Source organism: Micromonospora chalcea, from assembly GCF_028768405.1.
Lineage (GTDB): Bacteria > Actinomycetota > Actinomycetes > Mycobacteriales > Micromonosporaceae > Micromonospora > Micromonospora chalcea.
The window spans coordinates 2,068,350-2,183,692 of the sequence record NZ_CP118233.1 but is presented as its reverse complement, the minus strand read 5'-3'; the positions used below and the strand labels follow the sequence as shown (position 1 = coordinate 2,183,692).

Sequence of the window (115,343 nt, the reverse complement as noted above, 5' to 3'; positions counted from 1 at the left end):
CCCGGCGGCGATGCGCCGGACCAGCCGGTACATCTGGGCCGTGGTCACGGTCTGGTCGCCGTCCTCGAAGACCGGCCGGTCGTCACCGGTGGCGAGCAGGTCCAGCACGGGCTGCGGCCAGACCTCAGCCGGCATCGGAGAGCACGCCCTTGACGAAGAGCACGAGCGGCTGGTGGTGCACGTCCGGCAGATTCCAGTGGTTCTCCAGGTTCTCCGCGAGGTGGTGCGTCGCGACGACCCGGCCGCCGCGATGGACCCGGACGACCGGGTGCAGGTAGCTGGCGTCGTGCGCGTGCGCGGCGTCGTTCTCGGCGATCCGCGGCACCGTGACGTCGAACGGGTCGACCTGGTCGTGGTCCGGCCCGTACTCCAGGGTGACCACGAACGCGAACGGCTCCGGGCCCAGGCCGCCGTCGTGCACGTACGCGACGGGCACCTCCTCGTGGTAGCGCGCGGTGTCGCCGTCGACGACGACGACGTCGCCGAGGACCGCGAACTGCTGCCACAGCGCGGAGGTGCGGTTGATCCGGGCGATGACCGCGTCGGCGATCGCCTCCGGGGTGGGTTCCAGCGGCGTGGCCGGCCACGGGGTGTCGTGGTGGCGGGCGCCGAGGATGCGGTGCAGGGCCCGCACGCCGTACCGGAAGCCGTGGATGAACCCGTTCGTCGAGCGCTTGAAGTCGCGCTGCTGGGTGAGGGTGCCGGCGAAGTAGAGGCCGGGCACGTTCACCGACTCGTACGCCGGGGTCTGCTCCGGGAAGCGGTCGTTGATGACCAGCCGCGGCCGGGCGGACGGGTCGAAGATGCTCGCGTCGAACCGGAATCCGGTGCAGAGGATGACCCGGTCGTAGTCGATCTGCCGGATCGCCTCGACCGTGCGGGCGTACCGGAAGTCGATCCGGTAGCCGCCGTCGTCGCGCCGGGCGATCCGCTCGACGACGCCGTCGAGGACCGCGTTCTGCGACTTGAGCTGGTACGTGTCGAGGAAGTTGTTGTTCACCGCGCGCAGGTGCCCGACGTAGTGCGACTGCCACGCCAGCTTGATCGAGTGCGGGCCGGCGACGTGGATGACAGCGGCCGTCTCGACCAGGGCGTCAGCGGTCTCGAAGGCCGAGTTGCCCTTGCCGATGATGAGGACGCGCTGGTTCGTGAAGTCGTCCGGGTCGACGCTGACCGTGTCGTACCGCTCGGCGAGCGCGGCGCCCTCGATCGGCGGGACGTACAGCTGGGACACGCCGGTGGCGACGACCACCCGGCGGGCGGTGAGGGTGTCGTCGCCGGTGTCGACGGTGAACAGGTCGCCGTCGCGCGCGATCCGGGTGACCCGGGTGTCGTACCTGACCCGGAGGCCGCGTGCGAAGTCGGCGAGGTAGCGCACCAGGTCGGCCGCGTCCGGGAAGTACCGGCGGCTGTAGTTCTTGAACAGCAGCGCCGGATCGTCGGTGAGCAGCGAGTTCCAGTCCGCGCGCAGGTTGAACTCCGGATCGTCGGACCCGGTCCAGACCTTGTTGATCGAGATGAGTTGCCGGTGCCGGGGGTAGGTGGTGAAGAACGTGCCCGGCGCCGGGCCGGCCTCCAGGACCAGGTAGTCGCGGCCGTCGCGCTCCAGCAGGTGAGCGAGCTGCAACCCGGCCGGTCCGGCTCCGATGATCAGATAGTCGACCGTCATGCGCCGCAACGTAGCGACTCGATCTCAGAGCGTTCTGAGAATTCGTCTCTAGGGTGCGATCGCATGACGACAGAGGTGGACCTCGATGTCCCACTGCGGATCGCCGACCTCCGTGCCGCCCGTGACCCGGTCAAGGTCGTGGTCGGAGCACAGGCCAGGGAGCGCGTCACGGCCGCCCGTACCTTCCTGTCCGCGGTGCTCGGCGACGACCGTGCGGTGTACGGCGCGACCACCGGCTTCGGCGCTCTCGTCGGGTACGCGGGCCGCGCCGACCTGCGCGACCAGGCCGACAACACGCTCGCCCACCTCGGCGCGGGGCAGGGCCCGGAACTCGACCCGGAGGTGGTCCGCGCGACTCTGCTGCTGCGGGCCGCGTCGCTGGCCCGGGGCGCGTCGGGGGTCTCGCCGCACGTCATCGACGCGCTCGCGGCGATGCTCGCGACCACGTTCGTCCCCGCGGTGCCTCGGCTGGGTTCGGTCGGCGCCAGCGGTGACCTGATCCCGCTGGGCGCCGCCGCCCAGGCGTTACGGGGCCGTGGGCACGCCTACCTGGACGGGGTACGGCTACCGGCGGCCGAGGCGCTGCAGCGGGCCGGCCTGGAACCGCTGCCGCTGGACGGGCGGGACGCGCTCGCCCTGGTCAACGGCACGTCGCTGACCACCGCGGCGACGGCGCTGGCGCTGGACGCGGCCCGCTGCGCGCACCGGGCGGTCCAGGTGCTCACCTGCCTGCTCGCCGATCTGCTGGGCAGCGACACGCAGTTCCTCGACGCCCGGCTGCTGGCCGCGTACGGCCATCCGGGCGCGGTCGACGTGGGCGCGCGGATGCGGCGGGTCGGCGCCGGGATCGTCGCGTCCGGGGCGCGCCCGTTGCAGGAGCCGTACAGCATCAGGTGCGCGCCGCAACTGCTCGGCGCGGCCGAGGACGCGCTGCGCTACGTCGACGCCGTCGTCGGGGCCGACCTCGCGAGCGTGACCGACAACCCGCTGTTCTTTCCCGACGAGGACCTCGTCGTGCACGGCGGCAACTTCTTCGGGCAGCCGGCCGCGTTCGCCGCCGACGTGCTGTCGATGGTCGTGGCGCAGGTCGGCAACCTCGCCGAACGGCAACTGGATCTGCTCGTCGACCCGAACCGCAACGGCGGCCTGCCGCCGATGCTGGCCGCCGGCCCGGGACAGCAGCACGGTCTCCAGGGCGTGCAACTGGCGGCGACCGCCCTGATCACCGAGATCCGCCGGGACACCATGCCCGCGAGCATGCAGAGCGTGCCGACCAACCTGCACAACCAGGACGTCGTCCCGCTCGGCACCCAGGCCGCGCTGCGGGCGCTGGACCAGACCCGGCTGCTGCACCTGATCGTCGGATCGCTCGCGGTGGGACTGCGCCAGGCGGCGTACGTCGGCGCGCGTGCGCCGACCGCGCCCGGCTGTGCCGAGGCGCTGGCCGCGGTGGCCGCTGTCGTACCGCCGATCGACCCGGACCGGCCGCTGGACGCCGACGTTCGGCGCGCCGCCGATGTGATCGCCGATTTCTCCGTTTCCTTCTCCTGAGGTGGACGCACATGACGCTTGACTACCTGATCGTCGGAGCCGGACCGGCCGGCCTGCAGCTCGCGGCCCTGCTGGAGGCCGACGGCAAGCGCGACTATCTGGTCCTGGAACAGGCGGGGATACCGGGGGCGTTCTTCGCCACCTTCCCCCGCCACCGGCAACTGATCTCCATCAACAAGCCGCACACCGGCTCCGACGATCCGGAGCTGAACCTGCGGCTGGACTGGAACTCGCTGCTCAGCGACGACCCGGCGCTGCGGTTCACCGGCTACACCGAGCGGTACTTCCCCGACGCCGACGTGATGGTCCGCTACCTGGCCGACTTCGCCGCGAAGACGGGGGCGCGTGTCCGGTACGGCTGCCGCGTGACGTCGGTCGGCAAGGTCGACGGGGTGTTCGAGGTCCGGGCGGGGGAGGAGGTGTTCCGGGCGCGACGGCTCGTCGTCGCCACCGGCGTCTCGCAGCCGTACCGGCCGGAGATCCCGGGCCTGGAACTCGCCGAGCAGTACGCGGAGATGTCCGTCGACCCGCGCGACTACCTGGACCAGAAGGTGCTGATCATCGGCAAGGGGAACTCCGCGTTCGAGACCGCGGACAACCTGATGGAGACCACCACGCTGATCCACGTGGCCGGGCCGAGTTCGATCCGGATGGCCTGGCGCACGCACTACGTGGGACACCTGCGCGCGGTGAACAACAACTTCCTGGACACCTACCAGCTGAAGTCGGCGAACGCGATCCTCGACGGCGACGTCAAGCGCATCGAGCGCGACGGCGACGGCTTCACTGTGACCTTCTCGTTCTCCCGCGCCGACGAGGTGGTCAAGGAGCTGCGGTACGACCGGGTGCTCGCCTGCACCGGGTTCGCCTTCGACGCGTCCATCTTCGACGACACCTGCCGTCCGCAACTCGCCATCCGGGACCGCTTTCCGGCGCAGACCCCGGAGTGGGAGTCGGTGAACGTGCCCGGCCTCTACTTCGCCGGCACGATCAGCCAGGAGCGGGACTTCAAACGCTCGACGAGCGGCTTCATCCACGGTTTCCGGTACGCCGTCCGGGCGCTGCACCGGATCCTGGAGCGGCGGTACGGGGACACGCCGTGGCCGGCGGAGAAGCTGGACGCCACCGGGGAGCTGATCGCCGACGCCGTCGTCGCGCGGGTCAACCGCACCTCCGCGCTGTGGCAGCAGTTCGGTTTCCTCGCCGACGTGGTCACCGTCGCCGGGTCCGACGCGCGCTACCACGAGGAGGTGCCCGTCGAGTACTTCACCGGCACCGGCCTGCGTACTTCCGACCACGACTACGAGCACGCCTTCGTGGTCACCCTGGAGTACGGTCCCGAGCACGACCAGGTGGACCCGTTCGACGTCACCGTCAACCGGGTCGCCCAGGACGTCGCCGGCCAGGCCCACGACGCCGCCTACCTGCATCCGGTCGTCCGCCATCACCGGGCGGGCCGGGTCGTCGCCACCCACCACCTGGCGGAGAACCTGGAGAACCGGTGGGACCGGCCGGAGACCCACGTCGCGCCGCTCGTCGCGTTCGTCGACAGCTGCCTGAGCAGTGCCGAGAGCTGAGATGCGCCCGCTCGACGCGGCGCTGGACGGTCCGGCGCTGAACCTGGCCGAGCTGGCCGCCGACGCGCGGGGCCGCCTGGACCCGGTGCACTGGGACTTCTTCTCCGGCGGAGCCGGCGAGGAACGTACGGTGCGCGCCAACGAGGCGGCCTTCGCCCGGCGCTACCTGGTGCCCCGCGTCCTGCGCGGCGCCGCCCGGCGCGACCTGCGGGTCTCCCTGTTCGGCAGCCGGATCTCGATGCCGGTGCTGATCGCGCCGACCGCGTTCCACCGGCTGGCCCACCCCGAGGGCGAGGTGGCCACCGCCCGCGCCGCCACCGAGGCGGGCACGATCATGGTGGTCAGCATGGCGGCCACCCGCCCGGTCGAGGAGATCGCCGCCGCCGGCGGGCCGCTCTGGTTCCAGCTGTACCCGCAGCCGGACCTCGACTTCACCGCATCGGTGGTACGGCGGGCGGAGGCGGCCGGGTGCAGCGCTCTGGTCGTCACCGTCGACTCGCCCGTGTTCGGCCGGCGCGAACGCGACCTGCGGCACGGCTTCGTCGACCTGCCGGCCGGGCTGAGCTGCGAGAACATGCGCGACGCGACCGGCCGGGTGCGGGACATCGAGATGGACGCCGGGCTGGACTGGGCCCGGATCGCCCGGCTGCGCGAGATCACCGCGCTGCCGATCCTGCTGAAGGGGGTGCTGCATCCGGCGGACGCGGCGCTGGCCGTCTCGTACGGTCTCGACGGTCTGCTGGTCTCCAACCACGGGGGCCGGCAGCTCGACGGCGCGCTGGCCACCCTGGACGCGCTGCCCGCGGTGGTCGAGGCCGTCGGCGGGCGGCTGCCGGTGCTGCTCGACGGCGGTGTCCGCCGGGGCGCCGACGTCCTGGTGGCGCTGGCGCTCGGCGCGAGCGCGGTGCTGGTCGGCCGTCCGGTGCTGTGGGGGCTCGCGGTGGGCGGCGCCGCCGGGGTACGCCACGTGCTCGACCTGCTCCACGCCGACCTCGACCGGACGCTGACGCTGGCCGGCGTCACCGGGCCGGCCGACCTGCGCGACGACCTGGTCGCCACGGTGGCGTGCGGATGAGCGCCCTGATCGTCCTGCTGGTCCTGGCCGGGATCGGGTGGACCGTGCCGTACTGGCTGCCCCGCACCGTGGTCCGGCTGCGGGAGTGGGTGTTCGTCAGAGTCAACGGTGTCGAAGGCGTTCCGGTGCCGGGCCCCGTCGTCGGCATGGAGCACTTCGAGCGGGTGTACGCCGATCCTGCGGCGGACGGACGCAGCCGCGGGGCCGGGCTGTCGGACCTGTTCTGGTACTGGTTGGCGCCCGGACCGCACATGCACCAGGAACATCTGGAGCCGGGGGAGCGCTACCGCACCGTCGCCGCCACGACCCGGCGGGTGCTCGCGGTACGCCGCGAGCGCTGCGACGCTCTCGCCACCGCCGCCACCCGGCGGGTGCTCGATCGGTTGCCGGCCGACCGGACCAGCCACGTCCGGCTGCGCGACCTGATGATGCCGGTCTGGGCCGAGGTCTACTACGAGCTCGTCTTCGGCGAGGCGTGCCCGCCGCACGCGCGGGCGCTGATCGTCGCCAACGCCGACGACGTGGTCAGCGGGCTGAAGTGCACCGGACTGCGGCACATGCGGCGGCGCGAGCGGCTGACCGGGTATCTGCGCGACCGGATCGAGGCGGGCACCTGCCCGGTGACGCTGCCGCCGCCGTTCACCGCCCAGGAGACGGCCTGGTATCTCCAGGGCGCGTTCTTCAACACCGCCGTGGTGCAGATGTCCGAGGCGATGGCGCACGTGCTGCTCGCCCTCGCCACGCACCCCGACGTGCAGCGCGGGCTGGACGGTGACGACGCGCTGGACCGGGTGATCGACGAGACGCTGCGGGTGCACCCGCTCTTCGGCGTCGCGCACCGGATCACCTCGGCGCCGATCGCGCTGCCCACCGGCGTGTCGCTGCCGGCCGGAACGGTGCTGCTCTTCAACTACCTGGCGTTCCACCGCGGTGGGGCCGCCGGTGACGACCGGTTCGACCCGGACCGGTGGTTGACGCTCAAGCGCGGCGACGCGCACTTCATCCCGTACGGGGTCACCGCGAACCGCGCCTGCCCGGCCCGCGGCGTCGCGCCGGTGATGATGCGCGCCGCGACCCGCGAGGTGCTGCGCCGCTACGTGCTGACCTCCTCCGTCTCACACACCCGGTCGCTGCCCAGCCGGGGCCCGGCGTATCTGACACCGGTCGGGAGCCCCCCGCCGGGGCGGCTGCGGCTGGCCGCGATGCGGTCGCGGGACCGGTGGGCCGACGTGGGCCGCAGTATCCGGCAACTGGTGTTCGGCACCTGGATGGTGGTCGACGCCCGCCGGCAGCGGTTGTGCACCGACTACTTCGAGAGGGCTGTCCGATGACACCAACGGAGCTGGCGCCACGGTTCTTCATCGCGGTCACGGTGATCCTGATCTTCTGCAAAGGGGTCGCGTGGCTGCTCGGCAAGGCGGGCCAGCCCGCCGTGGTCAGCGAGATGCTCGCCGGCGTACTGCTCGGCCCGTCGCTGCTCGGGCTCCTCCTGCCGGACGTGCAGAACGCCCTGTTCCCGGCACCCCTGCTCCCGGTCCTCTACATCGTGGGTCAGGTCGGCCTGGTGCTGTTCATGTTCCAGGCCGGGTACGCGTTCAGCAGCCATCGGGTCACCGGGCTCGCCGGCACCGCCGGCGTGATCTCGCTGGCCGGAGTCACCGCGCCGCTGCTGCTGGGGGCGCTGCTGGTGCTGGTGACGGCGGGCGTTGTGCCGATCCAGGCCGACGGGACGTCACTCGGGGTCTCGGCCGCGTTCGTCGGCGTCGCCCTGGCCATCACCGCGTTCCCGATGCTGGCCCGGATCATCACCGAGAAAGGGCACGCCGGCACCCGGCACGGCACGCTCGCCCTGGCCAGCGGCGCGATCGACGACGTGGTCGCCTGGATCATGCTGGCCGCCGTGCTGGCGGTCGCGTCCGGCCGGGCCGGTCCGGCGATCGTCACCGCGGGCGGAGCGGTCCTGTTCGGGCTGGTGCTCTGGTTCGGCGGGCGTACGGCCGCCGCCACGCTGATGACCCACCGGGCCCTCAACGACCGCGCCCGGCTGCTCGGCACCGTCGCCCTGCTGTTCCTGGTCGCCTGGTACACCGACGAGATCGGGCTGTACGCGGTCTTCGGCGCGTTCGCGGTCGGCGTGGTGATGCCCCGCACCGACAACACCGACAAGGTGGTGGACACGCTCACACCGGTCGCCGCGACGCTCTTCCTGCCGTTGTTCTTCACCTACTCGGGCCTGCGTACGGAGTTCGGCCTGCTCGCCTCGCCGCCGGTGCTGTTGTTCGCGCTGGCCTGCGTGACGGCGGCGATCGCCGGCAAGTTCGGCGCCTGCTGGGCGGCGGCCCGGCTGCGGGGTGAGCCGTCGAGCGTCGCGATGCGGGTCGGCGCGCTGATGAACGCCCGTGGCCTGATGCAGCTCATCGCGCTGAACGTCGGGCTGGAGGCGGGCATCGTGAGCCCCGCCCTGTTCACCGTGCTGGTGCTGGTCGCGCTTGTCACCACGCTGATGACGACGCCGGCGCTGAGCTGGATCGAGCGCCGGGAGGCGCGGCAGCCCGACGGCGTACGGACGCCCGCGCTGGCGGTTTCAGATAGTTGAAGAGGCAAGTACTGACGCTTCCATCGTCAACCATCTATGAGATCGTTAACATATGCGGGGCGGAACATCGAACCGGCTGTTGCTGGTCGAGGACGACGCGGATCTGACCGAGATGCTCACCGAGACGCTCGGCCACGAAGGTTACCTGGTCGACCAGGCCTTCGACGGCCAGCGCGGGCTGCATCTCGGGCTGACCCGCCCGTACGACGTGATGGTCATCGACCGGATGCTGCCGGCGCTCGACGGCCTCGACCTGGTCACCCGCCTGCGCGCCCGGGCGGTCCCGGCCCGGACCCTGATGCTCACCGCCCTCGGCACCGTCGACGACCGGATCGCCGGGCTGGACGCGGGCGCCGACGACTACCTGGTCAAACCGTTCGACCTCGACGAACTGAGCGCCCGGGTCCGGGCGCTGTGCCGGCGCCGGCCCGAGCCGACCGACGTGCTGCGCATCGGCGCGGGGCGACTCGACCTGGGACCGCGCGAGGCGGTGCTGCCCGACGGCACCCGGGTGGCGCTGTCCACCCGCGAGTTCGAGCTGCTGCGGGTGCTGGCGGCCCGGCCGAACGCCGTCCATCCGCGAGCCGTGCTGCGCCGCAAGGTCTTCGAGGAGGCTGCCGGCGCATCGATAGTGGACACGTACGTCTACTACCTGCGGCGCAAGCTCGGCCGCGCGGTGGTACGCACCGTGCACGGTCTCGGCTACCGCCTCGGGACCCTCTGATGGAGGCGGTCGAGAAGGCGATCGTCAGACGGGCCCGGCTACGGATCGGCCTGCTCGTCGGCCTCACCATCGGCGGCCTGCTCCTGCTGGCCGGTGGCATCTCCTACGCGGTCCTGGTCCGCGGCCAGGAGGCGCAGATCCAGCGTGAGCTGGCGTGGGGCACGGAACACGGGACGATCGCCGGGCCGCCCGCATGCAGTTGGATCTTCCGGTACGACGGCGCCACCGTGCGCACCGGCGCGAACCCGCCGCCACCGGGCTTCCCGTTGCACGACACGCTGGCCACCGTGGCGGCGAACCGGACCACCGAGATCACCACCGTCGCGCGTAACGGCACCACGTACCACGTACGCACCGAGGCGCGCGGCGACACCGTCGTCCAGGCGGTGTTCGACGCCCGCTTCCAGCTCTCCGACCGCCGGCACCTCCTGCTCGCGTTCAGTCTCGCGGCTGCGGCCGGGCTGCTCGCCGCCGTGCTCACCGGTGTGCTCGTCGGCCGCCGTGCCGTCGCGCCGCTCGCGGAGGCGCTGACCCGGCAGCGCCGCTTCGTCGCGGACGCCAGCCACGAGCTGAGGACGCCGATCGCCCAGGTGCACACCCGGGCCCAGCTGATCGCGCGCCGGGCACGCAACGACGGCGCCGCCACGAACCTGGACGACCTGGAACGGCTGATCGGCACCACGCGCCGGCTCGGCGAGATCGTCGACGACCTGCTGCTCTCCGCCCGGCTCGCCGCCGCGCCCGCCGACCGGGAGCCGGACCCGCCGGTCGACCTCACCGCGCTGATCGGTACGACAGTCGCCGCCGAGGGTGACCGGGCAGCCGAGCGCCAGGTCACGCTCGTCCTGGACGTCCCGGGTGACCCGCTGCCGGTGCCGGGTGTCGAGTCGGCCCTGCGCCGGGTCGTCGGCGAACTGCTGGCGAACGCGCTCGCCCACACCCCCGCGGGAGGCCGGATCACCGTGACGCTGCGGGCGGTGGACAACGCCGCGGAGTTCGTGATCGCCGACACCGGCAAGGGCTTCGACCAGGCGGACGCCCGGCGGATCTTCGACCGGTTCCACCGTGGCGCGGGCGCCGGGGACCGCCGCTTCGGCCTGGGACTGGCGCTGCTTCAGGAGGTCGTCACGAGCCACCACGGCACAATCGAGGCGGAGGGTCATCCGGGCCGGGGAGCCCGCTTCACGGTGCGCCTTCCCACGGCGGGATCGTCGGCTACCACGGGTCGGGCCGCGCGGATCAGGAACCTTCGGATGTGGCAGCTCGGCGCCGGTACGTGATCGCCGGACGGGACGGATTGCCACACCGGGACGCCGCGTGGTCGCTCCGAGCGCACTGGCCGCCAGTGCGCTCGGAGCGACGGATGAGATCGCCGGTGCGAACCCGGGCATCCCCCGGCCCGCGGTGCCGGGTCAGATGCCGAGCGACCTCCGAGTGGCCCGCACCGTGTCGGACAGTTCCTCGTAGCAGTCGAATCCCCGCTCGATGCAGTCCATGTCGACCCCGCATTCGCGCTGCCGCGCCCGCAGCAGTGACTCGTCCGCCACATACACCGGAAAGGTCAGGAAATCGACGTCGGGAACCCGTTCCCGGAGCACGGCTACCTCGTCCTGCCCGTCTTCCCTGACCTGGAGCCAGCCGTTGAGGTCATCGTGGACGACCGCGCCGGCGGCGATCCCCTTCGTCCAGCCGGTGAAGAGCGCGGCGAGGCTGGTGGCGGCACGAGCCGAACCCCAGACGTCGGGGGTGAACTCGTAACGCCAGATCTCGCCCTCGTACTCGCCGGCGAGCACGAACGTGTAGACCAGATGCTCGAAGTTGAACAAGCGCACCTGGTGCCGCCACGGGAACGGCGTGCCGATCGAGATGGCCAGGGTGTCGAGTTCCTCGCCCCCGTCGGCCGGCCACGGCATGATCCAGCCGCCGTTGGGAAGCAGCCGCCGGGGCGGCCAGTTCTGTGACTGGAACCAGGTCAGCTGCTCCGCGACGTGGTCCACGCCGAAGATGCGGTAGACCGAGCCGGGCGGCTGCCCGGCGGGCGCCTCGGCGTGCTCGGGCCAGTCGAGGCCGGCCGCGGTCGCCGCCGCACGGTACTCCGCGACGGCGTCACGCAGTACGCGCATGTCGTCGAGCATCAGGGAGCCGCCGCCGGCTTGGGGCTCATGCACATGCTGGCCCCGCCCTCACTGACCCGGAACCCGAAGCTCGGCCCGTTCGCCGCGACCCACGGCTTCACCGGCAGCACGATGAACCGCTCTCCGTCGGCGACCTCGCACTTGCGGAAGAACGCCGACATCTCGGTGCCCTGCGGGCTCGACTCCGACGGTGGAACCGGCTTCAGGGAAGCGCGCTCGCCCGACAGGTTCACCGCCTGGTTGGTCACCCAGAACGGGAACTCGTCGCACACGGTTCCCGGCGCGCGCCCGGTGCACTCGTTCGGCGTGAAATGGGTGTTGAACCACCGGCGTGGATAGCCGGCGTCGATGGCGGCCCGACCGCCCTGGCTGCGAGCCGGGTAGAACCACTGGGCCCGCGTCGGTGGCTGCGGATATCCACCGTCACCCATCGCCGTCACGATGTGGGTCCCGGTCTCCTTCATGGGCCGGAGGTCGTAGGACACGCCACCGGGGACGTAGACGGCGAAGCCGTTGTCGCAGCCGGCCGTACCCTGGGTGCCACGCTGGGCGGTGCACGCCGCATCGATGATCCGCTTGAGCCGGCCGTCCTCGGCGTTGGTCCAGGCGAAGGGAATGCCGTCCCGGTCGGCCACCAGCTTCGTCGTCTTGATCACCTCCGCGTAGATCTTCAAGCTGTTGTACCACTCGCCCTCGTCCGCGCCCCAGTTCTCGAACGTGTCGAAGTCGGTGTCGTGGCGGATCGGGTACTCGAGGATGCCGTGGATGCCGATCTGACCGGGGAAGAGGATCTCGAGCAGCGCCCAGAGCGCGAGTCCGATGCCGATTCCCGAGAGAGCGACGACGACCCAGGAGGTGCCGACGGCGGCAGCGGGCGCGACTGCGACGAGCCGGACGGCCTGCGCGGCAGGCGCCAGCACGAGCGTGCACGTGGTGGTGTTCTGGGCGCACCAGGTGATCGGCATCGTCGCATTGCCCGGATCGAACAGCGTCGAGACGCGACCGGGGACCGGGTCCACCGAGGAGATCACCGGGCCACGGCCGGGCGGTGCCGCCGAGAAGAGAAGCTGGGTGAGGCTGTCCGCGCAGTTGACGAGCTTCTCCCCGGACGGCGGTAGGAAGGCGTCCAGGCAGCTGTCGTTCGAGACGGTGTAGCAGCCCGGGAACAGCTCCGTGCTGCCGGCCGGCACCGTGACACTGGTACGCGAGTCCGCAGCGAGGTAGAAGTCTCCGCCGCTCCCGGCGCACTGAGAGCCTTCGCTTGCCGCCTGCTGGGTGGCGGCGGGAGACACCTCGTCCGTATTGATCATGGTGGTGAAGTCGGCGGAGATCTCACGGGCCACCGTGCGGTCGGCGCGTAGCGCCTCGACCCGGAACGTGTACGGCGTGTACTCCTCCAGGGGGCCGATCGGAAGGACGATGCTGTTCCCCGCCGTGCACGGGTTCGCCGGATTGCCGTCGGCGTCCTGGCAGAAGTGGGTCAGCGAGAACTCGTCGTACAACTGGCCGTCGAGGTAGGCGCGGTAGCTGGTCTCGGTTGCGGGGTCGGGATGCCATGTTGCCGTGGCGGCACCCTGCTCCGGGTCGAGGACCAGGTCGGCGTCGGGATCCGGTGGCGGCGGGGCGGCGGCCGTCGTGAAGGACGCCGTGGCGCGGGTCGCGGACTTGTTGCCGGCCAGGTCGACGGCGACCACGGAAACCGTGTGGTTGGTGGACGGCGACAGCCCGGTGATGGAGTACGACCGGGTGCCGATGGTGGTCCGGTGCGGGGTTCCGCCGTCGACGGTGATCTCGTACCCGGCAAGGCCGTAGTTGTCCGTGGCCTCGCCCCAGGTCGCCTTGGCCGTGGTCGCCGTGATCGCGCCGACGGTCAGGTCCGGGACGGCGCTCGGCGGGAGCAGGTCCACCACGGTGACGGACCGCAGGATCCGGGCGTAGCGTCCGGGTTCGCGTTCGGCGCGGGCGCACACCTCGTTCTCGCCCAGTTCCGCCGGGCGAAGACTGGCGGTCCACGACGCCGACCAGTCCGACACACCGGCCGGCGGCGGCCCGAGGGTGATGTCGGTGGTGGTCAGCCGGCCGACCGAGACGTCGACCATGGTGGCGTTCTTGTGCAGGAAGCCGCTGAGAGCGATCTTCCCGTGCTCGTCGACCGCGACCTCGGTCCCGGTCGTCGGCCCTTCGAGCCGGATGGAGGCGTGGTTGACGTCCTCCGGCACCGACGGGTCCGCGCACGCGGGAAGTTGCTCGGCCGGAGTCGCCTCGGCAGCCGGCTGGCTCACCAGGCCGACGGGGAGGATGAGCGAGACGGCGAGCGCCGTAGCTCGTAAGAATCTGCTGAAATGCCTGTCGTGCCCATGGTTGGCCATGCCTACCCCCGTATGAATGACGCCAATCAATGGTTGGGCGGACATTAGCAAGGCGCGGTCCATCGTGGTGGCCCCCTCGTCGCCCGGTCGCACCAGGCGACGTGGCCGGAGCGGAGGTCACTAATCGGTTGCCCGTCGCGGTGAGGGCTGCCTAGATTGCCGATCATGCACGACATCGACGGGCGTTCCGGATGAGCAGCCGTCTCCGCGAGATCGCCCGGCAGACGGTCGCGATCGCCGAGTCGGGGCGCTACCGCAACAATGCCGGCGAGGACATCACGATCGAAGCGGCGGTACGCGCCGCGGTCGACGGCACCCGTGAGCACCTGCCGGACGAGGCCCTCCACCTGGACGGCGCGAAGCCCGGCGCCGACACCGTCGAGGTGACGTACGAGTCGACGTTGCAGGCGGCCCGCCGGCTCGGACCCGGCGCGGCGTGTCTGGTGTTCGCGTCGGCGAAGAACCCGGGTGGCGGGTTCCTGGGCGGGGCGAAGGCGCAGGAGGAGAGCATCGCCCGCTCGTCGGCGCTGTATCCCTGTCTGCTCGCCGCCCCGGACTTCTATGCCTTCCACCGGGGGCAACGGGATCTGCGCTACAGCGACCGCGTCGTCTACTCCCCGGGCGTGCCGGTGTTCCGTGACGACAAGGGGAACCTGCTCGACCGGCCGTACACGACGTCCTTCCTGACCGCGGCGGCGCCGAACCTGGGCGCGATCGTGCGCAACCAGCCGGAGCGCGCGCCGGACGTGCCGGCGGTGCTGGGCCGGCGGGCCCGGCGGGTGCTGGAGGTGGCGGCCGCGCACGGGCATCGGACAGTGGTGCTGGGCGCGTGGGGGTGCGGGGTGTTCCGCAACGACCCGGCCGTGGTGGCCGGCGCGTTCGCCGACGCGCTCCGGGTGGTCGACCGGTTCGACCTGGTGGTGTTCGCCGTGCGCGACGGGCTGCCGGGCACGCCGGTGTACCGCACGTTCGCGGAGCGCTTTCGGTAGGTTCATCGCATGAGTGAGGACACGCTCCGGTCGGTGGAGATCGAGCGCACCAGCGTGGGCAGGTACGTCGTGCGCAACGCCCGTGGCGGCGAGCTGTCGATGGGTACGGGGGAGGACGCGACCTTCACGCCCGTGGAACTGCTGCTGGCGGCGCTCGGCGGCTGCACCGCCGTCGACGTCGACCTGGTGACCAGCCGGCGCGCCGAACCGACCCGGTTCGCCGTCACGGTGAGCGGTGACAAGATCCGCGACCCGGAGACCGGCAACCGGATGGAGAACCTCACCGTCACCTTCGCGGTGGCGTTTCCGGCCGGCGCGGACGGTGACCGGGCCCGCGAGGCGCTGCCCCGATCTCTGCGGCAGTCACACGACCGGCTCTGCACCGTGTCCCGCACGGTGGAGCTGGGCACCCCCGTCACCATGGTGGACGCGAGCGACAGGGGCCCGGCCGAGCCTCGGTGACCGCCGGAGGCCCGGTGCCACCCGGGCCGATCCGCCAGGTCTGTTAACGCTAACCAATGCCGAGGCAGTGTCCCGGCATGTGTCGCCATCCGGCCACAGAAAAGCCTTCGGGAAGCTTCGACCCCTCGATTACCTTGACAGCCGTCTATGTTATCGAAAACATGACTGGTAACCCGGACGTAACGCCGCTGCCATGATCGCTCGCCCCGTCTCGTGATCTCGGGAGCGGAAGCGACCAAGCGCGGGAGGTTTCGGTGGCACGGACCGCTCAGACGACGCGGACGGTTGCGGTGGTGGTCTCGGCGACCCTGGCACTCGGCGCGGGGGCGCTGGCCGGGGTGCCGCCCGCGTCGGCGGCGACGGTGGACACGACCGCGTCGTACGTGTTCGTGAACCGGCACAGCGGCAAGGCGATGGACCTGTACGACTGGTCGACGGCGGAGAACGCGCCGGTGAACCAGTGGACGCGCAACGACCTCGCGGTGCAGCAGTGGCAGTTCGTGGACGCCGGTGGCGGCTTCTACATGGTGCGGTCGCGGCACAGCGGGAAGGTGCTGGAGCTGCCGAGCGGCAGCGACGGCACCCAGCTGGTGCAGTCCACCGACAGGTCGTCGGCCACGCAGCAGTTCCGGTTGCAGGACTCCGCGGGCGGGTTCGTGCGGTTCGTGAACCGCCAGTGGAACAAGGTGATCGACGTGTGGGGCTGGTCGACCGCCGACGGCGGCCGGCTGGCCGGCTACTCCGACCTGGACGGCGGCAACCAGCAGTGGCAGCTGATCCGCCTGGGCGGCGGGACGCCGACCACCCCGGCACCCACCACCCCGGCACCCACCACTCCGGTACCCACCACTCCGGCGCCGGCGTATCCGCAGCCCGGCCGGGTCACCGGCGACATCGGCGTGCACGACCCGACGGTGGTCAGACGACCCGACGGCACCTACCTCGTCGCGCACACCGGTGACGACATCGCGTTGAAGACCTCCACCGACCGGGTGGCCTTCCGCAACGCGGGCACCGTCTTCCCCGGTGGCGCGCCGTGGACCACCACGTACACGGGTGGCGCGCGCAACCTCTGGGCGCCCGACCTGTCGTACCGCAACGGGCGCTATCACCTGTACTACTCGGCGTCGACCTTCGGCTCCAACCGTTCGGCGATCTTCCTGGCCACCAGCGCCACCGGAGCCTCCGGGAGCTGGACCAACGAGGGGCTGGTCGTCGAGTCGCGGACCACCGACGACTTCAACGCCATCGACCCGAACCTCACCGTCGACGACCAGGGCCGCTGGTGGCTCACCTTCGGCTCGTTCTGGTCCGGCATCAAGATGATCCCGATCGACCCGGCCACCGGGCGCCGGCTCGGCACCGCCATGTACGGTCTCGCGAACTACGGCCCCGGCATCGAGGCGCCGGTCCTGGTCAAGCGCGGCGCCTGGTACTACCTGTACGTCTCGTTCGACAGATGCTGCCAGGGCGCCGCCAGCACGTACCGGATCATGGTCGGCCGTTCGGCGAGCCCGACCGGGCCGTTCCTGGACCGCGCCGGCCGGGACATGCTCGCCGGAGGCGGCACCCAGATCCTCGCCTCGCACGGCAGCGTGCACGGGCCCGGCCACCAGGCGGTCCTCGCCGACACCGACGGCGACGTCCTCTTCTACCACTACTACGCCGACAACGGCGCGTCGCTGCTCGGCGTCAACCGCATCGGCTACGACGCCGACGCCTGGCCCTACGTCTACTGACCCGGGACCACCGATACCTGGCCCACCTGGGAGGGCACATGCCGCTTCGACACCTGCTCCGCACGGCCCACCGGGCCGGCGCGGCGCCCGCACGCCGTCGCCTGCGGCCGATGCTGGCCGCGGCGCTCGCGGCGATCGCCGTGACCGCCGGCCTGCCGGTGGCCGGACCCGCGCAGGCCGCACCGGCGGTGAGCTACACCAACCCGCTGGTCAACCAGCGTGCCGATCCGCACATCGTCAAGCACAGCGACGGCTACTACTACATGACCGCGACGGTGCCGGAGTACGACCGGATCGTGCTCCGGCGGGCCACCACCCTCCAGGGACTGGCCGGCGCCGCGGAGACGACGATCTGGCGCCGGCACACCAGCGGAGAGATGGGCGCCCATATCTGGGCGCCGGAGATCCACTTCATAAACGGCAGGTGGTACGTCTACTTCGCCGCCGGACGCACCGACGACGTGTGGCGGATCCGGATGTACGTGCTGGAGAACGCGAGCGCGAACCCGCTGTCCGGCTCGTGGACCGAACGCGGCCGGATCACCACGCCGTGGGACACGTTCAGCCTGGACGCCTCCACGTTCGTCGTGAACGGGGTGCGGTACCTGACCTGGGCCCAGCAGGAACCCGGCATCTCCACCAACTCCAACGTCTACCTCGCCCGGATGGGCGCCAACCCGTGGCAGATCACCGGCACGGTGACCCGGCTGGTGGTGCCGACGTACGACTGGGAGACCCGGGGTTACCGGGTGGCCGAGGGCCCGACGGTGATCCAGCGCAACGGCCGGGTGTTCCTCACCTACTCGGCGAGCGCCACCGACGCCAACTACTGCCTCGGCATGCTGACCGCGTCCGCCGGCGCGAACCTGCTCGACGCCGCCGCCTGGAGCAAGAGCCCGACCCCGGTGTTCGCCAGCAGCGTCGCCACCGGCCAGTACGGCCCCGGACACAACTCCTTCACCGTCTCCGAGGACGGGCAGAGCGACATCCTGGTCTACCACGACCGCAACTACCGGGACATCAGCGGCGACCCGCTCAACGACCCGAACCGGCGGACCCGGATCCAGAAGCTGTACTGGAACGCCGACGGCACCCCGAACTTCGGCATCCCCGTGCCCGACGGGGCCACCCCGGTCCGGCTGCGGTCACACGACCTGACGACGAGCTACGTCCGGCACTACGACTACCGCGCCCGCGTCGAGCCGAACGTGACGAAGCTGGCCGACTCGCAGTTCCGCATCCTCCCCGGCCTCGCCGGCGGCGGATCGGTGTCGCTGGAGTCCACGAACTTCCCCGGCTACTACCTGAGGCACCGCGCGTTCGCCCTCTACGTCGAACGCGACGACGGCTCCACCCTGTTCGACAACGACGCGAGCTTCCAGCGCCGTCCCGGCCTGGCCGCGCCCGAGGCGCTCTCGCTGGAGTCGCAGAACTACAGCGGCCGGTACGTCCGCCACCGCGACGGACTGCTCCAGCTCGAAGCGGTGGACACCAGCGCCGACCGGGCCACTGCCACCTTCCACCTGGAGTAGCCGCCCGCAAACCGGCGTACCCCCTTTGGAGGTCCACGATGCTCAACCCCGCAGTGACGTCGCCGCCCGGTGCCCGACGGCCCCGGCGGGCCGGCCTGGTGCTGGCTCTGGTGGCGGCGGTGGCCGGCGCGATCGGCGTGGCGGTGGTGGCCGCGCCGCCGGCGCAGGCCGCGACCATCGACACCAGCGCCTGGTACGTGCTGGTCAACCGCAACAGCGGCAAGGTCCTCGACGTCCGGGACACCTCGACCGCCGACGGCGCGGTGATCCAGCAATGGTCCCGCAACGACGGCGCGTGGCAGCAGTTCCAGTTCGTCTCCTCCGGCAGCGGCTACTACCGCCTGCGAGCCCGCCACAGCGGCAAGGTGATCGACCTGTGGGAGTGGAACACCGCCGACGGCGCCGAGTACCGGCAGTGGCCCGACCTCAACGGCACGAACCAGCAGTTCCGGGTCCTCGACTCGGACAGCGGCTACATCCGTCTGATCAACAGGCACTCCAGCAAGGCCCTGGAGGTCTGGGAGCGGTCGACCGCCGACGGCGCCCGGATCAGCCAGTACACCGACCTCAACGGCGCCAACCAGCAGTGGCAACTGGTCCCGATCGGTACCGGCACACCCACCACGCCGCCACCGGCCACCGGGTGCGGCAGCGGCTCGTACCAGGCCGAGGCCGTGTTGAACGGTGGAACCTGGACGGCCCGCAACGGATCGTCGACCGTGTACACCGGCTCGGACATGCTCGCCGCGATGCAGGCGGCGGTGAACTCGCTGACGCCGGGACGGACCGCGAAGCAGCGGGTGGTGGTGCGCGGCTCCGGCTCGATGAGCGCGGGCTCGCGGTTGTCGCTGCCGTCGTACACGACGCTGGCGGTCTGCGGCACGATCAACGTGACCGGCTCGGGGTCGGGCGACTACGCGCCGGTCTACTCCCGCGGCACCACCGACGTCGAGGTGCAGAACCTGACGCTCACCGGTGCTCCGCTGTACGGGATCTTCATGCGCAACGTGAACAACCTGACGCTCGGGCAGATCGACATGCGGCTGTCCGGCGGCCTGGGCGTGCGGATCGACAACCACGGTGGCGACCGGGCGGTCAAGGTGCGCAACGTGCGCATCGACACCGTGTACGTGTCGGGGACCGGCGCGCACGGCGTCGAGACGTACGGCGTCGACGGCCTGACGATCGGCACCGTCACCGCGCGCAACACCGGATACTCCGGTCTGCTGCTCAACGACACGATCAACGCCACAGTGGGCACCGTCGACGCGCAGGGCGCCGGCACCGGAACCGGCTACGCGGCGTTCCGGATGGCCAACCGCAACGGCCGGATCGGCAGCTCGTACCCGACGAACATCCGGGTCGGCACCGTGATCGCGTCCGGTGGCGGCCGGGGGATCTTCTGCGTGTCGGAGTCCGGCGGCGCGGTCGTCGACCGGGTGACGATCTCCAACACCGGCAACAACTCGATCCTCGTGGAGAACTGCTACAACGTCACGATCGCCGGGGTGTCCGGCACGGTGACCGGCGGCGGCGAGGTGCGCATCGCCTCCCGGACCGAGTTCCCGATCTCCTCGGGCATCCGCTTCCAGAACCTCACCGTCACCAACACCAACATCACCCAGAGTCCCTGCGGCGGAGCGAACAACACGATCAGCAACGTCACGCGGGTCAACTCGACGCTGACCTGGTGTTGAGCGCCGCAGGCGCACCCCCCCGCACCACCCACCCACCACCACCGTCCACCGGAGGAGTCCCCGTGACAACGGCTCTCACCACCACCGAAAGGCGCCGGCGGCACCGCTGGCGGTCAGTGGTCGCCGCCGCCGGCGCCCTCGTCGTCGGCACCGTCGGCGCGGTCGTCGCATCGCCCTCGGCCCAGGCCGCGACCATCGACACAGGCGCGTACTACGTGCTGGTCAACCGCAACAGCGGCAAGGTCCTCGACGTCCGGGACACCTCGACCGCCGACGGCGCGGTGATCCAGCAGTGGTCCCGCAACGACGGCGCGTGGCAGCAGTTCCAGTTCGTCTCCTCCGGCAGCGGCTACTACCGCCTGCGAGCCCGCCACAGCGGCAAGGTGATCGACCTGTGGGAGTGGAACACCGCCGACGGCGCCGAGTACCGGCAGTGGCCCGACCTCAACGGCACGAACCAGCAGTTCCGGGTCCTCGACTCGGACAGCGGTTACGTCCGCCTGATCAACAGGCACTCCAGCAAGGCCCTGGAGGTCTGGGAGCGGTCGACCGCCGACGGCGCCCGGATCAGCCAGTACACCGACCTCAACGGGTGGAACCAGCAGTGGCAACTGGTGCCGATCGGCGCTGGCAGCCCCGGCACGCCCCAGACCGGGCTGGTCGGCTGGGCCACCCAGAACGGCGGCACCACCGGCGGCGGCAACGCCGCCGTCACCACGGTGACCAGCGCGTCCGCCCTGTCCAGCGCGCTCGGGTCGTCCAGCGCCGCGGTGATCCGGGTCTCCGGCACGATCTCCTGCTCCGGCATGCTGCGGGTCCGCTCCAACAAGACGATCCTCGGCAACGCCGGCGCGACGATCTCCGGCTGCGGATTCACCGTCAGCGGCGACCGCAACGTCATCGTCCGCAACCTGAACTTCCGCAACTGGAACGACGACGCGATAAACGTCGAGCAGTCGGCCACCAACATCTGGATCGACCACAACAGCTTCACCAACGGGTACGACGGCGCTGTCGACATCAAGCGCGGCTCCGACTTCGTCACCGTGTCCTGGAACCGCGTCTACGGTCACGACAAGTCGATGCTGCTGGGCCACAGCGACGACAACGGCAGCCAGGACGTCGGGCACCTGCGGGTCACCTACCACCACAACTGGTTCGACGGCTCCAACCAGCGCCACCCGCGGGTGCGCTTCGGCAACCCGGTCCACGTCTACAACAACCTCTACAGCAACGTCGGCGGCTACGGGGTGGCGTCGACGATGAACGCCGGGGTGCTCGTGGAGGGCAACTACTTCGAGAACACCGCCGACCCCTACCACCGGGGCGAGGGCTCCTCCGGCCCCGGATCCCTGGTCGCACGCAACAACTGCTTCGTCAACTCGGGGGCCGGGCAGGCCGGAGGCAGCGTCGCCGGCATCCCGTACCCGTACACGATGGACGCCGCCTGCGACGTGAAGTCCGTCGTGACGGCGGGCGCCGGCGCCGGCCGGATCAGCGTCTGACCGCGCGCCGCCTGGCGCCACCACCTCACCGGCTGGGCCGGCCCGGGCTTTCTCGGGCCGGCCCAGCCGTCGGAAGCAGGGCCGGGCCGGGCTCTCATTGCGGGGCCGCCGAGGGGGTGACGGGATGAACTATCGGAAGAAGTTCCGGAAACAGAAAGCGCTAACAGAACACAGATGTACTGGTCGTCGACATTGTCACTAGAACGCTTCAACGGATAGTCTGTGCCGGTCGGGCGATCGAAGTTCGCCGAAACTTTCGACAAGCTACCGCTACGGAGAAGCGACATGACGACCGCAACAAAGAGCCCCGAAACAGCCGGGCCCCACGGCGGCGAGGTGCGCGGCCGTCTGATCCGAAATCCGGTTCTTCCCGGCTTCAACCCCGACCCGTCGATCTTGCGCGTCGGCACCGATTACTACATCGCGACGTCGACCTTCGAGTGGTACCCGGGTGTCCGCCTGCACCACTCGACCGACCTGGTGCACTGGCGCCCGCTCGGCGGCGTCCTCACCGAGCGGCGTCTTCTCGACCTCACCGGGGCGGGTGACTCCTGTGGCGTCTGGGCGCCCGATCTGTCCTATGTGGATGGCGAGTTCCATCTCCTCTACGCCGACGTCGCCAGCTTCGCCAGCGGGTACTGGGATCCCCAGAACTACCTGGTGACCGCGTCCGACCTGGCCGGGCCCTGGTCGGATCCGGTGGTGCTGCACGGGCGCGGGTTCGACGCGGCGTTGTTCCACGACGAGGACGGCACGACCTGGATGCTGTCGATGACCGCGGACTGGCGGCCCGGCCGCGACCGGTTCGCCGGCATTCAGATCCAGCAGTACGACCGTGAGGCCCGTCGCCTCGTCGGCGCCGAACGGGTCATCTTCCACGGCACCACGGTCGGCGTCACCGAAGGGCCGCACCTGTACCAGAAGGACGGCTGGTACTACCTGGTGACCGCGGAGGGTGGCACGTCCTGGACGCACCAGGTGACAGTGGCCCGCTCGCGTAGCCTGTTCGGGCCGTACGAGGTCGATCCGGCCGGCCCGATGCTCACCTCGCACGGTCGTCCCGAGCTGGAGCTGCAGAAGGCCGGCCACGGCAGTCTCGTGTCCACGCCGGACGGGCGTTGGTACCTGGCGCACCTGACCGCCCGGCCGTACACCCCACTCGGCCGGTGCGTGCTCGGCCGGGAGACCGCGATCCAGGCCGTGCAGTGGCCGGAGGGGGAGTGGCCGCGCATCGAGGGCGGGGTACCGGCGGTGACGGTGCCGGTGCCGGGCGAAGCCGAGCCGGCAGAGGATCCGACGGAGGACCGGGACGACTTCACCGGGCCGGTGCTCGGCCCGGAGTGGTCGACGCTGCGCCGCCCCGCCACTGCGGACTGGGTGGACCTCACGTCGCGTCCGTCGTACCTGCGGATCCAGGGCGGGCAGTCGCCGGTCGGCCGCCAGCGTCCGAGCCTGGTCGCGCGCCGTGTGACCGCGCAGCAGTGCGAGCTGACCGCGCACATGCGCTTCGAGCCGGCCAACTACCGCCAGCTCGCCGGCGTCACCGCCTACTACAACACCCGCAACTGGCACTTCGCCTACGTGACCGCCGACGACGACGGGCGGCCGGTACTCGAGGTGATGTCGTCCGACAACGGCCGGCGGGCCATGCACGACGCGTGCCGCGTCGAACTGCCGGAAGCGGGGGAGATCACGCTGCGGGTCACCTTCGACGGTCCCCGTGTCACGTTCGCCTATCAACCAGCCGGCGCGGCGCACTGGATCGGGCTGCCGGCGGAACTGGACGCCACCATCCTGTCCGACGAGTACGCGGCGACGCTCGTGGACGGTGAGCCGGAGGGCTGGGGCTTCACCGGCGCGTTCGTCGGCCTCTGGGTACAGGACCTGGGCGCCGAAGGCGGATACGCGGACTTCGACTGGGCCTCGTACCGCTCCTGGTGAGTAGTGGCCGGCCTGATCGCGGCCGGGTGTGTGCGCCGTCCCCGGCGTCCGCGCCCGGCCGCGTCGCGTTGCGCACCCGGTCGGTCGACGTCTCGGCGCGGCACGTGGAAACATGGTCGACGTACGTCGATCGATCGAACGGGGGATCATCGTGACGACGCAATTGTCAAAGGCCGCCGTCGTGCCGGGTCCGGCCGGGCATCCGCTCCTCGGCATGCTGCCGGCGCTGCGCCGCGACCTGCTGGGCACGATTCTGGACGGCTTCCACACGTATGGCGACGTGGTGGCGTACCACGTCGGACTGCCCCAGGGACCGCGCGCCGTCAGCATGGACGTGGTGAACGTGCACCACCCCGACGGCATCCACCAGGTCCTCACCACGCCGCAGGTGTTCAGCCGCCGCGCGAGCGCGTACGAGATCCTCCGCGAGTTCATCGGCGAGGGCCTGCTGACCAGCGACGGAGACCGGTGGCTGCGACAGCGGCGGACGCTGCAACCGCTGTTCACGCCGCGCCGGGTGGCCCGCTACACCGAGCTGATGACCGAGGAGGCAGCCCGCGTCGCCGACGACATGGCGCTCACCACGGGATCCGTCGTGGACCTCTACCAGGTGATGCAGCGCTACACCATGCGTGTCGTCGGCCGGGCGCTGTTCGGCGACGACATCGACGAGGTCGTACCCCGTCTGCAGGAGCTCATGCCGATTCTGGGCGACCTCGCGCTGGCGCGCGCCCTGCAGGTGGTCAAGCTGCCGCTGAGCTGGCCGACGCCGCGGGCACGCCGGATCGGGCAGGTACGCGCGAGTCAGTACGAAATCGTCGACCGCATCATCGCCGATCGACAGGGCCGGGCGGTCGGGGAGGGTAAGGAGGACCTGCTCAGCCGGTTGTTCGCGGCCGAGGATCCGGAGACCGGGCAGGCGCTGTCCATCGAGGAGATCCGGGACCAGGTCCTGGTGTTCCTGCTCGCCGGCCACGAGACGACCTCGGCCGGGCTGGCCTTCACCATGCACCTGCTGGGCCGCCATCCCGACGTGCAGGAGCGGGTCGCGGCCGAGGCCGCCACGGGCGACGGGGAACTGGTGCGGGCCGCGGTCCTGGAAGGCATGCGGCTGTACCCGCCCGTGTACAGCATGGAGCGGATGTCCGAGACGGACGTCGTCGTCTCCGGTCACCGGATTCCCGCCAACACCAAGGTGGTACTCGCTCCCTGGGTCACGCACCGGCACCCGGAGTTCTGGCCCGACCCCGAGCGTTTCGAGCCCGACCGGTTCCTCGGCCGGCAGGAGCGGCCGCGCTATGCGTATTTCCCCTTCGGTGGCGGGCCGCGTAGCTGCATCGGGGAACACTTCGCGCTGCTGGAGATGACCGTACTGCTGAGCGCGTTGCTCGCCCGCTATCGCGTCGACACGCGCGACGAGAGGCTGGAGCTCGTACCGATGGTCACTCTTCGTCCGGCCGGCGCGGTCCGGGCCACGCTGACCGTCCGGTGAACCGCGCCCTGGCTGATCCGACGGGGTCAGCCAGGGCGCGTCCGGCTCCGGTGAGGGTCGGTCGCTACGTGACCCGCGACCCTTCGCCCTTCGCGGCGGGCACCGCCTCGACGGCTGGTGGAGCGCCAGTCACCGCGGCGGGCCGGGGATCGGCGGCACGCCTGCGGGGCCTGGCGAACCGGCGCATCATCGGCCGTTCCACGCTGACGTGCAACAGCGACGCGAGGCCGAGCGTCACCAGGTACGCGCCGACCATGACGGCCAGCGCAGCGGCGACACCGAAGCCCTCCGGGGACATGTTGCCGGCGCCGTACAGCACCAGGATGTGGATGAGATAGAAGGCGAAGGACGTGTCGCCCAGCCAGCCGGCGACCGGCCCGCGCAGTGGTGAGCGGTGCCCCTCGACGTCGGCCCGGGCTGCGGCGGCCACCAGCAGCGCGAGCGGGACGACCATCGCCGCGACGACCGAGTAGAGCAGCGGCACGACCTCGGAGACGCCGTAGAAGGCCAGCGTGACAAGTGCGGCGGCGGGCAGGCTCAGCCGGAACCACAGGCCCTGCATGACGAGCCGGGCGATGACGATCCCGAGGAGGAAGTCCAGCATCCGGATCAGCGGAAACTGTTGCACGAACCAGAACTGCGGAAATGCCGCATCCGCATAGGTGTACGTCGGCTCGGCGGGAAGGAACGCCGTGGAGACGACGGGGGCGACGAGCATCGCGGCGACGATGCCACCGGCGATCCACCAGAGCCAGACGGCGGAGAGCCGCCGGAAACCGGCGAGCAGCCACGGGAACGACGCATAGAAGAAGATCTCACAGCTCAGCGACCAGCTCGGCGGATTGATTCCGTTGAAGATGAACTCGTCCGGGATCCAGCTCTGCACCAGCGTGATGTTCGCCAGCGTCGGCCACAGCGGCGCGCCGCCCCGGATCAGGACCATGAGAACGACGACCACGGCGCACACGACCAGATGGTTCGGCAGGATCCGGGCGGCCCGGCGGCGCCAGAACTGGCGCTTCGGCTCGTGCTCCGGAGCCGACCAGGTCAGGACGAAGCCGCTGAGGATGAAGAAGAAGCCGAGGGCGGCAGAGCCGGTCCGGCTGAGGACGGCGAACCACCAGTCGTCGATCCGGCCGTCGGCGAAGAAGCCGAACAACGTCGTGTGGGAGAAGAAGACCGTCACGGCCGCGATCCCCCGCAACCCGTTGAGCGTCGGCAACTGCCGGGCCATGCGGCCCGCCTGCTGTGTCATCGGCGGCCACCCTCCGTGGTGTCGGACAACTCCTGTCGGCGTACCGGCCGGCGCGTCCGGAACGCCTGCTCCGCGATGTCGGCCGCGCGCCGTACGCCGTCCAACTCCGCGATCCTGCGCTTGTAGTGCTGGGCCTTCGCCCGGTAGGCGGGGTCGCCGCTCACCCTGTCGACGGCCGCACGAAGCCGCCCCGGAGTCACCTTGTGTACCGGGATGAACTCGCCCGCGCCGAGGTACTTGAGCCGGGCCGCCACGCCCGGCTGGTCGTTGCCCACGGGTAGCGCGACCATCGGCACGCCGTGGGCGAGGGACTCCAGCGTGGTGTTGATTCCGGCGTGCGTGATGACGAGGGACGCCCGCGCCAGCAGGTCGAGCTGTGGTGCGTACCGCACCACGATCGGGTTGCCGGCCAGGTCGGCCGGCGGCTCGACATCCGTGCTGCCGAGGGAGACGACCAGTTGCGCGTCGAGTCCGGAGCACGCCTGGGCGATCGCCCGGAATATGTGCGGGAGGCGGTTCTGGAGGGTGCCCATCGACGCGTAGATCAACGGGCGACCGTCGAGCTTCTCCCACGGGAAGGACACCGGCTCGGTGCTGTCCTCGTCATGGAACGGCCCGGTGTAGTGGAACGTGTCCGGCAACCGGGTGCGCGGGAAGTCGAAGAACGGCGGCTGCTGGGTGATCTGGGCGAGGTCCGAGCCGTCGTTGACTCCCTTGACCGGCGGCAGGCCCCATGCGGCGCGACGTTCGTTGATCCGTTGCACCACCGGCCGGATGACCCAGGCGATCACCTGGTCGCCCAGCATGTTGCGCACGCGCGCGAGCAGTGAGGGATGGTACGGCCACGCCGTCATGAACGGCGGTACACCCGGCTCGGTGTTCAGCGCCAGCGCGTTGCAGACGTTCACGACCGGAAGGTCGAGGTGTTCCGCGACGGAGTTGCCCGCGCCGTAGACCTGGTCCACCAGCAGCGCGTCAATGCCGTGCCGCTGCACCAGCCCCGGTAGGTCCCGCAGGAGGACCTCGACCTCCCGTACGTAACCGCGGACGATGAAACGGATCGCGGCCAGACCGGTCAGCCGGCCCTGTTCCTCGGAGAAGCGGGCCAGTGTGCCGACCGGAAACTCGCGCTCGCCGATCGGTGCGAAGGCGAACCCGGCCGTGAACGACCTCGTCCCGGCGTCCGGCAGGGAGACCAGGGTGACCCGGTGGCCGCGTCGGAGCAGTTCCCTGCCGAGCGTCGCCATCGGGCTGAGCTGACCGGTGTAGTCGGGGACCACCAGTCCGATGTGGAACGTGTTCGGGGCAGGCATGTCTCGCTCCCTCGCTGGGCTCATACCACAGTCGTCAGACGCGACTGATGTATCGAAAACTCGGCCGGGGTACGTCCGACGATCTCGCCGTCCACCTCCACCGGCAGCGGACTGTCCGCGTCGACACGCACGGTGCGCACCTCCTGCCGGTGGATCGCCGGGTGTCCCGCGGCGGCGCCGCGGAACACCCGCCACATCAGCCCGGCCACGCCGGCCCGGCCCACGCCGGCCACCCGCACCGCGTCCAGGTAACCCGCCCGCGGCGGCTCGGCGCGGCCGAAGGTCAGCCCGCCGGCGAAGTACGGCACCTTGAGCACGGCCAGATTGGTGATGATCTGGTGCGACGGTTCGCCGTCGAGTTCCAGCCGCACCGCGACGGGCCGCCAGCGGGCCAGCGTCCGGATGCTGGACGCCGTCTCGGCGAGTTGGAGGTTGAGCCGCTTGAGGACCCGGTTGGCCGGTGTCTTCTCGGTGAACCGCTGGCCGATCACGCTGATCAGCCCGACCGTGCAGCTGACGAGGAAGTACCTGTGGCCCCGGGTGCCGTCGGGCCGGGTGAAGGTCACCTCGCCGACATCGGTCTCCCGGTCGCGGGCGCGGTCGAGCAGACCGCCGAGGTCGGCGACCGGCCGCAGGCCGCGGGCGAAGTCGTTGCAGGTGCCGGCCGGCACGTACGCCAGCCGCACCTTCTCCCCGCCCGCCACCAGCACCCCGTTGGCGACCTCGGACAGTGTGCCGTCACCACCGACCGCCACCACCGTGCCGTACCCGTCCTCCACCGCCTGTCGCCCGAGCGCGATGCCGTGCCCGGGGTGGCGGGTGAACCAGCAGTCCGCCTCGGGTAGCTCGGTGGCGATCCGCTGCTCGATCGTGCGCCCGCGCTGGACCCCGGAAGCGGGGTTGACGATGCAGACGGCCGGGCCGCGCTCACCGGCCGCCATGTGCCTGCTCCTTCGTCAGGTCCGCCAGGGAGTGGCTCAGCGCCTCCGCGAAGCCGACCCGTGGTGAATAGCCGATCGACCGGATCCGGCCGACGTCGTACCGCATTCCTCCGGCGACGGACCGGACCGCGTAACGGGTGAGCAACGGCCGGCCCGACCCGGTGCCGATGCCGGCGAGCCCGGCCAGTTCGGACAGCGCGCCCACGGCCAGCGCCGCGCCGAACGGGACCGACGAGGTCGGTGGCCTTGCCCCGATCCGCTCGGCCACCGCGGCGAACAGCCGCGCCAGGGTCAGGCCGTACGAGTCGCCGACGATGAACCGCCCACCCGCGCACCCGGGTGCGGTGCCGGCCAGCACGATCGCGTCGGCCAGGTTCGCGCTGTACGTCAACTCGATCGGGGGCGCGCCGCGGTCGAACTGGACGAGCTTGCCGTCTCGCAGTCCGCGCACGAGCTCGGGCAGGAAATTGCGGTCACCGGGTCCGAAGACCCAGGCGGGGTACACCACAGTGACGTCCAGGCCGTTTCCGTGGTACGACCACGCCACGTCTTCCCCGGCAGCTTTCGACAGCGGGTACGGGTATCGCGGCACCCGCCGCGGTGACGCCTCGTCGATGACCTTCGCGGCGTCGAAACCGAAGACGTCGACGGTGCTCAGGTAGACGAACCGGGAGACGCCGCAGCGTCGCGCCTCGTCCAGCACCGCCCGGGTGCCGTCCCGGTTCACCTGCCAGATGCGAGGGCCGGGCCGCCAGTCGGTCAGATCGGCGGCCGCGTGCACCACGAGGTCGACGCCCGCGCAGGAGCCACGCAGCGAGTCCGGATCGGTCAGGTCACCGAGGTGCGCCGCGTACGTCGCGTGGTCCGGTGCGGGCGTCCGCACCAGCCCTCGTACCGACCAGCCGTTCTCCGCGAGCGCGGCCGCGACCGCGCGGCCGACGCAGCCGGTGACACCCGTCACCAGCGCGACACGGGACCCCATCACGAGCCGCCCGTCAGCAGTGCACGCAGGTCGGCGAGCAACGACCCGGCCGGGTCGAGCGCCCGCATGCGCGGCAGCAGGGTGCGCAGGTCCCGGCGCTGGCCTGACTCGTCGATCAGCAGCAGTTCCGGGCCGGCGACGAACTGTCCCACGTGCGCGGGCTGGAGGCCGCGCTCCGACATCGCCCGGGAGCATCGCTCCGCGTCGGCCGGATCGATCGCGTACAGCAGCTCGAATTCGCCCCACTCCGCGGCAGCCGAGCACCACCGGGGCAGGCGGGCCGCCTCCGCGACGGCGGAGGCGATCGGCGCGTACACCTCGTCGTGCAGCACCACCTCGACCCCCAGGCCATTGAGCTCGGCCAGGCTGACCGCCGCGCTCAACAGGCCGTCGCTGGTGTCGATGCACGCCCGGGCGTACCGGCGCAGTGGATCGCCCGCGGCCACCCGCGCCTCGGGCAGCCACGGATCGCCCGCCGCCGTGCCGCCCAGCGCCAGGGTGCGGAATCCGACCGCGTTGCCGGCTCCGACCGGACCGGTCACGTAGAGCGCGTCACCGGGCCGGGCGCCGAGCCGGCTCAGGACGGAACCGCGGCGCAGCGTACCCAGGGCACACGAGGTGAAGCTCTCCTCGTTGGCCCAGTTCGTGTCACCGCCAACGACGTGGCAGCCGTAGCGTTCGGCGGCCTCGGACGCGCCGCGCCCGAACTCGCGGGCGTCCTCGAGAGTCCATCTGTCCCGGCGCAGCGAGCAGGAGACGAGCACGGCGACCGGGTCGGCGGCCACCGCGGCGAGGTCACTCACGCTGACGGTGGTGGTCAACCACCCCTTCGCGTACGGCGTGGTGGCGGTGGCCAGCTCGGCGCCGTCGTTCAACGTGTCGACGGTCAGTGCCAGGAGCCCGCCGGCGCCCAGATCGAGGAGTTCGGCGTCGGCCTCGAAGGCGTTGTTGAGCTGCCGGGGCGACCGGACCATGCACTCGCGTATCGCGGTGATCAGGCTGCCCTCGGCCGCGTTCAGGGACAGCCGGTTCCAGGCGGTGGAGGTCATGTCATGCCTGCCGGGAAGACTGGGTCGCGCGCAACGTCAGCTCCAGATATGCCATCATCGGAACGGCGACGACGAGGAAGAGCGTCGGCCGGTGCAGCGCGCCGAGCGACAGGAAGAACAGCGTGGTCGCCCTGATGAACCAGACCAGCGCCTCGTACGCGCGGGTCTCCGGCGCCCTGATGAGCGTCACGAGACTCTGCGTGAACCCGAGCCCGGACGCGACGAGCAGCGCCCAGAAGACGACCTCGGCATAGGCGCCCGCGCGATCGGCGCCCGCCACGGCCGCCGCGCCCGCGGCCACCACCGCCACGACCGGGAACACCACGGCGATCCGGCTGGAGGCCCTGGTCCCGATGGCCACCGGCAGCGTCCGGTAGCCCGCGACCCGGTCGCCTTCGATGTCCTTGAAGTACCCCACGAGGCAGAAGCCACTGAACGCGACCGCGACGAGCGCCGTCTGGAACCAGGTCATCGCCGGGATGTCGAGCCATCCCGCGTCGGGTCGGACGGCCACGGCGCCGAGCACCGTGAACAGCGCCATGTCGACGCCGTTGACGAGGTTGCCCAGCATGGGGATGCGCTTGGTCCAGGAGTAGACCAGGTGACCGCCGATCGCGATGACGCTCCACAGGGCCAGCGTCGGTGCGACCACGACAGCCACCAGCATCAGCGCGGTGGACAGCGCGAGCGTCAGCCCCAGCCCGACGTGGGGGTTTATCAGCCCGGTGACGAAGGGGCGGTCCGGCGCGTTGACGGCGTCGGCCTTGCGGTCGAACCAGTCGTTCATCACCACGCCGACGCCGTATCCGAGGGTGCAGAACAGCAGCCCGATCACGATGCTCGCGGCGCTGGCCCCGACCGGCGGCGCCGTCATGCCGACCAGACCGGCCGACAGCGAGAAGGGCACGAAGTGGAGCCGCCACATCCGCGCCCAGGCCACCAGCAGGTCCCGGGTGCTGACTGCGGGTTCGAGCCGGCTGACGGTCATCGGTCCTCCAGGTGCATCAGGTCGCGGACTTCGGCGAACGCGGCGACGACGCGCTTGAGCTGCTCCGACGTGTGCGTGGTGGCGAAGCTCGCCCGCAGCCGGGGCGAGGCGGCCGGGGGGACAACGGCGTTGACGTACACGCCGCGGTCCAGCAGGCTGCGCCACGCGAGCAGGGTCTGCTGGACGCCGTCGAGCCGCACCGACACGATCGGCGTCTCACTCGGTATCGGGTCGTAACCCAGGGCGGTGAGTTCGCGACGCACGTACGAGGCGTTCTCGACCGCCTGCCGGCACAGCCACGGTTCCGCCCGCAGGATGCGCAACGCGGCGTAGGCGGCGGCCAGGTTCGCCGGCGGCGCGGATGCGCTGAAGATGAGGCTGCGCGCGTGGTGGCGGAGGTACTCGATGACATCCTCCGGACCGAGCACCGCGCCGCCGATCGACGCAAGCGACTTGCTGAAGGTGACCGTGACGAGGTCGACCTGATCGGTGACGCCGAAATGGGCGCTGGTGCCCCGGCCGTCGGCCAGCACGCCGATGCCGTGCGCGTCGTCGACGAGCAGGCGGGCGCCGTACTGCCGGCACAGCCGGACCACCTCGTTCAGCGGGCACAGATCGCCGGCCATCGAGTAGACGCCGTCGACCACGACCAGCCGGCCGGCGTCCGAGGGGCCGGCCGCCAGCTGCCGCTCCAGGTCGGCCATGTCGTTGTGGGCGAACCGGCGGGTCTTCGCCCGGCTCATGCCGCAGCCGTCGTAGGCCGAGGCGTGCGCCTCGCGGTCGAGGATGACCTCGTCGTGACGAGACAGCAGCGACGCGATGACTCCGACATTCGCCTGGTAGCCGGTCGGGAACACCAGAGCGGCCGGCATGCCGAGGAACTCGGCCAGCTCGTGCTCCAGTTCCTCGTGCAGAGGTGTGTTGCCGTTGAGCAGCCGAGAGCCCGTACGCGACGACCCGTACGCCTCGATCGCCGCCTGCGCCGCTGCTTTCACCTGGGGGTGGGAGGTGAGTCCGAGGTAGTTGTTCGAGCCGCACATCAGGATGTCGCCGTCCCCGGTCTGCGCGACGGTCGCGTCCTGCCCCTCGAAAGGAGTGAAGTACGGGTAGAGCCTGGCCGCGCGAGCCTCCCTGCTCTCGGTGTACGACCGGCAGCGGCCGAAGATGTCCACTGTCACCACGTTCGCGTAACCCCTCTCGTCTGGTACCCCGTGTGCATCAGGTCATCGGGCGGACCTGCTGCCCCAGCTGTCGGCGAACTCGCTCCGGACGGCGGCGCACCGCCGACCGGTTCCGGCCGGCACGGAACCGCTGTGCGGAGGGAGGTGGGCGATCGGACGCGGACGGCGTACGGAGGCTCTGCGGGTGGGTGCCCGCCGAGGCGGGCCCGGGCTCTCGCCGCAGGGTGGCCGGACCTGCCCGGCGGCCTGGCGCAACGGCGCGCCGACACGCCGGTGGCGGGTTCGCCCGGGTGAACGACGGCCGCCGGCCGCGGTTCGGCCATTCCGAATGCGAGCGGGTGATCCGGGCAGCGCGGCCTGCACTTCGATCCGGGGCCGGCGATATCAGCCGGCATCAGGCCATCAGGCTTGCGAAGGCTCTCGGAAGCCAGGACCAGAACCAGAAGACGCGCTTCTACAGCAGCCCGATGAAAACGGTATTTCGACGGCAACGCATAGACCGGTACCTCCCCCGTTCCGCTGTCGACATTCATCAGCGGCGAATCGCTAAGCGATCTCTCTGGGGCAGGATGCTACGCCGGATCCGCAGCGCGAGTCCACCCCGCTTCGGGCGTCGGTTCCTCCCGGGCGCGGGGTCCACGCCGGCTTCCGGTGCGGTGCGCAGGGCGGTGATCGAGGGCTTGAACAGGGGTCATCCGGCCGGTTCGACAAGATCAACGAATAGTCGTCGATGAATAACCCGCATCTTCGTTCCGGCTGCCCGGCTTTGACCGGTCGCGCATCGGGCAGGCGAATCGGCGGGAGAATGTGGATAATGATCGTCGTGGCGCATCGCAGCAGACTCTCGACGATCCTGATCGACGTGCCGGGCGGTGAGGCGCCCGCAGCCGCCGCCTTCTGGTCGACGGCACTCGGCGTTCCGGCACGGACAGTCCCCGACGAGCCGCAGTTCACCTCTCTGCACGGCGCGTTGCCCGGCCTGGTGCTCGCGATACAGTCCGTGGACGAGCCGGCTCGATATCACGTCGACATCGAGACCGACGACGTCGAGGCCGAAGCACGCCGGCTGATCGCCCTCGGCGCTGTCGAGGTCGGCCGCTGGCTGGAGTGCATCACCTTACGGGCTCCGGGCGGTCATCTCGTGTGTGTCATCCCGTGCCACAGCGATCCGAAGACCTTCGAGTCCCTCTCCCAGGCGTGGGAATAGGCGCGCGGCCACGCAGGCGTCCGCATGGCCCGTGTCATGCTCGAAGCGATGAGCACCCAGCGTCCGCGCGATCCACGTCCCCTCCGTCGGCCGCGCCGCCCCCTGGCCCGCGTCGCGTTGGTCGCCGGCGTCCTCGCCGCGTTGGGCTCCGTCGCTGTGGTCGTGGTGCCGCTGCTGCGGCCGCCGGGCCCTCGACCGGCCTTCCAGCTCCCGGTGGCCTGCGGTGAGACGTGGCGCCTGTCGACCTATCCCGGGCACGACGACTACGACATCGACCTGTTCCCGACCCGGGGCGAGGCGTGGGGACGGCCGGTGCTGGCCTCCGCCGCCGGCACCGTCACCGTGGCCGGGGTCAACGGTTCCCTGGGCGGTCGCACCCCGCAGGACCCGAACGGGCCGAAGGGGCGCGGCGGCGGCTACTGGGTGAAGATCGACCATGGCGGGAAGTGGGAGACGCAGTACCTGCACCTGCTCGAACCGCCGCTGGTCGAGGCCGGTCAGCGGGTGGCCCGCGGCGATCAGCTCGGGCGGGTCGGCAGCACCGGGAACTCCGGCGCCCCGCACCTGCACTACGAGCAGCGCCGGGGCTGGGAGAAGGTGGAGGCCCACTTCGACGGCGTGCCGTCCGGCATCACGTCCGACGACCGCGAGTACACCGTCCGGCTGACCAGCGCGAACTGCGACCAGGGTCGCCGGTAGCCACGGTTCGGCGTACCACCGGGGTCGCGCCGGACGGCGGCGAGAGCGGTCCCGGCGATAGGATCACCGGCACCCGCCGCCCGTACCCGCTGGAGCCCCGCTGTCCCGGCAGCCCGCCACCCGTCCCGCCCGGCGTGCCCGCCGGGCGTTGGCGCTGGTGTGCCTGCTCGTCGTGGCCGGGCTGCCCGCCGGGTCGGCGCCGCTCGGCGAGCCCGGGTCCGGGACGCTGCGGGTGCTCCAGATGAACCTCTGCAACAGCGGCCGGGCCGGCTGCTACACCGGCCGGGCCGTCCGCCAGGCCGCCGACGTGATCGCCGCCGAGCGACCCGACCTGGTCACGCTCAACGAGATCTGCCGCGACGACGTGGAGACGCTGGAGCGCGCGCTGCGGGCCGCCCGTCCCGGCGGCACGGTGGTGTCCGCGTTCCACGCCGCCGGTGACCGCCCCAACGCCGAGCCCACCTACTGCAACAACGGCCAGCCGTACGGGATCGGGTTGCTGACCCGCCTCGACGCGCGCGGCGCGCGGCCCACAGTGCACCGCGGCACCTACCCGGCGCAGGATTTCGCCGACCCGGAGGAGCGGGTCTGGCTCTGCCTGCGGGCCGCCGGGCTGCTGCACGCCTGCACCACGCACCTGGCGAACACCAGCGGTCAGGTCGCGCTGGCCCAGTGCGCCCAACTGGTCGGCGCGGTGGTGCCGGCGATCCGCCGCGACGGCGGGTACGCGCCCACAGTGCTCGCCGGTGACCTCAACCTGCGCGTCGGCGGCACGCCGGACGTGCGGTCGTGCGTGCCGGCGGGTTACCGGCGGATCGACGACGGCGCCCGGCAGCAGATGGTGACGACGGGCGACGTCACCATCTGCTGCCACCGGCCGGTGGACATGCGCGGGACGACCGACCATCCGGCGCTGCTGGCGACGGTGTCGATCGACGGCGAGCCCGCGACGGACCTACGGTTTGCGGGCGAGTAGCCCGACGAACGTGTGGTAGGTGTCGGTCTGCTGCGGCGCGGGCGCGCCCGGATCCGGACGCCACTCGGCCAGCGGCACCAGCCCCGGCTCCAGCACCGTCAGCCCGTCGGCGAAGGCGAGGATCTCCTCGTCGGTACGCCAGCGGCCGGTGCCCAGCGACTCGTTGAAGACCCGCTCGACCTCGCGCGCCTTGCGGGAGCCCTCCGGGTCGCGCTCGCCGGGGTCGCGGAAGTGCGAGATCGCCACGTAGCTGCCGGACGGCATCGCGTCGATCAGCTCCGCCGCCACCGCGCCCGGGTCCTCGTCGTCGCCGAGGTGGTGCAGGATCGCGAAGAGCAGCAACCCGATCGGCCGGTCGAAGTCGAGGAACCGGCGGACGTCCGGGTCGTTGAGGATCTCCTGCGGTGCCCGGACGTCGGCCTGGATCACCGTTGCGGTGCCCTCCGCGGCGAGCAGCGCCCGCCCGTGGGTCAGCACGATCGGGTCGTTGTCCACGTAGACCACCCGGGCGGCCGGGTTGTGCTCGGTGGCGACCTCGTGCACGTTGCCCTGCGTGGGCAGCCCCGAGCCGAGGTCGAGGAACTGGTCGATGCCCGCCTCGGTGACCAGGAACCGGATGACCCGGCGCAGGAACGCCCGGTTGGCCTGGCCGGCGGCGGGCCCGTCCGGCGTGATCCGCAGCGCGTGCTCGGCGACCTTCCGGTCGACCTCGAAGTTGTCCTTGCCGCCCAGGAAGTAGTCGTAGACCCGGGCGACGCTGGGAACGTTGAGGTCGATGCCGGGGGGTGCCGCCTTGTCGCGGGTCACAGGCGTCTCCATTCGATTCTGATCAGCGCCGCCCGCCGGTGGGGTTACGGGCGTTTTCGGGGAGTGTAGCGACCGGACGGCCCGAATTGTGGCCCCGGCTGGTACCGCTCCCACGGCGTCGGCCCGTCACCAGCACGTTCACCGTGCGACACGCGGAACGCGCCGGACCGGAACCGGTTCGCCGATGTCCGATGTGGCGTTCCCACTGCCATACTCGGCATCGGACATGTGAACATCGTCGTAAGGGTGATGGCGTGCGGTTCCGGGTGCTGGGTCCGCCCGGCATCGACCGGGACGGGCGAGGCGTGCCGCTCGGCGGGCCGAAGCAGCGGGCCCTGCTGGCCCTGTTCCTGCTGCGGCCGAACCGGTTCGTCGCCGCCGACTGGCTGGTCGAGGCGCTGTGGGACGGGCGACCGCCGGCCAGCGCCCACACGACGCTGCGCACCTACGTCGCCGGACTGCGCCGGGCGGTGGAGCCCGAGCGGTCCCACCGCGAGCCGGCGCGCGTCCTGCGCAGCCGCCCCCGGGGGTACGAGCTGCGGGTCGAGGACGATGCCGTCGACGCGATCCGATTCGGACGCCTGGTGGACCGGGCGGCGGACACGCTCGCGGCCGGGCAGCCGGCGGTCGCCGAGCGGACGTACGCCGAGGCGCTGGCACTGTGGCGGGGCGAACCGCTCGCCGGCGTCGGCGAGCTGAACGCGGTGCGTCCGGAGGTGGCGCGGCTGACCGAGCTGCGGCTCACCGCCGAGGAGGGCCGCCTGACGGCTGCCGTCGCGGCCGGCCGGCACGCGCCGCTGCTGGCGGAACTGCGCCGCTTCGTGTCGGCGAATCCGCTGCGCGAGGGGGCCCGCGCGCAGTTGATGCTGGCGCTGTCCCGGTCCGGCCGGCAGACCGAGGCGCTCGCGGCCTTCGACGAGGGCCGCCGGGTCCTCGCCGCCGAGTACGGCCTCGACCCCGGTGAGCAGATGCGGGCGGCGCACCGGCTGATCCTGGAGCAGGCCGTACCGGCGCAGCCCGGACCCCCGGCGGTGGCCGGCCGGCAGGTCGTGCGGGCGGCCGGGCCCGCGCCGGCGCCGGCCGAACCCGAACCGGGCCCGGCCGCGGAGTCGCCGCGGCGGCACGCGGACCCGCTCGTGGGGCGGGGCGCCGAGCTTGCGCTGCTGCGGGAGACGCTCGACGCGGCCACCCGGCGCGGCGGGCGGGTGCTGGCAGTGGTGGGGGAGGCGGGCATCGGCAAGACCAGCCTCGCCGCGGCGCTCGGCGACCGGGCCGCCACCGGCGGCGTGCCGGTCGTCTGGGGTCGCTGTCCCGACGTCGGGCAGGCGCCACCGTTCTGGCTGTGGAACCAGGTGGTACGCGCGCTCGCGGCGATGCCGGACGCCGGCCCCACCGGCTCGGCGAGCCGCCTGGGCGGGTTCGCCGCCGGATCGCTGCCCGGCCCCGCGGAAGGCGGCGGCCTCGACCCCACGGCGCGGTTCCAGGTGTACGAGGCGGCGTCCGGCCTGGTGCACGCGGCGGCCCGGCGGCACGGCCTGCTGGTCGTGCTGGACGACCTGCACGCCGCCGACCCGGACTCGCTGCTGTTGCTGCGCTACCTCTCCGCCGGGCTGTCCACGTCCCGGGCGCTGGTGGTCGCCACGCTCCGTCCGTACGACAACGACCCGGCCCTGGTGGCGACGGTCGCCGAGCTGGCGCGCGGCCGCGACTTCGGTCAGCTCCGGCTCGCCGGGCTGGACGCCTCCTCGGTCGCCACCCTCGTCCGGCGCCGGACCGGGGTGGCGCCGCCGGAGCCGGTGGTGGCCCGCCTCGTCACCCGCACCGGCGGGAACCCGTTCTTCCTCACCGAGCTGCTGCGGTCCCGCACCGACGCGGCGGCCGACGCGGAACTGCCGCCGAGCATCCGGGACACGGTACGGCTGCGGCTCGTCGGGCTGCCCGAGCCCGCCCGACGCTGCCTCGACCTGCTCAGCGTGGCCGGACACGACCTGGACCTGCAGGTGATGGTGGCGGCGCTGGACACCACCGCACCGGCGGTCGCCGAAGCGCTCGCCCCGGCGTACACGGCCGCGCTGGTCACCGAGGCGGGGCCGGGCACCGTCACGTTCCGCCATCCGCTGATCGCCGAGGTCACCTACGCCGAGCTGGTCCCGCCGCGCCGGGCCGCGTTGCACGCCCGGCTGGCGCGCGCGTACGAGCGGGCCGCCGGTGTCGCGCCGGCCGAGCTGGCCCGCCACTACGGTCAGGCGATCGGCCTCGGACACGGCGAGGACCACCTGCGGTGGTCGCTGCGCGCCGCCGACGACGCGACGCGGCGGGTCGCCTACGAGGACGCGCTCGGTCACCTCGAACGCGCCGCGCACCGGCTGGCCCCGGCCGCGCAGACCTCGCCCGACGCGGCGTCCACCGAACTGACCGTCCAGCTGCGCCGCGCGGCGCTGTTGCAGATGACCGTCGGCGTCGGCAGCGACGCCGTCGACCAGGTCTGCGCCCGCGCCCGGGAGCTGCTGACGCTCGTCGGGCCGGACACCGACCTCCGGCACGCGCTCTGGGCGCTGGGTGAGCTGGCCGCCAACCGGGCCGAGTTCGCGATCTGCGCCGACCTCGCCGGGCGCCTGGTGCGGTCCGCGGACGACGGCAGCGGGCTGATCGCCGTGGCCGGTGAGTACCTGCTCGGCGCGGTCGGCTACTTCACCGGCCGTCAGGCCGAGGCCGAGCGGCGGCTCAGCGCCGGCATCGAACGGCTGCGTACCGTCGACCGGGCGCTGCTGCGCCGGGAGGTCGGCCGGCGGCCGGTGCTGGCCTGCCACAACTTCCGGGCACTCGTGCGGTCGATGCGCGGCGACCCGGCCGGCGCCCGGGCGGACATCGCCGACGCCGAGGCCCTCGCCGAGGAACTGGACGACCCGTACGGCCGGGCCAACGCGGCGCTCTACGCGGCCTGGCTGGCGATGCAGGAACACGACGTCGACGCGGCCGACGCCGCGGGACGGCGGTGCCGGGACATCGGGAGGTCCACCGGCCTGCCGCACATGACGGCGACCGGCGCGTACTTCCTGGAGTGGGCCGCCGCCCGCGCCGGCGACCACGGCCGGCTCGACGCGATGCGCGCTGCCGCCGACGGGTTCTACCGTCCCGGGTTGCGGTCCACCCGCACCATCACGTGTGCCGCGATGGCCGAGGCGTACCTGACCGCCGGCCGCGCGGAGACCGCCGCGACGCTGGCCGAGGAAGGGCTGGCCGTGGCGGACCGGTTCGGTGAGCGCGTCGTCGTCGCGGAGCTGCACCGGATCCGTGGGGTCGCGCGCCGCGACCGCGCGGAGTGGGACCTCGGCGCCCGGATCGCCGCCGACCAGGGCGCCGCACTGCTGCGGCAGCGGTTCGCGACGTTCTGACCGGTGTGGCGGCCCGCCTCCACGCCTTCTCCACACCCTTTCCACGCCGGGCTGGTGCCCTGGTCGGCGTCGGACGGCCGGAGCCGTCCGGGACCACGTTCCGAAAGGGCATCACGATGGGATCAGTTCAGCCGCCGGATCGCCAGGCCGTCCAGGAGGTCGACGTCGCCGTCATCGGCTGCGGGCCGGTGGGCGCGCTCACCGCGAACCTGCTCGGCGCCCGCGGCGTCCGCACGCTCGTCGTGGAGCGCAGCGCGACGGCGCACGGCCAGCCGCGGGCCTTCTCCTGCGACGACGAGGCGATGCGCATCTACCAGCAGGCCGGCCTGCTCGACGAGATCCGCGACGCCACTGTCGCGCCGCCGCTCGTGGAATACGTCAACGGCGCCGGCCGGGTCTTCGCCCGGATGGCGCTGTCCGAGACGGACTTCGGGTACGGGCACGCGCCGCTGCGCTTCTTCGACCAGCCTCGGCTGGAACACACGCTGCGTACCGGGCTGGACCGGTTCCCGCACGTGCAGCTCTCGCTCGGCACCGAGATGGCCGGCCTCACCCAGGACGAGGACGGGGTCACCGTGCTGTTGTCCGACGTGGCCACCGGGCAGCGGCGGACGGTCCGCGCCCGGTACGTGCTCGGCTGCGACGGCGCGCGCAGCGCCACCCGCGCCGCCGTCCGGATCCCGCTGTCCGGGGCGAGCTACGCCGAGCCGTGGCTGGCCGTCTCCGGCGACGTGCCGCCCGACGCGGTACGGGTCGGGGACACCCGGTTCGTCTGCGACTGGCGGCGTCCGGCGTTCGTGTCCCCGGGCGCGGCAGGCAGCTACCGGATGGAGTTCATGCTGCGCCCGGGGGAGACCGAGGACGAGATGCGGCGGCCCGAGACCGTCGCCGCGCTCGTCTCGCCGTACGTCGACCCGGACCGGTTCACAGTCACCCGCGCGGTGGTCTACACCTTCCACCACCTCATCGCGCGACGGTGGCGGGAGGGACGGGTGTTCCTGCTCGGCGACGCCGCCCACCAGATGCCGCCGTTCATGGGCCAGGGACTGTGCAGCGGCCTGCGCGACGCGGCGAACCTGTCGTGGAAGCTGTCGCTGGTGCTGTCCGGCGTCGCCGACGCCGCAGTGCTCGACACGTACGAGATCGAGCGGCGCCCGCACACGGTGGAGATGGCGCGCACGAGCGTCCGGCTGGGGCACGTCTTCCTGGCCCGCAACCGGGTCACCGCCGGAATGCGCGACGCCGCGCTGCGGGCGGTGCAGACGATCCCCCGGGTACGGCGGTTCGTGGAGCGCTTCGAGTTCAAGCCGGTGCCGGCGTACCGGCGGGGCCTGATGGCCGGCGGGCGGCGCGCCGGCGTGGTCGGGACGATGTTCCCCCAGCCGCGGGTCCTCGTCCCGGGCGCGCCCGGGACGCGCCTGCTCGACGAGGTGCTCGGCGACGGTTTCGCCGTGCTCGGCCGCGCCGGCGTGGACAACCCGCTCGGAGCGTGGCGGCCGGGGCTGCCGGCGCGGTTCGTCGCGGTCCACCCGAGCGGTACGTCGCTCGCCGACCTGCCGGATCCGCTTGCCGGCTCTCCGGCACCCGGCGGGCCGGACCGGGTCGACGTGGTGGACGCCGAGGGGGTGCTCGGCGGGTGGCTGCGACGGCACGGCGCCGACCTGGTGGTGCTGCGGCCGGACCGGTTCGTGTTCGCCATGGTGGCTGCCGGTGGGATCGAGCAGGCCGGGCGGGACCTGTCCGCCGCGCTCGGCGCGCCGGACGGAGGCCGGAGCCGGGCGGACACCCCGGGACTCGCGGCGGCAGCCGATTCGTGACCGGACGCCCGGCAGTCGTGCCTCCCGGGGCCTCTCGTCGTCCACAGCGGACGGCACGGAGGTCACCCACCACCACCCGCCCTGGTCGTACCAGACCTCGTGGACGGGGCACGCCCTTGCCGGGATGCGTGCACGCGCGTAGGAAGAGCACCACCATCCACCACCGTCGTACCACACTCCGATGCCGAAGGAGACGCGCGTGCCCACCCCCAGACGGCTCCGTCTCGCCGTGTCCGCGCTGGTGACCGTATCGGCCGTGTTGCTCGGCTCCGGCGCCGCCGCGGCGCCGCCCGCGCCGGCCGCGAACCGGTCCTGCGACCCGATCGACCCGGCGGCCTGCCTGCTGCCGTTCCCCAACGACTACTTCACCGTGCCGGACCGCAGCACGCCGACCGGCAAGCGGGTGCGGTTCGCCGCCTCCGCGATGCCGGCGAACGTGCTCGGCGTGCCGATCGACCCGGCGGAGTGGAACCGGCAGGACGGGTTCAGCCCCGGCTCGCCGATCCTGGCGCGCGTACCCGGTCTCGACGCCACGCGGACCCGGATCGCGCCGGTCACCGACGTCGCGCGCTCGCTGGCGCCGGACGCGCCGATCGTGCTGCTCGACGCCCGCACCGGGCGGCGTACGCCGTACTGGGCCGAACTGGACGCGCACGCCGCCGGCAACCCGGACCGGCAGGTGCTGATCATCCGGCCGGCGGTCGCGCTGACCGAGGGCGCCCGGTACGTCGTCGGCCTGCGCGGCATGCGCGACGGCGACGGCGCGCTGATCCCGGCCCCGAAGGCGTTCCGCAGTTACGTGACCGGCGCGGGCCTGGACCGGCGTGACCCGCGCGCGCCTCAGATGAAACGGATCCTCGCCGACCTGAGCCGGGCCGGCGTCAAGCGGCACAGCCTCTACCTGGCCTGGGACTTCACCGTCGCGAGCCGGCACGGTCTGACCGGGCGGATGCTGGCGGTCCGGGACGGCGCGTTCGCCGCGCTCGGCCGCCGCGCTCCCTCGTTCACCGTCAGCCAGGTCACCGACTACACGCCCGAGCAGGACCCGCTGATCGCCCGGCAGGTGACCGGCACCGTCGCCGTGCCGTCCTACCTGACCGGTGACGGGGGACCGGGCTCCCGGCTGCACTACGGTCCGCCCGGCGGCGACGGCACGCCGCCGACGCCGAACGCGCTGCCCACACCGTCCGGCACGACGGTGGCGGCCGACTTCGTCTGCAACATCCCGCGCAGCGCGTCCGCCACGAAGCCAGCCCACCTGTCGCTCTACGGCCACGGTCTGCTCGGCCGGCCCACCGAGATCAACGCCGGCAACGTCAAGACGATGTCGCAGACGTACGACTTCACCTTCTGCGCGACCAGCTGGATCGGCATGGCGGCGGCCGACGTCCCGTACGTGGCGGGCGCCTTCACCGACCTCAGCGCCTTCCCGGCGGTGGCCGACCGGCTCCAGCAGAGCTTCCTGAACTTCCTCTTCCTCGGCCGGACGATGATCCATCGCAACGGGTTCGCCGCCCACCCGGCGTTCCGCGACGCCGCCGGACGGCCGCTGATCGACGTGGCCGGCGGGCTGCACTACGACGGCAACAGCCAGGGCGGCATCAACGGCGGCGCGCTGACCGCCATCGCTCAGGACTGGACCCGCTCGGTGCTCGGCGTGCCCGCGATGAACTACTCCACGCTGCTGCAGCGCAGCGTCGACTTCGCCCCGTTCCAGACCGTCCTGGACGGCTACTACCCGGACAAGATCGATCAGCAGCTCGTCTTCGGGTTGTTGCAGATGCTGTGGGACCGGTCCGAGGCCAACGGGTACGCCCAGCACATGACCGACCGGCCGCTGCCGCGTACCCCGGCGCACCGGGTCCTGATGCACGTGGCCTTCGCCGACCAGCAGGTCTCCACCGCGGCGGCGGAGGTGCAGGCCCGCACCATCGGCGCCCGCCTGCACACTCCGGCGCTCGCCGACGGCTGGTCACCGGACGTGCGCCCGTTCTGGGGCATCGCGCCGATCCGCAGGTACCCGTACGCGGGCTCGGCCATGGTGGTCTGGAACAGCGGCGCGGCGTACGCGCCACCGCCGACGAACCTCGCCCCGGCCGGACCGGAGTACGGCGAGGACTCGCACGAGTTCCCCCGCGCGCAGCCCGGCGCGCAGCGGCAGAAGGCCGTCTTCCTGCTCACCGGCAAGGTGATCGACGTCTGCCCGGGCCGGCCCTGCCCGTGACGTCCGGACCGGGCGTGCGATGGCGCACGCCCGGTCCGCCGCCGGGGGAGTGGCGCCACCGGCAGCGGCGCGCGGCGTCTGATCGCTGACAGGTGAATCAGCGATTGGATATCCCGCGTCTTTACGGCCAGATCCCGAACAAGACCTCATTATCCGGCTCTTCTCCGCAGTAGGAACTGTCTCCGATAAGGCGCCGATTCCACATGAGACGGACATGTCCCTCCAGCCCGTGATTGCGGCACGGGTGGATGAGGCCGGCCGGCACGGGCTCCTGGGCGAGAAGTCAACCCCGTGGATCAGGGCAATTTTGAGGACTTCTTCCTCTTGTTTTTCCCCACTCCTTTCCTTTGGTCGACGCGCTTATCGCGCGCCCCGATCCGGATGCGGAAGCCATTTCCGCAGGTCGCGTGGAGTGTCGTGAGCATACTGATCTTGGCTGCCCCGATTGGCGGCCCTGATTGGCGTGATCGGCGGGCAACGCAGAGCGACGCCTGGTGTTATGCTGCGCTCCGGGGGAGGTAGTCTGGATGATGTCATCGGCTATCAGACGGGCCTTGGCCAGGAGTTTGAGGCCCGTACACGACGGCGTTTATTCCACTCGTCAATATGTGCGGCGAGGACGGCATAGGCGGGGCGGATGACGCCCGCCGACGCGCTTCTTGGCTGAAGCGCACCATCTGTCACGGGCATGGCGCAGCGGGGCACGTAGGCCGCCGTACGCGCGTTCGCCCGCGTTTTCCCTGCGGTAAGGCGCGCCGCTGTGTATGCCGTGATGGCCTACGGCCTGCGCTTTTGCGCGCTCCCTGCCGGGCGGGGCGCTGCTCCGGGTCGACTGTCGGGTAAGTGGCGCGCAATTATCCGACAGTGGCAGAGCTGCGTTCACCTGCAGTTATGAAAATCGTTCCCGCCTGTCGGAGAGTTGGCGCGCGGTGCGTTGCTTGCGCCTCCTGGGAAAACCGAGTTACACAAACTTTATCAACGATCAGGGTTGACACTCGCCGATGAACGCCGGGATGCTGGTGCCGCCGCCGTCCTGGTAGTCGGCGGGACGAACGCGGATCCTTTCGCGAAGTCCAGAACGTGCTTTCCGGACTATTAACGTGGTGCGAACGCAGCATTAATCATGCATTCGTGCCGGACCTGCTGTGCCTTTACCGGACGTCAGAAGGAATCGGATCGTGGGCATTTCCCTGCCAGGACGAGGCGATGCGGCCGACCCAGTGCGACAGTCGGCCGGGTCCGCCGGTCGCGCTGGTCAACCGCCGAAACCCGGCACCCTGGTCGACCGGTTCCGTGCGGTCCTTCTCGACCGTCCGGACGGCGTGACCTATCGGTTCCTGGCCGACGGCGAGAACGACGAGGTCGCCATTTCCAACGCCGACATGGATCGGCGGGCCCGGGCCATCGCCGCCACGTTGCGAGAGCGCGTGAACGAGGGCGAGCGGGCGCTCATCGTCTGCCCGCCGGGCCTGGACTACCTCGCCGCGTTCCTGGGCTGCCTCTACGCCCGGGTGATCGCCGTACCGGTGTATCCGCCGAACCCGGTGCTGCTCAAGCGGACCCTGCCCCGGCTGATCGGCGTGATCCAGGACGCCCGTCCCGCTGTCGTGCTCGCGCCGGCGGAGATCACCGCGATGGCCGGCCAGATCACCGCGCTGGCGCCCGCGCTGGGCTCGCTCGTCTGGCAGGCCGTCGACCGGATCGACCCGGCCGTGGCCGACGGGTGGCGCGAGCCCGGCCTCGGCGGTGACGACGTGGCGTTCCTCCAGTACACGTCCGGCTCCACCGGGCGGCCGAAGGGCGTGGTGCTCAGCCACGCCAACCTGCTGGCCAACCTCGAGGTGACGAACCAGCGTTTCATCACCGACGTCGAGACCACCCGGCTGGTGAGCTGGCTGCCGCCGTACCACGACATGGGGCTGATCGGCGCCATGCTGCAGCCGCTCTACGCCGGGTTCCCGGCGACCTTCATGTCACCGACGTCGTTCCTCAAGCGCCCGCTCCGCTGGCTGCAGGCCATCTCCACCTACCGGGCCACGCTCAGCGGCAGCCCCAACTTCGGTTACGAGCTGTGCCTGGCGAAGACCACCGCGGACGAACGCGCGGCGCTGGACCTGAGCAGCTGGCGGCTGGCGTTCAGCGGGGCCGAGCCGGTCCGGGCCGAGACCATCGACCGGTTCGTGGCGGCCTTCGGGCCCAGCGGGTTCCGCCGCGAGGCCTTCTACCCCTGCTACGGCCTGGCCGAGGCGGCGCTGTTCGTCGCCGGCGGGCTGGCCGGCACCGAACCGGCAGTACGCCGGGTGCGTGCCGCCGACCTCGCCGACAACCGGGCGGTCGAGGCCGGCCCGGACGAGGAGAGCCGGACGCTCGTCAGCTGCGGAACGGCGGCCGCCGGGCACGAGCTGGTCATCGTCGACCCCGCTACCTGCGAGCGGCTCCCGGCCGGCCGGGTCGGCGAGATCTGGTTCGGTGGCGGCAGCGTCGCCCAGGGCTACTGGGGACGCCCGCAGGAGAGCGAGGAGACCTTCCGGGCCCGGCTCGCCGGCAGCGGCGACGGCCCGTTCCTGCGCACCGGCGACCTGGGCTTCCTGACCGACGACGGGGAGCTGTTCGTCACCGGCCGGCACAAGGACCTGATCATCATCGCCGGGCGGAACCACTACCCGAGCGACATCGAGGTGACGGTCGAGCAGAGCGATCCGACGCTGCGGCCGGGCTGCGGCGTGGCCTGTTCGGTGGAGGTCGACGGCGAGGAGCGGCTCGTCGTCATCCAGGAGGTCGGCGGCAGCCGCGCCCGGCTCGACGCCGAGCGCGTCGTCACGGCGATCCGCGGCGCGGTCGCCCAGGAGCACGGCCTCCAGGTGCACGACGTGGTCCTGATCAAGCAGGGCAGCATCCCGAAGACCTCCAGCGGAAAGCTGCAACGGCGGGCCGCCCGGCAGTCCTTCCTCACCGGCGACCTCACGGTGCTGGCGAGCTGGAGCGCGGCCGACCCGGAACACGTCACCGGCGGTGCGGGCAGCACGCCGGCACCGGCCGTGGCCGCGCCCGGTCGCGCCGAGGTCGAGCAGCGCCTCGTGGCGGAGCTGGCCGCCCGGCTGGGGATCAGCCCGCAGGCGGTGGACCCCACCCGGCCCGTCGCCACGTACGGGCTGCAGTCGGTGGAGATGGTCGGGCTCGTGGGCGAACTGGAGACGTGGCTGGGCCGTGCCCTGTCCGCGACCCTGATCTGGGAGTACCCGACCATCGAGGCGCTGGCCGCCCACCTCGGCGACCCGGCCACCGGCTCCGAACCCGCCGCGCCGGTCGAGCCCGCGGCGCAGGCCGATCCGGCCGCGACCACGGCGACCGGCGCCGAGGCGACCGCGGGCCACGCGGACGCGACCGACGAGGCCGTCGCCGTCATCGGCATCGGCTGCCGCCTCCCCGGCGGCGTCGACGGACCGGAGAGTTTCTGGCGCCTGCTGACCGAAGGACGCGACGCGGTCCGCGAGGTGCCCGCCGACCGGTGGGACGCCGACGAGCTGCACACCGACGACGCGACGACGCCCGGAAGGACGACCACCCGCTGGGGCGGCTTCCTGGACCGGATCGACCAGTTCGACCCGCACTTCTTCGGCATCGCCGCCCACGAGGCCGCCCGGATGGACCCGCAGCAGCGGCTTCTCGCCGAGGTGACCTGGGAGGCGCTGGAGGACGCCGGACTGGCCGCCGACGATCTGGCCGGCTCCCCGACCGGCGTCTTCATCGGCATCGCCACCAGCGACTACGCCCAGCTCACCCTCGCCGACCTCGACCGGGTCGACGCGTACACCGGCACCGGCAATGCGTTCAGCATCGCGGCGAACCGCCTGTCGTACCTGTTCGACCTGCGCGGCCCGAGCATCGCCGTCGACACCGCCTGCTCCTCCTCGCTGGTCGCGGTGCACCAGGCCGTCACCAGCCTGAGCCGGGGAGACTGCACGCTGGCCGTCGCCGGCGGGGTCAACGTGGTCCTGTCACCCGCGCTGGCGATCAACTTCAGCAAGGCCGGCGCGATGGCGGGCGACGGTCGCTGCAAGACCTTCGACGCCCGGGCCGACGGCTACGTCCGCGCCGAGGGCGCCGGCGTGGTGATCCTCAAGCCGCTGTCCCGGGCGCTCGCCGACCAGGACCCGATCTACGGGGTGATCCTCGGCGGGGCGGTCAACCAGGACGGCCGGACCAACGGGCTGATGGCGCCGAACCCGCACGCCCAGGAGGCGGTGCTGCGCAGCGCGTACGAGCGGGCCGGCGTGGCGCCGGAACAGGTCGGCTACGTCGAGGCGCACGGCACCGGCACGCTGCTCGGCGACCCGATCGAGGCCAAGGCGCTCGCCGCCGTGGTCTGCGCCGACCGCGATCCGGCGCGGCCCCTGCTCATCGGATCGGTCAAGTCCAACCTCGGCCACCTGGAGGCCGCCGCCGGGATCGCCGGCCTGATCAAGGCCGCGCTGGTCCTGCGGCACCGGCAGATCCCGCCGACCCTGCACTACCGGCAGCCCAACCCGCACATCCCGTTCGCGCAGCTCGCGCTCCAGGTGGCCGACACCGGCCAGCCGTGGCCGGACGGGTACGCGCGGGCCGTCGCCGGAGTCAGCTCGTTCGGCTTCGGCGGCACCAACGCGCACCTGGTCCTCGCCGAGGCGCCCCGGTCCGACCGGCACGCCCTCGCCGAAACGGCCGCCGCGCCCGGCGACCTCCGCCTCAACGGCAGCGCGCCCGCCGGAGGCGTCCCGGCGGACCCGGCCCGGCTGCTGACCATCTCGGCCCGTACCCCCGAGGGGCTCGGTGAACTCGCCCGGCGGTACGCGGCGAAGCTGGCCCCGCCCGGCGAAGGCGCGGACCTCGCCGCCGTCTGCGCCGCCGCCGCCGTGCGCCGCACCCACCACGAGCACCGGCTGGCCTGCGTCGGTGACTCGCCCGAGCAGGTACGGGACGCGCTCGTCGCGTACGCGGCCGGCACGGAACGGCCCGGGCTGTCGTGGGGCGCCCGGCGCGTCTCCCGGCGCCCGAAGCCCGTCTTCGTGTTCTCCGGCCAGGGGCCCCGGTGGTGGCCGATCACCGAGGACCTGCTCGCCGAGCCGGCGTTCCGCGACACGTTCGCGCAGTGCGACCGGGCGCTGCGGCAGTACGTCGACTTCTCCCTGCTCGACCTGGTCACCGGCCGGGACGACGCGAGTCTGCTGGACGACCCGGCGGTCGCCCAGCCCGCGCTGACCGCCGTGCAGATCGCCCTGGCCGCGCTCTGGCGCTCCTGGGGCGTCGAGCCGGCCGCCGTGGTCGGGCACAGCGTCGGCGAGGTGGCCGCCGCCCAGGTCGCGGGCGCGCTCGGCATCGCCGACGCGATGCGGGTCGCCCGCCAGCGGGGCCGGGTCATCCGCGCCGCCATCGGCAACGGGCGGATGGCGGTGCTCGGCCTCCCGCTCGACCGGACCGAGCAGTTGCTCGCCGAGCGGCGGCCGGGCGCCGTCTCGGTCGCCGCCACCAACGGACCGGAGTCCACTGTGCTCTCCGGCGACGGCGCGGCTCTGGCCGCCCTCGCCGAGACGCTGACGGCCGAGGGGACGTTCTGCCGGATGCTCGAATCGGTCGACTACGCCTCGCACAGCCCACAGATGGAACCGCTGCGCGCCGAGCTCGGCGCGCTGCTCGACGGGCTCACCCCGGGGCCCGCCGCCGTGCCGATGCTCTCCACGGTCACCGCCGGGCCGATCGACGGCGCCGCGCTCGACGCCGCGTACTGGGCCGACAACCTGCGCCGGCCGGTGCTGTTCGACACCGCCGTCACCCGGCTGGTCGACGCCGGGCACGACGTGTTCGTGGAGATCTCCCCGCATCCCATGCTCGGCGGCCCGGTCACCGAACGCATCGCCCGCCAGCAGCGCGACGGCGTCGTCGTCGCCTCGCTGCGCCGCGACGAGCCGAGCCGGGCCACGGTCCTCGGTGAGCTGGGCCGCCTCTGGACCGCCGGCTGCCCGGTCGACTGGCGCCGGATGTACGGGCCGGTCGTGCCGATGGCCGCGCTGCCGGCGTACCCGTGGCAGCGGGAACGGCACTGGATCACCGACGAGTACCCCCGGACGCGGCGCACCGCCCACCGCGGGCACCCGGTGCTGGAGACGTACGTCCGGTCCGCCGCCGAACCGGGCGGACACCACTTCGGCGTCCGGCTCGACCTGGCCGGGTTCGGCTACCTGCGGGACCACGTCGTCGAGGACAGCCCGGTGCTGCCGGCCAGCCTGCTTCTCGACGCGGCGCTGGCGGCGACCCGGCGGCTCCTCGACGATCCGGCCGCGGTGGTCGAGCGGATCGAACTGACCCGGGTCACCCTCGTCGAGGAGCTGGCCGAGGCGGACACCGTCCAACTCGTCCTGCTCCCGGAGACCGCCACCGGCGGCACGCTGCGGATCTACAGCCGCGGACCGGACGACGCCTGGAACGAGGTGGCGCACGGCCGGTACGGCGCCGCGCAGCCGTTCCCGGCCGGCGCCGTCGAGCCGCTGACCACGGTCCGCTCGCGCTGCGGCGAGCAGCGGGACAGCGCCGAGCACTACGCCCGGCTGGCCCGGTCCGGCCTGCGCTACGGCCCCGCCTTCCAGGGCGTCGCCGCGCTCTGGCAGGGCGAGCGCGAGGCGGTCGCCGAACTGCGCGACCCGGCCGAGCTGACCGGCGACCGGGAGCCGTACCTGGTGCACCCCGCCCTGCTGGACAGCTGCCTGCAGGTGCTGGCGGCGGCCATGACCGGCGCCGACGACGGGACGTACCTGCCGGTGGGGGTGGAGCGTTTCGCCCTCGCCGCCGGCCCGGGCGTACCCCGGTGGGCGCACGCCACCGTGGGCGGGGCCGCCACCGACGGCCCGGAGATCGACGGCGCCCGGGTGGTGCTCTACGACGCGGCCGGCGACCCGGTGGGCGAGATCGCCGGCGTGCGGCTGCGCCGGCTGGCCGGCTCCGGCCCGGCCGACCCGGTCGGCGAGGCGCTGCTCGACCTGGCCTGGCAGGAGGCCACCGACGGGGCACAGACGCCGGAGACCGGCGGCTGGTGGCTGCTGCTCACCGGCGCCGACCCGGTCGGCGGCGACCTGCGGGCCGCGCTGTCCGGCCGGGGCGTGGACACGGTGACCGTCGCACCCGGTGACGCCTACCGGCAGGTTGCCCCGGACCGGTACGAGGTCGACCCGGCCCGGCCGGCGGACTTCGTGACGCTCCTGACCGACCTGCGTGCCGCCCGGCCGGAGCCGTGCGCCGGAGTGGTACACGCGTGGAGCCTCGACGCGCGCCTCACCGAGCAGAGCCCGGCCGACCTGCCGGACACCCCACTCGACCGGCTCGAACTGCTCGGTCCGGTCGCCGTCACGCATCTGGTGCGGGCGCTCACCGAGGTCGGCGGCCGGTCACCCCGGCTGGTGCTGGCCACCCGGGGCGCGCAGGTGGTCGCCGCCGACGCGGGCGCGCCGGACCCGGCCCAGGGCGGCCTCTGGGGACTGGCCCGGGTGGTCGCGCTGGAACACGCCGAGCTGCGCCCCACGATCGTCGACCTCGACCCGGCCGACGGGCGGCACGGCGTTCCCGGCCTGGTCGACGAACTGCTGCACCGGCCCGGTGGCGAGCAGGTCGCGCTGCGCGGCGGCCGGCGCTACGTGCCCCGGCTGGTCCCGTGGCGCGCGCCCACGGCCACGCCGGCGCGTCCGCACCCGTTCGACCGGTCCGCCGCCGACGGCAACTACCGGCTGCTGTCGGTGCAGGGACACCTGGGCAGCCTGACGCCGGTGCTCTCCGCACGCGTGCCGCCCGGCCCCGGCCAGGTGCAGATCGAGGTGGCCGCCGCCGGACTCAACTTCAACGACGTGCTCAAGGCGATGGAGATCTGCCCCGGCGTACCCCCGGGCATCGTGCCGCTGGGCGGCGAGTGCGCCGGCCGGGTCACCGCGCTCGGCGCCGGCGTCACCGGCCTGAGCGTCGGCGACGCGGTGATGGCGGTGGCCCCGTCCAGCATGGCCGCGTACACCACCACCCGGGCCGAGCTGGTCGCCCCCGTCCCCGGCGGGCTCACCGACGAGCAGGCCGCCGCGCTGCCGATCGCGTTCCTCACCGTGGTGTACGGCCTGGAGTACCTGGCCCACCTCGGCGAGGGCGACACCCTCCTGATCCACTCGGCCACCGGCGGCGTCGGCCTGGCCGCGCTGCAGGTGGCCCGCCGCAACGGCGCCGAGGTGCTGGCCACCGCCGGCAGTGAGGAGAAGCGGGAACTGCTGCGCCGCCTCGGCGTCAAGCACGTGATGGACTCCCGGTCGCTGCGTTTCGCCGACGAGGTGCTGGCCCTCACCGACGGCCGGGGCGTGGACGTCGTGCTCAACTCGCTCACCGGCGAGGCGCTCACCCGCAGCCTCGGCCTGCTCGCGCCGAACGGGCGGTTCGTCGAGATCGGCAAGCAGGACATCTACGCCAACAGCCACCTCGGCCTGCGGGCGTTGCGGCACAACCGCTCGTTCCTCGCCGTCGACCTGGAACGCGCCTTCGCCGAGCGGCCGAAGCTGATCGCCCGCCTCTTCGCCGAGGTGCTGCGCGGCTTCGACAGCGGCGAGTTCACCGCCCTCCCGGTGACCACCTACGACTACGCCGACGCGGCGGCGGCGTTCGGTCTCATGGCGCAGGCCCGGCACACCGGCAAGATCGTGCTGCGGCCCGGTGGGCACGAGGTGGCCGCCGTACCGCCGGGGGAGGTCCCGGTCCGGCCGGCCGCCACGTACCTGATCACCGGTGGTCTCGGCGCTCTCGGCCTGGAGACCGCCCGCTGGCTGGCCGGTCGCGGCGCGCGGCACCTGGCGCTGCTCGGCCGCAGCCGGCCCTCGGCGTACGCCGGGCAGGTCCTCGACGAGCTGCGCGGGCAGGGCGTCGACGTCCAGGTCCGGCAGGCCGACATCGCCCGCCACGAGGACGTCACGGCGGTGCTGGCGGACCTCGACCGGACGATGCCGCCGCTGGCCGGCGTCGTGCACGCCGCCGGTGTGCTGGACGACGGGCTGATGCTGCAGCTCGACCGGGCCCGGTTCCGGGCCGTGGCCGCGCCCAAGGTGGACGGCGCCTGGCATCTGCACCGGGCCACCCTGGACCGGCACCTCGACTTCTTCGTCCTCTACTCCTCGGCCGCCGCGCTGCTCGGCTCACCGGGCCAGGCCAACTACGCCGCCGCGAACGCGTTCCTGGACACGCTCGCGCAGCGGCGCCGGGCGCAGGGACGGGCCGCGCTGAGCGTCAACTGGGGCCCCTGGTCCGGGTCCGGCCTGGCGGCCCGCCCGGACCGTGGCGGCCAGCTCGCCGGGCAGGGCATCGTCGGCATCGACCCACGCGACGGCATCGAGGCGCTGGACCGGCTGATGCGGACCCCGGCGGCGCAGGCGGCCGTCCTGCCGCTGGACCTCGACCGGCTCCGCGCGGCCGAGGCCGGCGGGCTCGTGCCCGCGCTGCTGGCCGACCTGGTCGCGGTGGACACCCCGCGCACGGCCGAGGGCCGGGCGCGCTCCGGCGAGGTACGCCGGCGGTTGCTCACCGTCGAGCCGGGCCGCCGCCGGCGCGCCCTGCTCACCGGGCACGTCGCCGGTGAGGTGGCCCGGGTGCTCAAGGTGGACGCCGACCGGGTCGACGTCACCTCGCCGCTGGCGAACATGGGCTTCGACTCGCTGATGTCGCTGGAGCTGCGCAAGCGGCTGGAGACGTCGCTCGACGTCGAACTGTCCGCCACGCTCGCGTGGCGCTTCCCGACCATCGACGCGCTCGTACCGCACCTCGCCGAGCGGATGGACGTGGCGCTGGAGGCCGGGCCGGACACCGACGTCTCCCCGGCGGGGACCGGCCCGGCGACCGCGCCCGGCGCCACACCGGCCGCCGGGACCGACGACCCGGCCACCGACCTGGAGCAGCTCTCCGACGACGACGTCGAGGCGCTCCTGCTGGCCAAGCTCAACCAGATCGAGGAAGGGCGTCAGGGATGACCACGACCGGGCAGCAGGCGCAGGCGCCGAACTCCACGCTCAAGCGCGCCTACCTGCAGATGGAGCGGATGCAGCGGCAGCTCGCCGAGTACGAGCGCGGCCGGACCGAGCCCGTCGCGGTCGTCGGCATGGGGCTGCGCTTCCCCGGCGGCGCGGTCGACGCGGAGAGCTTCTGGCGGATCCTGCGCGACGGCGTCGACGCGGTCGCGGAGATCCCGGCCGACCGCTGGCCGGTCGACGAGTTCTACGACGAGCAACCGCAGCAGCCCGGCAAGATGCGGACCCGCTGGGGCGGCTTCCTGGACCGCGTCGACCACTTCGACTACGAGTTCTTCGGCATCTCCCGGCGCGAGGCGCTGGCCATGGACCCGCAGCAGCGGCTCGCCCTGGAGGTGTCCTGGGAGGCGCTGGAGAACGCCGGGAAGGCGCCGACCGCGCTGGCCGGCAGCCGTACCGGGGTGTTCCTCGGCGTGTGCAGCAACGACTTCGCCACCGAGAACTTCCCCGGGCTGGAGGACATCACCGCCTACGCCAGCACCGGCACCGCGCACAGCGTGGTGACCGGGCGGATCTCGTACGTCTTCGACTTCCGCGGCCCGAGCGTGGCGGTGGACACTGCCTGCTCCTCCTCGCTGGTGTCGGTGCACATGGCGGTGCAGAGCCTGCGGTCCGGCGAGTGCGACCTGGCCCTCGGCGGCGGGGTGAACGTCGTCCTGTCGCCGCTGCCCAGCGTGGCCTTCTCCCAGTTCCCCGGCATGGTCGCCCCGGACGGCCGGTGCAAGACCTTCGACGCCCGCGCCAACGGCTACGTCCGCAGCGAGGGCTGCGGCATCGTCGTGCTCAAGCGTCTGACCGACGCGGTACGCGACGGCGACCAGGTGCTCGCGGTGATCCGCGGCGGCGCGGTCAACCAGGACGGTCGCAGCTCCGGGGTGACCGCCCCGAACGGGGTGGCGCAGCGCGACGTGCTGCGCCGGGCGCTCGCGGCTAGCGGCGTCGCCGCCGAGCAGGTCTCCTACATCGAGGCGCACGGCACCGGCACCACGCTCGGCGACCCGATCGAGGTCGAGGCGCTGGCCGAGGTGTACGGCCGGGAGGAGGGCGCACCGGTCTACCTGGGGTCGTCGAAGACGAACGTCGGCCATGCCGAGGCCGCCTCCGGCATCGTCGGGCTGATCAAGGTGGTGCTCGCCCTGCACAAGGGCGCGATCCCGCCGAACGTGCACTTCACCGAGCTGAATCCGCACATCTCCTTCGCCGGCACCACGTTCGCGGTGCCGACCGAGTTGAGCGATTGGCCGGCGGTCGCCGAGCGGCCGGTGGCCGGGGTGAGCAGCTTCGGGTTCAGCGGCACCAACGCCCACCTGATCGTGCAGGCCGCGCCCGAGCCGCCGGCCGTACCGTCGGAACCGGCGGTGGAGCGGCCCCGTTCGGTGCTGCCGCTGTCGGCCCGGACGCCGGACGGGCTGCTGGAGCTGGCCCGGCGCTACCAGCAGCGGCTGTCCGCCGGCCCGGGCGCGGCGCTGGCCGACGTCTGCTTCTCGGCCGGCACCGGACGGGCCCACTTCCCGCACCGGCTGGCCGCCGTCGGCGCGTCCGCCCGGGAGGTCGCCGACCAGCTCGCCGACTTCGTCGACGGGCTGCCCGGCGACCTGCCGGTGGTGGGCGAGGCCGGCAGCGACGACGTGGTCTTCCTCTTCACCGGGCAGGGCCCGCAGCGCGTCGGCATGGCCCGCGCCCTCTATCAGACGCAGCCCACCTTCCGGCAGGCCGTCGACCGCTGCGACGAGATCCTGCGGCCGCTGCTGGACGTCCCGCTGCTGGACGTGATCTACCCGGCCGACCCGGACTCCGACCTGGTCTACCGCACGACCTACTCGCAGCCGGCGCTGTTCGCGGTGCAGTACGCCATGGCGCAGATGTGGCGCTCCTGGGGCGTCGAGCCGGTGGCGGTGCTCGGGCACAGCTTCGGCGAGTACGTGGCCGCCTGCGTGGCCGGCATGATGAGCCTGGAGGACGGGCTGCGGCTGGTCGTCGAACGCGGCCGGCTGATGTGGGAGCTGAACGACAACGGCGCGATGGTGGCCGTCTTCGCCCCCGAGGCCGAGGTCGCCGAGGTGCTCGCCGGGTACGCCGACCGGGTGTCCGTCGCCGCGGTCAACGGCCCCGGCACCACCTCCATCTCCGGTGAGCGGGAGGCGCTGGCGCGGATCTGCGCCGAGTTCGACAGGCGCGGGGTGAAGACCAAGCAGTTGCACATCACCACCTCGTCGCACTCGCCGCTGATCGAGCCGATCCTGCCGGGCCTGCGCGCGGCGGCCGACGCGGTGACGTTCACCCCGCCGCGCGTCCCGCTCGTGGCGAACCTGACCGGTGAGCTGTGGCCGTGGGACAGCGCCCCGGACGCCGACTACTGGTGCCGGCACGCCCGCCAGCCGGTGCGCTTCGCGGCCAGCATCGACACGCTGCGCGAGCTGGGCTACCGCACCTTCGTCGAGATGGGACCCGCGCCGACGCTGCTCGGCATGATCAGCGACAACCTGCCGGCGGGGGAGGCCCTGCTGGCGCCGAGCCTGCGGCCCAAGCACGACGACTGGGCGGTGCTGCTGCACACCGTCGCCCGGCTCTACACCGCCGGCGTGGACCTGGACTGGGCCGGTTTCGACCGGGACTACCGGCGGGCCCGGGTGCCGCTGCCCACCTACCCGTTCGAGAAGACGCACTGCTGGCAGGAGCCGCGCCGCACGCAGCGGCAGCAGCAGCGGCACACCGGATCGTCCACCGTGGACGACACCGGCGAGGACGGCGCCGCCGCGTACGCCGACGACGACCTGCTCTACCGGCTCGACTGGCAACCGGTCGACGCGCCCGCGCCGGCTCCCGACCCGGAAGCAACCCCGGCCCGGACCTGGCTGGTGCTCACCGACGGGACCGGGGTCGGCGCCGGGTTCGCCGACGCCGTCGCCGTCCGGGGCGAGCGGGTGGTACGGGTGTCGCCGGGTCCGGCGTACCGCGTCGACGGCGCGCGGGCCGAGGTGCGCCTGGACGGCCCGGCGGACCTGAGCCGGCTGGTGGACGAGCTGGCACTCGACGGCGGCGAGCTTCAGGTGCTGCACCTGTGGAGCCTCGACGACACCGACCCGGACGGCGCGGCGGACGCCGCCGCGCTGCTGCGGGCCACCGAGCGGGGCAGCCTCAGCGCGGTCCACACCGCGCAGGCCCTGGCCCGGGCGCGGGGCCCGGAGACGGTACGGCTCTGGCTGGTCACCCGCGGCGCGGTACGGTCGGCCGACGCCCCGGGCGGCCCGGTGTCGCTCGCGGTGGCCCAGTCGGCCCTGTGGGGTCTGGGCCGGTCGTTGCAGCAGGAGCACTCGGCGCTCTGGGGCGGCCTGATCGACCTCGACCCGGCCGCCGATCCGGCCACGCTGGCCGCGCGTCTGGTGGGGGAGCTGACCGCCCGCGACGCCGAGGACCAGGTCGCGTTGCACGGCGACCGGCGCTACGTGGCCCGGCTCGTCCGCCAGGCGGTGCCCGAGGCCGACGCCGCCGACGGGCCGTGGCGGCCCGACGCGAGCTACCTGATCACCGGCGGCCTCGGCGGCATCGGCCTGGAGGTGGCCCGGTCGATGGTGCGGGCCGGCGCGCGGCGGCTGGTGCTGCTCGGCCGCACCGTGCTGCCGCCCCGCGCCGAGTGGGCCGGCCTGCCCGCCGACCATCCGGCGGCGGCACGTGTCGCCGGGGTGCGCGAGCTGGAGGCGCTCGGGGCCGCCGTGCACGTCGCCTCCGTCGACGTCGCCGACGAGGAGGCGGTACGGGCGTTCCTGACCGGCTACGACCGGGAGGGCCGGCCGCCGATCCGGGGCGTCGTGCACGCCGCCGGCACCGGTGAGGTGGCCCCGCTGATGGAGCTGACCCGGGCCGACCTGGAACGCCCGCTGCTGCCCAAGGCCGTCGGCGCCTGGGTGCTGCACCGCCTGTTCGCCGGCCGGGAGCTGGACTTCTTCATCCTGTTCTCCTCGACCAGCTCGCTGCTCAGCTCGCCGTTCGTGGCCGGGTACGCGGCGGCCAACGCCTTCCTCGACGCGCTGGCGGCGCAGCGCCGCGCCGCCGGACTGCCCGGTCTGAGCGTCAACTGGGGTATCTGGGAAGGGGTCGGCCTGGCCAACCGGGGTGCCGACGCCACCCCCGGGCTCAGCAAGGGCATGGGCACGCTGCGGCCCGGCCAGGCGCTGCGGGTCTTCCACCGGCTGCTGCGCCACGACGAGCCGCAGATCGCCGTGGTCCCGGTCGACTGGACCGAGTGGGGGCGCCGCTACCAGGAGGTCTCCGGTTCGGCCCTGCTCGCCCCGCTGCTGCGCGGCGACGGCCCCGCCCGGCCCGCCCGGCGTACGGCCCGGACCAGCCTGCTGCCCAGCCGCGCGCAACTGCTGGCCCTGCCGGCCGACCGGCGCGCCGAGACGCTCACCGGGCAACTGGTGCTCGCCGTCGCGGCCACCCTCGGCTCCGCGACGGCGTCGGTCGGGCTGGACCAGCCGCTGTTCGACCTGGGCCTGGACTCGCTCATGGCGGTGGAGCTGAAGAACGAGATCGAACGCCAGCTCGGCGTCTCGCTGTCCATCGCGGTGTTCCTGGAGGGCGCCACCCTGCGCACCCTCACCGAGCAGATCGTCAGCCGGCTGCCGGCCGGTGCGGACGACGGCGGCGCCGACACGGCGGCCATCGGGCGGGTCGAGCGGTTCGAGGACGTCGCCTCGGAGCTGCTCGCCGAGCTGGAGGGCCTCTCCGACGAGCAGGCGCGGGCCGTACTGGGCCAGGAGGCGTGAGATGACCGACCTCGACGCACGGCTCGCCGCGCTCTCCCCGGAGAAACGGGCGCTGTTCGAGAAGCTGCTGCGCGAGCGGGGCCAGGCGCGGCCCGCCCGGCGGGAGAACGTCTTCCCGATCTCCGTGATGCAGCAGGGCATCTGGTTTTTGGAGCAGCTCCGGCCCGGCAACCCGGCGTACCTGATCCCGGCGGCGGTGCGCATCCGCGGCCCGCTGGACACCGCCCTGCTGCGGCAGGCGGTCGACGGGATCGTCGCCCGGCACGAGTCGCTGCGGACCACGTTCGAGCTGCGTGACGGGCGGCCGGTGCAGGTGGTCCACCCGGCGCTCGCGATCCCGCTGGCCGAGACCGACCTGCGCGGCACGCCGGCCGGCGGCGACGAGCTGGAGGCGCGGATCGTGGCCGCGCTGCGCGAGCCGTTCGACATCACCACCGGCCCGCTGCTGCGGCTTGCCCTGCTCCGGCTCGGTGACGACGACTGCGTGCTCGGCGTGGCGATGCACCACCTCGTCTCCGACGGCTGGTCCGTCGGGGTGCTGCTGGGTGAACTCTCCACCCGGTACGCCGCGCTGGCCACCGGCGACCGGCCGGCGCTGTCCGAGCTGAGTGTCCAGTACGGCGACTACGCCGCCTGGCAGCAGGACTGGCTGCGCGGGGAGGACCTGTCGGCGGACCTGGCCCACTGGCGGGAGCACCTCGCCGGGGCGCCGGCCGTGCTCGACCTGCCGACCGACCGGCCCCGCCCGCCGGTGCAGGGCTTCCAGGGCGCCTCCCACCCGTTCACGTTGCCCGAGCCGGTGCTCACCGCGCTCGGCGCGCTCGGCAAGCAGCACGGCGCGACCACGTACATGGCGCTGCTGGCCGCCTTCGGCGTGCTGCTGCGCCGCTACAGCGGGCAGGACGACGTGGTGGTCGGCGTGCCGATGGCCAACCGGAACCGGGCCGAGGTCGAACCGCTCATCGGGTTCTTCGTCAACACCCTGCCGGTCCGCGTGGACCTGACCGGCAACCCGACCTTCACCGAACTGCTGGGCCGGGTCCGGGACGCCTGCCTCGGCGCGTACGCCCACCAGCGGGTGCCGTTCGAGAAGGTGGTGGAGGCGCTGAAGCCGGCCCGTGACCTCAGCCGGCCGCCGATCTTCCAGGTGGGGCTCTCCTACCAGAGCGACCCGCTGCCCACGCTGGCCCTGGCCGGGGTGGAGTTCGAACGGCTGCCGCTGCGCGCCCAGGGCGCCCGCTTCGACCTGGAGCTGCAGCTGTTCAACGACGCCGGTGGGGTCAGCGGCTGGTTCGAGTACGACCGCGACCTGTTCGAACCCGCCACCATGGCCCGGATGGCCGGGCACTACCGGCGGATCGTCGAGCTGGCCGTCGCCGGCCCGCACACGGCTGTCGACGAACTGCCGTTGCTGGACGCCGACGAGCGGGACGCGGTGCTGGCGCTGTCCCGGGGCGAGGCGCGGCGGTGGCCCGGCGCGGGCTGGGCGCACGAGCAGATCGCCGAGCGGGCCCGGCGTACGCCGGAACTGCCGGCGGTGCGGTTCGCCGGCCGCACCGTCGGCTACGGGGAGCTGCTGCACCGGGCCAACGTGCTGGCCCGGCGGCTGCGTGCCGCCGGGGTCGGCCCCGGCGTGCGGGTCGGCCTGGTGCTGGAACGCTCGGTGGAGCTGGTGGTCGGCCTGCTGGCGATCTGGCAGGCCGGCGGCGCGTACGTGCCCGTCGACCCGGGCCTGCCGGCCGGGCGGGTGGCGCTGATGCTCGACGACGCGGACCCGGCGGTGGTGCTCACCCAGCGGCGGCTCGGCGAGAAGCTGTCCTGGGACGGGCCGCTGTGGTTCGCCGACGAGCTGCTCACCGACGACGTGCCCGCGGACGCCGCCGACGACCGGCCCACCCCGGTACGCGGCACCGACGTCGCCTACGTCATCTACACCTCCGGGTCGACCGGCCGGCCCAAGGGCGTGCCGAACACGTTCGCCGGCCTCCGCAACCGGCTGCTGTGGATGCAGGACGCCTACGGCCTCGGCCCCGGCGACCGGGTGCTGCAGAAGACGCCGTACTCGTTCGACGTCTCGGTCTGGGAGTTCTTCTGGCCGTTGATGACCGGCGCGACGCTCGTCGTGGCCCGCCCGGACGGGCACCGCGACGGCGCCTACCTGGTCGACACGATCCGCTCCGAACAGGTCACCACCGTGCACTTCGTGCCCTCCATGCTCCAGGCGTTCCTGCGCGAGCCCGACGTCGAGCGGTGCGTGAGCCTGCGCCGGGTGATCTGCAGTGGCGAGGCGCTTCCCCGCGACCTGCAGGACCGCTTCTTCACCCGGTCCGCCGCCGAGCTGCACAACCTGTACGGCCCGACCGAGGCGGCGATCGACGTCACCGCCTGGGCCTGCCGCCGCGACGACCCCCGGCCGGTGCCGATCGGGCGGCCGATCGCGAACACCCAGGTGTACGTGCTGGACCACCATCTGCAGCCGGTGCCGGTGGGTGTGCCGGGCGAGCTGCACATCGGCGGGGTCAACGTGGCGCTCGGCTACCTGAACCGGCCCGAGCTGACCGCCGAACGGTTCGTCGCCGACCCGTTCGCCACGCCGGCGGCGGCCGGCGGCACGGCCGTCACCGGCGACCGCGACGACGACCGGCCGCCCGCCCGGCTCTACAAGACCGGTGACCTGGGCCGGATCCGTGCCGACGGAGCGATCGAGTACCTGGGCCGCCTCGACCACCAGGTGAAGCTGCGCGGCTTCCGGATCGAGCTGGGCGAGATCGAGGCGGCGCTGACCGCCTGCCCCGGCGTCACCGAGGCGGTGGTGGTGGCGCGTGCGCACGGCGGCGACACCCGGCTGGTGGCGTACCTGGCCGGGCCGGCCGTGCCGGCCACCGGTGAGCTGATCAGCCGGTTGAAGGAACGGCTTCCCGACTACATGGTGCCGGCGGTCTTCACCACGCTGGACGCCCTGCCGCTGACCCCGAACGGCAAGGTGGACCGGTCGGCCCTGCCCGAACCCGACCTGGCCCGCCCGGAGCTGCGCAGCCCGTACGTGGCGCCGCGCGACGAGCTGGAGCGGACCGTCGCCGGCATCTGGCGGGAGCTGCTCGGCGTGGAGCAGGTCGGGGTGGACGACAACTTCTTCGAGCTGGGCGGCCACTCCCTGCTGATGGCCGAGGCCCGCCTGCGGCTCGTCGCGGCGGCCGGCCGGGACGTGACGCTCGTCGAGCTGTTCCAGTTCCCGACCGTCGCCGCGCTCGCCGGTTACCTCAACCGGCCCGGCGCGGACGGCGACGGCCTGGGCGACGCCCAGGAACGGGCGGCCACCCGCCGGCAGTCACTGAGTCGACGTCGCCGCCGCTCGTCGGCCGCGCAGGCATGAACGGTAGGTGAGACAGATGTCAGACGACGTCGAGAACCTCGACCAGATAGCCGTCATCGGCATGGCGGGGCGCTTCCCCGGCGCGGCCGACGTGGACGAGTTCTGGGCGAACCTCACGGCCGGCCGGGAGGGGATCGCCCGCCTGTCCGACGAGGAGCTGCGCGCCGACGGCGTCGACCCGCAGGTGGCCGCGCGGGACGACTACGTGCCGGCCAAGGGCGTCCTGGCCGACGCGGACCGCTTCGACGCGGGCTTCTTCGGCTACCACCCCCGCGAGGCCGAGGTCCTCGACCCGCAGCACCGGGTCTTCCTGGAGTGCGTGTGGACGGCGCTGGAGTCGGCCGGCCACGACCCGAAGACCTTCGACGGGCGCATCGGCGTCTTCGCCGGGTCGAGCCTGAACTCGTACCTGCTGTTCAACCTGCTCGCCAACGAGCAGGCGGTGGACGCGGCCGGCAGCTACCAGACGCTGATCTCCAGCGACAAGGACTTCCTGGCCACCCGGGTGTCGTACAAGCTGAACCTGACCGGGCCGAGCATGACCGTGCAGACGGCCTGCTCCACCTCGCTGACCGCGGTGCACCTGGCGGCCCAGAGCCTGCTCAACGGCGAGTGCGACCTGGCCCTGGCCGGCGGCGTGTCGGTGAGCGTGCCGCTGCGCGGCGGCTACCGCTACGAACAGGGCGGCATCCTCTCCCCGGACGGGCACTGCCGGCCCTTCGACGCGCAGGCGCAGGGCACCGTCGCCGGCAACGGCGTGGGCGTGGTGGTGCTGCGGCGGTTGACCGACGCCCACGCGGCCGGGGACACAGTGGACGCGGTCATCCTCGGCACCGCGGTGAACAACGACGGCTCGCTGAAGGTCGGCTACACCGCGCCGAGCGTGGACGGGCAGGCCCGCGTCGTCGCCGAGGCGCTCGCCGTGGCCGACGTGGACCCGGACAGCATCGGCTACGTCGAGACCCACGGCACCGGCACCGCCCTCGGCGACCCGATCGAGATCACCGCGCTGACCCGCGCGTACCGCAAGCACACCGACCGGGTGGGCTACTGCGCGATCGGCTCGGTGAAGAGCAACGTCGGGCACCTCGACGCCGCGGCCGGGGTGACCAGCCTGATCAAGGCGGTGCTGGCGCTGCGCCACGAGGCGATCCCGGCGACCCTGCACCACACCCGGGCCAACCCCGAGCTGGCGTTGCCGACCAGCCCGTTCTTCGTCAACACCGAGCTGCGGCAGTGGCCCCGGCGGGAGACGCCGCGCCGGGCCGGGGTCAGCTCGTTCGGCATCGGCGGCAGCAACGTGCACGTGATCCTGCAGGAGGCGCCGGCCCCGGCCGCGTCGGCCGCCGCGCCGCCCGCCGCACCGGCCGTAGCCCGGGTGCTGCCGCTGTCGGCCCGGTCCGCGCCGGCGCTGGCCGCCGTGGCCGGCCGGCTCGCCGACCACCTGGCCGCCCACCCCGACCTGGACCTGGACGACGTGGCGTACACGCTGGCCGCCCGCCGCCGGGCCTTCGAGCACCGTACGGCGGTGACCGGCCGGGACAGCGCCGAACTGGTCGCCGCGCTGCGGCGGGCCGCCGACGCCGGCACGGGCACGCCTGCCGGACGGGACGCGCCGGTGGCGTTCCTCTTCCCCGGCCAGGGCGCGCAGTACGTGGGCATGACGCGGGGCCTGTATCGCAGCGAGCCAGTGTTCGCCGCCGAGCTGGACCGCTGCGCCGACCTGTTCGCCGGTCATCTGGGCGAAGACCTGCGGGTGCCGCTGTTCGCCGCCGACGACGAGACCGGCGACGCGGCGCTGGCGCTGGCGCGTACCGCTGTCACGCAGCCGGTGCTGTTCGCGGTGGAGTACGCGCTGGCCCGCCTGTGGATGTCGTGGGGCGTCCGCCCGGCGGCGATGGTCGGGCACAGCGTCGGCGAGTACGTGGCCGCCTGCCTGGCCGGGGTGTTCTCCCTCGAGGACGCGGTGGCGCTGGTCGCCACGCGGGGGCGCCTGGTGCAGTCGATGCCGGCCGGGTCGATGCTCGCGGTGTTCCTGCCCGAGGCGGAGGTGACCGGCCGGCTGACCGGCGGGCTGTGCGTCGCGGCGGTGAACTCCACCGGCCTGTGCGTGGTGGCCGGCCCGACCGCCGAGGTCGACGCGCTGGCGCAGCGGCTCGCGGCGGACGGGGTGGCGTGCCGCCGGCTGCGCACCTCGCACGCCTTCCACTCACCCAGCATGGACGCGGCTGTCGCGCCGTTCGTCGACGCGGTCCGCCGGGTCGCCCTGCGCCCGCCCGCCACCCCGTTCGTCTCCAACGTCACAGGCGCCTGGATCACCGACGAGCAGGCCACCGACCCGGAGTACTGGGGACGACACCTGCGCGCGCCGGTGCGTTTCGCCGACGCCCTGGACGTGCTGCTCGCCGACGAGGAGCTGGTGCTGCTGGAGGTCGGTCCGGGGCAGACGCTGCGCAACTTCGTCCGCCAGCACCGCGCCTGGCACGAGCGGCGGACGGTGGCCGGATCGGTGCGGCACCCGGACGAGCCGCGCGACGACCAGGAGTACCTGCTGGCGGGGCTGGGTGAACTCTGGGCCGCCGGGGCGCCGGTGGACTGGGCCGCCCGCGCCGGGGACACGCCGCGGCGGCTGCTGCGCCTGCCCACGTACCCGTTCCAGCGCCAGCGCTACTGGATCGAGCCGCGGCCCGGCCCGGCCCGGCCCGCGCCGGTCGCGGCGACCGGGCCGGACGCGCAGTGGTTCCACGTGCCCGGCTGGCGGCGGCTCACCGCGCCGGCCGCCGGGACCGCCGACGGGGCGACCTGGGTGGTGCTCGGCGCCGAGCTGCCGCTGGGCGTGGCGCTGGCCGGGCGGCTGGCCGACGACGGCGCGACAGTGCTGCGGGTCAGCGCCGGCGACGAGCTGCGGGAGACCGGCGAGCGGGCCTGGTCGCTGGACCCGGCCAGCCGGGACCAGCACGCCGCCCTGCTCAAGTCGCTGGAGGTGGACGCCGGCCGGACGATCCGGGTGGTGCACCTGTGGAGCCTGACCGTGGAGCCGGGCGACGGCCCGGATCCGGACCGGATCGACAGCGCCCGGCGGGTCGGGTTCGACAGCCTGCTGGCCCTGGCCCAGGCGATCGGGGACGTGCAGCCCGCCGGCCCGGTGGAGATCGACGTGCTCAGCCGGGGCCTGTTCGCGGTGACCGGCGAGGAGAACCTGCAGCCGGAGAACGCCCCGCTGCTCGGCGCCACCACGGTCATCCCGCAGGAGGTCCCGGACGTCACCTGCCGCGTGCTGGACCTGACCGCCGCCGACCCGGCGCCCGGCCCCACGACCGTGCTGGCCCGGCTGACCGCGCCCACCGCCGACCGGGAACTGGCGCTGCGCGGCCGGCACTGGTGGGTACGCGACTTCGAGGCCCGTCCCGCCGACGCCGCCGGCGGGACGGGCGGCCGGCTGCGGCCCGGCGGCGTCTACCTGATCACCGGCGGTCTCGGCGGGGTCGGGCTGGCGCTGGCCGAGCAGATCGCCCGCTCGGTCGACGCCCCCGTGCTCGGGCTGCTGCACCGCTCGGCGTTCCCCGACTCGACGCGGTGGCCGGACTGGCTGGCCGAGCACGGCGAGCAGGACGACACCAGCCGGCGGATCCGCGGCGTGCAGCGGCTGCGGGAACTGGGCGCGCGGGTGCTGGTGCTGCACGCCGACGTCACCGACCGGGCCGCCCTGTCCGACGCGGTCGGACGGCTGCGCGCCGAAGGCGGTGGCCTGCACGGTGTCGTCCACGCCGCCGGCCTGCCGTCGCGGGGACTGATCGCGGTCAAGTCCGGCCGGGACGTGACCGACGTGCTGGCCGCCAAGACCGTCGGCACGCTGCACCTGGACGCCGTCTGCGACGCCGACGGACTGGACTTCCTGCTGCTCTGCTCGTCGCTGACCGCGTTGCTCGGCGGGCCGGGGCAGAGCGACTACTGCGCGGCGAACGCCTTCCTGGACGTCTACGCCCAGTGGCGGCGAGCCACCACCGGGGCGCCGGTCGCGGCTGTCGCCTGGGACACCTGGCGCAACACCGGCATGGCCGCCGGCCTGGTCGAGCGGCTGCACGGCGGCGCCGCGCTGACCGGGCACCCGCTGCTGCAACGCCTGGTCTCCTCGACCGGCACGTCCCGGACGTACGCCACCACGCTCAGCACGGCCGACAGCTGGATCGTCGACGAGCACCGGATCATGGGCCACGGCCTCGTTCCCGGCACCACGTACCTGGAGCTGGTCCACGCGGCGGTGGCCGACCGGGCGGCCGGCCGGGTGGTGGAGCTGAACGACGTGCTGTTCCTGATGCCGGTGATCGTGCCGGACGGTCGGAGCCGCGAGCTGTTCACCACGGTGCAGGAGCGCGACGGGCAGCTCCGGTTCAGCGTGCAGAGCCGCGTCGACGGGGAGGCCGGCCGCTGGCAGGAGCACGCGAGCGGCACCGTGGCCTTCCACGAGCGGCCGGCGGACACGGCCCGGGACCTGGACCGGCTGCGCCGCGACTGCGCCGTCACCGAGGTGATCGACACCGAGGACGAACTGAAGCGGCGGCTGAAGCTCGACCGGGTGGAGCAGGGCGGCCGGTTGCAGTTCTCGTTCGGCCCGCGCTGGCGGTGCCTGCGCCGCATCGAGGCCGGCGAGCGGCGGCTGATGGTCACGCTCGAACTGGCCGAGGAGTTCGCCGCCGACCTGGAGCGCTACCCGCTGCACCCGGCGCTGCTGGACGTGGCCGGCGCGTCCGCACGGATCCGCGCGCGGGACGTGTTCTACCTGCCGTTCACCTACCGCAGCCTGCGGGTCTTCGCTCCGCTGACCCGGGTGGTCCACTGCCACGTCGAGGTGGACGAGGCCGGTGACTCCGGCGAGACGCTCACCGTCAGCATCGAGCTGATCTCCCCGCAGGGACAGCTGCTGGCCCGGATCACCGACTTCACCATCAAGCGGATCAACGACATCGACGGCCTGCTGGAACAGGTGCGCGACGGCGCGGTGACCGCCGCCGGCCCGGGCGCGGGCGAGGCGACGCCGGGCACCCTGCACGTGCTCAGCGAGGGAATGACCGCCGCCGACGGGATGGCCGCCTTCGACCGGCTGCTCGCCGCGCCCGAGCTGCCGGAGCACGTGGTGGTCACCGGCCGGGACCTTTCCGGGCTGCGCCGGCTCGCCGCCTCGATCACCCCCGCGCTGCTCGCCGGGGAGGTGGAGCAGATCGCCCCGCCCCGGGGCAGCCACCCCCGGCCCGATCTGGACACCCCGTACGTGGCGCCGGGCACCGAGGCCGAGCGGACGGTGGCGGAGATCTGGCAGGAGGTGCTCGGCCTGGACCGCGTCGGCGTGCACGACGACTTCTTCGCCCTCGGCGGACACTCGCTGGCCGCCGTGCAGATCGGCGCGAAGATCCGCGGCCGGTTCGGGGTGGAGCTGAACCTGCGGGGCTTCTTCGACAGCCCGACGGTGGCGCACACGGTGACCGTGCTGGCCGACCCCGGCGGGCCGGGGGATCGGGGCGCCGACCGGATCGAAGCGGTGAGCCGGGACGTGCCCGACGACGAACTGGCCGGCCTCGACGAGCTGTCCGACGAGGAGATCGAGGCACAGCTCGCCGCCCTGCTCGCCGAGGACGACGGCGGGGGACGGGCATGAGCCGGCCGCTTCCGCCCGCCCCGGCGCGTGCCCGCCGTACGCGAGCGCCGCACGTCCTGTCCGCAGCCGTGTCAGCTCACCCACACACCGAGGATGATCGCCAGTGACGACCACCGACCTGGGCAGCCTGTCCGCCGCCGAGAAGCGCGCACTGCTGGCCGAGCGGCTGCGGCAGAAGAAGCAGCGGCGGGAGTTCCCGGCCTCCTTCTCCCAGCAACGACTCTGGTTCCTGGAGCAGCTCTCGCCGGGCAGCGCCGCGTACAACATCCCCGGCGCCGTCCGCATCCTGGGCCCGCTGGACCTGGAGGTGTGGCGGCGCTGCTGCAACGAGATCACCCGCCGGCACGAGGCGCTGCGGACCACGTTCACCGAGGTCGACGGCGAGCCCCGGCAGCTGGTCAACGCCGTCTGCGAGCCGGAGTTCACCGTGGTCGACTGCGCCCACCTGCGCGGACCGCAGGGCGAGGCGGGCATCCAGGAGCTGGCCCGGGAGGAGTTCACCCGCCCGTTCGACCTGGCCGGCGGGCCGCTGCTGCGGGTGCGGTTCCTCCGGCTCGGCCCGCAGGAGCACATCCTGCTGCTGACCATGCACCACATCGCGGCCGACCTGTGGTCCATGTCCGTGGCCATCGCCGAGCTGGTCGAGCTGTACGGGGCGTTCGCCGCCGGTCGCGAGTCGACCCTGCCGGACCTGCCGATCCAGTACGTCGACTACACCGTCTGGCAGCGGCAGCGGCTGGAGGGCGACGCGCTCGACGCCGACCTGGAGTACTGGAAGAAGACGCTCGCCGGGGCGCCGGCCGCGCTGGAGCTGCCCATCGACAAGCCCCGCCCGGCGGTGCAGAGCACCCGGGGCGGCTCCCGGCCCTTCGCCCTGCCCGAGCCGGTGATGACCCGGCTGCGCGCGCTGAGCCAGCGGGAGGGCGCCACCCCGTTCATGACCCTGCTCGCGGCCTTCCAGGCGCTGCTGCACCGCTACAGCCGCGAGGACGACATCGTGGTCGGCGTACCGGTGGCCAACCGGAACCGGCCGGAGATCGAACGGCTCGTCGGCTACTTCGTCAACACCCTGGCGCTGCGCACCGACCTGTCCGGCGACCCGAGCTTCCGCGAGCTGGTCGGGCGGGTCCGGCAGACCTGCCTCGGCGCGTTCGCCCACCAGGAGGTGCCCTTCGAGCGGCTGGTGGAGGAGCTGGCCCCGCGCCGGGACCTGTCCCGCTCGCCGATCTTCCAGGTGCACTTCATCTTCCAGAACATCCCGATGCCTGAGTTCGACGTGGCCGGGCTGCGGCTGGAGCCGGTCGACGTGGAGAGCTCCACCGCCCGGTTCGACATGGAGCTGCAGGTCTTCGACCGGCCGGACGGGCTGACCGGCTGGTTCGAGTACAACACCGACCTGTTCGAGCCGGCCACCGTGGAGCGGATGTCCCGGCACCTCGCGCAGCTGGTGGAGAACCTGCTCGCCGACCCGGACCGGCCGATCGACCAGGTTCCGATGCTCGGCGCCGACGAGGAGCGTGACCTGCGGCTGCGGTGGAACGACACCCGCCGGGACTGGCCGCAGCCGGTGTGCGTGCCGCAGCGCTTCGCCGCCCGGGCCGCCGCCACCCCGCACGCCCCGGCGCTGCGCACCGACCGGGAGAGCCTGACCTACGCCGAGCTGGACGGGCGCTCGACCCGGCTGGCCCGCCGGCTGCGGCGGCTCGGGGTGGCCCGGGAGACGATGGTCGGCATCTGCCTGGAGCGTTCGGCCGACATGGTCGTGGCGATGCTCGCCGTGCTCAAGAGCGGCGGTGCGTACGTGCCGCTGGACCCGGGTTTCCCGCCGGACCGGATCGCCTTCATGCTCGCCGACTCCGACCTGTCCGTGCTGCTCACCAGCAGCGACGTGCTGGCGGGCCTGGGCGGGGTGAAGGCGCAGCCGCTCTGCCTGGACTTGCTCGGTGACGAGCTGGCCGCCGAGTCGGCCGAACCGCTGGACGTCGACGTGCGCCCCGACGACCTGGCGTACGTCATCTACACCTCCGGCTCCACCGGCCGGCCCAAGGGCGTGCAGGTGCCGCACGGGGCGCTGGGCAACTTCCTGCTCGCCATGGGCGAACGCCCCGGCGTCAGCGCCGACGACGTGCTGCTGGCGGTCACCACGCTCTCCTTCGACATCGCCGGGCTGGAGCTGCTCCTGCCGCTGGTCGAGGGGGCCTGCGTGGCAGTGGTGAGCCGCCAGGTCGCCGCCGACGGGGAACGGCTGGCCGCCGCGCTGGACGCCTTCGGCGCGACGGTCATGCAGGCCACCCCGTCCACCTGGCGGATGCTGCTCGACGCCGGCTGGACCGGCGAGGCCGGGCTGCGGGTGCTGGCCGGCGGTGAGGCGCTCCCCGCCGAGCTGGCCCAGCGCCTGCTCGGCCGGTGCGCCGAGCTGTGGAACATGTACGGCCCGACCGAGACGACCATCTGGTCGGCGGTGGCGCGGGTCGACCACGGCCCGATCTCCATCGGCGAGCCGATCGCCAACACCGAACTGCACGTGCTCGACGGCAGCGGCCACCTGGTGCCGCCGGGTGTCCCCGGCGAGCTGCACATCGGCGGCGCCGGCCTGGCGCGGGGCTACCTGGACCGGCCCGAGCTGACCGCCGAGCGGTTCGTCCGGCACCCCTTCCCGATCGGGCTGGGCGACCGGCTCTACCGCACCGGCGACCTGGTCCGCCGTCGCGCCGACGGGAGCATCGAGTTCCTCGGCCGGCTCGACCACCAGGTGAAGCTGCGGGGCTTCCGGATCGAGCTGGGCGAGATCGAGTCGGTGCTGGAGCGGCAGCCGCAGGTCAACCAGGCGGTGGTGACCGTACGCGAGGACACCCCCGGCGACCAGCGGCTGGTGGCGTACGTGGTGGCCGGCGCCGACGCCCGGGCCGAGGCGGCGGCGCAGTGGCCGCACGAGGTGGAGCAGTGGCGCGACGTCTGGGACGCCGCGTACGACGTGACGGACACCGGCGAGGTCGACCCGACGTTCGACACCCGGGGCTGGAACAGCAGCTACACCGGAGCGCCGATCCCGGTTGCGGAGATGCGCGGCTGGGCCGAGGCGACCGCCGAGCGGATCCTCCAGGACGGCCCGCGCTCGGTGCTGGAGATCGGCTGCGGCACCGGCCTGATCCTCTACCGGGTCGCCCCGCACGTGCGCAGCTACTGGGGCACCGACATCTCCGCTGTCGCCCTGGACCGGCTGCGCGCCGACGTGCCGGCGCGGGGACTGTCCGGGGTGGAGCTGTTCGGCTGCGCCGCCGACGAGCTGGACGCGCTGCCCGACCAGCTCTTCGACGTGATCGTGCTCAACTCGGTGGCGCAGTACTTCGCCGACGAGGACTACCTGCTGCGGGTGATCGAGGGCGCGTTGCCCCGGCTCGCCCCGGGCGGCTCGCTCTTCCTCGGCGACATCCGCAGCCTGCCGCTGCTGGAGACCTTCCACACCTCGGTGCAGGTGGAGCGGGCCGAGGCGCAGGACAGCGCCGAGCAACTGCGCGAGCGGGTGCGCCGGGCCGTCGCCGACGACCGGGAGCTGGTCTTCGACCCGGGCTTCTTCACCGCGTTGCCGGCCCGCTTCCCCCGGCTGACGGGGGTACGGGTGATGCCGAAGCTCGGCTCGGTGAGCAACGAGCTGACCCGGTTCCGCTACGACGTACGGCTCACCGTCGACGGCGACGTCGTCGACGCCGGGGACGTGACGTGGCTGGACTGGCGCGACAGCGGGCTCACCGCGGCCGGGCTGCGCGAGCGGCTCACCGCCGACCGTCCGGCGCTGCTCGCGCTGCGCGGCGTACCCAACGCCCGCGTCGACCGCTGGGCGCGGGCGGCGACGGCGCTCGCCGGGGCGGACGGCACGGTCGCCGACCTGCGGGCCGAACTGGCGTCCCCTGTCGACCCGGCCGCCGTCGAGCCGGAACAGCTGCGCCGGCTCGCCGACGAGACCGGCTACCGGCTGGACCTGGACTGGTCCGGTCACGGACCGGCCGGTGACCTGACCGTCGTGCTGCGCCGGCTGGCCGGCGACGGCCGGCCGGAGACGCCGCTGCCCCGGCTCGCCGGGCCGCCCGCCGCCGAGCCGCGCTGGGACTCGTTCGTCAACGACGCCCTCGGCCGCCGGGCGAGGCGGCTGCTGCCGCGGTTGCAGGCCGCGGTCGGCGAGCAGTTGCCCGACTACATGGCGCCCTCGGCGTACGTCTTCCTCGACGCGCTGCCGCTCACCCCGAACAACAAGGTCGACCGCAAGGCGCTGCCCGCGCCCGATTCGGGCCGGCGGCAGGTGACATCGGCGTACGTGGCGCCGCGCACACCGGTCGAGGAGGTGATCGCCGGCATCTGGGCCGAGACCCTCGGCGTCGACCGGGTCGGCGTGGGCGACGACTTCTTCGCCCTCGGCGGGCACTCGCTGCTCAGCACCCGGATGGTGGCCCGGGTCCGGGAGGCGTTCGGCGTGGACGTGCCGTTGCACAAGGTCTTCACCGACCCGACGGTCGCCGGGCTCACCCGCGCGCTGACCGCCGACCCCGCGCAGCGGACCGTCGTGGAGAAGACCGCCGAGTTGCTGATCCGGCTCAGCGACCTGTCCGACGACGAGGTGCAGCAGGCGCTCGACCGCGCCGACGGAAGGACGCAGGCATGAGCACCAGGCGGTTCGCCCTGTCCGCGCAGCGGCTCGCGCTGCTGGGCAACCTGCTCCAGGAGGAGGGCATCGACCGCGCCCCGGCGCGGACCGTGCCACCGCGCGCCGACCGGGACGCCCCGGTGCCGCTGACCTTCTCGCAGAGCCGGATCTGGTTCCTGGAGCAGTTCGCGGCGCACACCTCCGCGTACGTCATCTCCACGGCGATGCGGGTGCACGGCGACTTCCGCGCGGACCTGTTCGCCCGCGCCTGCGCCGAGGTGGTCCGCCGGCACGAGTCGCTGCGGACGGTCTTCTTCGAGCGGGACGGACGGCCGTACCAGCAGGTGCGGGCCGAGCTGCCGCCGGACGTGCGGGTCGAGGACGTGCCCGGGGTGACGCCCGGGGAGGTCGACGCCGAGCTGCGCCGCCGCGAGGAGGAGCTGATCGGCCGGCCGTTCGACCTGGCCGCCGGTTCGCCGGTGCGGGTCCGGCTGCTCCGCTTCGGCCCGCAGGTGACCGGCGTGCTGCTCAACCTGCACCACCTCGTGTCCGACCGCTGGTCGATGGGGGTGCTGCTGCGCGAGCTGATCGACTGCTACCGCGCCCTGCTGACCGGTGGGCCGCACGGCCTGCCCGAGCTGCCGGTGCAGTACGCCGACTTCGCCCTCTGGCAGCAGGAGCCGGCTGCTCAGCAGGCGTGGGCGGCGGACCTGGCGTACTGGACGGGCCAGCTCGGCGGCGCGCCACCGGAGATCGGCCTGGTCGGTGACCGGCCCCGGCCGAGGGAGAAGAGCTACCGGGGTGACTCGGTGCCGGTGGAGATCCCGCCGGCCGTGGTGACCCGGCTGCGGGCGCTGTCCCGGCAGGAGAACGCCACGCTGTTCATGGTGCTCCAGGCCGCCTTCGCGGTGCTGCTGCACCGGCTCACCGGCGACGAGGAGGTGGTGGTCGGCTCGCCGGTGGCCAACCGGCGCCTGGTCGAGCTGGAGCCGCTGATCGGGCTGTTCATGAACACCGTGGCGTTGCGTACCGACCTGCGCGGCGACCCGTCGTTCCGGGAGCTGCTGCGCCGGGTCGGCGCGGTGTGCCTGGCCGCGTACGACCACCAGGGCATCCCGTTCGAGCGGCTGGTCGAGCAGTTGCAGCCGGAACGGTCGGCGGCCGGCACCCCGGTCTTCCAGGTGCTGTTCTCGTACCAGAACGTGCCGTTCCCGTCCTGGCACGACGGGCCGCTGCGGGTCGAGCCGGTCTCGCTGGACGCCCGCAAGGCCGAGTTCGACCTGCTGCTTGACCTCTTCGAGGACGGCGACACGATCTGGGGGCGGCTGGAGTACAGCACCGACCTGTTCGACGAGGCGACCGCCCGGCGTCACGTGAGCATGTTCCACCGTCTGCTGCGGGGCCTGCTGGACGACCCGGACACCCCGATCGGCGTGCTGCCGCTCGTCGGCCCGGTCGAGCGGGACGAGCTGCTGGCGCTGGCCACCGGCCCGGCGACCGACGCCGCCCGTCCGCTGGTCGGTGACGCCTTCGCCGCGGCGGTCCGCCGTGACCCGGCCGCCCCGGCGGTGCGGTTCGGCTCGCGTACGGTCGGCTACGGCGAGCTGGACGCGCTCGTCGGCGCGCTCGCCGATCGGTTGCGGGCAGCGGGCGTGCGCCGGGGCACCCGGGTCGGCGTGCGGCTGGACCGGTGCGTGGAGCTGGTCGCCGCGCCGCTCGCCGTCTGGCGGGCCGGCGGGGTGGTCGTACCGGTGGATCCGGGGCTGCCCGCGGACCGGGCCGCCGCGCTGCTGACGGCGGCCGAGGTCGCGTTGCTGCTCACCGCGCGCCCGCAGGGCGGCGTCCCGCGCTGGTCCGGGCCGACCTGCCTGGTGGACGACCCGTCCGCCGACCCGCGCGCCGTGCCCGACGCCGCCGTGCCCGGTGCCCTCGTGCCGGACGCCGCGGCGCCGGCCGGCGCGGGCACTGTCACCGGCGGCGACCCGGCCTACGTCACCTGTCCGCCCGACGGTGCGCCGCGCACCACGGTGCACAGCCACGCGGCGCTGCGCGACCGGCTGCGCTGGTTGTCCGAGGCGGCCGGGCTGACCGCCGCCGACCGGGTGCTCCAGCAGGCGCCCCTGGCCGCCCCGGCGGCGGTCTGGGAGCTGTACGCCCCGCTGCTGAGCGGCGCGGCCGTGGTGCTGGCCCGGCCCGGCGGGGACCGCGACGCCCGCCACGTGGTCGGCCTGATCCGGGCGGAGCGGGTCAGCGTGGCCTGCTTCCGGCCCGACCTGCTCGCCGACCTGCTCGACCAGCGCGGGGTGGAGCGCTGCGCCGCGCTGCGGCACGTGTTCTGCGGTGGGGCGCCGCTGTCCCGGGACCTGGTGGCGCGCTTCGCGGAGCGGTCGCCGGCGGCCCTGCACCACGTGCTCGTGCCGCCGGACGTGGCCGCGCCGGTCACCGCCCACCTGTGCGCCGTCGACGGCGAGCTCACCGATCCGGCCACGCCCGACGGCGGGCCCGCCGACCCGGCCACGCCCGACGGCGGGCAGCGGCAGTTGATGCCGGTCGGCCGCCCGGTGCCGGGCACCCGGGCGCACGTCCTGGACCGGGCCGGTCAGCCACTCCCGGCCGGCGTGCCGGGGGAGCTGTACGTCGGTGGCGACCCGCTTCCGGCGCCGGCCGGAGACGTGGCGGCGCTGCTGGCGCCGGACCCGTTCGGCACGGCGCGCGGCGCGCGGCTGCTGCGCACCGGCGAGCGGGCCCGGATGCGCGCCGACGGCGTGATCGAGTACCTGGGCCGCCTCGACCACCAGGTACGGCTGCGCGGCTTCCCGGTGGACCTGGACCTGGTCGAGTCGATCGTGTCCGGGCATCCCGCCGTGACCGGGGCCGCCGTGGTGGCGCACGACGACCGGCTGGTCGCGTACGTCGTGGGGCAGGCCGGGGCCGGTGAGCTGGCGGCGTACCTGAGGCAGCGGCTGCCGGAGAATCTGCTCCCGGCCGCCTGGGTGGCGCTGCCGGAGCTGCCGCGCACCCCGGCCGGCACCGTCGACCGGTCCGCCCTGCCCGCGCCGCAGCCGCCCGCCGGCGAGCCCGCCGCCGCTGCCGAAGCGCCCCGCGACGAGGTGGAAGCGGCGATCGCCGACATCTGGCGGGAGCTGCTCGGGGTCGACGAGGTCGGCCGGGACGACAACTTCTTCACACTGGGCGGGCACTCCCTGCTCGCCACCAAACTCGCCGCGCAGATCGACGCCCGGTACGGCGTACGGCTCGCGCTGCGCGACCTCTTCGGCAACCCGACGGTCGGCTGGCTGGCCGGGCAGGTCCGGCGGCACGCGAGCGGCGCGGACACCGGCCCGGCCCCGATCCCGCGCGTCGGCCGCGACGGCGACCTGCCGCTGTCGTTCAGCCAGGAACGGCTGATCCGGCACCACCCGCTCGGCCCGGCCGACCCGATCCACAACGTGGTGACCGCGCTGCGGCTGACCGGACCGCTGGACGAGGCGGCGCTGCGCCGCGCCCTGGACGACGTCGTCGGGCGGCACGAGGCGCTGCGGACCCGGATCGTGGACGGCCCGGACGGGCCGGCGCAGCGGATCGAACCGGCCGGCGGCTGGCCGTTGACGGCGGTGGACCTCCGCGACGCCGAGCCGGGCGAGCTGCGCGCGCTGATCGAGGAGCAGGGACGGCGGCCGTTCCGCATCGACGCGGAGCCGATGGTGCGCGGCCTGCTGGCCCGCCTCGGCGAGGACCGGCACGCGCTGGTGCTCACCATGCATCACCTGGTCACCGACAACTGGTCCTACGGGGTGCTGGTGCGCGACCTGACCGAGTTCTACGGCGCCCACGCCACCGGCCGGGCGCCGCGGCTGCCGGAGCTGGCCGTGCAGTACCCCGACGTGGCGGCGTGGCAGCGCCGGCAACTGGCCGGCGGCGCGCTCGACGCGCACGTGGACCACTGGCGGCGCGCCCTGGCCGGCCTGCCACCGGCACTGACGCTGCGGCCACCGGCCACCGGGACGACCGCCGCCGACGGCTTCACCCGCGCGTTCCGCGTCGACCCGGCGGTCACGGAGAAGCTGCGTGGGCTCGCCCGGCAGGAGGGGGCCAGCCTGTTCATGGCGCTGCTGGCCGCGTACCACCTGCTGCTCGCCGCCTGCTCCGGCCGCGACGACATCCCGGTGGGCTTCCCGGAGGCGGGCCGGGACCGGGCCGAGACGGCCGACCTGATCGGCTGGTTCGTGCACCCGCTCGTGGTACGCGCCGACCTGACCGCCGCGTCGACGTTCGCCGGGCTGGTGCGGCAGGTCCGGGACCGGACGCTCGACGCGTACGCCAACCGGGCCGTGCCGCCGTGGCTGGCGGTGCCGGCCACCGCGGACGGTGACCCGACGCGGACCCTGTTCAACCTGCTCAACGCCGAGGTGCCGGAACTCGCGTTGCCCGGGCTGCGGGTCGATTCGTTGGAAATCGGTGACGACTACGTCTTCTCCGAGGTGCTCGGCACCAACCTCAGACCGGCGGAGGTCGACTTGGCTCTGATCATGCGGGAACAGGGCGCGGAACTGCACGGCACCTGGATCTTCTCCACCGACGTCCACGACGCCCGGGCGCTCCAGGCGCTGATGCGACGCTGGGACCTGCTGCTCGGCCGGCTGGCCGACTCGCCGGCGGCGCCGCTGACCACGCTCCGTGCCTGGCTGGACGAGGTGGGCGCATGAGCCTCTTCGCCTACCTGCTGCGCTACAGCCGGGGCCCGTTCCTGCTGGCCATCGCGGCGGGCATCGTCAGCGGCGGCACCGGCGCCGCCTTCATCGCCATGGTCAACCTGGCGCTGGCCGCCGACGCCGCGCCCTCGCAGCGGCTGATCTGGGGATACGTGGCACTCTGCCTGGCCACGCTGGTCACCAAGTTCGTCTCCCAGAGCATGCTGTACCGGCTGTCCCAGGGCGCCGTCTACCACCTGCGCCGCCGCCTCATCGACGGCATCCTGGACGCCCCGCTGCGGACCGTGGAGCGGACCGGCACGGCGCAGCTCTACTCGGCGCTCGCCGACGACGTGGTGGTGATCGCCGACGCGCTGCCCGGCCTGCCGGGCATCTGCTCGGGCGCGGCGTTCGTGCTGGTGGCCATCGCGTACCTGGTGATCGTCTCACCGGCGGTGGCGCTCGCCACCGGCGCCACGGTCGTCGTGGGCGTGCTGCTCTACCTGCTCGTCTCCGCCTCCGGCCTGGGCGCGCTCAAGGCCGCGCGGCGGGAGCAGGACGCGCTGTTCGGTCACTTCCGTTCGGTCACCGAAGGGCTCAAGGAGCTGAAGCTCAACCGGGAGCGGCGGGCCGCGCTGATCGACGGTGAGCTGACGGCCACGGCGTCCGCCTACCGCCGGCACAGCGTCTTCGGCCTCTCCGTCTACGAGGGCGCCACCGGTGGCGGTCAGGCGGTCTTCTTCGCCTTCATCGGCCTGCTGCTGTTCGCCTTCCCCGCCTGGTTCGCCCTGTCCGACCAGACGCTCACGTCGTGCGTGCTGATCCTGCTCTTCGCCGTCTCCAGCCTTCAGGGCGTCCTCGTCTGGTTCCCCGCGCTGGGCCGGGCGTCGGTGGCCCTGGGGAAGATCAAGGAGCGGCTCGCGGAGCTCGACGCGGGTCTCGGCGGGCCGGGCGCGGGGCGGGCGCCCGCCGTGTCGAACAGCAGGTTCCCGGCCGCCGCGGGTCGGGCGGGCAACGTCTTCGCCGGGTGGCGAAGCATCGCCTTCCGCGGGGTCAGCCACGTCTACCCCGGACCGAAGGGCGAGCAGTTCGTGCTCGGCCCGCTGGACTTCGAGTTCCGGCGCGGCGAGATCCTCTTCGTCGTCGGCGCCAACGGCAGCGGCAAGACCACCCTGGCGAAGGTGCTCACCAGCCTGTACGAGCCGGAGAGCGGCGCGATCCAGGTGGACGGCACCCAGGTCACCGCGGCCAACCGGGAGGACTACCGCAACCTGTTCTCCGCCGTGTTCTCCGACTTCCACCTCTTCGACAGCCTGCTCGGGCTGCCGGCGGGGGAGCAGGCTGCCAAGGCGCAGCGGTACCTGGAGCGCCTGCAACTGGACCACAAGGTACGCGTCGACGGGGACCGGTTCTCCACCACGGCGCTCTCGCTCGGGCAGCGCAAACGGCTGGCGTTGCTGGTGACGTACCTGGAGGACCGCCCCTTCTGCCTGTTCGACGAGTGGGCGGCCGACCAGGACCCGGTCTTCAAGGACTTCTTCTACCGGGAACTGCTGCCGGAACTGCGGGACCGGGACAAGGCCGTCGTGGTGATCAGCCACGACGACCGCTACTTCGACGCCGCCGACCGGCTCGTCCGGCTCGACTACGGCCAGATCAGGGAGGAGGAGGTTCCCCGTGGACAGTCGGTGGCTGGGCGGTCAGGTGTGGAATCCGGACGCTGACGTCCGCCTGTTCTGCCTGCCGTACGCAGGTGGCGGCGCGGCGGCGTTCCGGGGCTGGCAGCGCGCCGCGCCACCCGGAGTCCAGGTGGTGGCGTTGGAGCTGCCCGGCCGGGGCACCCGGCTGCAGGAGGCGCCCTTCCTGCGCCTCACCCCGCTGATCCGGTCCCTCGCCGACGCGCTGACCGGCGCGCTGGACCGGCCGTACGCGCTGTTCGGGCACAGCATGGGTGGCCTGCTCGCCTTCGAGCTGGCCCGGGCGCTGCGCCGCCGCCCGGTGCGCCAGCCGGAGCACGTGTTCGTCTCCGCCGCCGCGTCGCCGGACTCCCCGTCGTCGCGGCCGCTGCTGCACTGCGCCGCCGACGACGAGATCCGCGCGCACCTGGCGAAGCTGGGCGGCACCCCGCCGGAGGTGCTCGACAACGCCGACCTGATGCGGCTGATGCTGCCCGTGCTGCGGGCCGACTTCTCGGTGCTGGAGACGTACGAGCACCGCCCCGAGCCGCCGCTGGCGACGCCACTGACGGTGCTGGGCGGCCGGGGGGACCGGATCGTGCCGCCGAGGGCGCTCGACGGGTGGCGGCGGCACACCTCGGCCCGGTCGCGGCTCTGCCTGTTCCCCGGCGACCACTTCTTCCTCCACGGCGCGCGGGCCGAGGTGGTGGCGACGGTGGCGCGGGATCTCGCCGCCGTCGTACCGCCGCCGTGGGTGTCCGGCGCCGCCGACCGGTACCACCACCGACCGCCCCCGACCACAGCCGCCGCCGTACCCGCCCGGAGCGGGCCGCCGGTGGACCGGAACCCAGGAGACGAGACATGACCCCCCTCGACCCGGCGGTGGAAGCGGCCGACATCGAGCCGTTCACGCTGCTCAGTCCCCGGGACCGGGCGATCGTCCCGGCCGGCGTCAGCGACGCCTATCCGCTGCCCGACGTGCCGGCCGACCTGGTCGCGCAGGCGTCGGCGTTCACCGAGGTCGACCTGGACGGCCGGCGGATCGAGGACCCGGCCCCGTTCGCGCCGGAGCGTTTCGCCTCGGCGGTCGAGGCGGTGGTGCGCGCGCACGAGCTGCTCCGTTGCTCGACCGACCCGTCCGGCGGCACCGAGCCGCTGTACCTGGCGCATCCGGACGCCGCGGTCCCGCTGGCCCGGCACGACCACCGCAGCGTCGACGCGGACAAGCGCGACGCGATGCTCGCCGCGCTGCTGGAGACCGAACGGGCCACGCCGTTCGACCCGGCCGCCGCCGGGCCGCTACGGCTGACCGTGATCCTGGAGACCGAACAGAGCTGGACGCTGCTGGTCGCCGCGCCCCGGGCGCTGAGCTGCGTGGCCGACCCGGCGGGCATCCTCGCCGAGCTGCTGCGCGCCTATTACAACGCGGCGCCGGTCACCGCCACCCGGCACGCGCCCTGCGTCGCGGACGCGCTCGACGCCGCCGCCGACTTCGAAGGCGAGGAGTACTGGACCCGGGCGCTGGCCGGCGGTTCCTGCGCCCTGCCCGGCGGCTGGGGCGGCGCGGCCGGGAGCACCGAGCTCACCGTCGACCTGGCCGGGGTGTCCGCCGGGCTGGCCGTGCTCGCCGACGCCGCCGGGGCGCCGCTGTCCACTGTGCTGTTCGCCGCCCACCAGACCGTGCTCGGCATGCTCGGCGCCGAACCGGCCGGGCACACCGACGCCACCCTCACCCCGCACGGCGGCGCCGCGCGCCCGGACTGCGAGCGACTGCTGCACCGCGTGGTGCGGCCCGTGCCGACGGCCGCCCGCGCGGCGACCTGGCGGGCGCTGGTGCGCGACGTGGCCGCCCACGAGCGCGACGCGTGGACCCACCGGCTCGCGTACCGCCCGGTCACCGGCGGGCCGGGGCAGGGGCAGCACGCCCTCTTCGAGTGGGACCCGGCCGCCGGCCTGCCCGGTGAGCCGCTGCCCGGCCTGCCGGCCGACCGGGACGGGTACGGCCTGCGGGTCACCGCCGGGCCGGGCCGCCTGCGCCTGCGCGTCGCCGGGGAGACAGTCGACCCCGGGTACGCCCGCCGGCTCGCCGCGCTCTACCGGGAGGTGCTGGTGGCGATGGCCGCCGACCCCGACGGTGACGCCGGGCGCACCTACCTGCCGGCGGACGAGCGCGACGCGGTGCTGCGCGACTGGGCCGTCGCGGAGACGGCGCCCCGGGGCGACGTGACCGTGGTCGACCTGATCCGGGCCCAGGCCGACGCCACTCCGGACCGGATCGCCGTCCGGGTCGGCGACACGCGGCTCACGTACCGGGAGCTGATGCGGCGGGCCAACCGGCTCACCCACCACCTGCTCGACCTCGGCGCCGGCCGGGACACCCTGGTCGGCGTGTGCCTGGGCCGCACACCAGACCTCATCCCCGCCCTGATCGCGGTCTGGCAGTCCGGGGCCGGCTACCTGCCGCTGGATCCGCAGCTGCCGGCGGAACGGCTGCGCTACATGATCGAGGCGGCCGGCAGCCCGGTGGTGGTCACCTCCACCGTCGAGCAGGCCACCCTCACCGGCCTGTACGACGGCGTCCTGGTCCTGGTCGACGCGGACGCGGCGGCCGTCGCGGCCCGGCCCGACACCCCGGCGACCGTGCCGATCGACCCGGCCCAGCTCGCCTACGTCATCTTCACCTCCGGCTCCACCGGGCGGCCCAAGGGCGTGCTGGTGCCGCACGCCGGCCTGGCCAACTATCTGCTCTGGACCGTCGGCGCGTACGCCGCGCACGGCCCCGGCGGCGCCCCGGTCTTCTCCTCGATCTCGTTCGACCTGGGCATCCCGAACATCTTCACCCCGCTGATCACCGGGGAGCCGGCGCACCTGCTGCCCGAGCCGCTGGACACCGCCGACCTCGGGGCGCACCTGCTCACGGGCGCGCCGTACAGCTTCATCAAGATGACCCCGGGCCACCTGGACCTGCTCACCTGGCAGCTCACCGGGGAGCAGGCGCGGGACCTGGCCGGCATGGTCATCGCGGCCGGGGACTCGTTCACCGCGGCGCTGGCCGAGCGCTGGCTGGATCTGGCCGGGCCGGACGGCACGAAGGTCGCCACCGAGTACGGCCCCACCGAGATCACCATCGGCAACTCGGGGCAGCCGATCAGCGAGCCGCCGGCCACCGAGCTGGTGCCGCTCGGCGTCCCGATCGTCAACACCACCATGTACGTGCTGACCGAGCGGCTCGACCCGGTGCCGGTCGGCGTGCCCGGCGAGGTCTGGATCGGCGGCGTCGGGGTGGCGCGCGGCTACCTGGGCCGCCCGGACCTGACCGCGGACCGGTTCCGGCCCGACCCGTACGGCCCGCCGGGCAGCCGCCTCTACCGCAGCGGCGACCTGGCCCGCTGGCTGCCCGACGGCACGCTGGAGTTCCTCGGCCGCATCGACAACCAGGTCAAGATCCGGGGCTACCGGGTGGAACTGGGCGAGATCCAGGCCCGGCTCGCCGCCCATCCGGGCGTCCGTGACGCCGTGGTGCTCGCCCGCGAGCCCAGCCCCGGCGAGAAGCGCCTGGCGGCGTACGTGGTGCTCACCGCCGGCGCGGCGGTGGACGCCGCCGCGTTGCGCGCCCACCTCGCCGTCGACCTGCCCGACTACATGATCCCGGCGGACGTCGTCGCCATCGACCACATTCCGCTCACCACCAACGGGAAGGTGGACAGCCGCGCGTTGCCCGCCCTCTGATCCGCTCCCACGAATCCCCTCCGTGCCGACACCGGCCCCCGTGCGCCGGGACGATCGCGCACGCCGTACGAGAGGACGAATCCATGACCACGACATCTGACCGGTCGACGCGCGGCGCGCAGGGACTGAGGCTGGACCTCGCCGACGACGAACGGACCGCCCTGCGGGCGCTGGCCGAGGAACTCGTCGCCGCGTCGCCGCGACTGCTGGACGACCTGTCCTGGGTGACGCAGGCCCGGCAGGCGAGCTGCCGGATGCCGCTGCGGCTGATGGAGACGCTGCGCGACTTCCGCAGCGACGCCGGGGCCACCGGCTCACTCGTGCTCGCCGGCCTTCCGGTGGACGAGCGCGACCTGCCGAGCACTCCGACCGTCCGGGAGTCGGTGGAACGGGCGACCACCGTGCCGGCCGTCCTGGCCATGCTCGTCGGCCTGCACCTCGGCGAGGTGATCGCCTACCGCAGCGAGAAGAGCGGCGCCCTGGTGCAGAACGTCGTCCCGGTGCGCGGCCTGGAGGACTCCCAGAGCAACGCCGGGTCGGTGCCGCTGGAGTTCCACGTGGAGAACGCGTTCCACCGGGAACGCCCCGACTACGTCGGCCTGCTGTGCCTGCGCAACGATCACGCCAAGCGGGCCGGCACGCTGGTCACCTGCATCCGGCAGGCCCTGCCGCTGATCGAGGAGACCGACCGGAAGGTGCTGCGCGAGCCCCGGTTCGTCACCGCGCCGCCGCCCTCGTTCCGCCAGGGTGACCGCACCACGCCGCACGCGGTGCTCACCGGCAGCGTGGAGGACTCGAACATCTGCCTCGACCTGAACGCGACCACCGCGCTGGACGAGGAGGCCGGCGAGGTGATGGCGCGGTTGAAGCGGATCCTCACCGACGTCTCCACGCCGCTGGTGCTGCAGACCGGGATGATGGCGCTCATCGACAACCGGCTGGTGCTGCACGGCCGGTCCGAGTTCACTCCCCGCTTCGACGGGCGGGACCGTTGGCTGCACCGGGTCTACGTGCACCTGGACAACCGGCGGAGCCGGGAGTTCCGGGACGACGCCGGCGCCGTACTCAACTGATTTCGACGTTCACAAGGTCCACAAAACGGCCTCTAGTGGACGGTAGGCTGACCGGCGCCGGAAGGGGGCGCCGGCAGCCGTACCGCAGTGGCCGGCGGACATCAGTGCCAACCGCGAAAGGGATTCGATGACCGACACGCTGTCGCGCACCCGCCGAGGTGGCGAACACCGGCCGCTGGAGGAAGGCTTCCTCTACCGCTGGGCCGTCTGGGCGGCGCTCAATCCAGTGAAGGTCATCCTGGTCTGGCTGGTGCTGCTCGCCGGCGCGGCCGTCTCGGCCGGCTACTTCACCTCGCACCTGACCGGCAACACCAACTCCGTGATCGGCTCCGACTCGGAGAAGGCCGCCGAGCTGATCAGCGCCGAGTTCCCCGACACGCCGAGCGAGACCGACTTCGTGGTCCTGCACTCGACCTCGATCGACGCGCAGGACCCGGCGTTCCGCGAGGTCGTCCGCACCGCTGTCGAGCGCTACCGCCAGGCCCCGGACGTGCGCACCGTGGTCAGCCCGTACGACGCGCCGGACCGGCTCATCGCCCCCGGCGGGAAGACCGCGCTCGTGCCGGTCAGTCTCGACGGCGACGACAAAAAGCTCCAGGAGCAGGCCGGGCCGCTCGGCGAGATCGCCGAAGGGCTCGGCACCGGCCAGGTGGAGGCGTACTTCACCGGCGTCTCGCCGCTCGCCGCGGCCGCCGTCGAGCAGGGCAACGAGGACCTGTCCATGGCCGAGACGATCGGCTTCCCGGCCGCCGCCATCGTCCTGCTGCTCGCGTTCGGGTCGCTCGTGGCGGCCGCCATCCCGCTCCTGCTCGGTGTCGTCGCCGTGCTCGCCGCGTTCGGCGCGCTCGGCATCGCCACCCACTTCACCACCTTCGACGTGTTCGTGCAGACCGCTGTCAGCATGGTCGGCATCGCGCTCGGCATCGACTACACGCTGTTCATCGTCACCCGGTTCCGCGAGGAACTGGCGAAAGCAGGTGACAGCGGCCGTCCGGAACGGGCCCGGGCGATCGGGCGCACCGTGGCCACCGCCGGGCAGGCCGTCCTGTTCTCCGGCATCACCGTCGTCGTCTCGCTGGCCGGGCTCTGGCTGGTCCGCTCCGCGAAGGTCTATTCGATGGCCGTCGGCATGACAGTCGCCGTGCTGGTCATGATGCTCATCGCGGTCACCCTGCTGCCCGCCCTGCTCGGTCTTCTGGGCCCCCGCATCAACCGCTTCGCGCTGCCCTGGGCCCGCCGGTCGCTGGCCCACCCGGACCCGGAGCACTCCGGCTGGGCCAAGGCCATCGCCGTGGTCATGCGCCGTCCGCTGCTCGTGGCCGCGCTCGGCACCGTCCTGCTCGGCGCCCTGTCCATCCCGGTCTTCCACCTCCAGTACGGCGTCGACCTCGGCGCCGGCGCGGTGGCCGAGTCGCCGCCGGGCAAGGGGTACGGCATCGTCTCCGAGGCGTACGCGCCCGGCGTGCTCGCCCCGATCACAGTTGTCGTCTCGGCCGGCGGCGACCGGTTCACCGACGCGCAGCTCGACGCCGTCGCCCGGTTCAGCGACCTGGCCGCCGGCAACCGGGAGGCCGCTGACGTCGTCAGCGTCACCCGGGTGCTCGACGCCCAGGCCAAGGGGCACACCACAGCCCACCTCGAAGCCGCGACGCGCGCCGCCGGCCCGGCCCTGGCCGAGCTGGTGAGCCGGGACGGGGACACCACTGTGGTCACCGTCCGTCCACGGCACGGCGCGGACACCGACGAGACGGCCGATCTGGTACGCGAGCTGCGCACTCAGGCCGGTGGCGCGTTCGCCGGCACCGGGCTGACCGCTCACGTCGGTGGTGGCCCCGCCGAGATCGTGGACATCACCGACGAGAGCTCCCGGGCCATGCCGCTGGTCATCGGCGCCGTGCTGGCGGCGAGCTGGCTGCTGCTGTTGATCGCCTTCCGCTCGCTGGTCCTGCCGTTCGAGGCGATCTTCATGAACCTGCTCACCTCGGGCGCGGCCTTCGGCGCGGCGGTGCTGGTCTTCCAGGAGGGGCACGGCGCCGACCTCCTCGGCGTCGAGCGGACCGGGTTCATCCAGGTGATCCTGCCGCTGTTCGCGTTCGCCCTGGTCTTCGGGCTCTCCATGGACTACCAGGTGTTCATGCTCTCCCGGATGCGCGAGGAGTGGGACCGTACCGGCGACAACGCCGCCGCCGTCCAGCTCGGACTGACCCGCACCGCGAAGGTGATCACCGCCGCCGCGGCGATCATGGTCGTGGTCTTCGCGTCGTTCATGTTCACCCGCATCCTCGAGATCAAGCAGATGGGCTTCATGCTGGCCCTGGCCGTGCTGATCGACGCGACGATCGTCCGGCTGCTGCTGGTCCCGTCCCTGATGCGGCTCATCGGTCGCGGAAACTGGTGGCTGCCCGGCTGGCTGGACCGGATCCTGCCACGCACCCGGCACTGAGCGCGGCGCTGTCGAGGTCCCGCCGGACCGGCACGATCCGGCGGGACCGGCCGTTCGGGGGCGGCCGGGCGGCCCGCTCAGGCGGCGGCCGGCTCGACCAGCTCGACCAGGATTCCGCCCGCGTCACGCGGGTGGACGAAGTTGATCCGGGAGCCGGCCGTGCCGCGCTTGGGCTGCTCGTAGAGCAGCCGTACGCCGCGCTCGCGCAGCTCGGCGGAGGTCTTCTCGACGTCGTCGACGGTCCACGCGATCTGCTGCACGCCCGGGCCGGACTGGCTGAGGAAGCGGGCGATCGGCGAGCTCGGGGTCAGCGGGGCGAGCAACTGCAGCCGGCCATGGGCGGGGTCGGGGCCGATCGACATCATCGCCTCCCGGACTCCCTGCTCGGCGTTCTCCTCCACGTGTACGCACCGCATGCCGAAGACGGTCTCGTACCGCTCGATCGCCTCGTCCAGATCGTTCACCGCCAGGCCGATGTGGTCGATGCCGCGCAGGCCGATTCCGGACAGCGCAGACTGCTGCGCCGAAGGTGAAAGCTCGTCAGACATGTCGTCAGCCTAGTGCCGGAAACGGGTTCTTCGAATAGGCGTCCATCGACGGAATGGCGACCGGCGAGGGCGTGCGTGGCGTCCGGGCGACGCGCTTGCCCCGCGTCCGAACCGGCCGTACCTTACATCGATGATCCTCAGTGACGGGTCGTCCCGGGACGTCGGCCACGGCGCTCCGCCGCCCGAGGACCTCGGCGGCATCGCCTACCTGCGCGGACTGTCCAGACGCGGGCTCCTCACCGGCGCCGCGCTGGCCACGTCCGGGGTGTCGGCCGCCTTCGCCCTGCTGCCCGGCTCCGCCCGGGCCGCCGGCGGCTACCAGCGGCCGTGCGGACGTGTCCGCATCTCCAGTTCCTGGCAGGACCACCGGAACCGGACGCCGCCCTCGGCCGAGCCGGGCACCGACTACGCGGTCGGCGCCGGCACCCCGGTCATGGCGGCGGCGAACGGCACGATCCGGTTCGTGAAGGCCGACACGTCCACGGCCACCGGGCGGGTCGTGGGGATGGCCCACGACGACGGCAACTACACCCGGCACCTGCACCTGTCGGCGGTCGCCGTCTCACCCGGTCAACGTGTGTCGCGTGGCCAGACCATCGCGTACTCCGGCGCCTCGGCCAACGGCAGCGAGTCCGGCGTCGGGCCGCACGTGCACACCAGCCTCTGGCTGAACACCGCCAGTCCGACGGATTTCCGCGCGACAGTCGATTTCGAGAGCTGGGCCGGAGACGTCACCAACCCGAACCCGCCCGACCAGGAGGCAGACGACGTGTTCATCGCGAACGTGAAGGGCAACTGGTATCTCGTGGTCCCCCAGGGCACCGGCAAACCGCGGGCGGTGGTCCTCGGCGGCGACAGCAACGCCGCCGCCTCCGGCATCCCCGTCCTGAACTTCACCTGGGATCCGTCGATCAGCGCGCTGCGGGCCGCGGTCGACGGCATCGGCTGACCCGATCCCGCGTCCGACCGCGGCTCGTGCGCGCGGGGACCAGCGGTCAGCGCCGGGCCGGCTCCGCCCGGGCGACGACCGCGCCGTCCACGAGCGTGCCCGCCGCGCCGAGGTAGCCGGCCGGATCACCGATCCGGGCCAGTTCCTCGGCGGTGTAGCGGCCGCGCAGCTCCGGCGTCTCCGCCAGGACGTCGTACAGGGCGCGGTCGGTCGCGTCGGCCTCCGCGGCGGCCCGGGTCAGCACCTCCTTGATCCGGTCCCGGCCGACGACGGGGGTGAGCCGGGCGGCGACCCGTTCGGAGGTGAGCTGGCCCCGGGTCAGCGCCAGGTTGGCCGCCATCCGCTCCGGGCGCACCACGAGCCCCCGCGTCAGCGTCACGGCCGCCTCCGCGGCGCCGCCGGTGAGCCGCAGGCACTCGCGCAGCAGCAGCCACTCGGCGTGCCACACGCCGGCGGACCGCTCGTCCTCGCTGAGCAGCGCCTGGGTGAGCCCGGCTGCCAGCGGCGGCACCTGGAGCGCGGCGCTGCGGATCAGCGTGGCGAGGACCGGGTTCCGCTTGTGCGGCATCGCGGAGGAGGCGCCGCGCCCGCTGGCCGCCGGCTCGGCCACCTCGCCCACCTCGCTGCGCGCCAGCGAGAGCACGTCGACGGCGATCTTGCCGAGCGCGCCCGTCACGAACGCGAGCACCGCGGCGAGGTCGGCCAGCGGCGTACGCAGCGTGTGCCAGGGCAACGCAGGCCGGCTCAGGCCGGTCTCCTCGGCGAACGCCGCCACGAGGCGGTCCACGTAGCCGGGGTCCGGCTCGGCCGCGCCGTCCAGCGCCGCGTACTCCAGATAGCCGGCCAGCGTGCCGGCCGCGCCGCCGAGCGACACCGGCAGGCCCTGGTCGCGTACCCGGCACAGCCGCACCCGGGCGTCGCACAGCAACTGGTGCCAGCCGGCCGCCTTCAGCCCGAACGTGGTGGGGGCGGCGTGCAGGGCCAGCGTCCGCCCGGCCATCGGCAGGTCGCGGTGGGTCAGCGCCAGCCCGGCGAGCGCGTCGACGGCGGCGGCGAGGTGGTCGTCGATGACGGTGAGCGCCCGGTGCGCGACTGTCATCGCCGCGGTGTCCAGGATGTCCTGGCTGGTGGAGCCACGGTGGACGTACTCGGCGGAGGCCGGGTCCAGCTCGGCGACCGCGCGGGTCAGCTGGGCCACAAGCGCCACCACCGGGTTCGCGGTGTCCCGGGACGCCATCGCGACGCCCCGCAGGTCGAACAGCTCGGCCCGGGCGGTCCGGGTGATCACCGCAGCGGCCTGGACGGGCAGCGTGCCCAGCCGCGCCTGGGCCCGGGCGAGCGCCGCCTCGGCGTCCAGCATGGCCTGCAACCAGGCCCGGTCGCCGACCACCGGCTCGATGCTCGTGCCGGCGCGCACCGGTGAGAGCAGGCCGCTGTCCACCGCCACTTCGAGGGTGTCGATCACACGATCACCCCCGGGAAACGGGCCGGCCCGGAGGCCGCGCGGTCGGCCACCGCATGTCCGGCCGGCGCGAGCGAGCGCACCTCGGCGGCGATCGCGTCGGCGTCGGCCAGGATCACCGAGTCGTTGCCCGGCCGGATGCCGGCCGCTGTCACCCAGTGCACCGACTCGGTGGGCACACCGAACGCGAACCGGCGGGGGTGTGGCTGATCCTGGGCGTCGACGAGCCGGTAGGGACGTTCGGTCACGGCGAGTCCTCCTGTCTCGTACGTGCCGCCGTCGTAGGGGATCCGGTACGGCCGGCACTGTTCGGTGTCGAGCATGTGGCGCAGCAGCGGGTCGGCGGTGCCGCGCAGGTCGGGTTCCGGCAGCCGCGCCTCGATGAGGACGCCGGCGCGGACCGGGGGACCGGGCACGGTCCGGGACGTCGCTTCGAACGCGGGTGTCTCGGTGTCGATGACGATCTGGGTGTCCGGCCCGGTCAGTTCCAGCACACCGGCTTCGATCAGCGCGATCGTCTCCTCGATGCGCCGGGCCGGCGGGCCGATCGAGAGGAACGCGTTGAACGGGGTGAACCAGCCGGTCAGCTCGTCGCGGTACGAGTCGCCGTCGATCCCGCCGTGATCGACCGCCAGGCGGATCTCGTTGCGCAGGTCACGCAGGACGTCCAGCGCTGCCTTGAGCGGCCCGTCGACGTTGCCGGCCCGCGCGTGCGCAACGTCCCGGGCCAGGTGGTCCAGCGCCCAGGCGCGGAAGTCGTCCCGGTCGCGGAACTCGCGCCCGCGGTACGGGTGGGCCAGCCGGTCCCAGTCCCAGCGCCGCTGCGGCGGTATCGGGTACTCGTCGAGCAGCGCCGGCCGCCGCTCGGCGGGGGTCGCGAGGTAGCGCAGCGTGAAGCTCTCGGCCCGGCCGGCGTGCCCGGTGCGGCGCAGCAGCGTGGCGTAGTAGACGCTCTCCACCTCGGCGGCGATCAGCGGCCACACGTCGCGACGGAACCGGATCGACTCGCCGCGGGCGCGGCGGGCGCGCAGCCGCGCCACGGCCTGCGCGGTCAGCAGCCGGGGCAGGTGCCGGCCGGTCACGCCCTTCTGGTTGTCGCCCCGGGCGTGCGCCGGGATGCCCCGGCGGGAACTGGCGGACAACCTCGGTTCGGCGCCGCTGGGCCGGTACCGCAGCCGTCCGCCCTCCTCGGTGAAGCTGCCGCCCCGGCCGACGGTGAGCAGGATCAGATGGTCGAAGAACGTCAGGCCCAGCCCGCGCAGCAGCACCGGCGCGCCCGCCGGGATGTGGCTGAGGTCGACGTCGGCGGGGTTGGCCTGGGGGAGATAGGTGAGTCCGTGCACCCGGGACAGGCTCGCCGTGCGTGCCTGCCGGGGATCCAGCCGGGCAGCGGCGTGTCCCAGGGCCAGCACCACGGCGTCCAGGTGGTGCAGCCGGGTGCCGTCGGCCAGCCGGACGCCCTGCGGACCGCCCGGCACGCCCGACGTGTCGGCGCTGGCCACCGCGCGGGAGCGGTGGCACCGGATCGAGACGTGCGGCGGCGCGCGGCGCACGATCCGGCGGAAGCTGGCCCGCAGGTAGTGGCCGTAGAACGCCCGGGTCGGATAGTCGTCGGGGCCGAGGGCGCGCGCCTCGTCGAGCACGTCGCGGTCGAGCGCGCCCCACGGGCCCGCCGACGCCACGCTCCGGGCCCACTCGTACAGGCTCGGCCCGGGCTCGATCGGCCCGGCCAGCCGGCAGCTCGGATCGGTGTAGACGGTGATCTGTGAGGCGACGGTGTTCGTCAGCAGCAGCCGGGACTGGTCGGTGCGCCACACCGCGCCGGCGCCGGGCGCGGCGGGGTCCACCACGTGCACGGTGAGGCTGGCGCAGGCCCGGTCGTGCCGTTCCTGGGCACAGAGCCGCTCCAGGACGGACAGTCCGCGCGGGCCCGCGCCGACGATGCAGATCCGCAGATGCCGCGGGCCTGTCATCGCACGGCCTCGCTCGGGCGCTCGCCGCGCACCCGGGCGGCGTGCATCCAGGCCACCGCCGTGTGCAGCTCCTGCGGCGTCATCGCGGCGAGCGCCCGGTTGCGGGCCGTCGCCGCGTCCCCGGCGGCGTGCCAGAGCCGGATGCTGTCGCGGGAGACGGCCTGCACCGCGGCGGTCCGCTCCCGCCGTTGCGCGACGTAGCGGCGGAGCACCTCGGACACCGGCTCGGCGCCGTCCCCGAGCAGGTCGCCGAGCACCACCGCGTCCTCCAGCGCCTGGCAGGCCCCCTGCGCGGCGTAGTGCAGCATGGGGTGCGCGGCGTCGCCGAGCAGGGCGACCCGGCCGTCGGCCCAGTCGTCGACGGGCGGCCGGTCGACGAGCACCCAGGCCCGCCACTCGTCGCTGAGGCGCAGCAGGTCACCGACCGCGCCGAGGCGCGACATCGCGGCCCGGACCAGTGTGCCGTCGGTGGGCCGGCCGGCGAACAGCGTGGGCGCGCCGTCGGCGTGACTGGCGGCCATGTTCAGGTACGCCCCGCCGCTGATCGGGTAGTGCACGAAGTGGCAGTCCGGTCCGGCCCACCAGGTGACCGCGTCCCGGCGTACCCGGGCCGGCACCTGGGACATGGGGACTATGGCGCGGTACGCGGTGATGCCGGAGTTGCGCGGCTCGCCGTCGCCGACGAGCTGGCGGCGGATGCGGGAGTGGATGCCGTCGGCGCCGACCACCATGTCGGCGGGGATCCGTTCGCCGGAGTCCAGGCGCACGGTGGCCTCGGCCGCGTTCTGGTCGTAGCCGGCCACCGAGGCGGCCGGGCGCAGCGTGATCCGGGGCAGCCGCCGGGCGGCGTCGAGCAGCCGGCGGTGCAACTCGGCGCGGTGCACCACCACGTACGGGCTGCCGAACCGGCGCTGGTAGCGCTCGGTCAACGGCATGCTGGTGACGTGGGCGCCGGTCACGCCGTCCATGAACCGCAGTTCCGCCATGGCGACCGCGGTGGCCCGCACCTGCGGTCCCACACCGAGCGCGTCCAGCGCGTGCAGGCCGTTGGGGGCGAGCTGGATGCCCGCGCCCAGCTCGGTGAACTCGGGCTGGCGTTCCAGGACCGTCACGTGATGTCCGTGCGCCGCGACCGCCAGCGCCGTGGCGAGCCCGCCGATGCCGCCCCCGGCCACGACCACGCGCACAGGCGTCCGGGTGCTCATCCGGCCGCGCTGTCCCGGTCGAGCAGCTGCCGGGCCAGCTCCAACCGTTTGATCTTGGTGGTCGCGGTCTGCGGGAGATCCGCCAGGCGCCGCTGCACCGGGCGGGCCATCGGCGGCAGCGTGGCGACCGCGCCGGCCCAGCGGTCGATGTCGATCGGCAGGTCCTCGCTGGTGCAGATCACCGGCACGGGCGGCCCGTCCGGCGCCGGCAGGATGATCACCTCGACGAGTTCGTCCAGCCGGGTGAAGAGCGTGTCCTCGACCGCCAGCGTGCTGCCGAACCCGTCGATCTCGTCGACCTCGCGGTCGAGCAGGTGCAGGCAGCCCAGCCGGGTGCGGTAGCCCAGGTCGCCCATCCGCCACCACGATCCGTGGCGCTGACCCTCGTACCGCTGCTGCTCGCCGAGGTAGGTGACGATGCGCCCGTCGGTGCGTACCTCGATGTAGCCGGGGTTGTCGCGGGTGGGCGGGCGTCCGTTGCGGCTGACCACCCGGATGTCGGTCATGCCGGGGAACGGCATGCCGACGCAGCGCCCGTCGGCGTCCTCGGGCCGGCGGCGGGTGAACGCGCGGGCCGCGACCGGGCCGACCTCGCTCTGCCCGTACAGTTGGCCGAACACCGGCTTGGGATGCGCGGAGGCCCCGAGCATGCGCCGGACCGTGCGCGGGTGGATGGCGTCGAAGGTGCTGCTGAAGTAGCGCACGGTGGCCAGCGGCGCGCGCGGGTCGTCGGCCAGCCGCTCCCACCGCAGGAACGAGTTGGGGTGGGTCTCCAGCACGCCCGGACGATGGGTGAGGAACAGGTCGGTGGCCTGGTCCGGGTCGTTGTCGGCGAGCACCAGCAGCGGGAAGCCGCGCAGCATCGTGATCGCGAGCGCGGTGAACAGGCGCGAGTGCACGAACGAGACGTGGATGGCGACCGGGCAGCGGCGGCGCACCAGCGCGGCGACCGACGCCTGCGGGCGGTAGCGCGCCTGCAGCGTCCGTCCGGTGTGCACGGCCAGCTTCGGCAGCCCGGTGGTGCCGGAGGTGTGGGTGACCAGGGTGGGGTGGTCGGGGGACATGACGATCGGCGGGACGCTCGGCACACCGGTCAGGGCGCGCAGCGACGTGGCCGACGGATGGTCTCCGGAGGCGAGCAGCACCCCGGCGACCGCCGGGAACACGGTGTCCGCCAGTTCCCCGTCGAGGGTGGCGCGGTCGGTCAGCAGGTACGGCCGGCCGGCCCGGCGGATCAGGTGCAGCACCGTGGTGGCGTCGAGGTGGGGGGAGAGCAGCACCGGCACGGCCCCGATCCGGGCCAGCGCGCACGCGCTCAGCGTGATGTCGAAGTTGTGCGACTTGTGGACCACCACGCGGTCGCCCGGTCGTACGCCGGCGGCGTGCAGGCGGGCGGCCAGGTCGGCGACCAGGCCGGCGACCGCGCCGACGGTGAGCCGCCGGCCGAGTTCCGGCGCCACGTCGAGGTCGTGGTCGAGGGTGATGCTGTTGTCCGGGTGCCGGGCCGCGGCCCGGTCGAAGAGTGTGCCCAGTCGGATGCCGCGATTGGCGATCGTCTGCAGCAACATGTCCGGCTCCTACCGTTCGGTCTCGATGATCGACTTGAGTCGGCGCAGCGTCTCGTGCAGATCGGCGCCGACCTTGGCGCCCCATTCGGTGACGAAACGCCGGCGCTCGTCGTCGTCCATGTCTCGGGTGATCTTGCGGATGCCCTCGGTGGGCTCGTCCATCCGGAAGTGGTGCGTCAGGCGGCAGCCGGCACCCTCGGGGCTCATCCGGAAGGCCCACACGCTGCTCTGGGCGCGCCCCCGGCTGTCCCGCATGGCCCAGCTGAACTCGACGCCGGGGATCGCGGTGTGCACCTGCGACTCCGTGGTCCAGACGCCGCGGACGACCGGCGCCCAGGCGACGACGTCCTCGCCACGGACGTTGTGGCCGCGGAACACCGCCCCGGCGGCGCCGGGACGGCCGCTGATCCACTCGCCTCCGGTGCACTCAGTGCTCCACTCCCGGCACCGGGGAAGGTCACTGACGAGCGCGTAGACCTCGTCCGGAGTGGCGTCGACGACGATTTCCGCCTGCGATTCGAACAGTGGCGTGGTGGTATCGGTTTCGGCCATGCGGAGAATCGTCGTTATCGGCTTCCCGAAGGGTCAAAGTGTTCGACTCTGATTCATCAGGTTCGACGTCTTTCGTGGCCGGGACGCCTATAATCCGGCGCAGATCCGCGACGCGACTAAGGACACGGGAAGAGTCATGGGGGGGAGCACGGAACAAGGCACCGCCGTGCCCGGCTCCGCCGACGAGGCCGGGGTGCCGCACGACGAAGGCGGTCTGCTGCGGGACATCGCCCGGCAGGGCCGGCGGCTGCTCGACGCGCCGGCCGCCTTCGTCGCCGTCGTGTCCGAGGACGGACCGACGATCTCGGTACGGGCTGCGGACGGCCCCCACGAGGACGGCCGGCTGGACCTGCCCGGTCACCATCCCTCCGGCCCGGCGCTGCTGGACGGATCGCCGCTGTGGTGCGCGGACTCCGGCCCCGCCGCCGCGCCGGTGTCCGGATCGGACGGCGACGGGGCACTGCACGCGGTGGTCGCGGTACGTCTGGGCCACCTGCGCGGATACGCCCCCCGCCGGTCCGTCGCCGCGCTGTACCTCGCCGACCGGCGCCCCCGGACGGTCACCGAGGGGGAGCGCGTCCAGTTGGCCTCGTTCGCCCGGCTCGCCGGCGCGGCGATGGAGAAGACGCAACTGCTGGACGTCGCGATCGCCCGGCTCTACGGGCTGGAGCAGCAGTCCGCCCGTACCGCCGCCGACCTGGACCGGATGCGGGCGCTGCGCTCCGCGCACTACGGCTTCATCGACCTGGCCGTGGCCCGCGGCGACGCGCGCGCCTTCGTGGTGGAGGCCGACCGGCGTCTCGGCGCGTCGGTGCGGCTGTGCACCGACGACGGTCTGGTGGTCGCCGCGAGCCGGTCCGCCGCCGCCGGACCGGAGCCGGGCGTGCCGGACGGCCGCCGCATGGTCGTCCCGGTGCTGGCCGGCGACCGGCGGATGGGAGACCTGCTGCTGGAGATGGACAGCCCGCTCGCCGACCCGGACGGGCAGCTCCTGCTCCTGATCGCCCAGGCGGCGGCGGTGATCCTGCGCCAGCTCGACGACAGCCGGGAGAGCCAGGCCCGCCGTGCCCTGCTCAACGAGCTGATCACCACGCCGCAGCCCACCGGCACGCTTGTCGAACGGGCCCGGCGGCTGGGCGTGCGGCTGGACCGGCCGTACGTCGTGGTGGTGTTGCGCCCGGACGGCGTCAGCCCGCACTGGGCGTCGATGTGGAGCGCGGCGTTCGCCGCCCGGGGTGACGGTCTGTCCGCGCTGCACGACGACGACATCGTGCTGCTGCTGCCGGGGGAGGCCGACCCGGCCGAGATCGCCCGTACGGCCGCGGAGGAGTCGGGCGCGCTCTTCGGCCGCCCGGTGACGGCCGCGGCGTCCGACAGCGGTTCCGGGCCGGAGCGGGTGGCGGTGCGCTACCGGCAGGCGCTGCGCTGCCTCGACGTCATGATCTCAATGGAGCTGGCCGGTCGCGGCGTGTCGGTACGGGAGCTGGGTTTCCTGCCGATGCTGCTGGCCGGCCGGGAGGGCATCGACCAGTTCATCGACGCCACCCTCCAGCCGGTGCTCGACTACGACCGGCACCGCGACGGCGACCTCGCCCGCACGCTCGACGCGTACTTCGAGGCCGGCCGCAGCCCGACCAACGCGGCGGAACTGCTGCACATGCACCCGAACACGGTCACCCGGCGGCTGGACCGGGTGAAGCGCCTGCTCGGCCCGACCTGGCAACTCCCGGCACGGGCGCTGGAGATCCAGCTCGCGCTACGCCTGCACCGCCTGCTCACCGAGCTGTGACGCCGCGCCGTCCGGGACGACCAGGGCCCGCCGCCCGCGCATCTCGCCGTCCTCCACCATCCGGTGCGCCTCCCGCATCGCGGACAGCGGAAGGCGCACCACCTCGCGCGGTCGCAGCCGGCCGGCCGCGAGCAGCCGGTTGATGAAACCGGCCGCCTCCGCCAGTTCCGCGGTCGTGGCGAGCGAGATGACGAAACCGACTATCGACCTGTCGTTCGTGTACAGCTCACCGGCGGGCAGCGCGGGCCGGGTCCGCGCGCCCGCGAGCAGCACGATCCGCCCCCGTACGGCGAGTTGCCCGACCGCCAGGTCCAGGTCGTTGGTGCCGGAGGTGTCCAGGTAGACGTGGACGCCCTCCGGGCAGGACGCGGCGAGCCGGTCACCGAGATCCGGTGCGGCGTAGTCGACCACCTCGACGGCGCCGGCGGCCCGGCAGAACGCCTCGTCCCGGGGCGCCGCGGTGGCGACCACGCGCGCGCCCAGCGCCGTCGCCGTCGTGATCAACGCGGAGCCGACGTTGCCGCCGCCACCGCCCACCACCACCGTCTCACCGGGGCGCATGCGGCCGTGCACCGCCAGCGCCAGGTAGGCGGTGGCGGCCGGGTGCAGCACGGTGACCGCCTCCACCGAGGCCGCCGCCGGTAGCGGGTACAGCCGGTCCGCGGGCACCACCACCTGCTCGGCGGCCGCGCCCTGACGTCCGCCGTGGCCCAGGCTGTTGCACCAGACCCGGTCGCCGGGGCGGAAGCCGGCCACGCCGTCACCGGCGTGCGCGACCACGCCCACCACGTCCCGGCCCACCACGAACGGCAGCGGGACCGGCGTACGGTACGTGCCGGCCCGCACGAACGTGTCGACGTGGTTGACGGTGGTGGCGAGCGTGTCGACCAGCACGTCGGTGGGGCCCGGCCGGGGCGCGGGCAACTCGCCGTACCGGATCTCGGTGGCCGGGCCCAGCCGGTCGACGTAGGCGGCCCGCACTGTCGTCATCGGCGGGCCGGCCCGCCGTCGTCGTTCTGGAAGAACGCCATGCGCGACGACTGGTCCGCGTACGGGCTCGGCGTCGGCGGCTTGTCCAGGACGATCCCGAACCACCGCCGGTACGCCTCCAGCAGCGCGTCGTCGTCGGTGAGCGTCTCGACGCTCCGGCGGTCGCCGGCGATGACCGTCAGCACGTCGCCCTGGAGCGTGACCCGGCCGTCGGCGGTGGGCAGCGTGCAGAACATGTTCCGCAGGAACGGCGAGTCCGGGCAGGTGCGGTACCACCACAGGTTCTGCCGGAAGTCGGCCAGGTCGGCCGGCCCGTCGTAGAACCGGTACTGCAACGCGCCGTTGCGGTACACGTCGACGGCCCCGGGCTCGACCCGCTCGGTGCTGAACCGGCCGTGCGGGTCCACGTACGGCTCGGCGGCGTCCAGCCGGAACGGGAAACGGCTGTTCTTGCCGAAGCCGACGTCGACCAGCCAGCGGGAGCCGGTCTCGGGAAGGTCCACCGTGAGCATCAGATGATTGTGCGGCCCGTTGAACCGCCCGGAGAGCCAGACGCGCCCCTGGTGCAGGGTCACCGCGAAACCCAGCGACTCCAACAGGAAGAACAGCGAGGTGTTGATCTCGAAGCAGCCGCCGCCGCGGCGCTGGCGGACCACCTTGTCCAGCACCCGCTCGTCCATGTAGATCTCGTGGCCCAGGTGGTAGTCCAGGTTCTCGAACGGCACCGTGCACGTGTGGCGCTCCTGCAGGTCGCGCAGCGCCGCGAGGTCCGGCCGCTCGGGGCGGGCGGCGCCGATCCGGTCCAGGTAGCCGCGCACCTGCTCGTCGGTCAGCACGGCTCAGTCCCGCTCGTACGACATGCGCATCGACTTCTTGACGTGCGGACTCGGCTTCGGCGGCGCGTCCAGCTTGATGCCGAAGTACTTGTCGTACGCCGCCAGCAGGTCGTCGTCGTTGGTGATCCGTTCGATGCGCCGCTCGTCGCCGTCGATCACAACGAGTTTGTTCTCCCGCAGGATGATGCGCCCGTTCTCGGTCGGCAGCGTGCAGGACAGGTTCTGCAGGAAAGGCGAGTCCGGTGAGGTGCGGTACCACCACAGCACCTGCATGCCGTCGGCGGCCACGACCGGCTCGTCGTAGAAGCGGTACTGCAGCGCGTCGGCCCGGAAGACGTCGGTGGCGTTGTCGGCGACCCGCTTGGTGGAGAAGGTGCCGTGCGGGTCCTCCTGCGGCTGCGGCGACTCCAGCAGCAGCGGGTAGCGGCTGCTGCGACCCAGGCCGACGTCGCTCAGCCACCGCTGCTCGCCGATGCGCACCGTGGTCACCGAGTGGTTGTACGGCGGCGTGAACTCGTGCCCGAGCCAGACCCGGCCCTGGTGCAGCGTGACGTCGAAGCCCAGCGCCTCCAGCAGGTAGTGGAACGCGTTGTTGATCTCACCGCAGCCGCCGCCGCGGTTCTGGTACACGATCTTCTCGACCACCCGCTCGTCGATGAAGATCTCCTTGCCGAGGTGGTAGTCGATGGTCTCGAACGGCACCGTCAGCTCGTGCTGCGCGTGCAGCAGCCGCAGCGCCTCGGCGTCGAGCCGCTCCGGCCGGGCCACACCGATGCGGTTCAGGTACGCGTCGACAAGCGTGTCGTCGAGCATGTGGTCACTCTCCTGTCGAGGGGAAACGGGCGAACAGCTTCGCCGCGTTGGACCGGTTGACCGCGGCCCACCACCCCGGATCGAGGTCCGCGTGGCGCGCCACTCCCGCACCGATCGAGGCGCCGAAGGACTCCGGCATGAACGGGTAGTCGGAGCCGACCAGGACCCGTTCCGGATCGGCGAACAGCCGCAGCGAGGCGAGCGCGTGCCGGCCGCACATCGCCACGTCGAAGTAGAGGCGGCGGAGCACGGCGAGGGGATCGTCCGGCAGGCGGTCGGCGAGGTCGCGGTTGATGACCGGGCCGTAGGTGAGCCGGTCGGCGTAGTAGGTGACCCCGCCGCCGCCGTGCGGCAGGATGATCCGCAGCTCGGGGAACCGCTCCAGCGTGCCGTTGTAGAGCAGCTGCGCCACCAGCCGCACCGTCTCGAACGGGAACTCGTACAGCGACAGCGGCAGCCCGAAGGCGGGCTGGCCGGTGGCCGGCGGCGCCGCCGGGTGCACGAAGATCGGCGTACGCCGCCGCTCGGCCTCGGCCAGCAGCGGATCGAGCCGGCGGTCGCCGACGTAGAGCCCGTCGTAGTTGGTGAGCAGCCCGAGCCCGTCCAGGCCGAGCACGTCGACCGCGTGGACGAACTCCGCCACGCAGTCGTCGAGGTGGGGGAAGGGCAGCACCGCGAACGCGCCGAAGCGGCAGTCGCCGGCCGCCACGAACTCGGCCAGGTGCTCGTTCAGCCGCCGCGCGAGAGCGCGGCTGCGGGCGCGGTCCAGCGGGGGTACGCCCGGCCACAGGCTGACGATCGCGGCGCGTATGCCCTGCCGGTCCATCATGGCGAGGCTGCCCGCCCGGCTCCATGTGGGGCGGTCGACTCCGGAAAGAACAGTGGAACCGCCCAATTCGCGAAGCTCGGCCGCATAGAAATCGGGAATTATGTGATGGTGCACGTCGATGGCGTCCATCCACGGTGACCCGGCCGGACCGTTTACGGGTTTGGCGTCCACATCCGCATCGTGGTGACCGGAGCGCGTCCGGCCAAGGCGGTGCGGGCGAATATGTCACGTCGGCTCCGCCGGTTGCCCTGCCCGCTGCGGTTGCCATACATTGACCGCAGGTCTGGTCTGGAGGACCGTCGACACTATTCGCCGCGAAGTCGGTGCCCGTCCTTATCGCAATTCCGCGTTCGACGGCTGGTGAAGAAATGGACCTGGCGCATGCTCACATATTCGCGTGGCGACCGGCCGATCGGTGTGCTCGGCACCGGCTCCTACCTGCCCGGCCGGGTGGTGACGAACGACGAGGCGGCCGAGCACGCCGGCGTGACCGGCGACTGGGTGTTCGAGAAGACGGCCATCCGGCAGCGGCGGTGGGCCAAGCCGGACGAGGCGACCTCCGACCTGGCGATCGGCGCGGCGCGCGTCGCCCTCGCGGACGCCGGCGTCGACGCGGCGGACCTGGCGCTCGTCGTGGTGGCCACGTCGACGCCGGATTCGCCGCAACCGCCCACGGCCAGCGTCGTCGCCCACGAGATCGGCGCCGGACGGGGTACCGCCGCGTTCGACGTCAACGCGGTGTGCAGCGGCTTCAGCTACGGGCTCGCGGTCGCCGAGCGGCTGGTGACCGCAGCGGGGGACCGGCCGGCGCTGGTGATCGGCGCGGACGTCTACTCGCGCATCCTGTCGCCGCAGGACCGCCGCACAGTGGTGCTGTTCGGCGACGGCGCGGGCGCCGCGGTGATCGGGGTCGGTGGCGCGCACCGGGTCGTGGCCACCCGGCTGCTCAGCTTCGCCGAGGCGCGCGGGCTGATCGGAGTGGCGGCCGGTGGCAGCCGCCTGCCGGCCTCCGAGCAGACGCTCCGGGACGGCTCGCACCACTTCCGGATGGACGGCCGGGGAGTACGCGAGTTCATCGACACGTACGTGGTCGCCGGCATCGCGGAGTTCCTGGCCGAGCACGGTGTGCCGCCGCACCGGCTCGGGCATCTGGTGCCGCACCAGGCCAACGGCCGGATCCTCGCCTCGATGGCGGAGCGGCTCGGGCTGCCCTTCGACCGCGTCGCCAGCACGTACACCGCCTACGGCAACACCGGCGCCGCCGCGGTGCCCATCACCTACGACCAGCTGTGCCGCTCCGGCCGGGTCCGCGCAGGTGACCTCGTGCTGCTCACCGCATTCGGCGGCGGGATGTCCATGGGGATGACCCTGCTCCAGGCCGGCTGAGCCCGCCCGTCGCGCGTCAGGAGGTGCGCCGCAGGGCCGGCTCCGGCCGGCCGTGCGTCGCGAGCACCGTGTGCGCCGCCGACGCCAGCGTCACGTGGCGGTGCCAGCCCCGGTACGAGCGGCCGGTGAAGTCGCGCAGTCCCACCTGGTCGCCGGTGGACTCCAGGTCGTCGGTGACCCGCCGGACCAGCGCCGCCCGGCGGACCAGGTCGGCGAGGCCGATGTCGCCGCGACTGGTCAGCCACAGCTGGCCGGGCTCACCGCGCCCCGGCGCGCTCAGCTCCACCAAAAGCAGGGGATCGTAGCTGCGGGTGCTGGGCAGCCGAACCGCGACGGTGCCGGCCAGCACCGGCGGGCGCGCCGTGAGCCCGAAGACCGGCCGGCGCTGGTGCCGTACGGTCGCCGCCAGGTCGCCGGCCGGCTCGGCGGTGGCGCCGGCGGCCGGGACCAGCCGCAGGCCGGCCGGCACCCGGACCAGCACCGGCGCTCCAGCGGCCCGTAACCGGCGGACCACCGCCTCGACGTCCATCTCCCGCGCGTCCACCACGACCAGCTCGCCGGCCGGCGCCCCCAGTTCCAGGTACGCCTCGACGGTGCAGGCGCCCAGCGACTGGGCGACCAGGTCGTCCGGGATGGCCGCGCGCCGGCGGCGCTTCTCGTCGGACAACCAGTCCTCGTTGAGGTGCAGCCGCCAGTTGACCGGCGTGACGACGCTCGCCGAGGCCGCCCAGAGACCAACCGCGTGCTGCGCGTTGAGGGACTGTCCCAGGCCCGGCGAGTACCGGCGGCCGACGCCCACCGAGTGCGTCCCGGCCTTGCGGATCAGGGTCGGTTGCAGCACCCAGGTCCGGGCCCCGCAGAGGCGCGTGACGTGCCGGGCGAGCGCCCGCCGGACCGGCATCCAGTCCCAGGTGGAGTCGCTGACGAAATGGTGCAGCGCCTGCTCCGCGGCGGGTTCCGTGGAGATCGCGGCGATGTTGCGGATCGACTTGCGTCCCCGGGCCAGCAGCAGCCCGCGTACGTACTCCCGGCCGCGCCGTCGCTGATCGCTGCGCGGCAGCCCGGCCAGGATGTCGTCACACAGATCCGTCAGGTCCTCGTCCAGCAGCATCCTGCCTCCTCGCGGCGCGGCGGCGAATGCACACGAGCTTGGAACCCGCGGCGAGGATGGTCGAGGTGCTGGCGGCACCGCCCTCGGGGCCACAGTGGTTGGCCGAGGCGCAGGTCGCCGGGAGGCCCGCGGGGCGGGCGTCACTTGCCGATGTGCAGCGCCTCCCGGATGAACATCTGCGCGAAGGTCGGCGCGCCGGTGGTGGTGACCACGTCGATGAACTGGCCGACGTGGAGGTCCTCGGTCGCCTCCCGGACGAGCAGGTCGGCCAGGTCGGTGCGGGAGGTGAACCGGCCGGGGAGCCGGCGCGGCTCGGCCCGGTAGTCGGTGACGCCGTCACCGTCGAAGAGACCGGCCGGACGAATGACGGTCCAGTCCAGACCGCTTTCCGACACCACCTTCTCCATCCGCGCCATGTCCTCGTAGACGGTGCGTCCCATCCGCAGCAGGATCGGTGCGATGATCTTCTTGAACGTGAACGTCTCGCCCTCGGCGTGCTCGCCGCTGGTGCCGGTCGACGTCACGCAGACCAGCCGGCGCAGGCCGTGGGCCCGCATCGCGGCGATCATGTTGGCGGCGCCCTCGGAGTAGGTTCGCACCGTCTCCTTCGTGTACGGCACACCCAGCGTCGAGATCACCGCCTGCTGGCCGGCGACGGCGGCGTCGACAGCCGCGGCGTCCAGCACGTCGGCGCCCACGACCCGCAGGTTCTCGCCCCGCACCGGGAAGGACTCCGGACGCCGGGTCACTGCTGTGACGACGTGGCCCCGGGCCATCGCCAGCTCGGTGGCCAGCCGGCCGGTGGGGCCGTTCGCGCCGAACACCACGAGTCTCATCTGGCCCCACCTCTTCGTCGGCGCGAGGGTCGAACGACGGTCCAGCAGTCGAACAACGTTCCGGTGCCCGACCAATGTACTACGCTCACGGGCGGAACAGGCAGATTTCGGGCGAGGCGGGTGACGGGATGGCGGAGCGGAGCCGGAGCCTGTGGCTGCGGACGACGTCGGCCGGGCGGCCCGACCCGCCACTGACCGTCGAGCGCATCACCGCCGCCGCGGTCGAGCTGCTGGACGAGGACGACGTCGGGCAGCTCACCATGCGCCGCCTCGCCGACCGCCTCGGCGTCGGCACCACCACGCTCTACTGGCACGTGGACACCAAGGAGGACGTGATCGACCTCGCGGTCGACGCGGTGTTCGCCGCCACGCCGCCACCGCCGCCCGGCGACGACTGGCGGGCGGACGTCACGACGCTGCTGACCGAGCGCCGTGCCGCGCTGCTGCGGCACCCGTGGTCGGCGGTGATGCGACGACGCCCCGCGGTCGGCCCCGGCTTCCTGTCCTGGATGGAATTCCTCCAGGCCACCCTGACCCGCGCCGGGTTCACCTCCCGGGACGTCACCGCGGCGAGCTGGGTGCTCTACAGCCACGTCCAGGGCTCCGCGGCCAGCCAGGCCACGCTGCGGTGGTCGGCGGCCGAACGCCGGGAGGGCCAGCTGATGCTGGAGCGGCACAGCGCCAGCTATCCCACACTGGCCGCGCAGCGGCACCTGCTCGACGACGACTGGGACACGAACTTCGCGCTCGGGCTGGCGTACGTGCTCGACGGTCTGACCGCCCGCGCCGCAGCCGACGCCACCTGAGGCCGGACACGCCGAACCGGCCCGCGCCGGGCGGGCCGGTTCATGTCGGAGTCAGAGGCCGAACTTCTCCGCCAGCAGCCGGCGGTCCACGTACTTGATCGCCGACGTGGTCTGCTCGCGGCCGATCTTGTACGCGGTGGCCACCTCGACCAGCCGCAGCGCCTGGTACTCGATGGCGGCGAGGTTGTCCTCGTGGACGTTGTTCGCCTCGTGCCGGGAGACGCTGCACGTGCCGTACGGCGCGCCGTTGTTCGGCAGGCCGAGCACCTCGACGCTGGAGCCGTTCGGGACGATCAGCGAACCCCAGTGGCAGATGCAGTTGTGCAGCGCCAGGATGGCCGCCTGCTGCCCGGCGTGCGGCATCGAGCCGGACGCGAACACGGACACCACCTTGTTCGCCAGGTCACCCGGAATGGCGACCGGTCCGGAGTGGTCGATGAAGTCGAGGATCTGCGGAGCCGGCAGCCCGTAGTGCACCGGCGTGCCGATCATGATGGCGTCCGCCGCGACCAGGTCCGCGAGCGTGGCCACCGGGACGTCCGCGGTCTCGGCGTTGAGCTCGGCGTACGCCTTGTGGTCGAGCACCATCGGGCTGGGCAGGTCGGGCACCTTGTAGAGCTGCGCCTCCGCGCCCGCCTTCACCGCCGCAGCCGCCGCTGCCACGGCCATCTGGTAGGTATTCCCGCTGCGGGAGTGGAAGATGATTGCCACCTTGATCACAGGAACGCTCCTCACGAGTCGATGCGCCTGGGCACCGCATGGGCCATCTACGGGCATCCTGTCGGCCGCGCCCCGCCCGGCAAACGGCGCGGATCTTAGTTAGTCACCTCGATGTCCGCCGGGGCCGCGACCTGACAGAACCGGCCCGTCGTCGTTGACCGGTCCGTCCCGGTCCGGGTGTGCTGCGCCCATGTCGAACGCTTCCGCGGAACCGCCCGCCGCACCCACCGACCCCGCCGCGCTCCTGCCCCTGTTCGAGCGCGCGTTCAACAACCGCGATCTCGACCAGCTGGAGCGGCTCTACGAGCCGGACGCCCTGCTGATCCTCGCCCCCGGCACGGTCCTGACCGGCGACCAGAGGCGCGCGCGCAGCCGGGAGGAGCAGCACTTCCTGCCGATCAAGGTGGCCGTCCGCCACCAGTACGTCACCGGCGACATCGCCCTGGTGATCAACGACTACGTCCACGAGGGAACCGGACCCGACGGCACCCCGCTCCGGATCGAGGGCACCGCCGTCGACGTGCTCCGGCGCGGCGCGGACGGCGCCTGGCGCTGCGTCATCAGCAACCCCGCCGGCCTGGGCGCCGCCGGTCCCACCGCACCCTGACCACTGTCGACACCGGGCCGCAGCGGCGCCGGTGACCGGCCGGCCGGACGGTCAGCCCGTCAATCGGGCGACGATGCCGGCGGCCGGGCCCGGCACGGCGGACGCGAAACCGGTCCCGGCCCACAGGTTCAGCGCCTCGGCGTCACCGAGACGTGCCGCCGCGGCCCGGATCGGCGCGGTCAGGTGGTGCACCGCCGGATAGGCGACCGGCGCCGCCGCGGAGTAGGCGTCGGTGAAGCGGTTGGCCAGGGCCCGCGCCGGATGACCGGTGAACGCCCGGGTGACAACGGTCCGGCGGAAGTCGCCGGAGAGCATCGCGGCGCGCTGCGCCGGCCGGGTACCGGCCTCGTCGGCGAGCAGGAACGCGGTGCCGCTCTGCACCGCCGCCGCGCCGGCCGCGCGCAGCCGCGCGACATCCTCGGCGGACGAGGTTCCGCCGGCCACGACGACCGGCAGGTCCGTGACCGACCGTACGGCGGCGAGCAGGTCCCGCGCCTCGCCGCGCGGCCGGTAGCCGGCCGGATCGGTGGTCGAGGCGTGCCCGCCCGCCGTGCCCGCCTGCGCGACGAGCGCGTCCGGTCCGGCGGCGACCGCCCGGCGGGCCTCGTCGGCCGAGGTGACGGTGATCAGCACGTGGCATCCGGCGTCGCGCAGCGCCCGCACCACGCCCGCCGGCGGTACGCCGAACGCGAAGCTCACGAGCGGGACCGCGTACGCCACCGCCAGGTCCACCTTCGCGGCGAAGTGGTCGTCGTCGTGCCCGCGCGGCGTCGGCAGGTCCACCCCGTACCGCTGCGCCTCCGGCAGCAACAACCGGCGGTACGCCTCCACCCGCGCCGGGTCCGGCTCGGCCGGGGTCGGCACGAAGATGTTGAGCCCGTACGGCACGCCGGCGGCGCGCGTCGCGCGTACCTGGTCCTCGACGGAGTCGGGGGTCTGGTAGCCGGCGGCGAGGAAGCCGACCGAGCCGGCCCGGGCGGCAGCGGTGACCAGCGCCGGGTTCGACGGACCTCCGGCCATCGGGGCGACCACCAGGGGAGGGAGCAGCTCGGTCATGGCGTGACCCTACGTCGGTTCCGGACGACAGCGAGTGCGGGGAACCCCGTCCAGGGGTTCCCCGCACCCTGTGGGGGAAGGGCTCAGATCCGGGCCGCTTCCTCGACCCCGGCCGGGGGAACCGGGGCCGTCTTCGCCCGCCGTCCGGGCATCCACCAGTTGGCCTTGCCGCACAGCTCCATCACCGCCGGGACGAGGATCATCCGGACGATGGTGGCGTCGACGAACACCGCCACCGCCATGCCCAGGCCGACCTGCTTGACCGAGACGTCGGGGCCGAGCATGCCGGTGGTGAACACGGCGATCATGATGGCGGCTGCCGCCGTGATCACCTTGGCGGTACGGGCCAGACCGCGGGTCACGGCACGGCGGGTGTCGCCGGTGCGCTCGTACTCCTCACGGATCCGCGAGATCAGGAAGACCTCGTAGTCCATGGAGAGGCCGAACAGCAGCGGGAACATCATCATCGGCACCCATGTCGTGATCGGCATGGAGGTGGGGAAGCCGAGGGCGGACCCGAGCCAACCCCACTGCACGATCGCCACCAGCACACCGAACGAGGCGCCGATGGACAGCAGGTTCATCACCGCCGCCTGCAGCGCGATCGTGACCGACCGCACCAGCACGACGAGCAGCAGCAGGGACAGCAGGATGACCACGGTGATCATTACGGGCAGCCGGGAGCTGGTCTCCTCGGCGAGGTCGATCGCGCCGGCGTTCGGGCCGCCGAGATAGACCTCGCGGCCGCCGGACGCCGCGGGGAGCACGTCGTCGCGCAGCTTGTGCACCAGGTCCGCGGTGGCCTCGTCCTGGGCGCCGGTGCGGGGGAAGGCCATGAAGACGGCGGCCTGCCCGTCCTGGCTGATCCGGGGCGGCGTCGCGTACGCCACGCCCTCGGTGCCGCTCACCGCGGCGACGACCGGACCGAGGTCGCTGTTTCCGTCGCCGACCTCGGCGGCGAAGATCAGGGGAGCGCCGTAGCCGGGGCCGAAGCCCTCGGACAGGATCTCGTACGAGGTGTAGCTGCTGCGGTCGCGGGGCTGGACGCTGGCGTCGGGCAGGCTCAGCCGCATCGACAGCAGCGGCGCGGTCAGCACCAGCAGGATGGCGGTTGCCCCGAGCGCGGCGATGACCGGGCGGCGCTGCACCACGCCGGCCCAGCGTTCCGCGAGCGTGCGGCGCTCCTGCTTCGGCGCGTCGGAGCCGGCCTGCCGAAGGGGGCCCCGGCGCGGTACGCGCAGACCCTGGATCTTGTAGCCGGCGAAGCCCAGGAAGGCCGGCATCAGCGTGACCGCGGCGATCATCGTCACCAGCACCGTCGCCGAGGCCCCGAGCGCGACGCCGTTCATCATCTTCTGGCCCATGGCGATCAGGCCCAGCAGCGCGATCATCACGGTGGTGCCCGCGAAGAGGACCGCGTGACCGGCGGTGGTGATGGCCTTGACCGTGGCGCTCTCGGGATCGTCCCCCTCCACCAGGCTGTCCTTGAAGCGGGTGAGGATGAACAACGCGTAGTCGATGCCGACGCCGAGGCCGATCAGCACGGCGATGAGCACCGTGAAGTCCGGTGAGGGGACCAGGTGTCCGACGAGCTTCATCAGCGCGACGCCGCCGAGCACCGCCAGCAGCGCGGTGACGATCGGCAGGCCCATCGCCACCAGCGAGCCGAACGCGAGGAACAGGATCACCGCGGCGGTCACCACGCCGACCGCCTCGGCCGGTCCCTGCGGGGGCGTCTCCGCCTTCTCCGCCCGCTCGCCGCCCAGCCCCAGCGTCACGCCGTCGCCGGAGGCGTCCTTGACCGTGTCGACGAGTGGCTTGGCCTCGGCCTTCTCCACGTCCATCGAGGTCAGCGGGATCGTCGTCCGGGCGATGCGGCGGTCGGCGGTGACCAGGTTGCGGTCGTCGTAGGGCGAGACGATCGGCCCGGTCACCGGTGAGGCGTCCAGGTCGGAGATGACCTTCTCGATCTTCTGCCGCGCCGCCGGGTCGTCGATGCCCCGCTCGGCCTTGATGGCCAGAGTGAGCGTGTCGCCCCGCTGCTCGGGGAAGTGCTTCTCGATCAGGGCCTGCGCCCGTGCGGAATGGGAGTCCCCGCCGGAGTAGACGTTGTCCGGGGCGGCGCCGTAGCGGAAGCCCAGGAACGCCAGGGCGATGACGCCGACGATCCAGGTCAGGAGCACCAGTCGACGACGCCGGTAACAGAACCGCGCCAATCCCGCCAGAGCTCCGTCTGTGCGGGGAGTCTCGGTAGGCATCATCTTCTCCTCAAGTCAATAAGCGCTCTACCTAATGGTCGTGAACAGGCACTTCTGTGTCGCCGTACGGATGCAGGCACTTCCTGGACGTCGCTACCACGGTTGCGGTACTCCATTTGCAGTACACCTGTCGGTATCCGGTCAGCGCCGTATCCTGCGCTTTCTCTGTCGGCAGAGCGGTGCCGTGACCAGCCGCCGTCGACCGCCCGCGGGAGCGGTCGCGTCCGGACCGGGCAGGAGTGACGCCGTGTTCCGGTCGGAGCTTGTTTCACCTGGTCACGATGGTGCTGGACGTTCGGCCGGCCAGTCCGGGACGGTCCGCGGCGAGGGCTGTTTCGGTCATGCGTGCGAGTTCTGCCAATCGTGGCATTGTTTAGGTAAGTCCGATATCAGCGGGATGCTGCCTGATATATGACGGCTGCGCCGGGGCCTGCCGGATAGTTATGATGAGCGACGACGGTGATCGATGGCAAATGTGGTTGCTGTGGGGTAGCGTCATCGACCGAGTCCAGGCTTTTCTTGAGCTGTGTGCGCATATTCCGGGGGGATTATGACAACGGGACGGCCGCGGGAGAACGAGGCGACAGCCGCAGCACGAAATCCGGTGTGCGCCGCCGGGGGGCCGGTGTCCCAGCCGGGGGGCGGAGGGAGCGACGAGCAGGTCCTGCGCGAGATCCTCGGGGTCGACGTGCACCGCGAGCTGATTGACTTCGCGGGCGGTGCCGGCGGAAATCCGCACCTGGTCGCCGAACTGGCGCGCGGGCTCGCCGAAGAGGGATTGATCCGGGAGAGAAATGGTCGGGCGGAATTGGTTTCCCGTCGAATTCCCCGGCGTGTGCTGAGTTTTGTCATGCGGCGATTGAATGACGTGAGCGCCGGCTGCCAGCAGTTTCTGAAGGTTGCCGCCGCATTGGGCAGATCCTTCATGCTGGAGGACGTCTCGAGAATGCTGGGCAGATCGTCGGCGGCCCTGCTCCCGCCGGTGGACGAGGCGATCGCCTCGGGCTTCGTCGTGGCCGCCGAGCATCAGCTCGCCTTTCAGAGCGATTTCCTGCTGCGCGGCATCATCGAGGCCATTCCCGGGCCGGCCCGCGACGCCTTACGACGTGAGGCGATGAGCCTTTCCGGGCGACGCAGCCCGGTGGCCGACCGGAATCGCCGGATGGACGCCGCGACTGCCGCGCCGGTGAGCGCGACCGGAGAGGACGCCACCGGATCCTGTTCCCGCGCGCACCGCCTGATCATGAGCGGGAACGCCGAGGCCGGCGTCCGTGTCGCCGAGGCGGTTCTCGCCGGCCCGGCCGCGTCGCCCGCCGCCCGGCGTGACGCGCAGGCGTGTCTGGTGCTGGCCGATCTCCTGCTCGGCGGCGAGGGCACCGATCCGCTGACCGAGGCGATCCTGCGGGAACGCGACGCCGAGTCCGGTGACGCCGCGCTGGCGATGGCGCTGACCGCCCGGTCCACCGGGCTGTGGTCGGCGGGAAAGCTGGCCGACGGCCTGGAGCTGGGACGGGCGGCGGTGCGGGCCGGCGCGGAGGCTGAACCGGTGTGGCGTCTGCACGCCCAGCTCGCGCTCGCCGGCAAACTCGCGAACCTGCGTGAGTTCGACGAGGCCGAGGCGCTGATCAACGAGGCGGAGGCCGGCCTGCGCGGACTGCCCGCGCCGATCTGGACGGCCGCGCCGGCGGTGATGCGGTCCCGGCTGCTGCTGCAGGCCGGGCGGATCGGGGACGCGCGCCGGGAGGCGGCGCTGGCCACCGCCGCCGTGGCCGGGGACGCGGTGCCCATGCTGCGGCCCCTCGCCTACGCGGTGCTCAGCACCGCCTCCTTCTACATGGGCGACGTGCCCGCCGCGATCGAGTACCTCAGGCGGGGGCAGGAGGACGCGGACCGCCACGTGGTCCTCGACTCGGTGCAGTACTCGTGGGCGGAAGTGCTGATCACGGTCAAGCAGGAGGGCCCGCGGGCCGCCGCCCGGCTGCTGGCGGGCAAGCACCGCCGCCTGCCGACGCGACGCCGCCTGTACGTCGAGGTGCCGAGCGCCGCCGCCTTCCTGGTCCTGCTCGCCCGCGACGTGGACGACCGTGACCTCGAACGCCGCGTCCTCGCCACGGTGGACGGGCTGGCCGCGGACAATCCCGGGATCCAGGTCGTCAGCCTCACCGCCATGCACGCCCACGCGCTGGCGAACAGCGCCCCGGCGGCTCTGGCGCTCATCATCGTGCAGTCACGGGACCCGATCTCGGTGGCGCTGGCCACCGAGGAGCTCGCCAAGCTCTACGCCGCGCAGGCCCAGGCGGGGGGACGGCCGGTGACGCCGGCCCGCGCCGAGGAAACCGGCGTCCCACCGGCGAGCTGCTGGTCGACCCTGTCCGACATGGAGCAGCGGATCGCCTACCTGGTGAGCGTGGGCCTGACGAACCGGCAGATCGCCAAGCAGGTCCACCTGTCCGCGCACACCGTCAACTACCACCTGCGGAAGGTCTACCGGAAGCTGGGCTTCAACACCCGGGCCGAGCTGGCGCACGCCGCGGCCACCTACTCCAGCCGTGCGGCGATCTATTCGATGACCGGCGAGCCGGACTGGGACACGGGCTCCGTGACCGGCAAGGCCAGCTGAACCGCGTCTCCGGCGTCCGCCGGCTGAACCGCGCCCGTCCGCCGGACGGCCCGCTCAGCCCGCGGACGCCGGCTGGCGTGGGGTGGCCAGCGCCGGCCGGACCGCCTCGTGCGCGATGAAGCAGCGGGTCAGTTCGACCCGGCTGTTGATGTCGAGCTTGGAGAAGACGCGCCGCAGGTGGCTGTCGACGGTGTGCGGGGACAGGAACAGCGAGCTCGCCGCCTCACGGTTGGTCATCCCGTCCACGATGGCCCGCACGACCCGCAGCTCCGCGCTGGTCAGGCTCTCCCACCCGGACCGGGGCCGGTCCGGGACCAGCGGGCGGACGTTGTGCGCGGGCACACCACGCAGCTCGGCCTCCACGCGGTCCAGGTCGCGTCGCGCGCCGCACTCGCGGTAGGCGTCCGCCGCGGCTTCGAGGAGCCGGGTGGCCTCGGCCCGGTCCCGGGTGCCGCGGGCCGCGTCCTCCACCGCGCCGGCCGCGGCCAGCGTACGGCCGGCGAGCCGGTGCAGATCCGCGGCCCGCAGCAGTGCCGCCGGATCGTCGCGCAGCAGACCCGCGGCGTGCTCGGCCGCCGCCGCCAGCGACTGGACGAACGGATTGCCGCGGGCGACGCGCCGGGCGACCTCCACGGCCCGCTCGGCCTCCGCGTCGAGCCCGGCCCGGCGGGCGTGGCGGACGAGCGCCGCCGCCGCGGCCGGCGCCTCGGTGAACAGCAGCGGATCGGGTACGACCTGCCCGGCGACGTTGATCAACGTCTGCACCATCATCGCCGGACGGCCGCTGGCCGCGTGGAACCGGGCCAGCGCCCAGTCCATCCGCGCCGTGTCGTCGGCGCCGGCCAGCCGCTCGGCCGCCCGTAACTGGTCGTTGGCCGTGGCGAGGTCACCGCGGTGCACGCTCAGGTGGGCCAGGACCAGGCGCGCCGGTACGCAGTCGGCCGGCCGGGCGCGATCGGCGGCTCGCAGCGCCGCCTCCGCCTCGGCGCGCGCCTCCTCCAGCCGTCCCGCCGCCGTCAGCAGCTCGGCCCGGTGGCCGCGCCGGAGCGTCTCCGAGCCGGTGGGGCAGGACTCCCGCGTCGTCGGCCGTACGGTGTCCAGCACCGCCTGCGCCTCGTCGCGCTGATCGGCCGCGGCCAGTGCCCGGACCAGCCAGGTCCACAGCGGCCGCCCGCCGGGCGCGCAGCCCGGCGACGGGGCCCCGGGCTCCGGCCCGGCGGGCGACGCGCCGCCCAGGCGCTTCGTGACGTCCGCGAGCGCCCGGTCCAGCTTGGCCCGGTCCAGCTCGCACACGTCGTGGCGGGCGCGCGTGCGCCGCAGGAAGCCGGCCGCCAGGCGGTGGTTGCCGGCGGCCCGCATGCCGTGGCCCAGTTCGAGCACGAGTTGCGTCTCGACGTCCGCCGGGAGGTCGCGGCGCAGGATCACCTCCGCGAGGCGGCCGGCCTCGGTGGGCCGTCCCGCCCCGGCCAGCAGGCGCAGCGCACGGGCCAGCGCCCGCGGCGCCTCGGCGGACCTGTTCTCCAGGTGGGACACGGCCTCCGCCACCACCTCGTCGCACCCGCACCGGCCGGAGCGCGGCGCCGGCCCGGCCGCCGCGACGGGCACTGCCGCCTCCGGCGCGGAGCGGGCGACACGTACGCCGGCGGGGGAGTGGGGCGGACCGAGCCGCCCGCGCGGGGCCGGGCCGTCCGCCACGTCGCCCGCCGCCGGCGCGGTGGCGGGCTCGGCGCGCTCCGGTCGCGGGTACGCGGCGTGCCGAAGCGCCTCGCCGACGACCTGGTGGGCGAAGGTCAGCTCCGCGCCGTCGCGCCGCAGCAGCCCGACCCGTACCGCCTCGTCGATCGCGGCGGACACGTCGGCGGCCGGCCCGTCGAGCAGGCCCGTCACCCGGTCGGCGGGGAACGTGTGGCCGAGCCGGCCGGCGGCCGCGAGCAGGCGCCGCAGCGGGGGCGGCATCTCCTCCAGCAGCCCGTGGACGGCGGTGAGGACACCGTCGGGCAGCCCGTCGGACACCACCGACGCGGCGCCGTCCACGATGATCATCTGGCCGGCCTTGATGAACGCGCTGAACACGTTCTCCATCACCTTCGGGTTGCCGCCGCAGCGGGCCGCCCAGCGCAGGACGGAGGCGTCCGGCCGGGCGCCGAGGATGCCGGCGCACAGGTCGGCCACCGCCTCCTCGCCCGGCTCGCGCAGCCGTACCCGTACCGCGACGTGCTCGGCCAGCCAGTCGACGGCGTGCTGGGCGATCGACCCGGCGGCGACCGGCCGTCGGGCCAGCAGCCAGAGCACCGGCGAGGACGCCAGCCGCGGCACGAGTCCGCGCAGGGCGAGGGCGCTGACGTCGTCGATGCGCTGGGCGTCGTCCAGGGCGACCACGAGCGGACGCCGGCGCGCCGCGACCTCGACCAGATCGCCGACCCGGTCGATCAGCCAGAACGGGTTGGCGCCCGGGACGGCGAGCTGCTCGACCGCCGCTTCGCCGGGCATCGCGTGGCGCAGGAAATTGACCAGCAGGTGAACGGGCACCGGCTGGTCCGTGACGCTTGCCCGCCCGGCCACCACTGTCAGCCCGCGGGCTGCCGCCTCCAGGCCGGTGACCTTCAGCAGGTGGGTCTTGCCGATGCCGAACGGCCCGTCGACCACGACGCAGCCGCCGGAACCCCGCACGGTGGCGTCGAGCAGTTCCCCCAATGAGGACAATTCCCGCTTGCGCCCCGCCATGCGATTCATGATGACCATCCCGTTTTTCCTCTGCTGAATCGTCCGACGCGCGCCGCGAGTCGAGGTCCTCGGGCGTTCGACCGTCCGTTCTGGACAGTTGAACGCCGGATCGGTGCGGGCTACTCAGTTATACGGGATCTGCGGCCGTTCGTCGGCGACGTCGCTGGCAGCGCCCACTACTCGCGTGAGTAGTGGGCACGGTGACGGAGCGCGATTACTGTCAGGCCATGCCGGAATCGGCATGCCGGCGCGGACGAAATGGCGGCGCCGATGGGGAGATCGGCGTCGTTTCCGCGCCGGCGCGACCGTCCGGAACGGAATCGACTGATCGCGGCTCGACGTGACTGGTCCAGCGAATCCAGGGGAGTCCGAGATGCGTGAGTGTAATGGTGAATGCCGCCTCGATCGGGAGACCCGGGCATGACCGTCGGACATCTCGGGACGGTCACCGACTCGGCGCCCGTCGACGCCGCGCTGCGGGACTTCTTCGCCGAGCGCCGCGCCGAGGCCCGCGAGCTGGGCGACGACTTCGCGGCCCTGGTCGCCGAGCTGGAGAGCTACGTGCTGCGGGGCGGCAAGCGCATCCGGCCCGCCTTCGCCTGGCTGGGCTGGATCGGCGCCGGCGGCGACCCGGAGGACCCGGTGGCCGGCGCGGTGCTGAACGCCTGCGCCGGGTTCGAGCTGCTGCACGCGTCCGGCCTGATCCACGACGACATCATCGACGCGTCCCAGACCCGCCGCGGCCATCCCGCCGCGCATGTCGCGTACGCCGAACGGCACCGGGCGCGGCGCTTCTCCGGTGACCCGGGCACGTTCGGCACCGGCACCGCCATCCTGATCGGCGACCTGGTCCTGATCTGGGCCGACGTCCTGGTCCGCGCCTCCGGCCTGCCGGCCGACGCGCACGTGCGGGTCTCGCCGGTGTGGTCGGCGGTGCGCTCCGAGGTCATGTACGGCCAGCTGCTCGACCTGATCAGCCAGGTCAGCCGGAGCGAGGACGTCGACGCGGCGCTGCGCATCAACCAGTACAAGACCGCCTCGTACACGGTGGAGCGCCCACTGCAGTTCGGCGCCGCGATCGCCGGCGCGGACGACGACCTCTTCGCCGCCTACCGCGCCTTCGGCGCCGACATCGGCATCGCGTTCCAGCTCCGCGACGACCTGCTCGGCGTGTTCGGCGACCCGGTGGTGACGGGCAAGCCGTCCGGCGACGACCTGCGGGAGGGCAAGCGGACGGTCCTGCTCGCCACGGCGCTCAAGCGCGCCGACGAACGGGACCCGGACGCGGCGGCCTACCTGCGGGCCAAGGTCGGCACCGACCTCGCCGACGAGGAGATCGCCCGCATCCGTGGCATCTTCCGCGACGTCGGCGCGGTCGAGGAGATCGAGCGGCAGATCTCGCTGCGCACCGACCGGGCGCTGGCCGCGCTGGAGGCCAGCAGCGCCACCGCCCCCGCGAAACATCAGCTCGCCGACATGGCGATCAAGGCCACCCAGCGGGCCCAGTGATGTCCACGGAACCGGTGACCGTCGTCGCCTGCCGCGTCCTCGACGACAGGGGTGACGGAGCGGTCCGCCTCGGCGCCGGCCGCGCCCACGGCAAGGCCATCCTGCTGGGCGAGCACGCCGTCGTGTACGGCGCGCCGGCGCTCGCCGTCCCGGTGCCGCAACTGACCGCCGTGGCGAAGGCGCGCCGGGCCGGCGG

General features: G+C 73.1%; 67 protein-coding genes and 2 pseudogenes (2 of these 69 cut by a window edge). 41 read left to right on the top strand and 28 right to left on the bottom strand.

What is annotated here, in order from left to right; all coding sequences use genetic code 11:
- Positions 1 to 135, bottom strand: the 5' portion of a protein-coding gene (locus tag PVK74_RS09890) for a class I adenylate-forming enzyme family protein (protein WP_274478902.1). It extends 1,299 nt beyond the left edge of the window; only the first 135 of its 1,434 coding nucleotides appear in the window; the start codon lies at positions 133 to 135; its stop codon lies beyond the left edge, outside the window.
- Positions 125 to 1,669 carry an NAD(P)-binding domain-containing protein gene (locus PVK74_RS09885; RefSeq protein WP_043322960.1) on the bottom strand — a complete coding sequence of 515 codons (1,545 nt, stop codon included), beginning with the start codon at positions 1,667 to 1,669 and terminating at the stop codon, positions 125 to 127. Before PVK74_RS09885 ends, PVK74_RS09890 begins: the two co-directional genes overlap by 11 nt.
- A 63-nt stretch (positions 1,670 to 1,732) precedes the next feature.
- Here PVK74_RS09885 and PVK74_RS09880 point away from each other — a divergent pair, with 63 nt between their 5' ends.
- Genes PVK74_RS09880 through PVK74_RS09850 form a run of 7 tightly spaced genes read left to right on the top strand, consistent with a single transcriptional unit; the run spans position 1,733 to position 10,472 of the window.
- Positions 1,733 to 3,220: an HAL/PAL/TAL family ammonia-lyase gene (locus tag PVK74_RS09880; protein WP_043322962.1), complete on the top strand. Its 1,488-nt coding sequence runs from the start codon at positions 1,733 to 1,735 to the stop codon at positions 3,218 to 3,220.
- Positions 3,221 to 3,231: 11 nt separating this feature from the next.
- Positions 3,232 to 4,797: an NAD(P)-binding domain-containing protein gene (locus PVK74_RS09875; protein ID WP_209962447.1), complete on the top strand. Its 1,566-nt coding sequence runs from the start codon at positions 3,232 to 3,234 to the stop codon at positions 4,795 to 4,797.
- A gap of 1 nt (position 4,798) precedes the next feature.
- Positions 4,799 to 5,872, top strand: a complete 1,074-nt coding sequence (locus PVK74_RS09870; RefSeq protein WP_064445489.1) for an alpha-hydroxy acid oxidase — start codon at positions 4,799 to 4,801, stop codon at positions 5,870 to 5,872.
- The gene (locus PVK74_RS09865) at positions 5,869 to 7,203 is read left to right on the top strand and encodes a cytochrome P450 (protein ID WP_166456168.1); all 1,335 of its coding nucleotides are present in this window, start codon (positions 5,869 to 5,871) and stop codon (positions 7,201 to 7,203) included. Before PVK74_RS09870 ends, PVK74_RS09865 begins: the two co-directional genes overlap by 4 nt.
- Positions 7,200 to 8,468 (top strand): cation:proton antiporter, encoded by a 1,269-nt coding sequence (locus tag PVK74_RS09860; protein ID WP_064445490.1) that lies wholly within the window; start codon positions 7,200 to 7,202, stop codon positions 8,466 to 8,468. Before PVK74_RS09865 ends, PVK74_RS09860 begins: the two co-directional genes overlap by 4 nt.
- A gap of 52 nt (positions 8,469 to 8,520) precedes the next feature.
- Positions 8,521 to 9,192: a response regulator transcription factor gene (locus PVK74_RS09855; protein WP_104112254.1), complete on the top strand. Its 672-nt coding sequence runs from the start codon at positions 8,521 to 8,523 to the stop codon at positions 9,190 to 9,192.
- On the top strand, positions 9,192 to 10,472 hold the full coding sequence (locus PVK74_RS09850) for a sensor histidine kinase (protein ID WP_166456169.1): 1,281 nt from the start codon (positions 9,192 to 9,194) through the stop codon (positions 10,470 to 10,472). The genes PVK74_RS09855 and PVK74_RS09850 overlap by 1 nt, the downstream gene beginning before the upstream one ends.
- 132 nt (positions 10,473 to 10,604) lie before the next feature.
- On the opposite strand, the gene PVK74_RS09845 is transcribed toward PVK74_RS09850, so the two are convergent.
- Entirely contained in the window at positions 10,605 to 11,315 is a 711-nt protein-coding gene (locus PVK74_RS09845; RefSeq protein WP_233607837.1) for a hypothetical protein, read from the bottom strand.
- 11 nt (positions 11,316 to 11,326) lie between these two features.
- Positions 11,327 to 13,759 (bottom strand): NucA/NucB deoxyribonuclease domain-containing protein, encoded by a 2,433-nt coding sequence (locus PVK74_RS09840; protein WP_274478900.1) that lies wholly within the window; start codon positions 13,757 to 13,759, stop codon positions 11,327 to 11,329.
- 128 nt (positions 13,760 to 13,887) lie between these two features.
- On the opposite strand from PVK74_RS09840, the gene PVK74_RS09835 reads away from it, so the two are divergent.
- The 8 genes from PVK74_RS09835 (at position 13,888) to PVK74_RS09800 (ending at position 25,053) form a co-directional block, all read left to right on the top strand.
- A complete protein-coding gene (locus PVK74_RS09835) occupies positions 13,888 to 14,685 on the top strand; it encodes a TIGR02452 family protein (RefSeq protein ID WP_043322967.1) in 798 nt (265 codons plus the stop codon).
- Positions 14,686 to 14,694: 9 nt separating this feature from the next.
- A complete protein-coding gene (locus PVK74_RS09830) occupies positions 14,695 to 15,147 on the top strand; it encodes an OsmC family protein (RefSeq protein WP_043322969.1) in 453 nt (150 codons plus the stop codon).
- 254 nt (positions 15,148 to 15,401) lie between these two features.
- Complete coding sequence (locus PVK74_RS09825; protein ID WP_274478898.1) at positions 15,402 to 16,886, top strand: family 43 glycosylhydrolase; 1,485 nt, start codon at positions 15,402 to 15,404, stop codon at positions 16,884 to 16,886.
- Between the two features lie 38 nt (positions 16,887 to 16,924).
- A complete protein-coding gene (locus PVK74_RS09820) occupies positions 16,925 to 18,418 on the top strand; it encodes a family 43 glycosylhydrolase (protein WP_274478897.1) in 1,494 nt (497 codons plus the stop codon).
- A 38-nt stretch (positions 18,419 to 18,456) separates the two neighbouring features.
- Positions 18,457 to 20,115, top strand: a complete 1,659-nt coding sequence (locus PVK74_RS09815) for an RICIN domain-containing protein (protein WP_274478896.1) — start codon at positions 18,457 to 18,459, stop codon at positions 20,113 to 20,115.
- A gap of 62 nt (positions 20,116 to 20,177) precedes the next feature.
- Positions 20,178 to 21,620, top strand: coding sequence for a pectate lyase family protein (locus PVK74_RS09810; protein ID WP_043322973.1), 1,443 nt, complete (start codon positions 20,178 to 20,180; stop codon positions 21,618 to 21,620).
- A gap of 285 nt (positions 21,621 to 21,905) precedes the next feature.
- Positions 21,906 to 23,561 (top strand): glycoside hydrolase family 43 protein, encoded by a 1,656-nt coding sequence (locus PVK74_RS09805; RefSeq protein ID WP_187692950.1) that lies wholly within the window; start codon positions 21,906 to 21,908, stop codon positions 23,559 to 23,561.
- Between the two features lie 151 nt (positions 23,562 to 23,712).
- Positions 23,713 to 25,053, top strand: coding sequence for a cytochrome P450 (locus PVK74_RS09800; RefSeq protein WP_158629871.1), 1,341 nt, complete (start codon positions 23,713 to 23,715; stop codon positions 25,051 to 25,053).
- A gap of 64 nt (positions 25,054 to 25,117) precedes the next feature.
- On the opposite strand, the gene PVK74_RS09795 is transcribed toward PVK74_RS09800, so the two are convergent.
- From PVK74_RS09795 to PVK74_RS09765, 7 genes are read right to left on the bottom strand one after another with little or no spacing between them, the layout of a single operon-like run.
- Positions 25,118 to 26,308 (bottom strand): acyltransferase family protein, encoded by a 1,191-nt coding sequence (locus PVK74_RS09795; protein WP_210882267.1) that lies wholly within the window; start codon positions 26,306 to 26,308, stop codon positions 25,118 to 25,120.
- On the bottom strand, positions 26,305 to 27,621 hold the full coding sequence (locus PVK74_RS09790; protein WP_104112261.1) for a glycosyltransferase: 1,317 nt from the start codon (positions 27,619 to 27,621) through the stop codon (positions 26,305 to 26,307). Before PVK74_RS09790 ends, PVK74_RS09795 begins: the two co-directional genes overlap by 4 nt.
- 20 nt (positions 27,622 to 27,641) lie before the next feature.
- The gene (locus tag PVK74_RS09785) at positions 27,642 to 28,562 is read right to left on the bottom strand and encodes a diacylglycerol/lipid kinase family protein (protein ID WP_043322980.1); all 921 of its coding nucleotides are present in this window, start codon (positions 28,560 to 28,562) and stop codon (positions 27,642 to 27,644) included.
- Positions 28,549 to 29,544, bottom strand: coding sequence for an NAD-dependent epimerase/dehydratase family protein (locus PVK74_RS09780; protein ID WP_210882269.1), 996 nt, complete (start codon positions 29,542 to 29,544; stop codon positions 28,549 to 28,551). The genes PVK74_RS09785 and PVK74_RS09780 overlap by 14 nt, the downstream gene beginning before the upstream one ends.
- A complete protein-coding gene (locus PVK74_RS09775; RefSeq protein ID WP_069088338.1) occupies positions 29,544 to 30,593 on the bottom strand; it encodes a thiamine-phosphate kinase in 1,050 nt (349 codons plus the stop codon). The genes PVK74_RS09780 and PVK74_RS09775 overlap by 1 nt, the downstream gene beginning before the upstream one ends.
- 1 nt (position 30,594) lies before the next feature.
- Positions 30,595 to 31,581: a UbiA prenyltransferase family protein gene (locus PVK74_RS09770; protein ID WP_274478893.1), complete on the bottom strand. Its 987-nt coding sequence runs from the start codon at positions 31,579 to 31,581 to the stop codon at positions 30,595 to 30,597.
- On the bottom strand, positions 31,578 to 32,759 hold the full coding sequence (locus tag PVK74_RS09765) for an aminotransferase class I/II-fold pyridoxal phosphate-dependent enzyme (protein ID WP_199744108.1): 1,182 nt from the start codon (positions 32,757 to 32,759) through the stop codon (positions 31,578 to 31,580). Before PVK74_RS09765 ends, PVK74_RS09770 begins: the two co-directional genes overlap by 4 nt.
- 817 nt (positions 32,760 to 33,576) lie before the next feature.
- Here PVK74_RS09765 and PVK74_RS09760 point away from each other — a divergent pair.
- The 3 genes from PVK74_RS09760 (at position 33,577) to PVK74_RS09750 (ending at position 35,644) form a co-directional block, all read left to right on the top strand.
- Positions 33,577 to 33,969 carry a VOC family protein gene (locus PVK74_RS09760; protein ID WP_043329945.1) on the top strand — a complete coding sequence of 131 codons (393 nt, stop codon included), beginning with the start codon at positions 33,577 to 33,579 and terminating at the stop codon, positions 33,967 to 33,969.
- 48 nt (positions 33,970 to 34,017) lie between these two features.
- Complete coding sequence (locus PVK74_RS09755; RefSeq protein WP_274478890.1) at positions 34,018 to 34,668, top strand: M23 family metallopeptidase; 651 nt, start codon at positions 34,018 to 34,020, stop codon at positions 34,666 to 34,668.
- Between the two features lie 157 nt (positions 34,669 to 34,825).
- Positions 34,826 to 35,644, top strand: coding sequence for an endonuclease/exonuclease/phosphatase family protein (locus PVK74_RS09750; protein ID WP_274479261.1), 819 nt, complete (start codon positions 34,826 to 34,828; stop codon positions 35,642 to 35,644).
- Here PVK74_RS09750 and PVK74_RS09745 read toward each other — a convergent pair.
- A complete protein-coding gene (locus PVK74_RS09745) occupies positions 35,624 to 36,451 on the bottom strand; it encodes an SAM-dependent methyltransferase (RefSeq protein ID WP_043322995.1) in 828 nt (275 codons plus the stop codon). The two genes, PVK74_RS09750 and PVK74_RS09745, sit on opposite strands and share 21 nt — an antisense overlap.
- Positions 36,452 to 36,705: 254 nt before the next feature.
- Between PVK74_RS09745 and PVK74_RS09740 the strand changes: the two genes are divergently transcribed.
- From PVK74_RS09740 to PVK74_RS09675, 15 genes and pseudogenes are all read left to right on the top strand, one after another.
- Positions 36,706 to 39,846 carry an ATP-binding protein gene (locus PVK74_RS09740; protein WP_274478888.1) on the top strand — a complete coding sequence of 1,047 codons (3,141 nt, stop codon included), beginning with the start codon at positions 36,706 to 36,708 and terminating at the stop codon, positions 39,844 to 39,846.
- 116 nt (positions 39,847 to 39,962) lie between these two features.
- The gene (gene mhpA, locus PVK74_RS09735; protein WP_274478886.1) at positions 39,963 to 41,663 is read left to right on the top strand and encodes a bifunctional 3-(3-hydroxy-phenyl)propionate/3-hydroxycinnamic acid hydroxylase MhpA; all 1,701 of its coding nucleotides are present in this window, start codon (positions 39,963 to 39,965) and stop codon (positions 41,661 to 41,663) included.
- Between the two features lie 199 nt (positions 41,664 to 41,862).
- Positions 41,863 to 43,887 carry a hypothetical protein gene (locus PVK74_RS09730; protein ID WP_274478884.1) on the top strand — a complete coding sequence of 675 codons (2,025 nt, stop codon included), beginning with the start codon at positions 41,863 to 41,865 and terminating at the stop codon, positions 43,885 to 43,887.
- Between the two features lie 1,322 nt (positions 43,888 to 45,209).
- Positions 45,210 to 53,900 (top strand): type I polyketide synthase, encoded by an 8,691-nt coding sequence (locus PVK74_RS09725; RefSeq protein ID WP_274478883.1) that lies wholly within the window; start codon positions 45,210 to 45,212, stop codon positions 53,898 to 53,900.
- A complete protein-coding gene (locus PVK74_RS09720) occupies positions 53,897 to 58,723 on the top strand; it encodes a type I polyketide synthase (RefSeq protein WP_274478881.1) in 4,827 nt (1,608 codons plus the stop codon). Before PVK74_RS09725 ends, PVK74_RS09720 begins: the two co-directional genes overlap by 4 nt.
- 1 nt (position 58,724) lies before the next feature.
- Positions 58,725 to 60,098: pseudogene (locus PVK74_RS31280) on the top strand (condensation domain-containing protein); the annotation flags it as partial.
- A 60-nt stretch (positions 60,099 to 60,158) separates the two neighbouring features.
- Positions 60,159 to 61,979 (top strand): annotated as a pseudogene (locus PVK74_RS31275) (amino acid adenylation domain-containing protein); the annotation flags it as partial.
- A 133-nt stretch (positions 61,980 to 62,112) separates the two neighbouring features.
- Positions 62,113 to 67,749, top strand: a complete 5,637-nt coding sequence (locus PVK74_RS09710) for a type I polyketide synthase (RefSeq protein WP_274478877.1) — start codon at positions 62,113 to 62,115, stop codon at positions 67,747 to 67,749.
- Positions 67,750 to 67,852: 103 nt separating this feature from the next.
- A complete protein-coding gene (locus PVK74_RS09705) occupies positions 67,853 to 72,406 on the top strand; it encodes a non-ribosomal peptide synthetase (protein WP_274478875.1) in 4,554 nt (1,517 codons plus the stop codon).
- Complete coding sequence (locus PVK74_RS09700; protein WP_274478873.1) at positions 72,403 to 77,094, top strand: condensation domain-containing protein; 4,692 nt, start codon at positions 72,403 to 72,405, stop codon at positions 77,092 to 77,094. The genes PVK74_RS09705 and PVK74_RS09700 overlap by 4 nt, the downstream gene beginning before the upstream one ends.
- Positions 77,091 to 78,803 (top strand): cyclic peptide export ABC transporter, encoded by a 1,713-nt coding sequence (locus PVK74_RS09695; protein ID WP_274478872.1) that lies wholly within the window; start codon positions 77,091 to 77,093, stop codon positions 78,801 to 78,803. The genes PVK74_RS09700 and PVK74_RS09695 overlap by 4 nt, the downstream gene beginning before the upstream one ends.
- On the top strand, positions 78,757 to 79,620 hold the full coding sequence (locus PVK74_RS09690; RefSeq protein ID WP_113973032.1) for a thioesterase II family protein: 864 nt from the start codon (positions 78,757 to 78,759) through the stop codon (positions 79,618 to 79,620). Before PVK74_RS09695 ends, PVK74_RS09690 begins: the two co-directional genes overlap by 47 nt.
- Positions 79,617 to 82,484 carry a non-ribosomal peptide synthetase family protein gene (locus PVK74_RS09685; protein ID WP_274478870.1) on the top strand — a complete coding sequence of 956 codons (2,868 nt, stop codon included), beginning with the start codon at positions 79,617 to 79,619 and terminating at the stop codon, positions 82,482 to 82,484. Before PVK74_RS09690 ends, PVK74_RS09685 begins: the two co-directional genes overlap by 4 nt.
- Positions 82,485 to 82,567: 83 nt before the next feature.
- Positions 82,568 to 83,557, top strand: a complete 990-nt coding sequence (locus tag PVK74_RS09680; protein WP_082930898.1) for a TauD/TfdA family dioxygenase — start codon at positions 82,568 to 82,570, stop codon at positions 83,555 to 83,557.
- 127 nt (positions 83,558 to 83,684) lie between these two features.
- A complete protein-coding gene (locus PVK74_RS09675) occupies positions 83,685 to 86,000 on the top strand; it encodes an MMPL family transporter (RefSeq protein ID WP_274478868.1) in 2,316 nt (771 codons plus the stop codon).
- Positions 86,001 to 86,077: 77 nt separating this feature from the next.
- On the opposite strand, the gene mce is transcribed toward PVK74_RS09675, so the two are convergent.
- The gene (mce, locus tag PVK74_RS09670) at positions 86,078 to 86,548 is read right to left on the bottom strand and encodes a methylmalonyl-CoA epimerase (protein ID WP_274478866.1); all 471 of its coding nucleotides are present in this window, start codon (positions 86,546 to 86,548) and stop codon (positions 86,078 to 86,080) included.
- Positions 86,549 to 86,678: 130 nt separating this feature from the next.
- Between mce and PVK74_RS09665 the strand changes: the two genes are divergently transcribed.
- Positions 86,679 to 87,497, top strand: coding sequence for a M23 family metallopeptidase (locus PVK74_RS09665; RefSeq protein WP_274478864.1), 819 nt, complete (start codon positions 86,679 to 86,681; stop codon positions 87,495 to 87,497).
- A gap of 46 nt (positions 87,498 to 87,543) precedes the next feature.
- Here the strand turns inward: PVK74_RS09665 and PVK74_RS09660 are convergent, their stop codons facing one another.
- From PVK74_RS09660 to PVK74_RS09640, 5 genes are read right to left on the bottom strand one after another with little or no spacing between them, the layout of a single operon-like run.
- The gene (locus PVK74_RS09660) at positions 87,544 to 88,962 is read right to left on the bottom strand and encodes a nitrosuccinate lyase (protein ID WP_043323016.1); all 1,419 of its coding nucleotides are present in this window, start codon (positions 88,960 to 88,962) and stop codon (positions 87,544 to 87,546) included.
- Positions 88,959 to 90,932, bottom strand: a complete 1,974-nt coding sequence (locus tag PVK74_RS09655) for an FAD/NAD(P)-binding protein (protein ID WP_274478863.1) — start codon at positions 90,930 to 90,932, stop codon at positions 88,959 to 88,961. The genes PVK74_RS09660 and PVK74_RS09655 overlap by 4 nt, the downstream gene beginning before the upstream one ends.
- Positions 90,929 to 92,137: an FAD-dependent monooxygenase gene (locus PVK74_RS09650; protein ID WP_274478862.1), complete on the bottom strand. Its 1,209-nt coding sequence runs from the start codon at positions 92,135 to 92,137 to the stop codon at positions 90,929 to 90,931. The genes PVK74_RS09655 and PVK74_RS09650 overlap by 4 nt, the downstream gene beginning before the upstream one ends.
- Positions 92,134 to 93,705 (bottom strand): class I adenylate-forming enzyme family protein, encoded by a 1,572-nt coding sequence (locus tag PVK74_RS09645; RefSeq protein WP_069088359.1) that lies wholly within the window; start codon positions 93,703 to 93,705, stop codon positions 92,134 to 92,136. The genes PVK74_RS09650 and PVK74_RS09645 overlap by 4 nt, the downstream gene beginning before the upstream one ends.
- Positions 93,706 to 93,714: 9 nt before the next feature.
- Positions 93,715 to 94,257 (bottom strand): SRPBCC family protein, encoded by a 543-nt coding sequence (locus PVK74_RS09640; RefSeq protein ID WP_064445522.1) that lies wholly within the window; start codon positions 94,255 to 94,257, stop codon positions 93,715 to 93,717.
- Between the two features lie 136 nt (positions 94,258 to 94,393).
- Between PVK74_RS09640 and PVK74_RS09635 the strand changes: the two genes are divergently transcribed.
- Positions 94,394 to 96,046, top strand: a complete 1,653-nt coding sequence (locus PVK74_RS09635; protein WP_274478860.1) for a helix-turn-helix domain-containing protein — start codon at positions 94,394 to 94,396, stop codon at positions 96,044 to 96,046.
- Here the strand turns inward: PVK74_RS09635 and PVK74_RS09630 are convergent.
- From PVK74_RS09630 to PVK74_RS09615, 4 genes are read right to left on the bottom strand one after another with little or no spacing between them, the layout of a single operon-like run.
- Positions 96,014 to 97,036 (bottom strand): alcohol dehydrogenase catalytic domain-containing protein, encoded by a 1,023-nt coding sequence (locus tag PVK74_RS09630; RefSeq protein ID WP_244205980.1) that lies wholly within the window; start codon positions 97,034 to 97,036, stop codon positions 96,014 to 96,016. The genes PVK74_RS09635 and PVK74_RS09630 overlap by 33 nt on opposite strands.
- Positions 97,033 to 97,872, bottom strand: a complete 840-nt coding sequence (locus PVK74_RS09625; protein WP_274478857.1) for an arylamine N-acetyltransferase family protein — start codon at positions 97,870 to 97,872, stop codon at positions 97,033 to 97,035. Before PVK74_RS09625 ends, PVK74_RS09630 begins: the two co-directional genes overlap by 4 nt.
- A gap of 3 nt (positions 97,873 to 97,875) precedes the next feature.
- Entirely contained in the window at positions 97,876 to 98,685 is an 810-nt protein-coding gene (locus PVK74_RS09620) for an arylamine N-acetyltransferase family protein (RefSeq protein WP_051610887.1), read from the bottom strand.
- A 4-nt stretch (positions 98,686 to 98,689) separates the two neighbouring features.
- Positions 98,690 to 99,643 (bottom strand): amidohydrolase family protein, encoded by a 954-nt coding sequence (locus PVK74_RS09615; protein ID WP_274478856.1) that lies wholly within the window; start codon positions 99,641 to 99,643, stop codon positions 98,690 to 98,692.
- A 252-nt stretch (positions 99,644 to 99,895) separates the two neighbouring features.
- Between PVK74_RS09615 and PVK74_RS09610 the strand changes: the two genes are divergently transcribed.
- Entirely contained in the window at positions 99,896 to 100,900 is a 1,005-nt protein-coding gene (locus PVK74_RS09610; protein WP_064445526.1) for a 3-oxoacyl-ACP synthase III family protein, read from the top strand.
- 16 nt (positions 100,901 to 100,916) lie between these two features.
- Here the strand turns inward: PVK74_RS09610 and PVK74_RS09605 are convergent, their stop codons facing one another.
- Together PVK74_RS09605 and PVK74_RS09600 are read right to left on the bottom strand one after the other, a co-directional pair.
- The gene (locus tag PVK74_RS09605; RefSeq protein ID WP_274478855.1) at positions 100,917 to 102,011 is read right to left on the bottom strand and encodes an IS701 family transposase; all 1,095 of its coding nucleotides are present in this window, start codon (positions 102,009 to 102,011) and stop codon (positions 100,917 to 100,919) included.
- Positions 102,012 to 102,151: 140 nt separating this feature from the next.
- Complete coding sequence (locus PVK74_RS09600; protein ID WP_043323041.1) at positions 102,152 to 102,847, bottom strand: NAD(P)-dependent oxidoreductase; 696 nt, start codon at positions 102,845 to 102,847, stop codon at positions 102,152 to 102,154.
- Positions 102,848 to 102,975: 128 nt separating this feature from the next.
- Here PVK74_RS09600 and PVK74_RS09595 point away from each other — a divergent pair, with 128 nt between their 5' ends.
- Complete coding sequence (locus PVK74_RS09595; RefSeq protein WP_274478854.1) at positions 102,976 to 103,653, top strand: TetR/AcrR family transcriptional regulator; 678 nt, start codon at positions 102,976 to 102,978, stop codon at positions 103,651 to 103,653.
- Positions 103,654 to 103,704: 51 nt separating this feature from the next.
- Here the strand turns inward: PVK74_RS09595 and PVK74_RS09590 are convergent, their stop codons facing one another.
- A complete protein-coding gene (locus tag PVK74_RS09590) occupies positions 103,705 to 104,373 on the bottom strand; it encodes an NAD(P)H-dependent oxidoreductase (RefSeq protein ID WP_084212922.1) in 669 nt (222 codons plus the stop codon).
- A 190-nt stretch (positions 104,374 to 104,563) separates the two neighbouring features.
- Here PVK74_RS09590 and PVK74_RS09585 point away from each other — a divergent pair, with 190 nt between their 5' ends.
- Complete coding sequence (locus tag PVK74_RS09585; RefSeq protein WP_274478851.1) at positions 104,564 to 104,980, top strand: YybH family protein; 417 nt, start codon at positions 104,564 to 104,566, stop codon at positions 104,978 to 104,980.
- A gap of 51 nt (positions 104,981 to 105,031) precedes the next feature.
- Here PVK74_RS09585 and PVK74_RS09580 read toward each other — a convergent pair whose 3' ends face one another.
- Together PVK74_RS09580 and PVK74_RS09575 are read right to left on the bottom strand one after the other, a co-directional pair.
- Positions 105,032 to 106,036: a nitronate monooxygenase gene (locus PVK74_RS09580; RefSeq protein ID WP_140946106.1), complete on the bottom strand. Its 1,005-nt coding sequence runs from the start codon at positions 106,034 to 106,036 to the stop codon at positions 105,032 to 105,034.
- 83 nt (positions 106,037 to 106,119) lie between these two features.
- Positions 106,120 to 108,219, bottom strand: coding sequence for an MMPL family transporter (locus PVK74_RS09575; protein WP_197494845.1), 2,100 nt, complete (start codon positions 108,217 to 108,219; stop codon positions 106,120 to 106,122).
- Positions 108,220 to 109,219: 1,000 nt separating this feature from the next.
- Here PVK74_RS09575 and PVK74_RS09570 point away from each other — a divergent pair.
- Positions 109,220 to 110,914, top strand: a complete 1,695-nt coding sequence (locus PVK74_RS09570; protein WP_187692357.1) for a LuxR C-terminal-related transcriptional regulator — start codon at positions 109,220 to 109,222, stop codon at positions 110,912 to 110,914.
- 54 nt (positions 110,915 to 110,968) lie between these two features.
- On the opposite strand, the gene PVK74_RS09565 is transcribed toward PVK74_RS09570, so the two are convergent.
- Positions 110,969 to 113,638, bottom strand: a complete 2,670-nt coding sequence (locus PVK74_RS09565) for a helix-turn-helix transcriptional regulator (protein WP_274478848.1) — start codon at positions 113,636 to 113,638, stop codon at positions 110,969 to 110,971.
- A 420-nt stretch (positions 113,639 to 114,058) separates the two neighbouring features.
- On the opposite strand from PVK74_RS09565, the gene PVK74_RS09560 reads away from it, so the two are divergent.
- Both PVK74_RS09560 and mvk read left to right on the top strand, forming a co-directional pair.
- Positions 114,059 to 115,147, top strand: coding sequence for a polyprenyl synthetase family protein (locus tag PVK74_RS09560; protein WP_064445534.1), 1,089 nt, complete (start codon positions 114,059 to 114,061; stop codon positions 115,145 to 115,147).
- Positions 115,147 to 115,343, top strand: the start of a protein-coding gene (mvk, locus tag PVK74_RS09555) for a mevalonate kinase (RefSeq protein ID WP_274478846.1). It continues 859 nt past the right edge of the window; 197 of the gene's 1,056 nt are visible here — the first part of the coding sequence; the start codon lies at positions 115,147 to 115,149; its stop codon lies off the right edge, out of view. Before PVK74_RS09560 ends, mvk begins: the two co-directional genes overlap by 1 nt.

Coding starts and splice junctions, on each gene's coding strand:
- PVK74_RS09885 (WP_043322960.1), bottom strand. CDS start 1,669: ATGACGGTCGACTATCTGATCATCGGAGCCGGACCGGCCGGGTTGCAG.
- PVK74_RS09880 (WP_043322962.1), top strand. CDS start 1,733: ATGACGACAGAGGTGGACCTCGATGTCCCACTGCGGATCGCCGACCTC.
- PVK74_RS09875 (WP_209962447.1), top strand. CDS start 3,232: ATGACGCTTGACTACCTGATCGTCGGAGCCGGACCGGCCGGCCTGCAG.
- PVK74_RS09870 (WP_064445489.1), top strand. CDS start 4,799: ATGCGCCCGCTCGACGCGGCGCTGGACGGTCCGGCGCTGAACCTGGCC.
- PVK74_RS09865 (WP_166456168.1), top strand. CDS start 5,869: ATGAGCGCCCTGATCGTCCTGCTGGTCCTGGCCGGGATCGGGTGGACC.
- PVK74_RS09860 (WP_064445490.1), top strand. CDS start 7,200: ATGACACCAACGGAGCTGGCGCCACGGTTCTTCATCGCGGTCACGGTG.
- PVK74_RS09855 (WP_104112254.1), top strand. CDS start 8,521: ATGCGGGGCGGAACATCGAACCGGCTGTTGCTGGTCGAGGACGACGCG.
- PVK74_RS09850 (WP_166456169.1), top strand. CDS start 9,192: ATGGAGGCGGTCGAGAAGGCGATCGTCAGACGGGCCCGGCTACGGATC.
- PVK74_RS09845 (WP_233607837.1), bottom strand. CDS start 11,315: ATGCGCGTACTGCGTGACGCCGTCGCGGAGTACCGTGCGGCGGCGACC.
- PVK74_RS09840 (WP_274478900.1), bottom strand. CDS start 13,759: ATGGACCGCGCCTTGCTAATGTCCGCCCAACCATTGATTGGCGTCATT.
- PVK74_RS09835 (WP_043322967.1), top strand. CDS start 13,888: ATGAGCAGCCGTCTCCGCGAGATCGCCCGGCAGACGGTCGCGATCGCC.
- PVK74_RS09830 (WP_043322969.1), top strand. CDS start 14,695: ATGAGTGAGGACACGCTCCGGTCGGTGGAGATCGAGCGCACCAGCGTG.
- PVK74_RS09820 (WP_274478897.1), top strand. CDS start 16,925: ATGCCGCTTCGACACCTGCTCCGCACGGCCCACCGGGCCGGCGCGGCG.
- PVK74_RS09815 (WP_274478896.1), top strand. CDS start 18,457: ATGCTCAACCCCGCAGTGACGTCGCCGCCCGGTGCCCGACGGCCCCGG.
- PVK74_RS09805 (WP_187692950.1), top strand. CDS start 21,906: ATGACGACCGCAACAAAGAGCCCCGAAACAGCCGGGCCCCACGGCGGC.
- PVK74_RS09795 (WP_210882267.1), bottom strand. CDS start 26,308: ATGACACAGCAGGCGGGCCGCATGGCCCGGCAGTTGCCGACGCTCAAC.
- PVK74_RS09790 (WP_104112261.1), bottom strand. CDS start 27,621: ATGCCTGCCCCGAACACGTTCCACATCGGACTGGTGGTCCCCGACTAC.
- PVK74_RS09785 (WP_043322980.1), bottom strand. CDS start 28,562: ATGGCGGCCGGTGAGCGCGGCCCGGCCGTCTGCATCGTCAACCCCGCT.
- PVK74_RS09780 (WP_210882269.1), bottom strand. CDS start 29,544: ATGGGGTCCCGTGTCGCGCTGGTGACGGGTGTCACCGGCTGCGTCGGC.
- PVK74_RS09775 (WP_069088338.1), bottom strand. CDS start 30,593: ATGACCTCCACCGCCTGGAACCGGCTGTCCCTGAACGCGGCCGAGGGC.
- PVK74_RS09770 (WP_274478893.1), bottom strand. CDS start 31,581: ATGACCGTCAGCCGGCTCGAACCCGCAGTCAGCACCCGGGACCTGCTG.
- PVK74_RS09760 (WP_043329945.1), top strand. CDS start 33,577: ATGATCGTCGTGGCGCATCGCAGCAGACTCTCGACGATCCTGATCGAC.
- PVK74_RS09755 (WP_274478890.1), top strand. CDS start 34,018: ATGAGCACCCAGCGTCCGCGCGATCCACGTCCCCTCCGTCGGCCGCGC.
- mhpA (WP_274478886.1), top strand. CDS start 39,963: ATGGGATCAGTTCAGCCGCCGGATCGCCAGGCCGTCCAGGAGGTCGAC.
- PVK74_RS09720 (WP_274478881.1), top strand. CDS start 53,897: ATGACCACGACCGGGCAGCAGGCGCAGGCGCCGAACTCCACGCTCAAG.
- PVK74_RS09710 (WP_274478877.1), top strand. CDS start 62,113: ATGTCAGACGACGTCGAGAACCTCGACCAGATAGCCGTCATCGGCATG.
- PVK74_RS09700 (WP_274478873.1), top strand. CDS start 72,403: ATGAGCACCAGGCGGTTCGCCCTGTCCGCGCAGCGGCTCGCGCTGCTG.
- PVK74_RS09695 (WP_274478872.1), top strand. CDS start 77,091: ATGAGCCTCTTCGCCTACCTGCTGCGCTACAGCCGGGGCCCGTTCCTG.
- PVK74_RS09685 (WP_274478870.1), top strand. CDS start 79,617: ATGACCCCCCTCGACCCGGCGGTGGAAGCGGCCGACATCGAGCCGTTC.
- PVK74_RS09680 (WP_082930898.1), top strand. CDS start 82,568: ATGACCACGACATCTGACCGGTCGACGCGCGGCGCGCAGGGACTGAGG.
- PVK74_RS09675 (WP_274478868.1), top strand. CDS start 83,685: ATGACCGACACGCTGTCGCGCACCCGCCGAGGTGGCGAACACCGGCCG.
- mce (WP_274478866.1), bottom strand. CDS start 86,548: ATGTCTGACGAGCTTTCACCTTCGGCGCAGCAGTCTGCGCTGTCCGGA.
- PVK74_RS09665 (WP_274478864.1), top strand. CDS start 86,679: ATGATCCTCAGTGACGGGTCGTCCCGGGACGTCGGCCACGGCGCTCCG.
- PVK74_RS09655 (WP_274478863.1), bottom strand. CDS start 90,932: ATGACAGGCCCGCGGCATCTGCGGATCTGCATCGTCGGCGCGGGCCCG.
- PVK74_RS09650 (WP_274478862.1), bottom strand. CDS start 92,137: ATGAGCACCCGGACGCCTGTGCGCGTGGTCGTGGCCGGGGGCGGCATC.
- PVK74_RS09645 (WP_069088359.1), bottom strand. CDS start 93,705: ATGTTGCTGCAGACGATCGCCAATCGCGGCATCCGACTGGGCACACTC.
- PVK74_RS09640 (WP_064445522.1), bottom strand. CDS start 94,257: ATGGCCGAAACCGATACCACCACGCCACTGTTCGAATCGCAGGCGGAA.
- PVK74_RS09635 (WP_274478860.1), top strand. CDS start 94,394: ATGGGGGGGAGCACGGAACAAGGCACCGCCGTGCCCGGCTCCGCCGAC.
- PVK74_RS09630 (WP_244205980.1), bottom strand. CDS start 97,036: ATGACGACAGTGCGGGCCGCCTACGTCGACCGGCTGGGCCCGGCCACC.
- PVK74_RS09620 (WP_051610887.1), bottom strand. CDS start 98,685: ATGCTCGACGACACGCTTGTCGACGCGTACCTGAACCGCATCGGTGTG.
- PVK74_RS09615 (WP_274478856.1), bottom strand. CDS start 99,643: ATGGACGCCATCGACGTGCACCATCACATAATTCCCGATTTCTATGCG.
- PVK74_RS09610 (WP_064445526.1), top strand. CDS start 99,896: ATGCTCACATATTCGCGTGGCGACCGGCCGATCGGTGTGCTCGGCACC.
- PVK74_RS09605 (WP_274478855.1), bottom strand. CDS start 102,011: ATGCTGCTGGACGAGGACCTGACGGATCTGTGTGACGACATCCTGGCC.
- PVK74_RS09600 (WP_043323041.1), bottom strand. CDS start 102,847: ATGAGACTCGTGGTGTTCGGCGCGAACGGCCCCACCGGCCGGCTGGCC.
- PVK74_RS09595 (WP_274478854.1), top strand. CDS start 102,976: ATGGCGGAGCGGAGCCGGAGCCTGTGGCTGCGGACGACGTCGGCCGGG.
- PVK74_RS09585 (WP_274478851.1), top strand. CDS start 104,564: ATGTCGAACGCTTCCGCGGAACCGCCCGCCGCACCCACCGACCCCGCC.
- PVK74_RS09580 (WP_140946106.1), bottom strand. CDS start 106,036: ATGACCGAGCTGCTCCCTCCCCTGGTGGTCGCCCCGATGGCCGGAGGT.
- PVK74_RS09570 (WP_187692357.1), top strand. CDS start 109,220: ATGCTGGAGGACGTCTCGAGAATGCTGGGCAGATCGTCGGCGGCCCTG.
- PVK74_RS09565 (WP_274478848.1), bottom strand. CDS start 113,638: ATGGCGGGGCGCAAGCGGGAATTGTCCTCATTGGGGGAACTGCTCGAC.
- PVK74_RS09560 (WP_064445534.1), top strand. CDS start 114,059: ATGACCGTCGGACATCTCGGGACGGTCACCGACTCGGCGCCCGTCGAC.